The organism is Paenibacillus lycopersici (assembly GCF_010119935.1).
GTDB classification, from domain to species: Bacteria; Bacillota; Bacilli; order Paenibacillales; family Paenibacillaceae; genus Paenibacillus_Z; species Paenibacillus_Z lycopersici.
Genome location: NZ_CP048209.1, coordinates 655,343 through 770,685, shown reverse-complemented (window position 1 = coordinate 770,685; position 115,343 = coordinate 655,343). Strand labels below are relative to the sequence as shown.

Below are 115,343 nucleotides of genomic sequence, written 5' to 3'. Positions count from 1 at the left end.
AAATGATTTTGCACCGCGGCCACTGCGCCACGATCCGCTTCTGCAGCTCCAAGCCCGTCATGCCGGGCATGCGGACGTCGCTGAGCACGATGTCGATTTTGGTCCGGGCCAGCCATTCCAGCGCCTCCTCCGGGGAGTAAGCGCGATACAAGTCGAGCTCCAAATCCTCGATTTCCTCGATCATCTCGTAAAGCCCGTCTACGGTGAACCGTTCGTCGTCAACGATCAATAAGCGGTGCATCTCCGTTCCCTTCCTCTCTCGGAATCGTAATCGTCACCCGAAGCCCGCCTTCCGTTCCGAGGTCCAGCTTCAGTCCGCCCCCGCCGTAACGGATAATGATCCGCCGGTGCACGTTCAGCAGCCCCGTATGCTCGCTGGGCTCGGCTTTGTCGAGCAGGCCCGCCTGCAGCATGCGCAGCTTGTCCGCGTTCATGTCGTCGCCGTTATCTTCGATGACGATATCGATGGCGCTCTCCCTGGCGCGGAAGCCGACCGAGATCAAGCCGCCCCGCCGTTTGTTCTCGAGGCCGTGATTGTAAGCGTTCTCGATAATCGGCTGCACGATCAGCCGCGGAACGGGGAATTCCCGGATGCCCTCGGGCACCTCCTCGAACGCCACCTCGATTCGCTCGGAGAACCGGATGGACTGGATTTCCGCATAGGTGCGGGCATGATGGATTTCGCTGGCAAGCGGCACCTCGTCGGAACCGTCGCGCGTAATGTACTGGAAGTACTCGCCGAGATGCTTCGTGAAGTAAATGACGTTGTCGTGATCCCGCTGCTTCGCCATCCGGTACAGGATGAAATAGCTGTTATACAGAAAATGCGGGTTGATCTGCGACTGCAAATGTCTCAGCTCGGCGAGACGCGCCCGGTATTGCTGTTCGTACACCTCATGCACCAGCACGTCCAAGCGCCGCACCATGCCGTTGAACTGTCCGTACAAATAGCCGAATTCATCTTGCAGCGGGTAATGGACCTCCAGGTTGAACTGTCCCTGCTCGATGCGCCGGAAGGAACGGACGAGCCGCTTGAGCGGCATATGGATGATCAGGTAGATGCTGTAGGAGAACAGCAGCACCAGCACGACGGAGACCGCGGACAGGACGTAGAACCAGGTCCGGTACACCTGCAGCGACGCGTTGGCTTTCGCTTCGGGCACGTACATCAGGAGGCTCATATCCAGCTTGTCGGAGTAGTTGTAGACAAGCAGGTACGGACTGCCTTTCCAATCGACGGACTGCAGCTTCTCCTCCTTCCCGTATGCGCCTACCCGTTGAAAATCGTGCACGAGCTCTTCGTCGACCGCCGTCGCGCCGTTCGTAATGATGAAGGGCTGCTTGTTGCCGACCAACGCCGTCCGCCCGCCTTCGTTCGTAAATTCCTGCAGCGCCGCCTCCAGCTTGCTGCGGGAAATTTCCACCGTCAGCAGGAAGACCGGCTTCTGATTGCCGGCGACCGCCGGGTCGGGGTATGGAAGGCTGATGAAAATCCGATCATGCCAGACGAGGAACGGCGCCTCGAACCGGTTCGTCGATTTCGTCAGCGCTTCGAACTGGGCTTTGTCGAAATCGCCGATAATGTTGTTATTGGCGGACACGGTGCGATCCATCTCCGGAATGAAAGCGATTGCATCTTCGGCGAATTTACTGGACTTCTTCAATAAATCGAGCCGGCTCTTCAGCCTGAGCTGCGATTGCATTTTCTCGATTTCGGACATGACTTCCGAAGAGGACGTCAGCTTCAGCAGATCGTCGTCGTTGACGAATTCCTGCAGCTGCCTGATGACGCCGTCGAGGTCGAACTCCAGCATATTCATATAGAGCGATGATCGGGATACGAGCGAATCGGTAATTTCTTTCTGCACACGGCTGGAGCCGATCTCGTTCATGCGCCAGCCAATGATGTAGAGCGGGGTGAGCGTAAGCAAAAAGGTGAGGACAAGCTTGGGCAATATCGATAAGGAAGCCAATCGTTTCAGGATGAACAGCCTAGACACCCCCGCGTTGGATAGCTTTACCTAACTATAGCAAAACTAATGAACAAAATGTATGGTTTTGCACATAACTAACTATTAGTTAGCTGCTTGATATTTAAGTGTATCTCCATCATAATATGTAAGGTAGAACATCGTACACGTCACGCGTTCCGATACCGAATGCATCCGCGCCGTCTCATTCGTTACAAGTACAGGAGGTTTTCCGATGACCGATATACGCACGATACCGCTCGCCGTTCTTGATCTCGCGCCTGTCGTGGAGGGCGGCACGCCTGCCGAATCCTTCCGCCGCACGCTCGAATTGGCGCAGTTGGCCGACCGCCTCGGCTATAACCGCTACTGGCTGGCCGAGCACCATAACATGGCGGGCATCGCCAGCTCCGCCACCTCCGTCGTCATCGGCTACGTCGCCGGCGGCACGAAGCGGATCCGCGTCGGTTCCGGCGGCATCATGCTGCCGAACCACGCGCCGCTCGTCATCGCGGAACAGTTCGGCACGCTGGAGTCGATGTATCCCGGCCGGATCGATCTCGGCCTCGGCCGCGCGCCGGGCTCCGACCAGACGACCGCCCGCGCCTTGCGCCGCGACCTGGCGACGCACGGACAGGACTTCCCCGAGCTGCTGGCCGAGCTAAGGGGCTATTTCAATCCGCCGGAGGACGAATACCGCCCGGTGCGGGCGACGCCCGGCGAAGGGCTGAGCGTTCCGATCTGGCTGCTCGGCTCCAGCGGCTTCAGCGCGAAGCTGGCGGGCGAGCTTGGCCTGCCGTTCTCGTTCGCGAGCCATTTTGCGCCGGAGTATCTGATGCCGGCCATTCATCTGTACCGCAGCAGCTTCCGCCCGTCGCCGGCGCTCGATAAGCCATATGTCATGATCGGCGTCAACATCGTGGCCGCCGATACCGACGAAGAGGCGAAACGCTTGGCCACGTCGCAGCAGCAGCAATTCCTGAGCCTCATTCGCGGGCGTCCGGGCAAGCTGAAGCCGCCGGTCGACAACATGGACGATCTCTGGCAGCCGCATGAGCGCGACGCGCTGCAGTCCAAGTTCCAGTTCGGCGTCGCCGGCAGCCGCGCAACGGTGCAGGCCCGTCTGCAGCAGATCATCGCCGACACGATGGCCGACGAGCTCATCGTCACCTCGCAAATCTATGATCATCAGGCACGGCTGCATTCGTACGAGATCATTGCGGAAGCCGGAAATATACGTTAATGTACCCAAGCAAAGGTGCTGTCCCGCAAACGATCGCAGGCCATGGGAACATCGCGTTTATTACGCGAAAGGACCTCAACTACCACTGCCAAGTGGAGGAAGAGGTCCTTTTCGCGAAGAAATTCGGTTCTAAATGAGACTCCAACAATCAGAATCCGGCTTTTGGGACAGCCCCAGATTGTTGAGAACGATGCGCAGCTTCGAGCAGGCTCGTAGCAATAATCCGCGCCCTGGAGCACGAACGGATCCTGTCGGCGCTTCGCCCGCGTGTCATGGACTGCCGGTACCGTTGCGAGCCAGCCGGCTTCATGACGGCTGGCTCACGGCGCGTCCGATGATGCAAGGAGGTGGACAGGAGATCCGTTAATCGTTTCTTTATCACGTGTTTCCGTGTGCTCGCGGACAGGAGATCCGTTATATCGGCTGATTAGCCTGTTTTCGATGTCATTCGGGGATCTTAACGGATCCTGTGTCCGTTCGCTGCCGCAATAGCCCGATTTCGCCCCAATAGCGGAACCTCTGTCCGTCAGCTAGTCTTATTGGGGGATGCTTTCCTTTTCGCACATGCGACATAGGCGGCGATGAACTTTCTCGACAGCCTGAAGCCGCCTTGCCTAAGGCGGCTTTCCTGTTTAACCGAGCATTCCGCGCTGGGGTAACGCGATCAGGATACGCTCGGGATAGGAGAGCAATTCGTTCTAGAAACCCGCCTCGAACACGAGAATGCGCAGCTCTTCCTCCGAATCGTTCACAAGCCCGTGCTCGCCCCAAGGGCGATTGACGAACACGTCTCCCGGCTTCACCGGCGTCGATTCGCCGTCGACCGTCATCGTGCCCGTTCCTTCCAGGATGACGTACACTTCCTCGTCCTGCGCGTGTTTATGGAGGCCGATCGACGTGCCGGGAGGCAGCACCGTATAATTGAGAAACCGCAGCTGGCTCTCGAACTCGGACGCATCGAACAACGTGATGTGGCGCAGCGTGCCTGTGCCTTCATGACAATGGTCCAGCGGCTCAAGCGCCGCCGTCAGGAAATTTTTCTTCTTCATCTTTATCCTCCTTCGTCCTGGAATCCGCCGACAGCCGGGACGCCCCGCTTACGGCAGCAGCCGGTCAAGCCCGATCGCGCTGATGAGCAGACGTTCCTTCTTGCTGCCGAGCAGCTGCTGGCTCCAATCGACGAAACCCCCGTCGCCGATATCATGCTCCTTGCCCGCAATCATCGTCCTAATCGTAAATTGCATGCCCGCGTAATAGCGATTGTCGGTATTCGCCGCGCCCAGCGACAGCTTCACGCCGCTGCCGCTCGCCTCGATATCCGCGGCAATCCGGGCCACGAGTCCTTCCGCATCCCGGTAACCGGGGCGCACGCTGAGAATGACTTCGATACTCGCATCGAACCGCTCGCGGAATATCGCCCGGTACACGTCGATATGCTCCCGGAACGCCTGCATCTCGAATCCGTAACTGCCGGTATCCGCCCCTGCGGTGACCATGCAGAACAAGTGAAAATGCGGCAGCATCCCCGGCGCGTTGCCGAAATGCTGGGCACGGATATGCCTGTGCGTCGTGCAAAGCCGCAAGCGTCCCTCCCGCTTGCGCGGCTCCGCGCCGCCGCGGATCGAATCGCAGGCATGCAGCGCCAGCAGATTGGTCGCATCCGATACGACCTCCGTCCCCCGCAGGGCGGAGATTACTTTATTCTGATCGACCGTCGCCATGATCGATGCCGTGCCGAGCGGCGCGACCGGCGACAGCTGGACAGGCTCGACGCCGTGGCGCGAGGCGATCCGGAGGATATCCAGCTCCAGCTGCTTCAGGACGACCGGGTCGGCGCCCGCCGGGTGTACAAACCGATTCTCCCTGTAGCGCTTGAACAGATCGGCGGCGGACGAAGCATCCGTTCGCCCGCGAAACACCTCCAGCAGCAGCGTATTGAGCTCGCTGCCGGACAGTTCTTCCGATAACAGCCGCGCCAGATCCGGCGCAGCCAAGCGGCCAAGAACGCGTGCGAGGCCAGATGGAGATGAGGATGGAGACTCAGGCTTCATGGGCAGGACTCCCTTCGTAATCGTCTATTCCAGTCTGCCCGCACATTGAACGAAGCTGTCGAGCGTCTCCTGTCGCTGCCGGCGCAGCTGCTCCGGCGACCATTTGGCCGGAAGCGCCGCAGCCGTCCGAAGCGCCGCCAGATCTTGCTCGATCAGCAGCAGCATCCAGAGCGAGAAGACGGCGGCGAATCTCGCGTAGCTTCGCTTGAAGTCGCCGGCTGCCGCTATACCGCCGCCGCGTTCCGCTTCCGACTCCGTATCCGCTCGGCCAAGCGCCGGCTGCGAGGCCGATTGCGATTGCGCTGCCGCAATATAGCGGTCAAGCAGAAGTTCCCTCGTCTCGGCCGTCATCGTCTTCGGAAATACCGGATGCGACAAGTCCAGCACGTGATAGAGATCCCAGAACGGGCTGTTCAGATGAACATGCTCCCAGTCCAGCACCTTCACTGTGCCGTTGACGGAGCCGTAGTTGCCCAAGTGCAGGTCGCCGTGGGACAGCACCCGGCTGCTCCAGTCATCGGGCAGCCGGCCGCCGCCGCGCAGCGGTTCAAGCACCCGGTGCAGCAGCTCGCTGCCGGAAGGAATGCCGGTCAAGGCTTCCCGCAGCTCCTCCTCCCGCCGAAGCACGGTGTGCAGCAGCACATCGATCATCGGCTTCGGCCCAAGCAGCGGCGCATCCCGCAGCTCCTCCGCGGGCAGCGCATGCCACCGCGCGATCATCGGTATCAGCGCCTCGGCCGCGCTTACGTCGAACCGATGCGCGAGCGGTCCCAAATCCTCGAAAAGACACCAGCTGCCCGCAGCCGTTCCGTTATCGGCGGAAGTCGCCGCTGCCGAGGACGCGGCAGAGACCGATGTGACCGCCGCTTCCTCCGCAGGCCCTCTTCCCGAACACGCCGCCAGCAAGCGGGGATAGATCGGCGGGAAGGACGGCAGCACATGCGCGTACACCCACGCTTCCCGGCCAAGCTGGCTGTCATTGGTCAGCGGCTTCAGGATCACCTGTCCGCCGGAAGCGAGGTACAGCCGCTCCACGCGCTGTCCGTTCATGCCCGTATAGAGCGTCTCGCGCCTCTCGATCAGTCGTTCATTCAACGTGCCGTCCTGGTTTACCAATCCGCTTATCATCGTCTGCCCCGCTCCTTTGCCGCCGTCATGTATCCCATCACGGTGAAAGCTTGGAGAAATCGGCTTCACCGCCTTTCCGTGTTGTTTCAATGTTCCTTCGATGTTCCTTTAATGTTCCTTTATTGTTCCTTCAATGTTCTTTCAATGACTTTCCGGGTTTCTGCGCTCCGCATGCTACAAGGGGCTCGGTACGCCGCTCGCTCGCGGCAAGCCCCCGCTATGCTGCGCCGAATCGCCGGCCGTCCTTGCCGCCCCTTCTCCCGTCTGCAGCTGGTACATCTTGTAGTAGCGGCCTTGCAATTCCATCAGCTCGCGGTGATTGCCGCGCTCCACGATCTCGCCCCGATGCAGCACGAGTATCTGATCCGCCTCGCGGATCGTCGACAACCGGTGCGCGATCACAAGCGTCGTCCGTCCTTCGCTGACGACCTTGAGCGCCTGCTGAATCAGCCCCTCCGTCTCGCTGTCGATGCTTGCCGTCGCTTCGTCGAGTATCAGAATCGACGGATCGAACGCCAGCGCGCGGGCGAACGAGATGAGCTGCCGCTGCCCCGACGACAGCGTGCTGCCGCGCTCGACAACCTGCTCGTCGTAGCCGTTCGGCAGCTGCTCGATGAACGAGGCTGCGCCGACCTCGCGCAGCGCGCTCTTCACGCGGTCGATGGTAATGTTCTTATTATAAAGGCTGACGTTGAACTTGATGTCGCCGGCGAATAGGAACGGATCCTGCAGCACGATGCCCATATGCTTGCGGAGCTCCTGCTTCGAGTAGGTCCGGATATCCCGGCCGTCGATGGAGATGATGCCTTGCTGCGGCTCGTAGAAGCCGAGCAGCAGGTTCATGATCGAGCTCTTGCCGGAGCCGGTATGGCCGACTAGCGCCAGCGTCTCGCCTTTGCGCGCCTCGAACGAAATGCCCTTCAGCACGTTCTCGCCGTCCTTGTAGGCGAAGGTGACGTTGTCGAACTTCACGATGCCATCGGGGCGCGGCGCGCCTTTTGCTTCTTCGACATCCGTACCTTCGAGGTCCATGATCGCGAATACCTTATCCGCGGATACGAACGCCCGCTGCGCATTCGTCAGCTGATCGAAGATGCCGATGATCGGATTGAAGAGGCGGCCCAAGTAATCGATGAACGCATAGAACACGCCGAACGAGATCGCCGCCTTCGTCAGCGATTCGTGGCCGAAATACCAGATTACCAGGGCCGTGAGCAGCCCGCCGATCGTGCCGACGATATTCCGGGAGGACATGGAGAACACCCGGAACTGCTTCACCTGGTTGATGTACCTGTCGTGATTGAGCGTCTCGAATTCCAAGGTCGTCGCCTTCTCCCGGCGAAACGCCTGAATAACCGGCATGACGTTGATCGTCTCGTTGAACATCGCGTTCATGTCGCTCAGACGGGCGCGCATGATGGCGATATACACTTGAGAATATTTCAGGTGCACGTACATGATCGCTACAAAGAGAGGAGGCAGCAGCAAGGTGATCAGCGCCAGCCGCGCGTCCAGAATGAACAGCGCCACGTAAATCCCGGTCAGTTGCACGAGGCTGACGACGAACGTCGCCATGAAGCTCATGAACAGGTCGCGGATCGCCTCCGTGTCATTGGCGATGCGCGAGACGACCTGCCCGATCGGCGTGTTATCGAAATACCGGACGGGAATGCGCGAGATATGCTGCATCAAGTCCATCCGCATATTCTTGATGATGCGCAGCGCCGTCGCTTGAAGCATATAGGACTGCGTGAAATTGCAGGCGCCTGCGGTCAACAGCAGGCCGATGTACAGCCCCAGAAGCCCAAGCACGGCGCCGATGTCCTTGTCGCCGGCGGACAAATGCTTGTCGATGATCGTCTTGGCAATGTACGGGCCGCCGAGCTCGGCGCCGACGGCGCAGCACAGAATGAGCATGGCCGCGATAATGCGGTATTTGTAGACGAGCGCATAGCGGAACAGCCTGGCCGTCGTGGATGACTTCATCGCTCAATGACCTCCTGACGAATTCGCCTCGTTAGGCGTGTAAATGGTTGACGTGCCAAGGGCATCCGCGTTAGTCCTCCAGCCCGGCTTCCATCTGCTGGCGGTCCCACTGCTTCCTGTACCAGCCGCCGAAATGCATCAATTGCTCATGCGTGCCTTCTTCGATCACGCGGCCTTCGTCGAGGACGAGGATCCAGTCGGCGTGGCTGACGGCGGACAACCGGTGCGTCGTGATGAAGGTCGTTTTGCCCGCGCGTTCCTTGCGGATATTTTGCAGGATCCGGCTCTCGGTCCGCGCGTCGACGGCCGACAACGAATCGTCCATCGCCAGAATCTCCGCGTCCATCAGGAGCGCCCGCGCGATCGCGAGCCGCTGCTTCTGCCCGCCGGAGAGCATGACGCCGTTCTCGCCGACGATCGTGCCCATGCCTTCCGGCATGATCGCGATATCGGGTGCGAACGAGGCCATCTCGACCGCTTTGGCGATTTCGCCGTCCGCCGCGTCTTCCCTGCCGAGCGCGATATTGTCCCGGATCGACTTGGACAGCAGCAGATGCTCCTGCGGCACGTACGCGACCCAGCGCCTTACCTGGTCGATCGCGATCGCTTCCACGGGCACGCCCGAGATGAACAGCTGCTCCTCCGCAAGCGGATACTGCCGCAGCAGCTGCTTGATCAACGTGCTTTTGCCGCTCCCCGTGCGCCCGACGATGCCGAGCGTTCCCCCGCGCTCCAGCGTGAACGAGATCTGCCGCAGGCTCGGATGCTCGGCCGTCGGATACGTGAACGTAAGCCCGCGCATCTCGATGCTCGCCGGAATGTCCACGCGCTTGGGCTGACCGGGATCGATAACGTCGGGCTGCTGCAGGAACGACTTCTCCACGCGGTCCGCGGAAGCGTTTCCGCGCTGGAGCACGTTAATGAACTCCCCGAACGAAATCATCGGCCAAATGAGCATGCCCAGATAAATATTGAACGAAATCAGCTGGCCCAGCGAAATTTCGTCCTGGAACACCAAATAAGAGCCGTATTCAATGCCGATGGAATAGCTGACGCCGACGATCAGCGAGATGAGCGGCTGGAAGAGCGCGTTAATCAGCGACACTTCCCGGTTGCGGTCCATGACGCCGCTCGTCACGCGGTCGAATGCGGCAAGATCCTCGTTCTCCTGCACGTAGGAGCGCAGGACGCGGATGCCGGAAATCGACTCCAGCGCATGGTCGTTCATCTTGCCGAACGCGTCTTGGGCGGCGAGGAATCGCGCCCTCACCTTGCGGCCGAGGAAGCTGATGACGACGGCGAGCAGCGGCAGCGGAACAAGCGCGGCCAGCATAAGCCTGTAGTCGATCAGCGAGATCATCGTAACGATGACGACGGAGGCGCCGACCACCGTGTTGACGAGCGTCATGACGCCGTAGCCGGCCGTGTTGCCGATGGCGAGAATGTCGTTGGTGGCCAGCGCCATCAGCTGCCCCGTGCTGTTGCGCTGGAAGAAGCCCGGCGTCATCCGCGTCAGATGGGCCATGAACCGTCCCCGGAGGAGCTTCTCCAGCAGGACGGAGTTGCCGTATAGCGTCGTGATCCACACGTAGACGAGCACGTACATCAGCAGCGCCAAACCGACCAGCAGCAGCGCCGTTTGGCTCAGCTCCGAAGCCGTCAGATTGCTTTTCTGAATATTGTCGATGGTGTTGCCGATCATTTTGGGCGGTATCGTCTGCAGAAGGCTGACCGCCGTCATTAAACCGATGGCCACCGAATAGTGAAGCCATCGGGTCTTGAAAAACCATTGCAGCCGCGTAACGAATGACACGTCTTATCCCCACTCCCCTGCCCTTGCGGGCTCAGCTCTTGACTGCCTTTCCACTCCGTTCCGGCAGCCGCTCTTACCGCTTGGTCCTGCTGCCGGCCTTTCTTACCACCGGAATTACCGCGGATTGCGCCGCAGCTCCTGCCGCGCGATCCGCCGCGGGGCCCTGCGCCCCGCCAGAAACACGCCGGCCAGAATGATGACGAGCCCGGCGAGCATATTCCACTTGATCGTCTCGTCAAGCAGCGCGTAGCCCCAGATCAAGGCGGTCGAGGGCACCAGGTACGTAACCATGGAAGCGAATTCGGCGCTCCCCTTCTCCACCATGTAGTAGAACAAGATGTAGGCAAACCCGGAACCGAACAAGCCGAGCCCGGCGATCATCGGCAAATTGGTCATCGAGGTCAGCTTCGGCAACGACATCGATTCCGTCGTCAACGCAAAGACACCGCTCAATGCCGCACTGCTGAGCAGCGTGCCGTATGTAATTTGGTACATGGTGCAGCCGCGCACCGACAGCCGCTTCGACAGCTGCGAGCCGATGCCGTAACAGCAGGCGGCGCCCATCATGCCGGCAAAGCCGATGCCGTCCACCGACAGCAGCGCGCCGGGCTTAATGCCGAGCAGCACGAGCAGGCCGGCCGTGGCGATGCCGAGGCCGATCCACTGCATCCGGCCGGAGCGGCCGCGGAAGAAGAGCATGCCGATAAGCACCGTCCATATCGGCGTCGTCGCGTTCAGGATGGATGCCATGCCGCTCGGAATCCGTTCCTCGCTGAACGCGATCAGCGTCCAGGGCAGCGCCGTATTGATCGCGGCCATGACGAACATCGCGCCCCACGGGATCGTGCGGAAGCCGAACGGTTTGCGGAACGCGAGCATGATGAGCAGCACGACGAGCAGCCCGCAGGTTGAGCGCAGACAAGCGATCGACCACGGCCCGAAGTCGTGCAGCAGCATTTTGATAAAATAAAACGATCCGCCCCAGATGAGACTTAAACCAAGCAGCGCGACGTATACGGTTCTGGGCACAGGCCATCCTTCTTTCTCTTGCTATCCTTCTGTCATGCATTCCATGAATCATTCGGTGCATCAATTATTCAATCCATCAATCATTCAGTTCATTAGTCATTCAATCCATTAGTCATGCAATCCATTAGTCATGCAATCATTCATGCCATTATCCAATGTTCAGTCGCGCCGTTCCTCAGGCATCGGATCGCCCGCGGTCCGCCGGTCCGGCTCGAACCCGTATTCCGCGAGGTCGACGACGCCCGCCGGGTTGACGTAGACGCCTTCCTCCTCGAGCAGCGCCCGCTGCATGAACCGCCCTTCGTCGCTGCCGATGGCGATTTCGCCTTTGGCGTTAATGACGCGGTGCCACGGAAGCTCGTACTTCCCGCTCATGGAATGGAGGATGCGCACCACCTGTCTTGCGGCGCGCGGACTGCCCGCCTGCCCCGCGATTCCGCCGTAGGTCATGACGCGGCCGCGCGGGATGCCGCGAATGATGTTCAATACGTCTGCCGTAAAAGGCGTCACCGCTGCAACCTCCTTCGTCATGCGGCCTCAAGGCCGGATATCCTCCTAGTATAACGCAATCTTCCTGTAAATGGCACATTTATGCGAAAATATGTTCGTAAAATTTCAGCCTGGCTCCGCATCCCTTCGCCGGATTGCCGCAACGCCTCCGAAGCCTTTTTACTCCGCCCCGTGCTTTAGAGTTTGACCCTCTAATATGTTAAACTAGGACTATCCATGAGTAAGGAGTGTTATTCCATGATCAATGATTTTGAAAAGAAGCTTGAGCGCTATGCGGCGCTTGCCGTCGAGGTCGGCGTCAACGTACAGCCCGGCCAAACGCTGGTCGTGACGGCCGGCATCTCGTCCGCGCCGTTCGTGCGGATGGTCGTGAAGAAGGCCTATGAAGTCGGTGCCAAGAACGTGCATGTCGAATGGAACGACGATGTGGTGACGCGTACGAAATACGAGCTCGCTCCGGACGAAGCGTTCCTGGAGTACCCGCAGTGGCGGGCGCAAGGCTGGGAGGACATGGCCAAGGACAACGCGGCGTTCCTGAGCATCATCGCGGCCAACCCCGACCTGCTCAAGGGCATCAAGCCGGAGCGGATCGCCAATGCCAACAAAGCGGCGGGCATCGCGCTGAAGACATGGCGTTCCTACACGATGTCGGATAAGGTCAGCTGGTCGATCGTCGCCGTGCCGTCTCCGGACTGGGCGGCGAAAGTATTCCCGGACGTGGCCTCCGAGCAGCAGGAAGACGCGCTCTGGGACGCGATCTTCGCGGCGACGCGCATCAACGAGCCGGATCCGGTCGCTTCGTGGAAGACGCATATCGAGACGCTGGATACGAAGGCTTCCTTCCTGAACGAGAAGAAATATTTCGCGCTCCGCTACACCGGTCCCGGCACGGATCTGACGCTGGAGCTGGCGCCCGGCCATATTTGGATCAGCGCGGGCAGCGAGAACGCGAAGGGCGATATTTTCGTCGCGAACATGCCGACGGAGGAAGTGTTCACCGCGCCGCTGCGAAGCGGCACGAACGGCGTCGTCTCGAGCACGAAGCCGCTCAGCTACGGCGGCAACCTGATCAAGGACTTCTCCCTGACCTTCAAGGACGGCAAGATCGTCGACGTTCAGGCGGAAGAAGGGCTTGAGGTGCTCAAGAACCTGGTCGGCACCGACGAAGGCTCCGCGTTCCTCGGGGAAGTCGCGCTCGTGCCGCATCGCTCGCCGATTTCGGACACGAACATTATTTTCTACAACACGCTGTTCGACGAGAACGCATCCTGCCACCTGGCCATCGGCAAAGCGTACGCGTTCTGCATCGAGGGCGGCAAGGAAATGAACGAGGAGCAGCAAATCGCCGCAGGCCTCAATACGAGCCTCGTGCACGTCGACTTCATGATCGGCTCCGCCGAGCTCGACATCGACGGAATCCGCGCCGACGGCACGGCCGAGCCGCTGATGCGCGGCGGCAACTGGGTGATCTAGATTCTCGCATAGCCATGAATCAAGCCGGGCAGTCCTTGAATGGACGGCCCGGCTTTGTTATTTGTTATTTTAGAAACGACGTTAAAGGACAACGGGCTATAGCTCTCCCGGATGGCTATTCGTAAGCCGATATAGACGATAGGGCGCGGGATTGCGCCCGATGACGGACCGACGGAACGTATTCTTCTTGGACGGAACTTATTCTTCTATGAAGCGAAAACGGTTTCTACATGTTCCGGCCGCTGCATAAATTGAGAAGAGAGACGGCCCTAAGTACAGCCGGAATCGGAAGGAAACATTCAGGTATTCCGGCATGATTCTGAAAATAGCAAATAAAAGGGGATTGCATTCCGCGGCGGATCATCGTATAACTGTATTTAGAATTATTATTATTTAATAAATAATATAAGGAGTGAACGCAATGGATATGACGAATGCCAATGCCGGCAAGTGCCCGTTCCATCACGGCAGCTCGACGAGTCCCGCTTCCAGCGGCACGACGAACAAGACCTGGTGGCCGAACCAGCTGAATCTGAACATCCTCCACCAGCACGACCGCAAGTCGAATCCGATGGATGAGGACTTTAACTACGCCGAGGCGTTCGCCCAGCTCGACTATCATGCGCTGAAGCAGGATCTTCGTACCCTGATGACGGACAGCCAAGACTGGTGGCCGGCCGATTTTGGTCACTACGGCCCGTTCTTCATTCGCATGGCCTGGCACTCGGCGGGCACGTACCGTACCGGCGACGGCCGCGGCGGAGCCGGAACCGGCACCCAGCGGTTCGCTCCTCTCAATAGCTGGCCCGACAACGGCAACCTCGATAAAGCGCGCCGGCTGCTATGGCCGATCAAGCAGAAGTACGGCAATCGAATTTCCTGGGCCGACCTGTTCGTGCTGGCGGGCAATGTCGCGATCGAATCCATGGGCGGCAGAACCTTCGGCTTCGGCGGCGGCCGCGAAGACGTATGGCATCCCGAAGAGGATATCTATTGGGGCGTCGAGACCGAATGGCTGGGCGATAAGCGCTACACGGGCGACCGCAATCTCGAGAACCCGCTTGCCGCGGTGCAGATGGGCCTGATCTACGTCAATCCGGAAGGCCCGAACGGCAAGCCTGACCCGCTTGCAAGCGCTCGCGACATTCGCGAAACGTTCAAGCGCATGGGCATGGACGACGAAGAAACCGTCGCGCTCGTAGCCGGCGGCCACACGTTCGGCAAAGCCCATGGCGCCGGCGATGCCGCGCTTGTCGGCGCCGAGCCGGAAGGCGCGCCGGTCGAGGCGCTGGGCTTGGGCTGGCTGAGCGCGCACGGCAGCGGCAAAGGCCGCGATACGATCACGAGCGGCATCGAAGGCGCCTGGACGGCGAATCCGACGCAATGGGACAACGGCTTCTTCGAGCTGCTGCTCGGCTATGAATGGCAGCTGACGAAGAGTCCGGCCGGCGCGCATCAGTGGACGCCGATCAATCCTGCGGAGGAGCATCTTGCGCCGGATGCGGAAGATGCATCCATTCGGATCCCGACGATCATGACGACCGCGGACATGGCGCTGCGCGCAGATCCGGCGTACGAGCAAATTTCCCGCCGCTACTACGAGCATCCGGAGGAATTCGCGGACGCCTTCGCGCGCGCATGGTTCAAGCTGACGCATCGCGACATGGGTCCGCGCGCAAGATACCTCGGTCCGGAGGTGCCTGCCGAGGTGCTGATCTGGCAGGATCCGATCCCGGCCGGAAACGCCGCTTTGACGGATGCCGAAGTCGAAGCGCTGAAGACGCAAATTCTCGATTCCGGGCTTTCCGTCAGCGAGCTGGTGACGACGGCTTGGGCATCGGCAAGTACCTTCCGCGGCTCCGACATGCGCGGCGGCGCGAACGGCGCGCGAATCCGCCTTGCTCCGCAGAAGGACTGGGAAGCGAACCAGCCGCGGCGGCTCGCGAACGTGCTGGCCGCCCTGGAAGGCATTCAAGCCGCTTCCGGCACGAACGTAAGCTTGGCCGATCTGATCGTGCTCGGCGGCAGCGCGGCCATCGAGCAAGCGGCAAAAGACGCGGGCTATGACGTCACGGTTCCTTTCACTGCAGGCCGCGGCGACGCCGTTCAGGAACAGACCGACGTCGAAAGCTTCGCGGTGCTCGAGCCGGCTGCCGACGGATTCCGCAACTACCAGAAGCAGCAGTACCGCGTAAGCGCGGCGGAGCTGCTCGTGGACAAAGCGCAGCTGCTCGGCCTTACGGCGCCGGAAATGACGGCGCTGATCGGCGGCATGCGCGTCCTGGGCACCAACTTCGGCGATACCAAGCATGGCGTGTTCACGGATCGCGTGGGCGTGCTGACGAACGACTTCTTCGTGAACCTGCTCGATATGGGCATCCAGTGGAAGCCCGTGGAAGGCGGCGTATACGAAGGCCGCGACCGCAAGACCGGCGAGGTCGTGCGTACGGCAACGATCGTCGACCTGGTGTTCGGCTCGAACTCCGTGCTGCGCTCCATCGCGGAAGTATATGCGCAGGAAGACAACCGGGAGAAGTTTGTCCGGGACTTCATCGCCGCTTGGGTGAAGGTCATGAACGCGGATCGCTACGACTTGAACTAAGGCGCTCGGGCAGGGCCGCGCGAACCGAAAGCACGAACCGAATGCGTGAACCGAATGCGCGAACCGAACAGATGAAGCAAAGAGCGGTATTCCTCCAAATACCGCTCTTTGTTTATTAAAGAGGGGAACCGATGGCGGTCATATGGAGCAAGGAATCGATCGTAGCCAGAATGAAAGAAGAAGGCTTGCGCATAACCCCCCAGCGCATACAAGTCGTCGAGCTTCTGCTCGAATTGCCGCATCCGACTGCCGACCGCATTTACGAGGCGATGGTCGGGAAATTCCCGCATGTCAGTCCGACGACCGTCTATAGCACGCTCAAGCTGCTCATCGAGATCGGCATCGCCAGAGAGCTCGCGAACGGCAGCAAGTCCAGCCGCTTCGAATTGGCCGAAACGGACCATTGGCATTTTCGTTGCCGGCTTTGCGGCCGCCTATTCAACTTGGAGCCGGATAATCGCGAATCGCTGATGGCCGCCGGCACGGATCATGGCAGGTTTCAGGTCGACGGCTGCCGGGTCGAGTTCTACGGCGTATGCGCGATGTGCAGAGAATAACGTCCCCCCGCATCGGCGGTACGTTACAAGCTTAACGGCATAAACGATATCCAAACAATTCGGGCAAAATTGAGGTGGACGACTCGGACGGACGGATCGGGCATACGGCTCGGCGGATGGCTCGGGCGGACGATTCGGGCGGACGGATCTGCGGATCGCTCAGGCGGACGGCTCGGGTGGACGATTCGGGCGGACGGCTCGAGCATTATACAAGCATACGGCACTAGCATATGCCGACAGCAAAGGCCCCCTCTCGGGTGCCTTAGACTGTTGAGAATGTTCGACCCGCATATGTCGCATCTATTGATAGCAATAGTTCCCCCCTCCAAGACTGGCGGACAGAGGTTCCGTTTTTTTGGCGAAATCAGGCTATTTGGGGTAGCGAACGGACACAGGATCCGCTAATGTGCCCGGATGGTACCGAGAACATGTGAATCAGCTGATATAACGGATCTCTTGTCCGCCAGCACTCGAAAAAACGTGATAAAGCAGCGAATAACGGATCTCCTGTCCACTCTCTTGCATCGACGGACGCACCGTGAACCAGCCGCCATGAAGCCGGCTGGGTTCGAAACGGTAACAGCTATCCATGCCACGCCGGCGAAGCGCCAACAGGATCCGTCCATGCTCCAGGACGCGGTTTGCCACGAGCCTGCTCGAAGCAGCGTATGGTTCTCAACAGTGTTTAAGGCACCCTCTCAGGTGCCTTTTGATTTGCTCCGCGTATGCCGTACGACAATAGAAACGCCCGGCCCGCAGTGTGCTTGCTGCCAGCCGGACGTCCGTGTCCGATCGCGAATCGTATCTTCGATATGAACATGAACGATATCGGCTACTCTTCTTCTTCCCCGAGCGCGATATTCGGATTGAAATCCGCCACGACCAGGACATCCATGTGGCGCCCTTCGCGCAAAATCGTATCGATGACCGGCTTCTGCTTGAGCCGGCTCCAGAAGCCGCGGCCCGACTGCCCCAGGATCATCTGCGTGCTCTTCAGCTCGTTCGCTTTCGCCAGCAGCGCGTCCGGGATATGGTTCGCGGATACGCCCGACTGCACTTCGAACGTCCCGCCGAGCCGATCGGTCAACGCCTTGATCTCGCCGATCCGCTGGTCGCAGCCCGCCGAGCGCTCCCCTTCGGGGCGCACGTAATGCACATGCCATTCGGCTTTCAAACGGTGGGCGATGCGGAAGCCGCGGCGGATGAGGCGCTCGGCGTTCTTGCCCGTCGTCACCGCGACGAAGATCGATTCGTGCCGGCGCCAAGGGCCGCGCAGCGAACCGTGGCGTTCCCACGCCTCCAGCCGCTCATCCACGTCGTCGGCGATCTCCCGCAGCGCAAGCTCGCGCAGCGCGATCAGATTGCCGGTCTTGAAGAAGCCGGCAAGGGCGCCTTCCACGTCCTCGGCCTTGTAGATCTGGCCGTCCCGCAGCCGCTGCTGCAGCGCGCTCGGCGCCACGTCGATCAGCTCCATCTCGTCCGCGAGGCGAAGGAACTGGTCGGGCACCGTCTCGGTGACGGTCGTGCAGGTGATCTGCTCCACGGCATCCTTCAAGCTCTCCAAATGCTGCACGTTCATCGTCGAAATGACCGAGATGCCGGCATCGAGAATCTCGCGGATATCCTCGTAACGGTGCTTGTTCCGGCTGCCCGGCGCATTGATATGCGCCAGCTCGTCGATCAGCACCACCTCGGGATTGCGCGCGATAACGGCGGCGACGTCCATCTCTTCGGCTCCGTGCCCGCCCAGGGCGATGCGCGGAATCGACGTCAGCTTACCGATCTGCGCCTCCGTATCCGCCCGGCCATGCGCATCGACATAGCCAATGACGACGTCGATATCCTTGCGCAGCAAATCATTGCCTTCGCGCAGCATCATATACGTCTTGCCCGCGCCGGGAGCCGCGCCGACATACACCTTGAACGTGCCGCGCCGGATGCTCTCGATCTTCTTCTCGACTTCCTGTTCGCTCAGACGGCGGTACGGCTCGGAAGCCGGCTTCGGCACGGCCCGCTTCACCGGCAGCACCCGCTCCCCGTCATGCTCCGCGCGGTCGGCCATGAAGAAGACGTCGATGTTGCGCGTCTGCTTAAGCAGGCTGCGGGCGATGGAGCCCTGCCGCAGCTCTTCCGAGCGCGTCTGCTTGGAGTGACCCATGACGATGCGGGTCGCGTTAATGAGCATGGCGTAGCGGATGAGCGCGCGCGGCACCTGCTTGCGGCTGTCGACAGCGATCTCGCGGAAGCCCGCGCCGACCTTCTCGACCAGCTTCAGAATCGACTTCTTGAACGCTTCCCGTTCCTTCGTCGGCTCCTGGCTCGTATCCGTGAAGACAACCACCTGCAGATCGCCGCCCAGCCGCTTGGCGATCTGCTGCCCGCGCCGGATGTAGATCGAGCCGTTAATATGGTACTGCGCCGCGACCAGGATGCGCTCGGACGCCCCGGAGGGCCCGATGAAGCCCTGTTCTTCGCGGTATTTCTCCAGCGACTCGTTCACGCCCTCCGCCATCAGGCGCAGCGTCAGCTCCCGCAGCTTGCCGACGTTCCCCCGCTTCAGCAGCTCGGGGTCCTTCACGTTGTTCAGCCGGCCTTCGTTCAGCCGGTTCAAAATCGTCTCCGGCGATACGTCGATCAGCCGCACCTCGTCCGCGAGCTCCAGCAAATCGACGGGCACCGTGCATTCCGGCGAAATGCCGGTCAGCTTCTGCGCCTGCTCCGTCACGCCTTCAAGCTCGTAGACGTTGACCGTCGTAATGACGCTGATGCCGAGGCTCAGCAAATAGCGGATATCCTCGCGCCGGGTCGGAAACTTCGCGTCCGGACGGTTCTCGTGCGCCAGCGAATCCACCAGCAATACTTCCGGATTGCGTTTCACGATCGCATCCAAATTCAAATCCTTCTTCTCCACGTCGCCCTTCATCCAATGGATGCTCGGAATACGTTCCAAATCCGCCAGCTGCTCGACCGTTTCCGGACGGCGCATCGTCGATACGGCGCAGACGACGACCTCGATCCCCTGCTGCTTGAGCGCCTGGCCCTCGCGCAGCATATGATAGGTCTTGCCCGAACCGCTGACGGCGCCGATATAAATTTTGAGACGCCCGCGATGGATTTTAGAAATGGATAATAGCAATTCCTCCGGAGTTTTACGCCGGTAGCCGGCCATAACAACAAGCCCCTTTCCTGCCCTATACCTATAAATTTACAACTATTCCCGAAACTTATGCTTCGCCGGATTAGCGGACAGCAAAAAGAAGCCAGCGAAAAACGGCCTCTGTCTAGAGGAACGCCTCTCGCGGCTTCTTGGCACAAGAATCTGAAGTGTCCATGTTTGCACGCACAATCGTCGCCTCTCTCGGAACGCTTACGAGGTTAGCTGTCGGATTCGGGCTGGAGAGCTGCCCTACCCAAGCTTGGCGGCCGGGGCCGCCGAGCTCGGGATTCACCCCAGGCGCAAGCTTCGAAGACGTCTTCGAGCGCTTGACATGCCATTGGTTCCCCCGTTTTCTCGGTAAAGAAATTCAGCGTGTTCTGTCACAAACGTTTTTGCACGAATCGTATGTTACGCCTGCCATCGCCTTTTGTAAAGGAATTTCGCCCGCACTCCAATCGCATATGCAGGCAACGGCGCCAGATATAACGCTTACAATCGAGACGAGCGCCAGCATTCTCCCGCTACCTCGCTATATGACTGTTTTTCGCAAAAACGGGCTGCAGCGGAGGGGACAGACGCCGCATTCGCCGCTTCCGTAACGCGGCAGCGCGCATCCGCTCTGTTTCCTTGCCCCATTCGGCGCCGGCCGCCCGGGTTCAGACGTTGCCGGTCGCCATCTCGATGCCCCGCAGCAGCAGGCCGATCAGGAAGCCGCAAAGCGCCCCGTTCACGCGGATCCACTGCAAATCCTGCCCGACCTTGTCTTCGATCAGCTCGACGAGCTGGTCGTTGTCGAGACGGTCCAGATTCTCCTTCACGAACGTCCCGATCCGGGCATGATTGCGTTCGATAAGCGCTGCGGCCTGGCCCTTCAGCCATTGCTCGGCATCGTCGACCAGCGCTTCGTTCTCCTCGAACCGGTTCATCAAGCCTTCGATGAGCGGCCAGGCCCTCGCGGCAAAATCCTCGCCGTGCAGGAAGGCGATTCCCTTCTCCCGCAGAACGTCGACCAGCTTGTGCAGCTCCCCTTCGATGTCGAACGCGTTCAGCAGCTCGTCGCGCATCATGTCCAACCGGCCGGAGGCGGCCAGCTCCGTGATCAGGTGATCCAGCGCTTCTCGCAGCTTGGTCATCACGATGAACCGGCGCTGCGAATGCGGGATTTTCAGCTCGTGGATCTTCGTTAGAATGAACGATTGCAGCATCGTGCCGAGCTTGTCCTCTTCCAGGTAGCCGATGAACGCGTTGACCGCGAACGACATGAGACCGCCCAGGTTCAGCCCTTTGATCAGCGTCATGACTGCGCTGCCGAGCTCGCGGCGCATCCCTTCCGTCGCAACCCACGATTCGGCGCGCGTCAGCAGCAGGTCGAGCAGATGCTCGTCCGTGCCGTTCTCCTCGGCTTTCCGCAAGAAGCCGCGAAGCGCCGCCTCCAGATCGATCCGCCGCGCCGCAGCCTGGATCTCGGCGGCCAGCATCGGCACGAACCGCTCCGCGTCCGCGCTGCGGATCACGCCTTCCAGGAGATGCGGCAGGCGCTCGCTGTGCACCGCCGAATGGAGCGCGCCGCGGACGGCCGGCAGCAGCTGGCCCATCAGCTCGAACTGCTTCAGCTTCTCGAGCATGCTCTCTTTGGCGAGCAGCCGCTCCTCCAGCACGCGCACGATGCCCTCGGACATCTTCTTCCGGTTGCGCGGCAGCAGCGCCGTGTGCGGAATCGGAATGCCGAGCGGATGGCGGAACAGCGCCGTCACGGCGAACCAGTCCGCGAGCCCGCCGATGACGCCGGCCTCGAAGCCCGCATGCAGCAGGCCGAGTCCCCCGGAACGGAACGGAATGGTCGCCGCGAAGCCGGCCGCCATCACGCCGAGCGATATATTGGCAAAATGCTTGTTTTTCTTCGATTCGTTGGCCATAATCTTCCTCCTCGGATTGCTCCTTACAACATACCATTAGGAGCGAACCGGATGCAAAGCCTCTGTGCAGAGACCCTGATGGAAACACCGCGCTAACCGACAAATTACATCGGAAGCCGCGTTCCGCTGTCGTTTCATTTCCGAAAAGTGCGCTGGCGTTAGCGAACTGTTCGCTGCCACGGGTTGACGCTAACAAGCTGCCGGGGCTGCCGCCATCAAGCCGTCGGCTGGCGCTAACGAACATGGTGCAGTTAGCGAACGTGCGAACAAGCCGCAGACTGACGCTAGCGAACAGTGTGCTATTGCGAACGCGCGAACACGCCGCAGGCGGACGCTAGCGAACAGTGTACTGTGGCGAACGCGCGAACACACCGCAGGTGCCGCTAACGAACAGGGTGCTGTGGCGATCGCGCGAATGTGCCGCAGGCGGACGCTAACGAACAGGGTGCAGTTAGCGAACGTGCAAACACGCCGCAGGCGGACGCTAACGAACAGGGTGCAGTTAGCGAACGTACGAACAAGCCGCAGACTGACGCTAACGAACAGGGTGCTATTGCGATCGCGCGAACACACCGCAGGTGCCGCTAACGAACAGGGTGCTGTGGCGAACGCACGAATGTGCCGCAGGCTGACGCTAACGAACAGGGTGCAGTTAGCGAACGTGCGAACAAGCCGCACGCAGACTGACGCTAAGAACAGTGTGCTATTGCGAACGCGCGAACACGCCGCAGGCTGACGCTAGCGAACAGTGTGCTGTGGCGAACGCACGAACGAGCCGCAGGCTGACGCTAACGAACCCCACCGGTCTTATACTAGCCAAAATGAAAGATCGAACATGCTAATGAATCTCACACATCTTATTCGGAACAAACCACTCCTATATTAGGACGGATTGGTCAAATAACGACACTGGGATTCGTTACGATGCGAAAAGTGGTCAAAAGGGGTAATAACGTTGAATCGATTCGTTAGCGTCGATGAGGTGCGAAGAAGGCCCCGCAGCAGGCACGCTAATTCCGGGTCCAGGGGCGGAGCTCCTCCCTCATAGGCAAAGGGGACCCCAGGGGGGTGCGAAACGTTTTTGATCTAAGCTCTTCAACTAACTTCAGGCGTAAAGGAACGTAAGCACGCCCACGGTAAAGTGTGTCCGCGCCAGCGGACGAAAAACGAACCCTCCTCAAACGAAACTTCGAAGAAGGCCCCGCAGCAGGCACGCTAATTCCGGGTCCAGGGACGGAGTCCCTGGGGTCCCCCTTAAGAGAAGGGGGATTTAGGGGGTCGTGAAAAGCCTTTGAATTTGAATTAAACAGGTTGGACTAATCATGGTTGAATTAAACAGGTTGAATTAAACAGGTTGAATTAATCATGGTTGGATTAATCATGTTTGGATTAATCATGTTTGGATTAATCATGTTTGAATTAATCATGGTCGAATTTTATTGTCATTAAAAACAAAGGGGCCACAGGGGGCCGCCCCCCTACCGCTCCGCAAGGATCATCTGCCGATACTCCGTCGGCGTCACGTTCATCTTCTTGCGGAACACCTGCGTGAAATGCCGGACGTCCCCGTAGCCGATCCGCTCCGCGATGTCCGCGAGCTTCAGGCCGTGCTGCCGCAGCAGCTCCTTCGCCTGCTCGATGCGCAGGCTGATGACGTAGTCCTTGTAGCCCTGCCCCGTCTTCTGCTTGAACAGCTGGCTGAAGTAGATCGGGTTCAGGAACACGACGGACGCCACCTTCTCCAGCGACAGCTCCTCGTTGTAATGCGCCTTCAAGTACTGCAGCGCCACCTCGATCGCATGGTCCCCGCTGCCTTCGCCCCGCTCCGCGCCGGGCACGGACGCCGCTTGGCGCAGCCGCTTCACTTCCTGCGCGATCTGGTGGAAATCGGTGATGACGCCGGACGGCGTCAGATGGAACGGCAGCTTCAAATAATGGCCGAGATGCGTCTTCAGCTCCGCGAGCAGCGCGTTCAACGACGCCGGGTTCGGGAAATGAACGATCGCAAGCAGGCTCTGCCGGTCGAAATTGACGACGAAGCCGTCCCCGTACCGGTCCACCAGCTCGGACAGCACGTTCTCGATAATGAAATGCTCCAGATGCACCGGCTTGACCGCCTCTTCGATATGCGCCATCACGAGGTGGAAGTCCGGATACTTCTCGAAGATCGGCGCGATGTCCATGTTGCCGATATCAAGCCCGGAAGCGAGCCGCTGAAACACCGCCTCGCGCAGAAACTTCAAGTTCTGCCGCAGCATGGCGCCTTCGCGCGACAGCTCCGTCTCCGTCTGCGTTTCCCGCGCGAGCTGTTCCATCAGCTCGACGAGCCGCTGCTTGCCGATCGGCTTCAACAGATAGTCGCGCGCTCCGAGCCGCACCGCTTCCTGGGCGTAGGCGAATTCGGAATGGGCCGAGATGACGACCCATTTCACATGCGCGAACTTGCGCCGCGACATCTTCATGAATTCCAGGCCGTTGATGCCCGGCATCAAAATATCCGTCAGCACGATATCGACCGGCCGGCTCTCCAGGATCCCGACCGCCTCCTCGGCCGAGCCGGCCAGATGGATCGCATAGTCGGGAAACGCCCGCTTGATCGTCCGTTTGACGCCTTCGCGGATGACGCTCTCGTCATCCGCGATAAGGATATTCATAGGCATACAGAGCGCCCCCTTCCTTCTGCGGCGGGACCGGGATCGTGATGATCGCCGTCGTTCCCAGATCCCGCGTGCTGATCAATTCCACGCCGTACGATTCGCCGAACATATGCTGCAGGCGGCGCTGCAAATTAACAAGGCCGATGCCGCCTTCGCGGCGTTCCGATTCCTCGTCGACATCCCGGGCGGTGTCGTCCTTCGCCCGTTGCAGCATCGCGTTCAGGGCATCGAGCGTCTCCGACTCCATGCCGACGCCGTTATCGGCGACCATAATGCGCAGCTGGCGCTCTTCTTCCTCGATATAGACGCGCAGCGCCCCCGGTCTGTCGACGAGCGGCTCAAGGCCGTACTTCACGGCGTTCTCGATCACGGGCTGCAGCGTCATTTTGGGCACGGGAACGCGCGACCACGCTTCGTCGACGTCCACGTCGACGGCCAGCCGTCCTTCAAGGCGAGTCACGATAATCGTCAAATAGTGCTGAATCTGTTCGATCTCCTCGCCGAGCGTAACGGCCGCGCCGTCGACCCAATGGCTGCTGTAGCGGAACAGCCGCGACAGCGACAGCACGACCTCCCCGAGACGGTCATGCCCCTTCTCGTCCAGCATCCAATAGATCATGTCCAGCGTATTATACAGGAAATGCGGATTCACCTGCGATTGCAGCGCTTGCAGCTCGGCGTTCTTCTCGCTGACGGAAGCGACCTTCACCCGCTCGATCAGGTCCGCGATCTGATTGACCATCTGATTGAAGGAGGCGACCAAGCTGTTGATTTCCCGGTACGACGTCACATTGAGCGAGCCGCGGAAATTCCCGATCTCGACCTGCTTCATTTCGTTGATGAGCCGCTTGAGCGGCGACGAGAGCGTTCTTGAGAAGACCGTAGCGATCAGCACGGAGACGAGGACGAGAATCGCGCCGACGATAATCAGAAACCGTTTGGTCTCCATCAGCTCTACGTTGAGATCCCGGTCGGGCGTCACGCTGAGCACGGTCCAGTTGGCGAAAGGAAGCTGCGATGCGACGACCAGCTGATTGTTATGCTCTTCCACGACCGGAACGCCGTCCTGCGGATGCGGCAGCAGCGACAGCCACGACTCATCCGCAGAATCCGAAGTCGTCGAGAGCAGTTCGCCTTCGCCCGACATCAAGTAGACCTCGCTATGTTCGCCAAGCTTCAGATTGTCCATGGCTGACATAATCGCTTGCGGATCGGTCTCGAACAGCATAATACCGACGGGTTTATGATTGTTCAGGTCGTAGATCGGCCGTCCGAATGCGAAGACGGAGCGGTCATCCACTTGATCGATGATCGAGTGATTGAATACGCCGAGCCAAACCATGCTGCCGGTGGACGCTTTGATTTCGCCGTACCACTTCGACTCGCCGTACATGGGATCGACGACGCTGGCGAAGTTGCTGTAGTTGTAGACTTTCCCTTTATCCGTAAGGACATGAATGCCGATCAAGTCTTCTTGCGACAGGAAAGCAGCCGCCAATATATTGGTTATGGCCTGCTCATTAAAATAATCGACAGCAGGGCTGTCGACTGTGGGGTTGCTCAGAATACGAGCAAAATCATTATTGCCGATGACGGATTTCGACAAGCTGTCGTACCCTTTCAAGAGAAGATCGAACAAGCCTGCCGTCTGCGCCACGTTCTGCTTCGAGAGGTCGCTGATCTTCTGATGAAATTGCACCGTCGTCCGGTTATAGTACAGAATGCTGACTGTAAGCACGATTGCGGACATGCTGACCAAGAAGAGCACGAACAATCGATATTGTATGGAATGAAATCCGCGCGTCACCGCCGTTACCGCCCTTCCGTGCAAGCATGCCCGTTACGCGCTTACCCTTTGACCGCGCCCGCTACCATGCCTTTCGTGATGCGTTCGGAAAGGACGAAGTACACGAGCAGCACCGGCAAAGCGCCGAGAATCAGGAATGCGCCGATTGCGCCGTAGTTCACATTGTACTGGCTGACAAAAGTATATATGCCGAACGGCAAAGTTTTCAACTTCTCCGACGAAATAAACGTCGCGGCCATAATATACTCGTTCCAGATCGTAATGAACGTCAGGATGATGACCGTCATGATCGGCGGCACCGAAACCGGCAGGATAATGCTGCGGAAGATCCGGTAGACGCTAGCGCCATCCATGAACGCCGACTCTTCGATCTCAGCCGGAATTCCTCGCATGAAGCCGCTCAGAATGAAGACGGAGATCGGCGTCGAGAACGCGATATACGGCAGAATAAGCGCCCAACGCGTATCCAGGATGTGAATGTTTTTGAAGATAACCATCAGCGGCAGCAGCGTCGCCGACATCGGAATCATCATGCCCATCAAGAAGATGAGCGTAACGACCGGACCGTATCTCCATTTAAAGCGCGAGATCGCGTAGGCGACCATGGAACTGAATACGATGACGCACAGCAGCGTCACGCAGGTGACAAGCACGCTGTTGCCAAGATATTGCAAGTAATGTCCGCTCGTGTAGGCGGCTTTATAGTTAGCCCATTGCGGCGTCGTCGGCAGCGAGAAGAAGCTGCCGCCGAGAATCTGATCGTTCGTTTTAAGCGAATACAGAACGAGCCAAAACAATGGATAAATTTGCGTAACAACGAGGATCGCCAGAAGCAAATACACGACCCATTTGGAAATTGCCTTCATGATTGCCGTTCTCCCTTCTAGCTGTACTTCGCTTCGACTTTTTTGAACACGGCGTTGATAATGACCGTAACGACCAGACACAAGACAACGAGGAATGTAGCAAGCGCGCTTCCGTAACCGTATTGATAGGACGTGAAGGAGCTGTTGTACATGAGCGTCGCAATCGTGTCCGTCGCGTGCGCGGGACCGCCGCCAGTCATGACCCATACGAGGTCGAACGACTGCAAAGAGCCGATAAACGCGAGTACGATAGAAATTTTGAAGATCGGAACAGCCATCGGATATGTGATGTACCAGTCGGATTTGAAGCCCTCGGCGCCGTCGATCTTGGCAGCCTCGTACACTTCTTGCGGAATGTTCTGCACGCCCGTGAATTGAATGAGCAGGTGATAACCGAAATATTGCCACAACGATACGATATACAAGCAATACATTGCGATGTTCGGCTCCGTGAGCCAGTTGTGCGTCCAGCTGTCCAGACCTAGCGAGGTCAGAATGCCGTTCAGCATACCGCCCATTTCCGTCGGGTTGTAGACCGTTTTCCACAATTGGCCGATGATGACGGTGGACAGAATGACAGGCACGAAGTAGAGCGAGACGAGCGTGTTCGCTTTCTTGACATAACGGTTCATCAAGGCCGCGATAAACAAGCAAATCGGAATTTCAAGCATGGAGAAAACGGCGTACATCAAGGTGTGTCGGACAGCCGGCCAGAAGTGCGCGTCGTGCGCGAACATCGTCTTAAAGTTATCGATCCCGATATGTTTCGCCGTATTGATGCCGTCCCAATCCAGCGTGCTGTCGTAAACCGATACGATGATGGGAACAAACACGAGACCGATGTAAATAAGTAGACACGGCAGGACGAATACGGCGATTGTACGGGCCGGTACTTTTAAAACATTCACTGGGGTTGCCTCCTGATTCATAAGAAAGATAGGAAGAAACGAACGCGTCTGGCGCTTGGCTTCTTCATGATGAAAATCAAATGGGGGCGGAGACGCTTCTTGAACGCCCCACCCGCCATCGACTTCTTGCTGCTTGCCACTATTATTTATTCGCGTCGAACGCCGCTTGATGCTCGGCCGCTACTGCCGCCGGATCGACTTTCTGTACGAACATGTTTTGAATGCTGCTCAGGTGAGCTTGCGCTACGGCCGGTTTCATCGTGTTGTCGAACGAAATGTCGCCGCCTTTAACGCCTTTGAACATTTCAAGCAGATCTTGCGCCAATTGCGAGTAGCCAGCCGCTTTGAAGTCGCCCGTGATGATTTGACCGCTGCCGACCGCGTTCTTCAGTTCGAATTGCTTCTTCGGCATTTCCGTCATGAAGTAGTTCAGGAAATCCTTCGTTTCTTGCAGGTGCTTGCTGTTCGCGGAGATCGCGAATGCGGAGCCCGGCGCGAGCATGAATTGATCCGGATCGCCTTTGCCGTTAACCGTCGGGAATTTGAATACGCCGACTTTCGGACCTACAACGGAAGAGTCAACTGCGCCTGTTTCCCACGTGCCCATGATCATCATCGCCGCTTTGCCTGTTTTGAAGATGTTGCCGCCCGTGTTGTAATCGATGGACGTTGCGCCTTCTTCGAACGCTTTGGCTTGGATCAGATCTTGCATGGCCGTTACAGCTTCGATGAACGCTGGATCCTTGAACGTTTTCTTGCCGTCGACGACGTCTTGCAGGAAGCCCGGGCCGCCGTTCGTGCGAAGCAGAATGTTCATGAACAGGAACGAACCCGTCCAGGAGTCTTTCTCGCCTTCGGCAATTGGCGTGATGCCTTTCGCTCTCAATGCCTTCACGTCAGCAAGGAATTCGTCGTACGTCGTAGGCGTCGTTGTGATGCCTGCTTGTGCGAACAAATCTTTGTTATAATAAACGACTTCGATATTGTTGCCGTCTGGCACCCCGTAGATGTTGCCGTCGACGCTGTAATAGTCGAGCAGGCCTTTTTGGAACGTGTCTTTCAAGCCGTTCTTATCGAGCATGTCGTTCAGCGGAGCAAGCACCTTGACGTAGGGCTGCAATTGAGCGGACGGGTTGACGATCGTGATGTCCGGCACTGTGTTGGAAGCCGCTTGCGTCTTCAGCTTCAGCTTTTGTTGATCCGTATTCATGGAATCGAGCGCGATCTTCACGTTCGGGTGATCTTTCTGGTATTGATCCACGATCTCGTGCATCATTTTGTAGGAAGGCGTCGCCGGATCCGGATAAATGTTCTGGAACGTGATCGTCACGTTCTTCGCGCTTGTGCCCGTATTCGTGCCGGCATTCGTGCCGGCGTTGCCCGTATTGGTGCTGCCCGTGTTATTCTCGTTATTCTTGCTTCCGCATGCCGTTGCGCCGACGAGCAGAGCTGCCGCAGTCAACGTAAGTGCGACTGTTTTCGTAGATTTTTTAACCATCTTTAATCCCCCTTGGGTTAATATACGCTTATTATCATGTACCAACCGTTTACCAACAATGCGCGTATTCAAGGAGTGAGGTTTGCTTTTTTAAGATGATTGCTCGCGGGAGGTTTGCTTTTTCAAGGGGGCGGCACTTAAAAATGAGTTTGGCGCCCCGGCATGCTATCATAGAGGAAGGACATCATTTCGGGCATGAACCCGCTAAAGGAGATTGCGACAATGGAAGACATCCGTAATATTTACTGCGTCGGACGCAATTACGCGCTGCACGCGAAGGAGCTTGGCAACGACGTGCCGGAGGAGCCGATGATCTTCTCCAAGCCGACGCATGCGCTGCATCCGGCCACCGGCAAGCTGGCGCTGCCCGGCACGATCGGGGAGATTCATTACGAGCTGGAGATCGTCGTTCGGATCGGCTCGGCGTATAAGCCGGGCATGCAGGCGGACGAGCTCATCGACGGCATTGCGCTCGGCATCGACTTGACCGCGCGCGACGTGCAGTCGAAGCTGAAGGAGAAGCGCCACCCGTGGCTGCTGGCCAAAGGGTTCGTCGGTTCCGCCGTCCTGTCGCCGTTCCAGCCGTGGGTCGGCTCGGCGGCGTTCGAGGACTTGACGTTCAGCCTCGTCAAGAACGACGAGACCGTGCAAAGCGGTTCGCCGCGGGACATGATCTTCTCGCTGCAGCGGCTGGTCGATTTCATCGGCGCGAACATGGGACTCGGCGCGGGCGACGTCATCTACACCGGCACCCCGGCCGGCGTCGGTCCGCTCGCGGACGGCGATACGCTGGAGCTGAAGCTTGCTGCCGGCGGCAAGGAAGAGACGTTCGGTCCATTGTACGTGGACCTCGGGTGAGACGGCTATCACTGTCCTAGCCGAGATAGCCGAATCGCCGCGATAGCCGAAATCGCAATAGCCGAATCGCAAATAAGGGCCGCCCCGGCGTCATTCTGACGTTGGGGCGGCCCCTTGTATAGGTCGCGATAGCGGCGGCGAACGGGGAACGAACGGCCGAATGGCGAATTGGACGAACGCCGAATGAATCAGCCGGAACGGCGAACGTTGAATACATGCCGGGACGCGAGCGTAATGCGCAGCATTTGCTTCGTAATTTCCTCTTCCGATTGTTTCATGCCGCTCTGCAGCCAATATTTGTACACGCCGATCGCCCCGCCGATGATCCAGGCGATGAACAGGTCGTGGTCGATGTCGGCTGTCGCTTCCTTCGAGCGGGCGAACGACAAGTGGAGCGAGCGGTTCATTTGGTCATGGAGCCGGTTCGTCAGATCGGGCACGCCGCTCGTAAGCAGCATGATCCGGTAGAATTCCGCGTGCTTCTGGATATGCCGGACGGACAGCCGGATCGTATGCACGAGCTGGACGGACGGATCCGCCTGCAGCGAGCTCGGCGCGTTCTCGATAATATCGGCGTACTCGGTCAGCACCTCGTCGATCAATTCGTCGAGCAGGTCCTCCTTCGCCGCGAAATGGTCGTAGAACGTCACCCGGTTGATCCCGGCGCGTTCGGCGATTTCCTTGGTCCGGATTTCGTTGAAGGGCTTCTCGGACAGCAGCGCAATGAGCGCGTGCTTCAATTGTTTGCGGGATCGAACCGCCCGGGCATCCGATTCGTGCGCGACCTTGGTCATCCTTGTCTCCTCCACCTTGGCGCAAATTCGACAATTCCTGGTTACACGACACTTTGTCGTGAAGTGTCAGCTGTAACAAGGGCAGAATTGTTACTATTATAAGCGTTAAGACGTTCGCACTACAACGACCGCCAATCTAGGGAGGATGATTCAGAATGAAATTGCAAGGTAAAAGCGCAGTCATCACAGGAGCCGCATCCGGCATGGGCAAAGCCATGGCATTGTTGTTCGCCCGCGAAGGCGCAAGCGTCGTCGTCGCCGATATCCAGCAAGCCGCCGTGGACGCGGTCGTCGAAGAAATCGCCGCAGCCGGCGGACAAGCCCGAGGCGTGGCGGCTAACGTCACGAAGGAAGAAGACGTCGCCCGTATGATCGATACGGCGGTCGAATCGTTCGGCAAGCTCGACATTCTCGTCAACAACGCCGGCGTCATGGACGGGATGATGAGCGCGGAAGCCGTGACCGACGACATGTGGAACCGGGTCATCGACGTGAACGTGACCGGTCCGATGCGCGCGATCCGCAAGGCGATTCCGATCATGAAGGAGCAAGGACAAGGCGTCATCATCAACACGGCTTCGGTCGGCGGGCTGTTCGGCTCGCGGGCGGGCCTCGCCTATACGGCATCGAAGCATGCCGTCGTCGGCATGACGAAGAACGTCGGCTTCCAATACGGCAAGCTCGGCATTCGCTGCAACGCCATCGCCCCGGGCGCCGTCGCCACCAATATCGGCCTCGGCGGATCGCAGCCCGATCCATACGGCCTTGAGCAAGCGATGGTCGGCATGGGACTTCAGCGCACCGCTCCCGGCGAACCGGAATACATCGCGAGCGTCGCTCTATTCCTCGCTTCCGACGACGCCAAGTTCGTGAACGGCACCGTCGTGACCGCGGACGGCGGCTGGAGCGCATATTAATCGGTAATCGGGTCCCGGCCGCGTAGAATCTCGCATCGCCTGGGGTGCCGCGCCTTTCAGGGACACGACGTCATTGCAGAGACATATCCGTATACATATACGGATATGTCTACGGATATGTATACGGATATTTGCGAGGAAGGCCGGCTAGCTTTAGCCGGCCTTTTCGGCGTTGAGGTGTCGCGGAGCATATGGATTGGTCGCCGGCATATGTCGTGTACTGGGTACAGTACATTGAGCCCATTCCGACACTTCTCCGCCAATACGAGAAAAGCCAGCTGCCGGCAGCTGGCCTCCTGTTCTTGTCTTATTAGTCCAGCCTAATGCTCCGCCTCCCCGAACATCGCATGAAGGCGATCGAACAAAGCCTTCAGCCGCGGAGCGGCTTCATCGCCGAACATCAGCTTCAAGTTTCCGTTCGAATCCTCCGCCGATTGGGAAGAATAGGCGTACATGACCGGCTCGTATGCCGCGATAGCCGCATCGATATCCTCGTGGCGCACGATCGCGAGCGCCAGCTCCATCGCGTCGCGCATCGCCAAATTCACGCCTTCCCCCGCGAAAGGCGACATCAAGTGCGCCGCGTCGCCGATCAGCGTAACCCCCGGCTTGCGCTCCCACCGCAGCCCGATCGGGAGCATGTAAATCCGCCGCGGCAGCAGCAGGTCTTCGGCCAGCGCGATGTAATTGCGCAGCATGCCGTCCCAATCGCCGAACCGCTCAAGCAGCGCCCGCTTCGCCTCCGCAGGCCGGTCGAACGGAATCCCGCACGTATCGAGCCAATCGCGCGCGGCTCTGAAGCTCGCATACACCTTGATGCTCCCGTTCCCGTTCAACTGCGCGAGAATCGCTTGACCCTCGTCGAGGGCGAACACTTTGCCCCGCTTGTTGAACGCGGCCAGACCGGGATGGGCGGCGGCATCCACGTTGAGCTCGATCATGGTCAAGCCGGAGTATTCGGGGCCCGCCTCCGTCAGCAGCGGCCGCACCCGCGAGAATGCGCCGTCGGCGCCGACGACGAGGTCGACGACATCGCGTTCCCCGTTCTCGAAGCGCAGCTCGTGCGTGCCGTCCGCCAGCGGCACCGCTTCAAGCAGCTTGAAGCCGTAACGGATGCGGTCCGGTTCGAGCGCGTTCAGGAGCAGCCCGCACAACGTGCCGCGGTCGATTTCCGGACGTCCGCCTTTCTCTTCCTCGTCAGCCGTCTCGTCCATGTACAGCTTCCCGCTTTTGTCCGTCAGCCGGAAATCCTCGCCCTCGTAACGGGCGATCGCGTCGAACTGCTCGTACAATCCCGCCTCCTTGAGCGCCAGCTGGCCCGAATCTTCATGAATGTCGAGCGATCCGCCCCGCTGACCGTTCGCGTCGGCCGGTTCGCGTTCGTACACGACAGCCGATATGCCGTGCTTCTGCAGAATGAGGGCCAGGGTCAAGCCGCCCGGTCCGCCGCCGATAATGGCGATGCGGCGGTTCTTCCGCCCCTGCTTCCGGGTTGTTTCGTTCGATGGCGTTGGTGTAGTTATTGTCATAATGACCAGCTCCTTATATGCAAGATCGGTTATTGGATTGATGGATGAACACCGGTTTATCCTATCGCGATGACTGCGCTCGTTAACGACAGCCTTATCATGCCCCCGGAAGATGAACGGAATATGAACGCCGAACAGGCCGCCTCGGTACCGAGGCGGCCTGTCATCGCATACGTCGCATACTATGATTCCAATCGAGTGCCTTCCGAAGCGGCATGCCGCGCCGGACTTACCCGTACATGCTCAGCATCGTCACGCTGATGTTCTTCACAAGGTCGTCCTTCAGCTCGATCTCCATCGCGAGCTTGGCGGTTTTGTCGATATAACCGATCGTGCTCGACGCTCCCTTAACGCTCCGCGTATAGAAGTCGTCCCCGTACAGCTTTACCGCGTCCGCCTTGGCGTCGCCGAGCTTCAGCCCTTTTGCCGTCGCGGACGCCGGTCCGATCATATAGCCCATGACGACATTGTCGATCGAGGTGTACTGATATGTCTCGTACATGAAAATAAAGCTCCGCCCGCCGTCGTTCAGCGTCCGGATCGGCTTCCCCATCTGCTCCACGAGCGCCTTCTCGTCGACGCCTAGCGCGACTTGCCCGCCCTTCTCCCCGCTCAAATCCGTCGATCCGACTTGGTCGATATACGTCATCGGCGTTTCGCTCTTGCTGCAGCCCGCCAGCATGCAGGTCAACAGGACGGCGAGCGCCAGGATCGTTATTCTTGGCCGCATGTTGTGCTTCTGCTCCTTCGTATTGCCATTCTCGTTCCTTCCATTCGCCGGCAGCGGCGCCGATTCCTGCCCCGGGAGAAGCAAAAAAGGCACGAACTTGTTACAGTTCGCACCTTCTGCCCGTTCAACCTATTCGCGGCTATCGCCAATGCCCTGCTCCTTGTCGCCCGCCGGCTCATAAGCAACGACGACGATATCCTCCGACATTTCGTCGCGAAGCTCCTGCTCGAATTGCTGCAGCCTTGCCAATACCAACCGATCCAATTGCGCAGGCGTATACTCCATCCGCGTCTCCTCCTCATGTACGTTTGTTCGTTCTACGTCTCAGTGTTAGCGGGAAGGAAGCCGCTTATACAACAGCGCTCATACCGATTGGGCATCCCGGTCCCGGCAACGCTTCAGATGCGGTAAAGCGAGGCTAGGCAAGCGTTTCGCGCGGAGGCATTCATCCGGCAGCACCCTTTCGCGGTTACGGCAAATCAATGAGCATGAACCGCGCGCCTTCGGCCGAATGCACGCTCAGCCGCGCCACATCCGTCATTCGGGCGGAATCGCTTCGCCCGAGCGTATGCTCGCCGTTCAACGTCACTTCGCCGGCCATGACGAAGAGGAAGAGCTTGCGCGCGGCATCGCCTTCGTACGTCACCGTCGCGCCGGCCTCGGGCTCGGACAGATAGATCGTCAGATCTTGATGAATGCTCACCATCGATTCGCCTTGAATCGTATTCGATACGATCGGAAGCAGCGCGTTCTTCATCGCCTGCATATCGTAAGCCTTCTGCTCGTAGGACGGCGTCAGCCCTTTCGATGCCGGCAGGAACCACATCTGCAGCAAATTCGCCACCTCGGTCTCGGACGCGTTCACCTCGGAATGCAGAATGCCCGAGCCCGCCGTCATCCGCTGCACCTCGCCGGGACGGATAAGGCCCGAGCCCCCCGTATTGTCTTCGTGCTTCAGCTCGCCTTTCATGACGACCGTCACGATTTCCATATCGCGGTGCGGGTGGATGCCGAAGCCGCGCGACGGCTGGATGTAATCTTCGTTGAGCACGCGCAGCGGGCCGAAACTCACGTTGTCGGGATCGTGATAATCCGCGAACGAGAAACTAAAATTAAATTGAAGCCAGCCCAGATCGCCGGAAAAGCGGGACGAAGCCGGATAGATCGCAATCATCGGAAGCACGCTCCTTTTTCAGCCTTTTTCGCTAAAAGCATTGCCTATTCACTTACTTTATGTAAGTATCATAGTGTGACCGATTAGAACTGTCAAGGAGGGGTTCCATGCACCACTTGTATATTCGCCATACCGTCGGAGGCCGGCTGTTTCTGGATTCCAAGAAGCACGGCGCTTCGTTCGAGATCGAACCTGCGGAAGGACGGGACGGCTGGAAAATCAGCATCGCTTGTCCCGATGCGGCCGTGGCCGAAGCGGTCTGCCGCAGCCGGGACGAGCTGAATATTTTCTTCGTGCCGGAAGACGCGCCGGACCGCAAAACATGGTTCTTCTCCACGCACGGAGAGGTCGAATACGACGGCCCGGGGAAACCGCTCGTCATCTGGGCGGACGGCCGGATCGACTACAACGTCTAGCCGTTCGGCCGGGCGGACGTTGGCCGGGCCTGAGGCTGGTTGGACCGGCGCCGGCCGGCCGGACAACCGCCTCCGGATGCGCGCCGCGCCTTCCCGACCTCCGCCTGCTCCTACCGCATGCATGCACGAACCGCTATACCCAAGCCCAGAAGAAGCCGTCCCGCTCCCAAGCTGCGCGCCCGCCGTGCAGCTTCTTGAACCTTTTCTTCACGGCTTTATCGATCGATACGTTTCCGTTCTCGTTGACGTAGACGAACGAATCGCCGTATTGCTCCCGAATGTGCGACACCGCCTGATCCTGATGCAGCTTGCCTGCCGACTTCAGCTCATCGAGCATCCACCGCGCGATTTCTTCCACCGCTTGTTCTTGCTGCTCCTGCAGCTCCTGCTCCATATTCCGTCACCTCCATCATGTTGAATATCCAGTTTACCAAAATTTGTTGCCACTTTCGCCTCCGTATGTCGTATCATTCTCATAAGCGCGCCCGCAAGCCGCACGGCCCGGGCCAAGACAGAGGAGGCGTTACGATGCAAGTTGTGGAACCGCAAGTCAGGAAGCCAAGAATGCAAGTAAGAGGCATCGTCTGGGTTGCCGTGCTGGTCCTCGTGGGACTGCTTATCGTCTTCAATTCATTCGCGACCGTGCAGTACGGCAATGTCGGCCTGTACAAGACGTTCGGCAAACTGAACGACAATGCGCTCTCGCCGGGCATTCATCTCAAAATTCCGTTCGTGCAGACCATTATCCAAGTCAATGTGCAGGTGACGAAAGCGGAGACCGACACGTCCGCCTCGTCCAAGGACCTGCAGCCGGTATCGACGCATGTCGCGGTCAACTATTCCGTCGACAAGTCGTCCGTCTACAAGCTGATGAACAATATCGGCGGCTCCTTCGACAACGTCATCGTCAATCCGGCGATTCAGGAAATCGTGAAGGAAGTCACCGCCCGCTATCCCGCGGAGGACTTGATCGCCAAACGGGATATCGTCGCCGGCGAGGTGCGCGATGCCCTGACGCAGCGCCTGGCGAAATACGATCTGGTCGTGAACGACATTAATATCGTCAATTTCAAGTTCTCCGATGCGTTCGACCAATCCATCGAAGCGAAGCAGGTCGCCCAGCAGCAGGCGCTCAAGGCCGAGAACGACTTGAAGCGCGTACAGATCGAAGCGCAGCAGAAAGTAGCGCAGGCTCAAGCGGACGCAGAGTCGCTCAAGCTGAAGAAGCAGGAAGTGACACCGGAGCTGATCCAGCTGAAGCAGATCGAGGTACAGGAGCAGGCGGTGGAGAAGTGGGACGGCAAATTGCCGAGCGTCACGGGCGGCGCGACGCCGTTCATCGATCTTAACGGGCTGAACGCGGGGTCCTCGCGGGCGGCCAGCGGCGGCGGGACGGAGAATAACGCGGCCGGCGGCGCTAACGATAGCGTATCGGCAGACGACGAAGCGGCGGCGCAGAAGTAAGCGGAACAGCAATTCAAGCGAGGCAGTAAGGCGAGCGGGGCAAGCGGCAGCGGCGAGAGCGGCGGCCGCTTGCCCTGTTTCTATAACTCTCCGTACTTGGGCCTTTGCATAGGCTAGCCCTGTGAACACGGTCGTTAATGCGCGCGGCTTTCTTTCCTTGCGACCAACAGCGCGTGGTAGTTAACGACCTTCAACCCCCTGGGCGTCCGGTTCCGGCGGAATATCGCCTCGACCTGCTTCAGGCATTCCTGCCGGACGATGGCCTTCAGCGACTCCTTCTGCCCGAAGCATTTCTTGATCAGCACGTCTTCCGGCCGCGACAAATATTCGACCTCGTCGAACAGCTGCAGCTCGACCTTCGCCAGCCCGCTGTCGCAGAGCTGGCGCTCGAACTGCACTCTCATCGTGTCCAGATGGCGGTCGGGCAGCGACTGATACAAGCCCGGGAAGAGACGGCGCAGTCCGCCGTCCGTGCCGCAATGATATAACGCCAGCACCGTGCCGCCGGGCTTCAGGATCCGATGTCCCTCCGCCGTTCTATTGTTGAACAGCCACGGCCCCTTCTTCGTATAGACGACATCGAAGGCATTGTCGCGGAAAGGCAGCGGCCCGGCCGCGTCCGCCGCGAGAAAGCTCGCTCCCGCGACCTTCTCTTCGTTCGCGGTCGCGATATAGCGCTCGTTCACGTCGATTCCGACGACCTCGCCGGCTTTGCCGGCAAACCGCTTCGTAAAGGCGCCATGGCCGCAGCCGACGTCCAGCACCTGCGCGTTCTCGTCCAGGAAGGCGGATATCCGGTCCGCGAAGACGAGTTCGGCCCGAGGCTCATCGAACTCCGACTGCCACGGATAGTTGTATTCCCCGCTCTCCAAAGCTACGTTGGCATGCCACTCCGCGCTCTGCGGCGTAATCCAATCGGGATGCTGCATCGGGTCGAATAATCGTGCCGTCATTTTCAACTTCACGCTCCCATCGAGGCCATCTGCTGCTTGGCCGAATCACTGCTAAGCCCCAACCGTCCGACTGCCGAATGGTCATCCGGCTGACTTACGCTTTCCACGACTCCTTCATCCAACCGCCCAGCGGATCGAGAACGTACGCGCACAGGCTGCGAAGCGCTTGCACGGATGCTGGCCGATGCAGCAGAGATCCACGTCGCTTCGTTCAGTCGCCCTGCCCGTTGCATCCGAGCCGCGAAGGACGGCCGTTTCCGCCTTCGCGCGACCGGGCAAGTCCTGTTCCATGAACCGCTGAATCCGACCCAGCATCGAAGAATGCGAACGCACGCCAATCCCCTCTACTCAATCCATTCCACATGGAATATCATATTCCTCCAACCGGATGCAGATCGCCTTCGCCGCCTTCGGAAATCGCACGGGCTTTCATGCGAGCAACCGCGTAAAACCACTTTGTTTAGCGAATCGGCACTACCTTTGTCACCCTTGCAGGGAGGCGCCTTTCCCGCCCCGAATAAGCTAAACATATTCCAAACGAAAGCGGAGTGATTAACCAATGGGAGCTGTCAAAAGCAAAGAAGCCGCTCTTGCACTGAACGTCAGTCAGACGACGATCAAACGTTGGGCCTCCTACTATCCGGCTGTTTTTCGTAAGGACCGGTTCGGTCATTATCTGTTCAACGAGCGCGACCTGGAGCTGCTCGGGTTGATCAAGGCCGCCATCGAGCGAGGCGAAACGATGGAACAAATCAAGCTGCCGACGCCGGGCATGGAGCAGCCGCGGCTGGACGAGGCGTTCCTCGAAACGGCCGCCAGCTCCGAGCTGCTGCGGACGGCGGACGACGACATGCTGACGCGCATCCTGCAAGTGGAGCAGCGCCTGGAGCAGAAAGCCGACGAGGTCGTCAACGCGCAAATCCGCCAGCACCGCGAGGAGCTGGAGGAGCTCCGGCGCATGATTGAGCAGATCGCCGCTTCCATCGAGTACACCCGTCATCCGCTCACCGCCATGGACGAGCTGCGCAAGAACGAACCGAAGGCGCCCGCCGCCGAAAAACCGCGCAAACGCGGCCTGTTCCGTTCGATGTTCATCTGGTTCTGACCCCCGCGATCCCCTGCCGCCGATCTCCGGCCTGCGTTCGCGATATCCTTGCCCGCCCTTTTGCTCCCTTAGGGAAGCCGAAGGGCATGCTTGCGTTTAGGCCGTTTTCGTTTTACAATCCGCACAGGCAGACTTCGAGATGACTCCCTCCGCCTGCCCGCCGATAGTCATCCGCTAGCTCAAGGAGGCGTATCCGACTGAGAAGATCCATCAAGACGCAACTGATTATCAGCTTCTTCCTCGTCATGCTGCCGGTCGTGGCGTTCCTGATCGCCAACACGCTGTACGCCAAGAACGTCGTACGGGACAAGGTATCCGAGACCTATCGCAGCACGCTGGATATTTTCGGCGACAAGACGGACCGCTCCTTGAACGAAATCAGCAATTACGTCAACAAGATGGCCGTGCTCGATTACGACATCGGCTTGCTGTCCTCCTTCCCGTACGGAAGCGATTATTATTACTTGACCAAAATCCGCATCCAGAACAAGCTGCAGCGCGATATCGTGTTCTACAGTCCCGTCGATACGTTGTTCGTCTACAGCGCCAACGACATGTTCTTCAGCACCACCAGCACCTACTCGCGCTTGAAAGCGCTCCTGACCGACCGGGTAGCGGGCATCGTGAAGAGCGCCGCGACCGACAAGTCGGACAACTGGCAAACCTGGCACGACAGCCGCCTGGAGGGCGAGGATTTCCTCGTGCACGTGACGGAAGTGCCGAACAGCGCGATTTATGTAGGCGCTATCGTCCCCATCTCCGAGCTGGTGAACCAGCTGTCCATTCAGTGGAAGGACGGCGACATCGGAGAGAGCGCGATCTACAGCAACGACGGAAGACGGCTCGGCGACGATGTCGACGGCGGCTGGTTCCCGCTTGCCGATAAGCGCGCGCTGCAGAACGACCAGCCGTACCACTACGTAACGGACCCGCAGACCAAACGGCGCTATCTGGTCATGAGCCGTCCGAGCGCGCACGCGGATTTCACGACGAGCATACTCGTGCCCGAAAGCTATATTTTGCAAGCGCTTCCGTTCTACCAGAAAGCGACCTATTTCATGACGTTCGGCCTCGTGTTCATCTTCGCGCTGTACCTGCTCTTCATCCGGCATATGCTGTTCAAGCCGCTGCAGCTGCTGATCGGCGGGATGCGGAAGCTGACGTTCGGCAACCTGGACGTCCGGCTCGAGACGAACAACACGATCGAATTCGTGTTCATGGCCAACGCGTTCAATACGATGGCGAAGCAGATCAAGGAATTGAAGATCGGCATGTACGAGGAGCAGCTGCGCGCCCAGAAATTCGAGCTCAAGCAGCTCCAGGCGCAGATCAACCCGCATTTCTACATGAACAGCCTGAATATCATCTATAACTACGCGGCGCTGAAAGATACCGATTCCGTCAAGAAAATGTCGCTCCATCTGGCCGATTACTTCCGCTTCATCATGCGCGTCAACCGCGACCTGATTACGCTGGAGGAAGAATTGAAGCATATCGGCAATTATATGGACATCCAGAAATTCCGGTTTCCGAACAAGCTGTCCTGCGATATCGACGTATCTCCGTCGCTGCTGTCGCTTGCGCTGCCGGCCTTGACCGTACAGCCGTTCGTGGAGAACGCCATCATTCACGGCTTCGCCAATCACCGGAAGCCGTTCGCCATTACGATTCGCGGCCATGCCTTCCATGAAGGCCAAGCGGCGTTCCTGCTGCTGACGATCGAGGACAGCGGGGCGGGCTTCCCCGAGGAGGTCCTGAAGCGCGTCAACGACGGCGACGCCTCGGCCGTCCCGGAGAATGCCTCCGGCGGCCTCGGCATTATGAACGTTATTCAGCGGCTGCGGCTGCGCTACGAAGGAATGGCCGGCGTTCGCTTGTATACCGCGGCCGGCGGCGGCGCCGGCGTGCGCGTCATTCTGCCCATCGCCGAAGAGAAGGAACTGACGGTCGCGACTGAAAAGGAGAATGCACATGCGCTATAACTTATTGGTCGTCGACGACGAGGAAATCGCCGTCCGCGGCATCGTGGAAGGCATCGACTGGTCCGATCTGCCATTCGACCGGATTCTGACCGCGATCGATGCCGAAGAGGCCAAACAGATCTTCAACGAGCAGCCCGTCCACGTGATGATCTCGGATATCGACATGCCGATGGAGAACGGCATTCAGCTGCTGGAATGGGTCAACGCGCATTCCCCGGCGACGGAGACGATCTTCCTGACGGGACATGCCGACTTCCGCTTCGCCCAGCAGGCCGTCCAATTGGCCAGCTTCGACTATCTGCTGAAGCCGATCGACCATGAAGTGCTGAAGGGCTGCGTCGTACGGGCGCTGTCCGCGGTGCGCGAACGCGAGCGCGAAGATGCCGTCAATCAGACCTACGCCTATTATTACGACCAGTGGAACCGCCAGCTTCCGCTGCTGGTGGAACGGATGTGGCAGGACATTCTGCAGGGGCGGACCGCGTCCGTCCGCGAGCTGGAAGCAATGTTCAGCCTGTACGGGCTGCCGCTCGATCCCGGCAAGCACATCCTCCCCGTCCTCGTCAGCGTCGAGGAATGGAAGGTGGAATGGAACGCGCGCGACGAGGAAATCATGGCCTACGCGATCAAGAACGCCGCCTCGGAGATGCTGCTCGATGGCCGGCCCGGCCATGTCGTGCAGGACGGCGGGCTGATCTTCGCGCTGCTGTACGCCCCCGAGCCGGGCGATGCCGCTCTTGCGGACGCCGGGCAGCCGTCGACGCCGCCGACGCTGCCGGCGCGCGCCGGGGAGTTCATCCGCAAGAGCGGCCAATATCTCTATGCGGTCGTCTCCTGCTACATCGGCGAGGCGGTGCCCGTCGCCGAGCTTCGTCAAGCCGTTCTGCAGCTGGCGGAGCTGGAACGGACGAACGTCGGCCGGACCGGCGGCGTCTTCCGCAGCTCCGACAGCAAGCAGACGCTGCCGAAGAAATGCGGCGTCCCGCAGCCGAATGCGCAGGAATGGAGCGCGCTCGCGGAGGCCGGCAAGCTCAAGGAGCTGGAAGCGCGCATCGAAGAGCAGTTCGGGCTGCTGCAGCGCGACCAGCCGGACCACGCTTATCTGGTCCAGTATTATTACGGGGCGGTGAACGCCATCTTCCAGCTGCTGCAGCGGCGCGGCCTGTCCGTGGACGAGCTGTACCCGGGCGACGACTGGCGCGGCGGCGAGCAGCTGTTCAAGTCGCTGCCCGCCATGAAGAACTGGACGCAGCAATCGTTCGGCCGGGCGGCGGCGTATTTCGGCACCCGGGAGAAGGAAGCTTCCGTGACGGTGAACAAAGTGAAGCGGTTCATGGAGGCGAACCTGCACGAGGAGATGAACCGGGAAGCGATCGCCGGCCATGTCCATCTGAATCCGGCCTATCTCTCGCGCTTGTTCCGCCGCGAGACCGGCCTGTCGCTCACGGAGTATATGGTCGAGCTGCGCATGCGCAAGGCACAGCAGGAGCTGACGGAGACGGACGCGAAGATCAGCGACATCGCGCTCGGCGTCGGTTACTGCAACTTCTCGCATTTCGCCAAGCAGTTCAAGAAGGCGACGGGGCTGACGCCCCAGGAGTTCAGGCGCGGCTGCCGGCCGGCCGCCGCGGAATAAGCGGCCGCGTGCAGGCCGTCGAGGCGGGCTGCCGCCGACCCGGCGGGCAGCGTACGCGCGAATTAACATCGCATGCCAGAAAGAAGTCACAGGAGCATTAGCAAGGTCACGGCGCCGATAGAACCGGCGCCTTTTTTTATTTTACAATAGGCTCACATAACGGAGCTCAGAATGGATCACGAAGGGGGAAAGGCGATGGCGCAACTGGAGGCGATTCCAATCGGCAAGCCCGCACCGAAGAAACGGTCGCAGGCGCTGATGCTGCACATAAGGAAGTTCTGGATGTTCTACCTCATGCTGCTGCCCGGCGTTATATTGTTCGTGCTCAACAACTACCTGCCGATGTTCGGCATCATCATCGCGTTCAAGACGGTCAATTATACGGACGGCATTCTGCGTAGCCCTTGGGCGGGGCTGAGCAACTTCAGCTATCTGTTCAAGACGTCCGACGCCTGGATCATTACGCGCAATACGCTCGGCTACAATTCCTTGTTCATCGTGCTCAATCTGTTCATCCCGCTGGCGTTCGCGCTGATGCTTAACGAAATGCGCAGCCGGTTTCTCTCCAAGCTCCACCAGACGATCATGTTCCTGCCTTACTTCCTGTCCATGATCGTCATGTCGTACCTGGTGTTCGGCTTCCTGAGCGACGAGCACGGCTTCATGAACGGCACCTTGCTGCCCGCGCTTCATCTGGAGCCGATCCGGTGGTATTTCACCAAGGAAGTGTGGCCGTTCATCCTCCCGCTCGTCAATCTATGGCGCGGCATGGGCTATTACACCGTCATGTATATGGCGGCCATCATCGGCATCGACGAAGAATACTACGAAGCGGCGACGATCGACGGCGCCTCCAAGTGGCAGCAGATGAAGAGCATCACGATTCCGCTCATTTCCCCGGTGCTGACGATCGTCACGCTGCTGCAGGTCGGCCGGATCTTCAACGCGGACTTCGGCTTGTTCTTCCAGGTGCCGCGCGAATCGGGCGTGCTCTTCCCGGTCACGAACGTCATCGACACGTACGTGTACCGCACGTTCCTTACCGTCGGCGACATCGGCTTGTCCTCCGCGGCGGGCCTGCTGCAGTCCGTCATCGGTTTCGCCCTTGTCTTCTTCGCCAACTGGATCGTCCGGCGATTCAATCGCGAGAGCGCGCTGTTCTAGCAAGCGGCAGCGGCTTACGCCTATGCTTCCGATGCAGTTTTGCCGACTCGCCTATAGCCAGGCATCGTTCATGGCAAAACTTTTAGAAAGGAGAATTCTATGGCTCACGCAACCACCGCCTCGGCGCACGCGACATCCAATCCCAAGAACACCTTGGGCCGTCCCGCGGCTTTCGGCATCCAGCTGTTCTTCTTCATCTACTCGATCCTTTGCCTGATTCCGCTCGTGCTTCTCGTCATGGTATCCTTCTCCGAGGAAGCCTCGATCGTGCGGGGCGGCTATAAATTCTGGCCCGACCATTTCAGTCTGGCGGCGTACCGGTTTCTCGGCAACGATATCGGCCAGATCGTCCACTCGTACGGCATTTCGATTATCGTCACCGTCGTCGGCACCGCGCTCAGCATGCTGATCATCGCCTTGTATGCTTATCCGATCTCGCGGTCGCATTTCAAGCCCGGCAGCTGGTTCACCTTCTTCGCCTTCTTCACGATGCTGTTCTCCGGCGGTCTTGTTCCCTGGTATCTCGTCTACGTGCAGTTCCTGGACTTGAAGGATACGCTGTGGGCGCTGATCATGCCGCAGCTGATGTCGGCGTTCTGGGTGCTCGTCATGCGGACCTTCTTCCAGACGACGATCCCCGGCCAGGTGCTGGAATCCGCCAAGATCGACGGCGCGGGCGAGCTGCGCATCTTCTGGCAGATCGTGCTTCCGCTGTCCTTGCCCGTATTGGCTACGGTCGCGCTGTTCCAGACGCTCGCTTACTGGAACGACTGGTTCCTCAGTCTCGTGTTCATCACCGGCGACCATAACATCTCCGTGCAGTACCTGATGTACAAAATGATGGCGAACATTCAGTATCTCTCCACCAATCCGACCGCCGCCAACGCCATTGCCGCCGCGGGAGGCATGGTGAATTTCCCTAGCGAAACGGTGCGCATGGCAATGGTCATCGTCGGCATCGGTCCGATCGTCCTGGCCTATCCGTTCTTCCAGAAGTATTTCATCAAAGGCCTTACCGTCGGCGCCGTCAAAGGCTGACGCGAAGCGGAAGCGCCACAAGCGCAGCCGTTCGGCGGCACGGCCAACATCGGTTTCACCCGGGCAACCGGATAAGCATAGCTATTATCATTTGGGAGGTCGACCTTATGAAACCCATGCAACGCCAAGCTTCCGCCATACTCGTCGGACTTTTCAGCCTGTCGCTCGTTCTGTCCGCTTGCGGCAACTCAAACACAGACAAAAGCGCCGCCGGCAGCAATGCGAACACGGGCAGCGACACGCCAGCCGCAACAACCGACAACGGCGGCAAGACCGACAACCAATCAGCGGATTCGGACGCCGCCAAGCTCAAGCCTTATAAGCTGAAGCTGATTTACGAAGGTCCGCCGCAGCCGGACGAAGCGAAGGTCGAAGAAGCGCTCAACAAAATCCTGACCGCCAAAATCAATGCCACGATCGACCTCGCGCCAATCGACTGGGGCGCTTGGGACGACAAGATGAACCTGATCATCGCTTCCCGCGAGCCGGTAGACATTCTGTTCACCGCGCAGTGGAACGGTTATTCCAAGAACGTCGCCAAAGGCGCGTACATCGACCTCGGCGACTTGCTGAAGAAATACGGCCAAGGCATCACGGACTCCCTCGATCCCGCGTTCCTGGAAGGCTCCAAGATCGACGGCAAGAATTACGGCATTCCGACGAACAAAGAGCTGGCTACCGCAGCGGGCGTCGTCTACCGCAAGGACATCGCCGATGAGCTCGGACTCGACATGAGCACCGTCAAATCGCCTGAAGATCTCGACGCCATCTACAAAATCGTCAAAGAGAAGAAGCCGGACATGATTCCGCTGTACACGCAAGGCGGCATTTTCGCCAACTTCCTGACCGAGTTCGACTTCCTCGGCGACGGCACGATCCCGGGGGCGATCTCCAAGGAAAGCTCCGACACGAAGGTGCAGATGATCGAGGACTTCGATATTTACAAACGCTACCTGAAGCTGGCGCATGACTATTTCCAGAAGGGCTACATCAACAAAGACGCCGCGACGACGCAGCTCTCCAGCGGCGACGCCTACAAAGGCGGCAACGTCTTCTCGACGATCGAGCCGCTCAAACCGGGCAAAGACGCGGAAATCGCCAACGCGGCAGGCCTCGGCGGCAAGCTCGCCGAGATCTACCTGACGGGCAAAACCGTCTCCACCGGCGAGACGGCAGGCGCGATGCTGGCCATCTCGTCGACGTCCAAAGATCCGGACCGCGCGATGATGTTCATCAACCTGCTGCACACGGACAAAGAAATCGTCAACCTGCTCAACTTCGGCATCGAAGGCACGCACTATACGCGCGAAGGCGAAATCATGACGCCAACGGCGCAGACGCCGCAATACTCGCCGGGCGTCGCATGGGAGCTCGGCAACCAATTCCTGAACTACGTATGGAATACCGAAGATCCAAACAAGTGGGAGCAATTCAAAGAGTTCAATAAAGACGCCAAAGCCTCCCCTGCGCTCGGCTTCGTCTTCAACAGCGATAACGTCAAAGCGGAAATCGGCGCGCTGGCCAACGTAACGAAGCAGTATCAGAAAGCGCTCGAAACCGGCTCCGTCGATCCGGACAAAGTACTGCCCGAATACGTCGCGGCGCTCAAAGCGGCCGGCGTCGAGAAGGTCATCGCGGAGAAGCAGAAGCAATTCGACGCATTCCTCGCCAGCAAGAAATAAGCGAAGCCGACGGTATCAAGTACGACACCATGCATAACGTGCTCCGGGGGCAGCGCCGCGGCGGGTCCGCTGCCTGCCCCGGGCATGCACGGCACGGTACGAGAAAAGCCTTATCCCTAATCAACGGGATAAGGCTTTTCTCGTAGATCAACCTGCGCGCGCATCGTACAGCGGGCCGGCCCGCGCGACCGGGCGCATTAATACGTCTTGTTCGCCAGCTCCGTGAGCGGCTTGAACGTATAGCCCTGCCCGCGCGCCGCGTCAATAATGCGGCCAAGGGCGTCGGCGTTGTCCTTCGACACCGAATGCAGCAGGATGACGGCGCCGGGATGCAGCTGCGCCATCACATTGTCGTAGGCGTACTTCCATCCCTTCTGCGCGCTCGGTTCCCAGTCCCGGTAGGCGACCGACCAGAACACGCTTGTGTAGCCCTGCTCCTTGCTGACGGCGAGCACGCGATCGCTGAAGATGCCCCGCGGCGGGCGCAGGAACGTCATTTCCTTCTGCCCGGTCAATTCCGCAACCGCGGTTTTCACTTTCGCCAGCTCCGCGTTGATCTGAGCGCTCGAAATCACGCTCATGTCGGGATGGCTCCACGAATGGTTGCCGATGAGATGCCCTTCCGCGACCATTCGTTGGACAAGCTCCGGCTTGTCCTTCACGTAATGGCCCGTAATGAAGAAGATCGCCGGTACGCCCTTCGCCTTCAGCACGTCCAGAATGGCCGGCGTATAGCCGTTCTCGTATCCGTTGTCGAAGGTCAGATACAGCTCCCGCCGCGTCGTATCCCCCAGGAAAATGGCGCCGTGCTGCTGCAGGATGCCCTGGAATCCTTCTTCCTTGATGGAAGGCAGGGCGCCCCCGACGCTCTTCTTGAAGCCGAAATGGAACGGTCCGCTTCCGGGCGCCGCCGCGGCCGGACGCAGAAACGCCAGCGCCGACGCCAGGAGCAGCGCCGTCAAAATAATGATCCACTCTCGACGTTTGATCAATGTCTCCACCGCTTTCTTGTTCCAAGCTTGAACGGATTTCCCTTGTAATATGCCGCATCCTGCGGGAAATTATGTACCTGCTGCCAGCGGGGAGGCGAATACGCCCGGCGAGTATGCTACACTAGAAGGACATCCATCCGACTCATACGGAACAAAGGAGCATTCCTACTTATGGCAGACATCGTGAAAATCCGCGGCAGCGTCTTTATCGGCGGCATGCAGTGGCTTCCCGCCATGCGCGACCCGGAGACAGGCATCGTTGCGGAGTATGCGGGCGATGCGCGCGAATTCACCCCGCATGCGGTTAATACCGGCCGTTCGCGGGTCGAGCAGGAGGTCGTCGTCGATTTCGTCAAGCGCAAGCTCTTCACGTATGGAAACACCGGCTGCACGACGCTCAAACAGACGTCACCCGACGGCATCGCCCGGTATACGCAAGGCAAAGCCTCGACGGAAGGCATCCGGGTCGACGACGAAGAGTGGGCCGCAATGTCCGTGTCGTTCGTCATGCGGGCCAGCGCCGCCAACCCGCTCCGTCCCGAAGCGCCGGCCGTCGATTACGAGCTGCGCGTCACCGTGAACGGCGAAGACGGCAGCGTGGACGTCAGCGGCTGCCATGACGGCTTTCCTTGCTTTGAATTTTATAAACAAGCGGATTTCGGCGAGTTCGAGCTGCTGTACAGCCATGACTTCCGCAAGACGGGGGACACCCCTGCCGCGATGGCCGGCGACATGGAGTATCAGTTTGAACGCAAGCTGTAACGAACAGCCGATGCGGATCAGGAAGGAGGAGCGGCATGGCTATATATCGCCGGCTCGTTACGGATGCGGATTTCGAGGAAGCGATGGAACGGCAGTTCCGGCTGAGGGTCTTCAAAGATGACCATATCGTCGACTCCGGCGGCGTCATCATCCGATTCGACGCGAGCATCGTCGTCAGTCAATCCGGCGTCAGTGACGTGGCTTATCATGACCGCGCCGCTTGCGAATTTTTCGAAATTCGCCGGCGGTAACCGAAACAGCTGCAGTCCGGAAGCATGTACGCATGCTTCGGCCTGCAGCTGTTTCACTTTTTAGGGCTAGTCAAGCGCGTGACCTTCGGCGCTTATGCGACTCACGCCGGGAAGGCCGTCGAACAGACCGCTGTCAGCCGTTGGCGTGCGATAGCTGCCGGTAGCATCGGTATCGGCGTTACATGCCCGCCGCCAGACATACAGGCACCAGCGCTCTCCACGCCGCTCACGCTCGCAGGCCCGGCGCATCAAGCACGGTTACGCCTGCTCGCTCTTGCGTTTCACCGGTACGTAGACGTCCATTTGCCACAGTGCATTGCCCGGGCCGCTGCGGCTGTCGTACAGCTCGAACTCCGGCTTGCCCGCGTGCTCGTAGCCCGAATGCGGGAACCATTCGTTGAAGACGGCCTGCCAGGTGCTCTGGATCGAGGACGAGAACTGTTCCTCCGGCACCTTCGGCGTCGAGAACACCGCATACTCCGCTTCGCCGAACTCGCGGCAGACCAGCCCTTCCGGCACGTTATCGAAGCTCTCCGCTTCCATGCCGATCAAGTACAGGAACGTGCCCGTCTCCATGTTGAAGCCGTGACAGATGCCGAGCTCGACCGGGCTGTCCTTGTGCACGCGATTCGGGATCGTCTGCGACCACCCGTTGCGGATGTATTCCTGCCAGAACGCCGGAATCTGCTTCAGGTTCTCCCCGTCGTTCGTCGTTTGAAGCTCGTAGCCGATCACTTTGAATGCCGGTTTCGTCAATAATCGAAAGTCCATTTGAATGCCTCCCAAATATGGATTGTACTTGCGCTGCAGCACATTCAGCTTATCGTAAGACGGCGTCCGGATTCCCCGTCTGCGATATTCGGCCGGCGTCATGTCGAACATTCGCTTGAAGGCGCGCGTGAACGTCTCGTGATTCTGGAACCCGTGCGCAAGCGCGATGTCGAGCAGCCGCTCTTCCGAGTGGGCCACTTGATAAACCGATCTCGCCAGCCGCCGTTTGCGCACGTACTCCATCACCGTATCCCCCGCCATCACTTGAAAGACGCGGTGGAAATGAAAGTCCGACAGCAGCGCGACCTGCGCGATCCGCGACAGCGATAATTCCTCGGCGATATGCGCCTCGATATAATCGACCGCCGCTTGCATCTGCTTCAAGTAGTCCGTTCTCATGCGAGCGCCCGGCCCCCTCTCCTGTGCTGGTTTCATTGTATCGCGAATGCCCGCGGTCCTCTTGACGATTCTTGCCCTGTTAGCCTCTGCCGGGACATATGCCGCGCATACGGCGCAGCTTCCAAATATCCCCCTGTCGTTCATTGCCGATTCGTCGTAATCTGGTAGAACGAATAGACCCTGGAGGCCGCGCCATTGAATCGCTTCGCTGTTAAAACCGTCTCGCTCGCCGTGCTCGGCCTGCTTCTCGAATGCATCATCATCTCCGCCGGTTCCATCATGGCATCGCACCCGTCGTATGGAAGGATGCGTTCATCTTCATTAACAAGAAGGGCAAGCTCGTCATTCCGGCCCACTACGAGGAAACGACTGCATTCTCCGAAGGGCTCGCGGTCGTGAAGACGGAAGTCGGCGCATGGGCCGGCTCGCCTGATCAATGGGCCTATATCGACCCGCAAGGCCGTCTGGCCGTTCAGCCCGCAGCCTATGACTATGCCGCGCCGTTCGCGGGCGGGCTGGCGCAAGTTTATTTCGATATCTTCCGCGATCCGGGGCATATCGACAAACAAGGAACGACGATATGGCATCCAAGCGAATAGCGCCCGCTCAATAGCTATGCCCAATCACCATAACAGAGATCTTCTGCAGCAGAGCAAGGGCATCCACCCTATCAATCTCGCACCTCCCTGCATCTACTAGTAATAGCTTGCTAATGCGTATTCTATTATGAGGAAGAGAGCAGGGATGGGAAGATGGCTATAATGAGGAAGACGACCCGTACAGCCGTCAAGGCCGGCTCGGTTCGCAGCCGCATGGCGAAGAGCAGCCTGACTAGAACGAGGTCCGCGCAAGGAAAACCGGCGGTCAGCAGATCCAAGCAGCGCAAAGCCGCGGCAAGACAAGCGGCCGATTCGCGGAGTCGCACGCGGAACCGCCGCATGGCGGGCGCCCGGGCGACGACGACAAGGGCGGTGTTCTCGACAGGGATTCTGAGGCGCAACCCCGGCACGACGTTCGCCCTCGTCGATCTCGTGAATCTCGGCGCCGCGACCGCGAACCGCATGACCGTCCAGGTGTTCGACTGGTCGAGCGGACTGCCCGTCGCCTTGAATCTGACGCCGTGCGATACGACGAAATGCTTCGTGTCGCTGGCGCCGGGCACCTCCAACTTCGTCTACGCGGACGTCTCAGGCGTCGAGTTCAAGTATGAGGTGCGCATTACCAGAGCCGCGTTCAACCGCAACGTCGTCTTTAACGTATCGGGCCTCAGCGGGGAGCCGCTGACGCCGCAGGTCGGCAACAACGTGCTGCAGCTGCAGCTCTTCCGCGTGAAACGGCGCAATTGCGGCTGCGGGTAATCCTTCTCGCGGCACGGTCCATCGGGCCGGCTCCGGCATACACCTGTCTGCCGGAGCCGGCCCGCCTGCGGCTGTCTGCCTGGGTCCGCTCATGGCATCGGCATCTCCACGCGAACCCGATGCCAGGTCCGCTGCCAGTCTTTCTTCGCGATCCGGGCCGCATACACGCCCGCGAGCTCGGGACGGGAGAACATCGGCGTCGGCCGGACCGTCATGCTCGCGACATCGCCGATTCCGCTGGGCGCCGTTAAGCGCAGCCGATCGGCGGCATCCAACTGAAACCCCAGCGCGGTTACCGTCTCCGGGAACTTGGAGATCGCATCGACGGACGACGAATAGGGCGGGTTGCCGTTCACGACATGCATCCTCGCCTGATTCTTCACGGACCAGGGGACGCCTGGCATCCGCTCGAGCAGCTTCCGTTCAAGCGTCTTCTCCACGGCCTCGTCCAGGCAGCCGGGATCGAAGTAGACGACATCCACATCGGCCAGCGGCGTCCGTTCCGCAAACCCGTGAAGCGTGTCCCAAATCTTGGACCGGACGAAACCGGCGCATACCCACCAGTCCGGAAGCCCCAGCGACCTGGCGGCGCGCATAACGTCCATCATCCAGGCATCGCCGGCGGCAAGATGAAGGATATCTTGTTCATTCAGCATGTCGTACCCGCCTCTCAATTAAAGAACATATGTTCCTATTATAATTCACAATCGTCCGCGTGCCAACTTATTTTTCCAAATCAAAGGAACCCGCGCCGCGTCATGCCGACGCCGCTCGGGTCCCTTCTCTTCTATCGGTCATGCAGTCAGCCGCTATGCCCGTGCGATCGGAAACGCCGCCTCGATCCGCTCCGCATCCGCCGCATCCAGCTCCCAGCCGACCGACTCGATATTGTCCTGCATATGGGCACGGCTTGCGGCTTTCGGGATCGTCACGAGCCCTTCCTGCCGGAGCACCCAATTCAGCGCGACCTGATACGCCGTCTTGCCGTGCTTGGCTCCGATCGCTTCCAGCGCCTCGCGCTGCGGCGAGCCCGGCTCCGGGAAGCCTTTGCCGCCGAATACATGCGGTGCGTAGCCGAAGGGCGAGTAGCCCATAACGGTGATGCCGTGCTCCCTGCAATATGGGATCACTTCGGCTTCGATCTGCCGGTCGTTCAAGTGATACGGCACCTGATTGCAGGCGAGCGGTACGTCGCCGAGGCAGCGCTGCGCTTCATCCATCAGCGCGACGCTGAAGTTGCTGACGCCGACATGCTTGATCCATCCGCGCTTGACCAGCTCCGCCATCGCGGACATCGTCTCGGATACCGCGTATTTGTCGCTCGGCCAATGCTGCAAATACAAGTCGATGCGGTCGGTCCCCAAGCGCTCCAGGCTGCCTTCCGCCGCCCGCAGCACGCCTTCGTACGAGCAGTTCTCGGTCGCTACCTTCGTGACGAGGAAGACCTTGTCCCTGACGTCCCGGATCGCCTGCCCGACGACCCGCTCGGACCCTCCGCCGGCATAAGCCTCCGCCGTATCGATCAGCGTCAGCCCGTTCGCGATGCCGTAACGGAGCGCCTCGATTTCCTGTTGTTCGTTGCCCTTCTCCTCGCCGAACTTCCACGTTCCTTGGCCGATCACGGGAATACGCAGCTCCGTGCGGCCGAATGTTCGCTGCAGCATGTTGTCCCTCCTCCGAATATCTTAGTTCTGTTCTCCGACGGGCGGCGTGCAGATCAGCAGCATGCTGCCTTCCGGATCGAAGACATGACAGCCTCGCATGCCGTCCGTCCGTATGCCTTTCGCCGTCAGCTCCTCGAATGCCTGCTCCACGTCGGACGTTTCGAAGAAGAAGACGGAGTACGACAGCGGCATAATCGTCTCATGATGGGAGCGCGGCAGCATCAGCTCCGTCCCCTCCATGTGAGATGACAGATAGTCGTCGCCACCGGCCTCGACCTCGAACGCTCCGGATCGCGAAACGCGTTGCTGCCGTTAATCCTTTCATCCCGTCAATCGTTCACGGCTTACGCTCTTGCCCGCTGCGCCGCCGAGACCATCAGCAGAATCGCGGACACGAGATGCAGGAACCAGCCGACGAACGGAATCCAGCCCAGCACGCAAGTCACGATGCCCATGATAGAACCGTACTTCGCCTCTTTGTTCATCGCGGACAGCACCAGCGTCAGTATATGCAGCGCCAGCATGATGCCCAAGACGCTGTAGCTGCTGGCTACGACGATAATCCCGCCAACGATCGGAATCGCCAAGATAAGTTCGAACACGCCCGTCAACCATTTCATAGCTTGCGAACCTGTCATGTATATGCCCCCCGTGGTAGACTTTGCCAGTAAGTGTAACAGATTTCCCCGTCTTGCAATAGTCCGAAATCGGCGGTATGATACCGGCTATTCATGCCGTTAACCGTTCACGCACCAAACGGTCTTCTCGTTCGCAACCGCTTGAAACCCGCATGCTGCGGCGGTTCGAATGGAATTGGCGTTCCGATTGTTGCAGCAATATTGAACGACGTGCCCCTTGCCGGTCAGATAAGCCGACATGGCCGTCACGTTCGAGACGGCATAGCCGTTCCGCCGGTAATCCGCATGCGTTTCGAGTCCGATATCCACGACGGCGGATAACGGCGCCGGCGGAATCTCGTTATTGCAGCCGACGATCGATACGATGTCGCTGCCGATCAACGTGCCGTAATAATCGCGGCCTGGCGCTAACTCGCGATAGGAACCGGTTATATTCGCATAGCCCGTGCCGGATTGGAACCGGACCGTAGACGGGTGTACGTTCGATAACGCCTGTCGCGATGCATCGCCTAGCCCGTAAATCATCAAATGCTTGTCCATATCGTCATTCGCCGCGTACGGCTTTAATTGGAATCGCCGCATGTCGCTGCCGATATGCGCGTATAAGCATTGCAAGGCTTGCGTCCCGAAGAGATCGTCGGCATAGGACGCGTAGAAGCCGCGGGCAAAATCCATATCGTCCGCAAGCGCCGCGATGACAACCTCGCTATCCGCAAATTGCACGTACTTCATGGGAACATAGGCATCGGCGGCAGCGTCGTACATGTTTTCTTTATCGCCATGAATCCGTATTTCATGAAACGTAACCCTGCCTGATCGTTCCCCGTCCTGCCCGTAACGCTGCAGCCGTTCCGCTTTGATGCGACGGTAAGCCCGGTCGAACGGCATACGGCCATATTCCTCGCTCATTCCTTCCCCTCCTCGAACTCGTGTCGCCGGCCGGCGGGGATCGTCAGCCTGCGCGGCGCTCAAGATCAATTCTTCTCCAGGTAGACCAGGCCGTAATCCGCGGTCACCCGACGCTCCCTGAAGACGCGGTAGCCCAGCTTCTCGTAGAGCAGAAGGTTCTTCTCGCTTCTGCTTCCCGTAAACAATTCAAACCGCGAAGCAGGGAAGAGGCCTTCAATGGCATGCATTAGCCTGCTGCCGATCCCTTGGTTCTGCTTGTTCGGATGCACCATGAGCTTGCCGATATAACATGTCCCGCCTTGCTCGCTTGCCCGCACGGAACCGACGATAGCGCCGGCAGCAACGGCTTTCAAGACGACGTGGTCCCCGAATTGGCCGCGCAGCTGCTCCAGCGTCTGAACAAGCGGCTCGATACGGTCGTCGTCGTACCGTTCCGCTTCGCTCCGGTAAGCGAGCTTCTGCAGCAGCAATATTTCTTCGGCGTCCGCCACGGACGCCCTCTCAATCGCAGCTTCCATCTCAGTTCATCCTTTCTCGGCTCGGCTCGGCTTCGCTCTGTCTCTTCTTCACGCACCCCGACTATATTCTACTATTATTTGCCAGCGAATTCAGCACCCAAAACGCAAAGAACGGCTCTCGCCGCAATGATGCGAACAGAGAGCCGTTCCCGGTGCCTCAGGGGCAGCCGGTCCTATCGTTACATGCGCTTCTTCCACGCCTTCTCGCGTTCCCCGATCAGCGGGAATTCGCCGATGCGCAGGCGCGCGCTGCCGTACGGCACGAGCGTCAGCTCCACCGTCTCCTGGCCGTCGACGTTCGGATAGATCGGCGGCGTGCCGGCATTGTTGCCTTCCATCTTCCAGCCGCGCACGAGCTTGCCGCTGGCCCGCAGCCGCACCGGCGCCTGCGCCGCGTCGAACGGCTGGTAGGGCACGTCGAACTCGCTCGCCTCGTAGGCGCTGTCCGCCAGCAGGCCGTATTTCCACGGCGAGCCCGGGTAGATCTCCCAATCGTGGAACCGTTCGCGCTTCTGCAGCAGCTGCCAGTTCTCCTGAATCGGCAGCGCGTAGACGAGCGGCCCGCGCTCGACGCTGATCGCGTACAGGTTGCGCGACGTCGTCGTCACGTCCATCGGCAGCGTCAGCGTCAGCCGGTCGCCGTCGCGCCATTCGCGTTCGATGCGCGCGTATCCGTTAACGGCGTTAAGCGAAACGTTCGCGCCGTTAATCGTCAGGCTCGGCGCCGCGCACCAGGCCGGAATGCGCAGCGCAATCGCGAACGGCTCGCTCGCGCGGTCGAGCGACACGTCCATCGTCACCGTCTCGCGGAACGGATACTCGCCGCCGACGCGGATCGTCGCCGCGGCTCCGCCGCCCACCGTCGCGCTCACCGCGCACGGCGCATACGACACCGCCGCAAGCCCGCCGCTGCCGTCGCCCATCCAGAGATGGGCGGCGAATTTCGGCCAGCCCTGATGCATGTTGGACGTGCAGCAGCCGAAATTCGGCTCCAGGCCGAACAGGTTCGCATCCGGGCCGTTGCTCCAATTACGCGGCGCGACGTTGCAGACGATCTGATTGACCTGCTGGTCGTACTGATGCGAGGTCCAATCCTTGGAGATCGTCGCCGGAAGGGCGTTGAACGCCACCTTCTCCAGAATATCGCCGAACCGGCCTTCGCCGAATACGCGGGTCAGATGCTCCATCGAGTACATGTATTCCACGACCGCGCACAGCTCGACCCCTTGGCTCGGCCCCGTGCCGGACAGCCATTCGTCGCCCGAGAACATCCCGTGCGCCTGGCCGTGGTACGTCATCAGGCTGTCGATGCCGCGATGCACCGCGGCGCGCTCGGCTTCGCTGCCGCTCAGCTCGTAGCGGATCCCCGGCGCTTTGATGCCCATCGCCACGTTGACGACATGCGTCGTCCAATCCCACTCCTCGACTTTGCGCCAGTACGGGAAATCGTGAAACACGTCCGTCCAGTCCGTCGTCTGTTCGGCCACGATGCCCGCCAGCTCCAGCAGCGATTCATCGCCCGTGCGGCGGTGCAGCCACAGAATGCACAGGGCCATCTCCGCGCCCCGCGCTTTCGCCCAGCCCTGCAGCGGATTCGCTTCGATCGTGCCGCGGACGAAACCGAAGAAGCGGCGCAGGAACGGCACGACCCGCTCGTCGCCGGTCGCTTCTTCATACTGCGTGAACACCTTCAGCATGATCATGTAATGCCACCAGTCCTGCATTTTGTTCAGGTCGTTGTTCACCGTCTGAATCGGCCCCTGCGGCCCGAAGTTGCCGTCCGCCCGCTGGCTGTTCAAGGACCATTCGATCCAGCGCTGCGCCTTGGCGATCAGCGCCTCGTCCTCCAGCACATAGGCCAGCGGCAGCAGGCCGTCCAGGTAATACGGGCCGCGTTCCCAGCTCTCGCCTTGGCCGCCGATCCAGCCGTTGTTCGGACCGACATCGCCCCAATGCTCCTCCAAGTGCCCGGTGAAGCCGTCCGCCTGGATTTGCAGCTGGTTGCGCAGCCAACCCGCAGGCTTGACCGCGCCGAGCGGCAGCGCTTCGTAAGCCGACCTCGTCTTCGTCTTCGCGTTCGTCGTTGCCATGTATGTATCGTCTCCTTTGTCGCCATGCCATGCGGCCGGCGCGCATCATCGCTGTCCCGAATATAGCATGGCGGGCGAGCGGGAGCCGATAGCCGATGACAACATTTTAGTGACGGATTACAACATGGATGAAGCGGCGTCACCCTAGCCATATTCGCCGTAATTCCTTATACTGAGGGAAAATTGCATGCAAGGGGCTGCCGCATAATGTTCCGATTCACTTCTCCGCCCATGCCGCACTACATCACGTCAGGCGAAGACGTTTATCCGGCCGGCGACAAGCATGCCGCGCGCTCCGATATCGGCGTGTTCGACCTGCTCGTGACGACGCGGGGCTGCTTGTACCTCGAAGAAGACGGGCTCCCGCTGACGATTCCCGCCGGGCATTTCGCCATTTTGCGGCCGGACCGCGCGCATCGAACGGCGCGGCCGTGCGGCGAGGAGACGCATTTTCGCTGGCTGCACTTCCAGACGCTCGGCAATTGGAGCGAAACGGTCGAACGGGAGCTGTACGAGGCGCCGGCGCATACCGGACCTTCGTTCGTGCAGATCGAGACGTTCGTGTTCCACGTGCCGCGTTCCGGCGAGCTGCCGGCGAAGGAGATGGCATACGAATGGCTGGAGGAGCTGCTTCGCCTGCACGCCGCCGCGGAGACGGGCGCCCGCTTCAAGCAGCAGAGCATCTTTCAGCAGCTGCTGTTCCAGCTGCAAGAGGAAGGCAGCGCCGCCGCCCGCGATCCGCAGCTGGCGCTGGCGGACGAAGCCGCGGCTTATCTGCGTCGCAGCTACCGGGAGCAGGTGAGCTACAAGGAACTGTCGGAGCAGCTTCATTTCCATGCCAACTACATCGCCCTCTGCATGAAGAAGGCGTTCGGCTGCACGCCGCTCGATTATTTGACCCGTTACCGGATCGAGCAGGCCAAGCAGCTGCTCATCCATACCGCCGACCCGATCGGCGCCGTCGCCGAAGCGACCGGGTTCGTGACGTTCTCGTATTTCGTACGGTGCTTCGCCAAGCATACGGGGACGCGGCCGAAGGCGTTCCGGCAGCGGTACCGGCGGTGAGGAGCGCCGTCAATCCCGTTTACTTTCCCGCTGGCAGTATCCACGTCGCGATAACGTCCAGGTCGTGATACCCTAACTGGCCCATCCCGAAAAACGGGGTGAGAATCGCCTTTTGTCCGGTTGCGCCGCGAGTCCCCAGGAGGAATGGCTTAACCTTGTCCGCAACGGGGGCTACGCTGCCCTTATAGCCCGGATGCACGTCGGACGTATACTTGGTCTCAAACCGGAATCCGATCGATTCGTACAGCTTCTGAAGCTTGAACGCTCCCCGCTCGATACCCGCGTACACGATCGTATTTTGCATCGGGAACGCATCGTACATCCCTTTGAGAATCTGCAGCCTGTAGTTGTCGAACCGGTTGTTATAGGCGATATACTCCTGGAAATTACGAAATAGCCCGTGAACGCTGTAGGGGAATTTGCCTTGTTTCGGCAATGGATAGCGGTCGATCATGCATGTGTTCGAATCCGGCTTGTGCAGCGTGTCGAAGAAGCAATCCCTTCGCTCTTGCTGACTGATCCGCTGCCCGAGGAGGGACGGGTTGTCCAGTAACAGCTTCAACGTGGCCTGCATGCTCATCGTCAGGTCGATCGGCAGCTTTGTACGATAATGCGGATAGTCTGTAAAGCTGTTTCTCGTGGTATAACGGGACGCCGCGTCCATGTCGGTTATGCAGTAAGCGAGCTTGCCTTCATCGCCCTGGTTAGGCTGAAGCTGCTCCGGCAAGTAATAGACGGCTTCGGAGACGTCCTTCTCGAAGTCGTACCTGGACTGAATGACCGCTTCGATCGTCTCTTGACCAAGCCCTTCTTCGAAACCGACAAACACGTATTGCGCATCCTTCAGATTGCCGTATTGAAAAAACCGCTCAAATTCTCTATATTGCGATACGGATAAATGGATCGTCATCTGAACCTCCGGCGGCGGTATATTTAATAGGAATAAAGACTTAATCAATCTTACTATGTTTGTATATATTTTCCTACCCTGCTCGCATTACGGCAATTGCACGTTAGCCCAAGCAAAACGCCTTCCCGTTGAATCCCCTACAGTATAGAAGAAGTAAACGAACGGAGGGGTTTGCTTGTCCAAGCCAGGCGTATCCATCATTACGTGCACGAACCACCCGGGCTTCTTCATGAACATCCTCAATAATTACCGCAGCCAGCGCTATGAACGCAAAGAGCTGATTATTATCATTAATAAAGACAGCATCCCTGCCAACGAATGGCGAAGAAAAGCAGCCGGTTATCGCAACGTCACCATCTACCAAGTACCGGAGCGAATCTCCTTGGGCCAATGCCTAAACTGCGGCATCTGCCGCGCCAAATATCCCCTTATAACGAAATTCGACCATGACGATTATTATTCGCCCTACTATCTGAGAGAGCAGGTCCGGGCGTTCCGGCGTACGCGAAGCCCCGTTCTCGGCAAGCACGCCTGCCATGTCTACCTGGCCGCCAGCAAGAAACTGATCATCCGCTCGCCGGAGTACAAGAACCAGTATGTTAATTTCGTGCAGGGCGGGACCCTCCTGTTCAAGAAGAGCATCGTCCGCAACGTGCGCTTCCCGGATATCTCGCTTGGCGAAGACGTTCAATTCCTGCAGGCTTGCACCCGCAAGGGCTATTCCATCTACGCCACCTCTCCCTACAACTACGTCTATATTCGCCGCCAGGATAAAAGCACCCATACCTGGCGCGCGAGCGACCGGCGTTTACTGAAGGGCAGCCGGCCCGTTGCCGTGACCAAGCAGTTTCGCCGCTTGGCCGTTCGGAGCTGTTGAAGCCGCCGAAATGAAAAAGGCACCTTCATGAGGAGGTGCCTTCAGATTGTGGAGAACTATACGCTGCTTCGAGACGCTGCTTCGAGCAGGCTCGCGGCAAACCGCGCCCTGGAGCACGAACAGATCCAGTTGCCGCTTCACCCGCGTGGCATGGGCTGATGGTACCGTTTCGAAGCAGCCGGCTTTCATGGCGGCTGCTTCACGGCGCGTCCGTCGGTGCAAGGATACGGACAGGAGATCCGTTAATCGCTTCTTTATGACGTTTTTTCATGTGCTTGCGGACAGGAGATCCGCTATATCGGCTGACCAGCCTGTTGTCGATGCCATTCGGGAACATTAACGGATCCTGTGTCCGCGCGCTGCCCTTATAGCCCGATTTCGCCAAAATAACGGAACCTGTGTCCGCCAGGTCTTAGAGGGTGGATCCTTTCCTAACCCTACATGCGACATAGGCGGCGGCGAACTTTCTCGACACCTGAAGCCACCTGCATGAGGCAACAGGCGCCTTTTTCATTTTCCTATGATTCACGGATCCCGCCTGCACCTTTACGCCCGCGTAAGCTCCTCGCAAATACGCCATAATGCCGGGCCCGCCTCCGGATCGTAATGGTCGCGGATAGGCAGGGCCTTCATGCGATCGTCGAGAAAAACGCCGTTCGCTTCGTCGATCTCCATGGCAGAAGCTGCGTAGACGCCAGACTCGCAGTCCTCGCTTGCCCGCGCGTTCAGAAGCGGCGCCATCATTCTCAGATACCACGGCGAGTGCCGGGTCAACCCGGATTTGACCCATCCGGGGTGGAACGCCACGGACGCTGCACCGGTTTCTTCGAAGCGCTTGGCCCATTCGAAGGCAAGCAGGATGCGGGCGTTCATCGCCTGCGTCGCGGCCCTCATCCCGCTGAAACGGTTCAGCAGCTGAATGTCCTCGAAATCGATATGCGGTTTCTTGAGAAACCGGGGATTGCCGCCCACCGTAACGATCCGGGACGGACGGCTTTCCTTGAGCAGCTCCGTTAGCTCCCGCGTCAGCACAAAGTGGCTGAGGACATTCACCGCGAACATCCGCTCGACCCCTTCCGCAGTGACTTGCTTGTCCCAGTAGATCGCTCCCCCGAGATGGGCCAGCACATCCAGACGGTCATGCTGCCGCTTGAACGCCGTACAGGCTTCGCGAATCGACGATTGCAAGGACAAGTCCGCGACCAGCACCTCCCCCCGGTCATTACCGGTCGCATGCGCAATGTCCGCCAGCGCTTGTCTGCCGCTCGCCCCGCTCCTGCTGAGGATGACCACTTTCGCCCCTTGTCTCGCCAGCCCGATTGCCGTCGCTTTACCGACGCCGGACGTCCCGCCCGAGAGAAGAACCGTCTTGTTCGTCATCGTGAACCGCATTCCGTTCATCGCCATTACCTCCTCATGTCATCTAGAAAGTATAATAAGGGGTAGAGTGAACTCTATGGCAACACCTCAAGAAAGGCGGGCGGCAACGAATTGACGGCCAAGACTTATTCAAGCAAGCAAGTTTCCGAGGAAACGGGATTAAGCATTCATACCTTGCGGTATTACGAGCAGATCGGATTAATCGGCGGCATCGAGCGGGACGAGCATGGCTACCGCCTCTACTCGGAATCCGACCTGGCCTGGGTTCCATATCATCAAGTACTATCGGGCAATCGGCATGCCGATCAAGGAGATGCAGCAGTTCCAGCACCAGCAGGCAAGCGGCGTTCCCGTAACGACGGCCAGGCGCCAATTCATGGAGGACTACCGCTCCAAGGTGGTCGAGCAGATCGCGAAGCTGGAAGAAACGCTGCACAAGGTCGACTATAAGATCGCGTTATTCAAGCAGCTGGAAGCGGCGGAACGGCATCGGATCAGCGATCGTTCTTACGATTAGACAAGAACAGGGCCGGAATCAACGAGACCGCCGCAAACCCGACCGACCACCAGAAAGCGGCTTGATACGCATCGGCAAGCGCAGCAAGGCTTCCTGCGGTTCCGCTTGTCATCCGGTGGCTGATCACCGTCGCCAGGACGGCCGAGCCGAACGCGCCCCCAATGGTTTGGAAGATCCGCGTCGAGATGCTGGCATGCGGAATTTGTTCCTTCCTCAACCCTTCGTACGCGGATACCATAATCGGGATGAAAATGCCGTTCATGGCCGCGCCCCTCACCAGCTGAGCCGCCCCCAGCAGAACATGGCTCGTGCCCGTTCCCGCGAAGGCGAACGGCACGGTAGCCGCCAGCGTCATCACCAGGCTGGCCAGCACGATGTTACGGGAGCCGACCCGATCCGCAAGTCCTCCGATCCAGCTCCTTGTGAGCAGCATCCCGACCCCCTGGGGAATCAAGAGCAGCCCCGTCGTCAGCACGCTCTCGCCGCGCACCTGCTCATAATACAGCGGGAGCAGCAGCAGCGCACCGTTCATCACCATCCCCGAGAAGAACAAGATCACGTTCGAAGCCATGAAATGCCGGGAACGGAATAAGTGCAGATCGAGCAGCGGCGTCTGGCTCGTGCGCAGGGCATACACGATGTACGCAGCCGTCAATGCGAGCCCGGCCGCCAAAGGCACGAGCGTTCCCGCCGATGTCAGGCCGCCTGCGGAGCTAAGCTTCGAGATGCCGTAAATAAGCGATGCAAATGCCGGAGACAATAACAGAAGACCGATTACGTCGAGCCTTGACTTAGGCCCGGCAGCATCGCCTTTGGGAATATGCCGCCAGGACAGCCACAGCGCGGCCAGCATGATCGGTATATTCACGTAGAAGATCCAGCGCCAGCTCATGTTGTCCATGATCACGCCGCCGATAACCGGCCCGAGGATCGGACCGATCAGCGTCGGAATGCTAATAATCGCGATCAGCCGTCCAAGGCCGCGTCCGCCCGACGATTGGACGAGCACGTTCTGTATGGTCGGAACGAGCAGCCCCGCGCCTGCGCCCTGCAACAGGCGAAAGCCGATCAAGCTGCCGACGTTTCCCGCCAGCGAACACAACAGCGATGAAATAAGAAAAATCCACAACGAGAACAGGTATACGTTCTTCCCGCCGAACCGCCGGGTCGCCCACCCCGACACCGGAACCGCCAGTCCCATGGCCAGCACGTATCCCGTAATCACCCACTGCGTCGCCGACACCGTGCTGTGCAAGTCTACCGACAACGTATTGATCGCCACGTTGATCATCGTCGAGTCGAGCAGGGGGACGATCGCCCCGAGGACGAGAATGAGTGCCACTTTCAGAATGCCGGGGTCGATCTTCTCCTTGGGCGGCTTAGCTGCCTCCGCTTGATGATTAGCCATCATGTTTCACCTCTCCGTTTCGTTAGGGTACGGTACGTACCGTACCTTATGGAAATACAATATTATATTTCTCGCGGAAATGCAATATACTATTTAGTTAGAAAGTCTGGAAGAACGCCGACCTAGCTAATCCCGGGAGAGGAAACACGATATGAAGGAATCGCCGCATGATCGCAAGACGAATACGGAGAACCAACAAGCGGGAACATCGCGGAGACGCGGAGAAGTGCTGGAGAATGCCATCTTATCGGCGGCATGGGAGGAGCTGCAGGAGATCGGCTACTCCAAGCTGACGATGGAGGCCGTCGCCGTTCGGGCGAAGACGAACAAGACCGCCGTCTACCGAAGGTGGCCGAACAAGCCGAAGCTGATTATCGCCGCGGCGTTCAAGCATATACCCAAGCCTACGCTCGAAGCCCCCGATACGGGCAGCCTGAGAGAAGACGTCATTACCTTCATCAACGGCATCATCAAGCCGCTGCAGCTGATCGGAGCCGAGACCATTCACGGTCTGATCGTCGATCTCCACGGGGACGAGCTGTACGCGAAGCTGACGCTGCCGCCGAGAGCGACGGATCCGCTTTCCATCGCCATGACGAACATTCTGCGCCATGCCGAACGGCGCGGCGAGGTCGAGCTCGGCAAGCTGACGGAGCGCATCGTCTCCCTCCCCGTCGACCTGATCCGGTTCGAGCTGCTCACGACGCATACGCCGTTGACCGACGAGGATGTCTTCGAGATCGTAGACCGGATCTTCCTGCCGCTCGTGCGGAAGTCCGATACACAAGAACAAGGCTGAACCGATTATCGGTTCAGCCTTGTTCTTGCATCCGTGCGAGATAGCATGTCGGCATTCATCCCCCTACGGGCGCCCTGCAGCAGGCCGGCAATTAACGCAAGCTCGAAATCGCGCGCCCCCGATGGCGCATCAGCAGGAAGTAATAAACGATGTAGTACGCGAACATGATAAGCATGAGCCCCGATGTCCAGGAGCTGCCGGTTGCATACATGTTCATGCTGTCCTTGTTCAACCCGCCGTGCCTGCTGGCATCGTACATCTCGTAGAACCGGTAAGCAAACCGGCCGATGAACAGCGCCGTGACGAAGCTGCCGATCCATACATTCGCCTTGTAGAACGTTTCGGCCCCGCGCTGCTCGAACGATGTCATTGAAGCTCCGACTACACCCAGCGTCGCGCCGATCAGCACGCCCACGATATCCGATACGAGACCGATCGCGCTAAACCCGCCTTCGGCCAGAAAGACCGCCCCGATTACCGCGAACAGCAGGATGCGCGTCTTCAGTCTTCCCGCGCGAAGCTCCGTCCAGCTGAAATTGCCCTTGATTCGTTTCGCGATGCGATAGCCTACAAAAAGTACAACCAATAGGATGATTATTTGCTGCATGCTTGCTGCCTCCTTAACAAACGTTATCGATCGGTTCCTATCGTACCGCGAATCGGCTTCTCGATCGACCACCCCCGGGTAGAACCTGGCGAACGCGTCTCTATACCCGGAGATAGAGATTGCCGGCGACGCGCTCAACCGGTTTGATTTCCGGCGCCTGCCATGGCTACAATGAACGTACGAGGCGAACCGGCTGCCGCCGCGAGCAATGCCGGGAGGCGCTATTGCCGCACAAACCGCAGCCTCGGCGCAACGCAACGGGGGAGTCCGATCGCTATGCATACTCGCACCATTTTGCCGAAACTTCGGCCGATCTTCGGATTTATCGTCATCATCTCGCTCATGTACGCCAACGGCTTTTATTCGGGCTCCGCGCTCCGCAACGCCCTGGTCATCGTGATCTCCGCCACCTACGCGAGCCGGTTTATTTTCCGGGAGTTCTGGCGGCCCAAGCGGAGGTCCATCGTCTTCATCGCGCTCCTCACGCTCGAAACGGCGGCGGGCATTTACTGGTACCACGAAACCGCGCTCGTATACTTCTACGCGATCGTCGTGCTGACGACCGTCACGCAGCTGACGTTTACCCAGCCGCGCATCCCGCTGCTCGCGACCATGATCGTGATCACGGGCGTCTATACGGCGCTCGGCGACGTGAATTTGCTCACCTTCGTCTCGTTCGCGGTCATTTCGGGCTTCTTCTACTTGAATGTCCGGAGCCGCCGGCAGCGCGACAACGCCTATGAACAGAACAAACGGCATTTGGCGGAGCTTCAGGAAGCGTACGCCCATTTGCAGGAGGCCTCCGTCACGTCGATGCGGAACGCCATTCTCGACGAGCGGACCCGGATCGCGCGCGACATCCATGATGCGGTCGGGCACAGCCTGACCTCGCTGATCGTGCAGATGCAGGCGATGCGCTACATGATCGGCAAAGACCCTGCGCAGGCGGAGCAGACGCTCGAAGGGATGCTGGCCGTCGCCAGGCAGGGGCTGAAAGACATTCGCAGCTCCGTGCACGCCCTCGCGGACGACCGGTCGGTATCGGGCTTGAAACCGCTGACGGCCTTGCTGGACCGCATGGAGACGACCGCGTCGATCGGCTATTCGTTCCGGGCCGAGCTGCAGGAAGAGGATGCGACGGCGGCCGACTACACGCTGCTGTACAGCGTCCTGCAGGAGGCGGTCACGAATATAATTCGCCATTCCGGCGCTACTAATGTAGAGGTGCGCCTCTATCCGAACGCGGACCGCATCGTACTGCGCATCCGGGACAACGGCGGGGCGAAAGCGGAAACGGCAGACGCGGCAAGGGCGGTACAAGAAGGATTCGGTCTGAGAATGATGCGCGCGAAGCTCGAGGAACGCGGAGGCACGCTGACCTACGGCCTGGCGCGGCCGCATGGATTCGAAATGATCGCGGAGCTGCCGGCCGGCAGCGAGAGCGCGACGGAAACGGGGGATGGCGTTGACTGCAACATCGACGACGAACGACGGTAAGATCAGCGTGCTGCTGGCCGACGATCAGAAAATGATTCGCCAGGGCTTCGGCTATGTCATCAGCCTGCAGGACGATCTGGTACTGGTCGGCGAGGCCGCGGACGGCCATGAAGCGGTGGAGCTGGCGCTGAAGCTCCGCCCGGACATCATTCTGATGGACATACAGATGCCCGGCATGACGGGCATCGAGGCGGCCCGAACGATCGTCAGGCAGCTGCCGCAGACGAAGATCGTCGTGCTGACGACGTTCAACGACCCGGATTATATCTATGAGGTGATCCGCTGCGGCGCGGTCGGCTATCTGCTCAAGGACGCGGACGTGGAGGATATGCTCGAGGCGGTTCGCTCCGCTTACCGCGGCGAGGCCGTGTATCGCACCGACCTCGCGGCGGATGCGCTCTCCAGGGCGGTCGCATCCGGCTGCATCCTTCCCGAAGCCGGCGCGAAGCCCGCGCTCTTGGAGCCGCTGACGGAGCGCGAGCAGGAGATCTTGCAGGAGATGGCCTACGGTCTGCGCAACGACCGGATTGCCCGCAAGCTCGTCATCACCGAAGGCACGGTAAAATCCCATGTCCACCGCATCCTGCAGAAATTCGGCTGCGAGGACCGGACGCAGGTCGTCGTCATGGCGCTGCGGCACGGAATGGTGAAGTAACGGCGCCATCCCCACCCTGTACAACAAAGGGACCGTTCTCTTCGCGCGCGCGGCGCGAGCTGAAGGAACGGTCCCTTGTGTCCTGCATCTATGTCTTACAGATAGATCTCGATCACGTTGCGATCGCTGTTCAATGCCGCCGCAAGATGATCCTTGCTGACGCGCAGGCCGCCTTCGCGGTAACGATTGAACGTCGGCCGAGCCGGCATCTCCATGTTGTTCACGACGATCCGTCTGTCCGCGGCGCCCTCCAGATGATAAACGAACGCGACCGGACGATCCATGAACCGGAACGCAAACCGCAAACCGGACATCTCGGCCGGAAGTACCGGATCGATCACCAGATCGCCGCCTTCCTGACGGATGCCCAAGCAGTTGGAGATCAGCTGGTTCATGTAAATCCCCGGTCCGCTCGAATAAATCCGCCAGCCGCCTTTGACCATCGCCTCGCCGTTCCGGAGCGCTTCGAACCGCTCCTGCGCTTCGTACCGGTCGTTGAATTTGCCGTCGGAGCTGCTGAAATACGCATTGCTCTGACGGAGCTGGGCGTTCGGCACGACATCCGACAGACCGACCGGGTTGATCATTTGCAGCGCCTTCCATGCTTCGTCGCGGTACCCTAGCTTCGCCATCGCCTCGATGAAGCGGATATGGGCATGCACGTACTGCAGCCCGATTTCGCGGCCGAAATTAGCCGCCTGCTCCGCGCGCTTGAAGCGCGTGCTGACGCCGCCCGCATAAGACGCCGGACGATCCATCAGCCTTACGCCGTCCGGGAAATACAGCTTTTCCTTGATCAGCGCGTAGTGCGCCTCCGCCTGCTCCTTCGACAACAATTCGCCGATCATGCTGCGGGTCATCGGAAGCAGCCGGTACTTGATGCCGGTGGAGGTATCCTTCGGATGGAGCATCTGCTCGGCAACGCCCGGCTGCTCCATGTACAGGAAGCCCGGGATGACGTCGTCCGCCAGCATGAAGCGATTGAAGTCTTGTTCGATGCCGGCGGCCAGCTCTTTCAACTCGGCCGCCAGCTTGCCGTCGTGCTCCGCAAGCGCCGAGGACAGTCCATTGATCGTCTGGTACGTCAGGGCAACCGTCCAGCTGCTGACCATATACCGCTTCAGCATCGCGTTCGCAGGCTGCAGCGTATCATCCCAATCGCCGTCTCCGTAAGCCGACAGATGCGTGCCATGGACGAAGTGCGACCGAATGAACGCGATTTCCTTAAGGGCATGCTCGAGCAAGGACGAGCCTGCTTCCGTGAAGTCGAAGGTGTCAGCGTTCATGAACGGCACGAACTCGTCCAGAATGCCGTAATCCTTCGTCGCATGCAAGTAATCGCCCAGCACCTTCAGAGGCCAGACGATAATATCGCCATGACTCTCGTGCTGCTGGATTTTGAAGTACCGGTCGAACATGAACCATTGCGGCCAGTTGCCCGTGTCCTCGTACTGATGCGAATAAACTTTAAGCAGGATGTCGCGAACCGTGCCGTAGTTATGCGTCGCAAGGAAATACTCGACCGGCCCTTGGCACACGTCGCGCGTTCCCCAAGCCGCGCCGCCGTATTGTTCCAATCCGTGCGGCACGGAGAAATGGACGAGCATGTTGTGCGTGTACCACCAGGCCAGGGCGTTCATCTTGTCCAATTCGGCTGTGCCGCCTTCCCTGGACAGCTCGAACCCGTTCATCAATTTACGGAAGAACTGCGTATACCGCGTCTTCTCCGTATCGAACGCCTGCTCCTCGAAAGGCAGCGCCTGGCCGTGAAGCAGCCCTTGCACGGTCATGCTCCACGCGCTGCTCGCCGACAGCTCCAGCACAACGAGCGAAGCGTCGCCCTGCCGGACGTTGTCCGCAAGCGCCGTCTCGTCGCCGACGATCATGTCCGCGCCCGTTACCCGCAGCCGATAGCTCAGTTCCGGATAGGCGGAGGCGCTGAGCGCGCCCGCCGCGGCCTTGAACGTGAGGATATCCCCGCTGCGCTCCAGCTGGAACGGCTGCTCGTATTCGTTCGCGCCCATGATCACTTGATTCGTCACGATATACCGGTACGCGATCCCCCGCTCCGAAGCGACCTGCAGACGCACTTCCGGCGTATCCACGGTCGTGAAGCATGTTACGATCAGCGCATCGTCCGCTAGCTTGTAAATCCACCGCGCGTAATTGAAGCCCATCTCGAACAGCGAAGGCAGCGTCAACAGCCGGTAGACGCCGTCCAGTTCGACATAGATCCGTTGTCCGGATGCTTTCATCGCGTTGAGGGCGCTGCGGGCGTTGGAAATCATTTTGTTGAACGACGTATTGCCTACGACGAGCTGGGAGTTAAACATGCCGTACATGTAAGCCGTCGTCGTCAACACCTGATCGTTCAACCGGTCGTTGCCGCCGGTCATCAGAATATGGCCGTGCGGACGCTCGACCCGCAGCTCCTTCTCCTTCAGAACGATATGTTCATACGCCGGCGTGAAGAACGACAGCAAGACGTCTCCGTCCCATTCTTCCTGCAATCGGCTCGGGAAGCGCCGCCCGATTTCTTCGATCGGCATCGTCAGCGCGCTCAGCGGCTTGCCGACGCGTTCCTTCGGGACGGGCCTGTCGACAACGTCGCCCGCTTCCGTCCGGCGTTCGCCGACTTGCTTCCACGCCTCGGCCACTTCGTCGCCGAATGCCAGCGATTCCACCGCCGCTTCGTGATTCTCGCGCATCAGGCCGTAGAAAACGACCCGCGCGGACCCATCCAGCCGAATACGCCCGGATTGGAGCGCCGCGTAAGCGAACTCGTACTGGTATGTTTCATTCGCCAGCGACTCATGCGCCAGCCGTTCGGGCACGTCCATCTCCTTATAGGACAGGCCGAAGAATTGGAAGCCGTCCGTCGAATAGCCGGCCGCGCCGGTCAGCGCGCCCTGCTGCATATACGGAAACTTGCCGCCTTGCGGCTGATTCTGGCGGGAACAGATCACGTAACCCCGCTCGGCGTCCTTGAAGACGGAATGACCGATATATTGGGACAAGTACGCCTCATTGGAACGAACGGTGCCGCGATCGGCGAGGCCGATATCCTGGCCGTAAATCACGTCGAGCTCGGCATCGGCGCCATCGAGCGTCACGTCCCAGAACCAAATCCCCTGCTCCGTCAGCTGGAAGACGACCTGATAAGCGACGCCCCAATGCGTGCCTTCCCATTTCAAAGCCCGTTCCGAACGGCGCAGCCGGCTCGAAGAACGGATGCCGAGCAACGGAACCGCGTCGACGCCGTCCGCCGTAAACCGCCGCAAGTATAGATTGTTCAGCGCGCCGTCGATCGGATTCGCTTGCAGCTGATTAATCAGCGCGTTCCCGTTATGGGACGCCTCGTACAGATCGCCGCTGCTTAGGAACGTAAACCGATACGCGCCTTCCTCCAAGTGGATTTTCGTCTCTTGATCCTGCAGTATGGTGCTCTTGCTCTCCCGAATACTCACCTGTTGCCACCTCTTATCTCTCTATTTGCTCTCTTGTCACGAAACGCATAGCCCTGCCATCGAACTCATCGAAACGATTCGAATCATTTCCTAAACTATAACGAATTAAAAAAGCGATTTCAATACCGCTTCAGGAGGAATTTACTTGTATATTGGCAAATCGGATGCGGCTCAAGGAGGATTTATCGAAACGATTCGATATCCAGTGCCGCTTGCGCTGCGGTACGCGCTATTCGCTATTATGGAATTTCACCGATAACGCGGTCAATCAGGAAAGATCGGCTCGCTTCCGATGCATACTAGCTTTGAGTTCCGCCCCGGACTTCGCCGGCCGGCCAGCCTGGCCTAAGGGCAGATCGGCATGCCGACGCGGCCGATATTCGTTCACTTCCCTTAATTTCACTTACTATAATTGAGAAACTTTCGGATATTGCGTACACTAGAGGAAACAGAGGAATCAAGGAGGCAGCATGCATGAGTGAATGGGCACAACCGATGGAAATCGGAATCAGTACGTTTCTCGAAACGACGCCGGACCCCGATACGGGCGAGGTCATCAGCCACGCCGAGCGGCTACGGCGCGCCGTGGACGAAATCGTCCTCGCCGACCAGGTCGGTCTTGATGTATACGGCATCGGGGAGCATCACCGTCCCGATTACGCCGGAACGGCACCCGCGGTCGTTCTGGCCGCCGCGGCAAGCATGACGAAGCGCATCCGGCTGACGAGCGCCGTTACCGTGCTCTCATCGGACGATCCCGTGCGCGTCTATCAGCAGTTCGCGACATTGGACGGCCTCTCGAACGGCCGGGCCGAAATCATGGCGGGGCGAGGCTCGTTCATCGAATCGTTCCCGCTGTTCGGCTATAGCCTGGACGATTATAACGAGCTGTTCGAGGAGAAATTGGAGCTGCTGCTCGCGATCCGCGCCTCGGAGAAAGTGAGCTGGCGCGGCGGCCACCGTCCGGCGATCGATGACCTCGGCGTCTATCCGCGCTCCGTGCAGGAGCCGCTCCCGGTGTGGATCGCCAGCGGCGGCAACGCGCAGTCCGCCATTCGCGCGGGCTTGCTGGGTCTGCCGATCGCCTTCGCCATCATCGGCGGCATGCCGGAGAAGTTCGCCCCGCTCGTCGACTTGTACAAACGGGCGGCGGCGCAAGCCGGGCATGACCCGAACAAGCTGCAAATCGCGACGCACTCCCACGGATTCGTCGGCGACGATACCGACGCGACGGCCGAGCTGTTCTTCAAGCCGACGCAGGCGCAGATGACCAAGATCGGCCAAGAGCGCGGCTGGGGCCAGCCCTACTCCCGCGCCACGTACGACGAAGCCCGCAGCCTGCGCGGCGCGCTCTACCTCGGCGACGCGGAGACGGTCGCGGAGAAGATCGTTCTGCTGCGCAGGAATCTCGGCGTCACCCGCTTCTTCCTGCACGTGAACGTCGGCACGATGCCGCATAAGGACGTGCTTCGCGCCATCGAGCTGCTCGGCACGAAAGTAAAACCGCTCGTGCTGCAGGAGCTCGCCCGTCTCGAAGGCACCCGGTAAGTGCAATCGCCGTGACCGCGGACCGAACATGAATAATGACATGAAGGCTAATTCGCGTCGATGCGGGTCGGCCTTTTGCATGTTCGTTGGCGATGCTGGGCTCGACGAGAAACCAACGAAGAACGATCGATATTGAAATTATAGACAAATAATCATTTTCTATATTAACTTTCGGCATTAATTGCCGGCGTTAATTTTCGTTGTTGAGGTTTAGCCCGGTTAACGCGCCCGCATATCGGCGCGCAGCGATAAAATTTCGCGGGAACGGCGCTTGGAAGCAACCTTTCGCCCCGGCCGGCTGTCTAGTAGAAAAAGCGGATATGACATGGATAAAGGAGCGCATGCCGGTGAACAAAATAATCGTGCCGCTTGCGGCGGTCCTGCTTGCCGCCCTGCTGGGCGGCTGCGAGGGTCAGGCTCGGAAGAACGCCGCGCCGACGTCGGCGCGGCAGTTAGCGGAGCCGTCGGCGCAGCAAGCGGCGGCGAATGCGGCGGAGGCAGCGGAAATGGAGAATGCGGCAGCGAATGAACAAGCCGTTACCGGGCAATCCGGATCATGCGAAGAACCGCCGCAGACCCTAGCGTTAGCGGGGATCTCCTATGCGTTTGCGAAGCTGGACCCGGCCGAGGAGCCCGTGATGAAGCTCGGGTACGCCGCCTGCGATCAAGGCCGGTTCATGCCGGGAGACGACGGACCGGGCACGCTCGTCATTAACGGCACCGCACCGTCCGAGGGCAAGCGGAAAGCGGTTATTTTCAACGGGCCGTGGGGACGGGCATTGTATGAGACCAGTGGGGCGGCGAATGGGGCAGCAAACGGCGCGTCAGCAGACCCGCATGCCGACAGCGCCGCGGTCGCCAACAAGGACGTGCGCCTGGTCTACATGACGTTCCCGATACCGGTTCGCGAGGTAAGCAGCCCCCTGTTCGGCTCCCGCGATCAAGAACGAATCGCCGCGCTGCTCCATGAGCTCGGGGAAGCGGAGCGGGTCAACGGCGCCGGCCTGGCCTCCCCGCTGAACGGGCGCAGCACGGCGCTGAACATCGAGCTGAACGACGGACGCCTTCTGCAGGTCCGTCCGGCTTGGACATGCAGGACCGGCAAGGATGACGATGGGGATACGACGACCTCCTGCACGCCGGTAGATGACCGCATTTGGATCTCCGGACCGGACGGCGGCGCTTATTTCGCGAAGTCGGAATGGCTGTACCGCTTCGTCGGGAAGGCGTACCTGGACTGGATGCCCAACGTGCAGCCGTATGAAGCTCCGGACGCGCTTCCGGCAGGCGCCCCGTTCGCGGTACGCGGTCACGGTTCCCGCACGGATCGGGCAAACGTCGCCTTAATGAAGGGCGACAAGACGGTTTTGAATCTGCAGGCCGCCGTGAACGAGGGAGAATGGCTCGTCGAAGGGACGACGCCGGACGATCTGCCGGCTGGCGACTACGAGTGGAAGATCGATACGGGCACGACCACGTACGGCGTTGGCGTGCGCGTCTCGAAGTGATCCGGCAGGCCATCCGGCCGGCTGTGGATCCGACCGCGTTGAAAAAACCGTGCAGCCCGCATGAAGCGGGGACTGCACGGTTTTCGTCTTAGCTGCTCGTAGCTGCGCTGTACAGCACGGGGAATGCTTCGCCGTCGAACAGCTCGCCGTCGCGGCCTTTCATGAAGCCGGCGTTGAAGTGGCCGTCGCCTCTCGTGCCCGCTTTATAGCGCGTCTCTCCCGTCATGAGGTGAACCGCCATCGAGCGGCGCGCCTCTTCCGTCGCGTTGGCTCCGCTGCCGTGAATGGTCAGCGCGTGGTGAAAGCTTACTTGACCGGCCTTCATGATGATCGGCACCGTCGTGAACTTCTCGTTCTCCGGAATATCCATCGCTTCCTGCTGCTTCTCCATGTTCTGCTCGAAGAAATCGCTCATTTTGAGCAGTCCCCACTGATGGCTGCGCGGAACCATCTGCATGCAGCCGTTGGTCAGATCGACGTCGGTGAACGCCACCCAGGCGGTGATCAGCGTCGGCTCCTGCGCGCACTGCCAGTACGAGAAATCCTGATGCCAGCCCACGTTCGCCGTCTCGCGGCCCGTTCCGCGGCCCGGTTTGTACAGCAGCTGGTCATGCCACAGCCGGATCGTGTCCGCATGCATCAGCTTGCCCGCGATCGCCCCGATCGTCGGGTTCGTCGCCACGCCCCGCAGCACGGAATCGCACCAATGCGAGTTGTCGGTTTTGCGCAGGGCCCGCGGGTTGTCCGCGCCTTCCAGCCAGTTGCAGACCGGGGCGCGCCCCGTCTCGAATTCCGCCCTGTAAATCCGGTCCTGATGCTCCTTGATCGCCGCCAATTCTTCTTCCGAGAAGATCACCGGGGAAACCCAGTAGCCGTTCCGGTCAAAGAAATCCACGTCCTCCTGCGTCGGCACACATGCGCCGTTCACTTGCTTCTGTATCGTTCCCATCGTCCCGCACCTCGTTCGTTATCATAATGTCCTGCGTTATGATTATCATTTTAGATGCGCGAAGGGAGACTGTCTTTGCTTGAAGCGCGCGATAATTTAAAGCTTTTGACCATGTAACGAACTTTACATCCGTCGCACGACAGGTATACTAGATGCATTAGACTAGCAACGGGAGGCCGCGCAGCCCATGCATTCGCCCCATAAGAACGGCAAGCCGCCCTATCGCGACGCCGCGCCCTACCGGCCGCTGGTCATCGAGAACGAATGGGAGTTTCGGGCCGAGCTGCCCTTCGACGCCAAGTCGAGCAGCCTCTACTATATCGGCGAGCAGCTGATGCCGAATTGGGCGACGGCCTCGCATTATCACGATCATTTCGAGCTGTGCTATTTGGAACAGGGCCACGGCCAGTATCAGATCGACAAGACGCTCTACCAAATTCGCGCAGGCGACCTATGGCTGACCAAGCCCGGCGAGACGCACTACGGGCTGGCCGGCGAGGACGCGTCGTTCCGCCTGTACTATCTGGGGTTCAAGCTGGAGTGGGCGAAAGCGCTGGAGCCGGACTTCTATCAGCTCGGCGCGGGCCGCGTCGTCCCGGACGAAGACGGTACGATCAAATCGATCTTCGACCGGCTGCTGCGCGAAATCCGGCTGAGGCCGCGGCTCAGCATCCATATGGCGGAAGGGCTGTTCCTGCAGCTGCTCGTGACGGTGTCGCGGCTGTTCCACGATTCCGCGCAGCGGCCGGACGCGGCGCCAAGCCCGCTCGGCGCCGCCGTGATCGAAGTCATGAACCGGCTGCACGGCGAGATCCGGTACGACCACGACATCGAGGCCATCGCGCGCTCCATCCCGGTCAGCCGCTCCCATCTCGCCCGCGAGTTCAAAAGCGCGATCGGCATGCCGATCGGCGAATACATGCGCAGCCTCTGCCTCGACAAAGCCAAGTTCGAGCTGCGCGCCACGGACAAGCCGGTGACGCAGATCGCGGAGGAGCTGCGCTTCTCGTCGATCCATACGTTCAGTATTTTTTTCAAACGGTTCGCGGGGATCACCCCGTCGGAATACCGCAAGCAGGCGACCGGCGACGCGCGCCGATGAGCCTCGAAACTGCCGTACGGCGGTTCGAGCATGCAGGCGCGAGCCGGGAAGGAGGGCAACATTCGCATGAATCCTACTTTAACGCTGTCCGCCATTCAATCCATGTGCGGCCAGCTATCCTATAAACGCGGCGAATCCGCTTTTCGCGGCGGCAAAGTCGCCGTCACCTACTACGACGCGGACGCCGGCCGCTGCGAGGCGACGGTTCGGCTGCAGGAAGATTTCGAGGTCGCCCTGCGCATCGACGAAGACGGCGACGTCACGGCCAAGTGCAGCTGCCCGTCGCTCTCTTCCTATGCCAAGTACTGCTCGCACATCGCCGCAGTGCTGCTGCTGATTCACGATGCCCAGCAAGGCGGAAAGGCGCCGGGTGGGAAAGCGGACGCCGGTGGCGGGCGTGGCGGGCGCGCAGGCAGCGGCGCGGACGCGCGGAGTGCGCGCGGCAGCCGTGATGACGCGCTACGCGAGGGCGAGCTCGCGCGCAGCGGCGCGGACGACCGGGGCGCGCGCGGCAGCCGCGATGGCGCGCTACGCGAGGGCGAGCCCGCGGGCAGCGGCGCGGACGACCGAGGCACGCGCGGCAGCCGCGATGACGCGCTACGCGAGGGCGAGCTCGCGGGCAGCGGCGCGGACGACCGAGGTGCGCGCGGCAGCCGCGATGGCGCGCTACGCGAGGGCGAGCTCGCGGGCAGCGGCGCGGACGACCGGGGCGCGCGCGGCAGCCGCGATGACGCCGGCGACCGGCTCGCTCGCGGCTTGCTCGAACTATTCGCGCCGGTTCCGCGAGCCGTTCCCGCTTCGCAGACGCGTTTCGATACGCGCGAATTGCTGCCCCTCGCCTTCGTCTGCAAGCCGTTCGCTTACGGCAGCGGCGGCCGGCTGCTCGGCGTCGAGCTCAAAGCCGGCGCCAAGCGGCCGGTCAGCATCCCCGACATCCGCCGGTTCCTGCGCAGCTTAACGGACGGCGAGCCTTGCGCCATTGCCAAATCGCTCGAATACGACCCGAAGCGGCACTGCTTCAGCCCTGCCGATTACGCCGTGCTGGAGCAATTGATCGCCATAGCCGAACAGGAACGGCTGTACCGCGACACGTCGGGCGTCTATTCCGCGTATGCCGCGCCGATGAGCGGCGAGCGGATGCTGCTCGTTCCTCCGCCCGCATGGGAGGCCTTCCTCCCCGCGCTGATCGGAGCGCCGTCCGCGTCGATCGAGCTCGATAACGTCGTGTACGCGACGTTGACGCTCTCCGACGAGCGGCTGCCGCTGCAGTTCGAGCTCGAGGAACAGACGGCGGGAACCGGCTGCCGGCTGCGCATGCCCGGCCTGATGGAGCTGGCTGTCTTCGACGCCTACGGCCTCGTCCTCGCCGAAGGCAAAATCCTCCGCCAGCCGCAGGAGGCATGCCGAAGGCTGCTCGAACTGCAAGATCTGCTGCGCGAAGCCGGTACGGGGGAGGCTGACGACGCTGCGGAGGACGATCGCCTTCAGGCCCAGTCGCTGCCCCTGCCGCCCGCCCAGATCGAGACCTTCATGGAGCGGGCCATGCCAGGCCTGCTCAAGCTCGGCCCCGTGCGGATCGCGGATGAAGTGGCCTCGCGGATTACGCAGCGCCCGCTCAAAGCGAGGCTGTATCTCGATCGGATCCGCGACCGGCTGCTGGCGGCGCTGGAGTTCCACTACGGCGACCTCGTCATCAATCCGCTCGAGCCTGAGCGCGAGCGCGGCATCGGCGGTCCGATCCTGATGCGGGACGGCGAGCGCGAACGCCAGATCCTTGCCCTGATGGAAGGCGCGTCCTTCGCCAAGACGGAAGCCGGCTACTTCCTCGGCGACGAAGAACGGGAGTACCATTTTCTCCAGCATGTCGTACCGCAGTTGGAGAAGCTGCTGACCGTCCATGCCACGTCCGCGGTCCGCACCCGCATCCTTGTCGGCAGCACGCCGCCGAGCGTCGCGCTGACGCTGAATGAGCGAACCAACTGGCTGGACGTGAAATTCGATATCGCGGGCATTCCCGAGTCGGAGATCAAAGCCGTACTGAAAGCGATCGAGGAGAAAAGGCGCTACCACCGCCTGCCGACCGGCGCTCTCCTTCCGCTCGACACCGACGAGATGAAGGAGATCATCCGCTTCATCAACGAGGGGCGGCTGACGGCCAAAGACCTCCGCGCCTCGGGCATCCGCATCCCGCTGTTCCGCGGCCTTCACTTGATGGACGTACCCCGGCAGGGCGGCGCGGTCAAGCTGGACAAGGCGTTCCGCCGGCTGCTGGATAATCTGCGCAACCCGGACAATTTGGATTTTCCCGAACCGCCGGGGCTGCTGCATCCGCTGCGGGACTATCAGGCATACGGCTATCAATGGATGCGCACGCTGGCGCATTACGGGTTCGGCGGCATCCTGGCGGACGATATGGGCCTTGGCAAAACGGTGCAGGCGATCGCGTTTCTCTCGTCCATGCTGCCGCAGATCCGCGAGGAGCGGCTGCCCGCCGTCATCGTCGCGCCCGCATCGTTGACCTACAACTGGCGCAATGAAATTCGCAAATTCGCCCCGCATATTCGCGCGGTCATCGCGGACGGCACGAAAGCGCAGCGGCATGCCGCGCTTGCCGGCAGCTCGTCGGTCGATGTCGTGATCACGTCCTATCCGCTGCTCCGCAGGGATGTCGTCGAATATGCGGCGCGCTCGTTCCACACGCTCATCCTCGACGAGGCGCAGGCGTTCAAGAACGATACGACGCAGACGGCGCAAAGCGTGAAGCTGCTGCAAGCCCGCAATCGGTTCGCGCTGACGGGGACACCGGTCGAGAACCGGATCGAGGAGCTGCGGTCCTTGTTCGACGCCGTCTGTCCGGACCTGTTCCCGGGACGCAAAGCGTTCGGCGAACTGGCCCGAGAAGCGATCGCGAAGCGGGCGCGGCCTTTTCTGCTCCGCCGGGTGAAAGCCGACGTGCTGAAGGAGCTGCCGGACAAAATCGAATCCGTCCAGGCGTCCGCCCTCCTCCCGGAGCAAAAGAAGCTCTACGCCGCCTATCTCGCCAAACTGCGCGAGGAGACGCTGCGGCACCTGGACCGGGAAACGCTCAACAAGAATCGGATCCGTATCCTCGCAGGCCTCACCAGGCTTCGCCAGATGTGCTGCCATCCGGCGCTGTTCGTCGAGGATTACGCCGGCAGCTCGGGCAAATTCCAGCAGCTGCTGGAGTTGATCGAGGAATGCCGCAGCGCCGGCAGACGGATGCTCGTGTTCTCGCAGTTCGTGGAGATGCTGAAGCTGATCCGGCAGGAATTGCACCTGCGCAACGTGCCGTATTTCTATCTGGACGGCAGTACGCCGCCGCAGGAGCGCACGGAGCTAAGCAGCCGGTTCAACGAAGGCGAGGGCGACCTGTTCCTGATCTCGCTCAAAGCCGGCGGCACCGGCCTCAACCTGACCGGGGCGGACACGGTGATTTTGTACGACCTCTGGTGGAACCCGGCCGTCGAGCAGCAAGCCGCGGACCGCGCCCACCGGATCGGGCAGAAGAACGTCGTGCAGGTCATCCGCCTCGTCGCCGAAGGCACCGTCGAAGACAAAATGGTCGAGCTGCAGGAGCGCAAGAAGCACCTCATCGACGAGGTCATCCAGCCGGGCGAGGAACCGCTGTCCGCGTTGACCGAGGATGAGATCAAGGAGCTGCTGATGCTGACCTGAGCGCGGCGGCCGCAGAATGATATGAATGACAAAGAGGCCATCGAGCACGCGCCGCCTCGGCTCGGTTCGATGGCTTCTTTGTTCGTAGCGTCGTGCACCGGCTCCAGTGCTTCTTACGCACTATCAAACGGGCAATAGCTTGCCGTCCGGAAGGATCGCGGGGCTGCTCCCGGTCTCCGCGGCCAGTTTCCTGCCGTCGCGGCAGCTTTTCCGGCCTATGCGGGGCCCTCGCGGCCAATTTCCTGCCGTCGCGGCAGCTTTTCCGGCCTATGCGGGGCCCTCGCGGCCAATTTCCTGCCGCCACGGCAGCTTTTCCGGCCTATGCGGGGCCCTCGCGGCCAATTTCCTGCCGCAGCGGCAACTTTTCTGGCCTACGCGGGGCCCTCGCGGCCAATTTCCTGCCGTCGCGGCAGCTTTTCCGGCCTACGCGGGGCCCTCGCGGCCAATTTCCTGCCGTCGCGGCAGCTTTTCCGGCCTATTCGGGGCCCTCGCGGCCAATTTCCTGCCGTCGCGGCAGCTTTTCCGGCCTACGCGGGGCCCTCGCGGCCAATTTCCTGCCGTCGCGGCAGCTTTTCCGGCCTACGCGGGGCCCTCGCGGCCAATTTCCTGCCGCCACGGCAGCTTTTCCGGCCTATGCGGGGCCCTCGCGGCCAATTTCCTGCCGCAGCGGCAGCTTTTCCGGCCTACGCGGGGCCCTCGCGGCCAATTTCCTGCCGCCACGGCAGCTTTTCCGGCTCATCTGCCCGAAGCCCTGCTCAAAATCCCCCTTACCCGTACACCCGCACCTCAATCACCTGCGCGAACGGCGAGCCGTTGGTCGATTCCACCACGACCCGCAGCGCGGACGCGGCGACGACGGCCGGCAGCACGACGATTCTTTTCCGCTTGCGGTTGTCCTGAAGCCGTTCCAGCACCGTCCAGCCGCCATCCGTCAGCACCTCGATCCGGCAGTCTTTGACTAGCTCCGGCATGATCGAGAAAGGCGTCGTATGGTGATGCAGATTGATCAGATCCTCGTTCACGTCGTCGTTGAACGTCAGATGAATCTCCCGCACGCCGACGGCGGACGGCCACTCCAGCCGCAGCCACTCTTCCCGTCCCTCGCGCACCGCCTCGGACATCCACAGATGCGGACCGCCGTACGGACGCACGTAGCCGTCCACCGTTTTGTCCGCCGCGTACGCTTGCGTGCCCGGCGACAACCTCACGCACATCGCCTTGCGATTGTACGGCCCCATGCGCCATAACGTCACGCGCTGGCTGTCCGCCGGCAGCTCTTCGAACGGGAGATCGCCATGATAATCGAAGCCCAGCAGGCCGAAAATCAAGCCATCTCCCGAGCGCAGCCGCAGCTGCGGATTCTCCCGAACGACGAGAAACACGTTGCACGGCACCGGCGGGATCGGCGAACCGCTCAAATCGACCGCAGCCCACTGCTGTCCGCCCCGGGCCACGCGGCAGCTATGCCGCGATACGAAACGATGCGGGATGTAGTTCTCCGCGCGGCCCGTTTCCCACACTTCCACGACAAGCTCGGTCTCTTCCTCGGCATCGACGAGCAGCTCCACGCCGTCCAGCCGCGGGTCGACCGGTACGAGAATGCCGACCGGCTTCTCCAAGGTATGCGCGTAGGCCGCGCTCCCTGTGCCGCACAGCGGCCAATGCGCCAGCGTCAGCGTGCTGGACGCTTCAACGCTGGCGGTCCGCGCCAAATCCTGCGGGTCCGCATTGCGCAAGCCGATGACCGAGGCATCCTGCCGCAGCAGCGTCTGCTGCAGCTCGCCCATATGCTCGGCTTGCAGCGCTCGCGGCGTCACGCCCTTCTGCGCGCACAATGCCGCCCCCGTCCCGGCCGCCTCGCCGATGACGGCGCAGGTCGCCATGACGCGCGTCGTGCCGAACGCCACGTGCGAAGCGCTGATGTTGCGTCCCGCGAAGAGCAGGTTGCTCACGTTCGCCGAATACAAGGAGCGGAACGGAATGGAGTAATTGCCGTCCGCATGAAAATGCTTCGAGCCGCTCTCGGCGGCATACATCCCTTGCGGCGGATGCAGGTCGATCGACCAGCCGCCGAACGCGACCCGGTCGTCGAACGGCCGCTGCGCGACGACATCGTTCTGATTCAGCATGTAGTCGCCGATGAAGCGGCGGTACTCTCTCTTGCCCGGCAGGGACCCGACCCATTCCAACGTCATGTTGTCCGCGTCGAACTGGCCGGAGTTCTTGATATAATCCCAAATCCCGTAGATGACCGACCACAGCTCGTCGCGGATGCGCTCGTTCTCGTTCACCGTGTCCAGCTCGCCGCCCCACTCGATCCACCAGTAGTGGCAGCCGGAATCGCCGCTGCGGATGACCCGGCGGACGGGAATGCTCGTCTGCGTAATGTCTTTGGCGAACGACGGCGGCACGTACTTGATCGGACGGCCAGCATCCTTCGAGTAGAACAAAATCGTACTCCCCAGCGTGATGTCGTCCGCGATCTCCGGCGCCCAATCCTCGTTGAATTCGGCTTTCGCCTCTCGTCCGATCCGGTATTTCGCCCCGGCCAGGAAACCGACCAGCCCGTCGCCGGTACAGTCGAGCACGACGCCGCCCTCGAAACGAATCCGCCGCTCCGAGCCCATCATCCAGCCGATCACCGCGCTAATGGATCGGTCGTCCTCCGGCCCGTCCGCCTCTACTTCATGCACGTCCGTGTTCAGAAAGAGCTGGATGTTCGGCTCCGCCCGGACGGTTTCCAGCACGACGAGGTCCCAATAATACGGATTGCCTTCCATGTTGCGATACTGGTTCTCCACGAACAGCTCGCCCATAATGCCCGTCTCCCGCGCGTAGCGGTTGACGCCGTGCCCCGTCGCGCCGCACACCCATACCCTAACCTCGCTGCTGGAATTGCCGCCCAGCACCGGCCGGTTTTGCACGAGCGCCACCGTCTGCCCGAGCCTTGCCGCGGCCACCGCCGCGCATACGCCCGCCAAGCCGCCTCCGACCACGACAATATCCGTTTTGACCGATTGCTCCAACATGCCGTATCCCCTCCATCTTGAAATCACGTGTCCATCCTGATTTTCATGCTACAATGAAGGAAAGTCCTTTTGGAATAGCCGGCTTTTCGATTGCCATATCTTTATTTTCAGAGGAGATGACGAGATGCAGGAGCTTGCGGCCGCACCGTTCCCCGGGGAGACGGAATGGGTGTATTGGCAACGGAAAGAAGCGTTCCTGCTCGCCGAAGATACGTACGCCAGATGGGTGATGTTCGCGGTTGAGAGCGGACGGTTCCGGTACCGGATTCAGGACGAGGAAGGAACGGCGGCAGCGGGAGACGTCGTCGTCTGTCCGCCGGGGGCGCGCTTCGAGCGCGAGGTCGTCGAGCCGCTCTCCTTCGCGTTCGTCGCCTTCTCGCTGCGCGCGGACGATCCTGTTCCCTTGCCGCAGGGGCGCGTGCGCATCGGCGATACCGCCAGACTGCAGCAGAACCTGGAGCGCCTCAAACCAGCGCCCCCGCACGACGCTGCGGCGCAGCATGCGTACGGAGCGCATTACGCGGCGGATATTTGGCTGCAATGCATGCAGGAATGCAACCGGCGCAAGGAGACGTCCGCCGCGCCGGCTGACGCCGCCATGGATGCGGCCGCCGCATGGCTTCGGGAGCATGTGGACGCGAGATCGGCCGTGAGCGAGGCCGCCGCGCGCTGCGGCTTGACGCCGGTCCAGTTCACCCGCCGCTTCCAGCGGGTGTTCGGAATGCCGCCGCAGCCGTTCATGCTGTCGCTCCGCATGGCCGAAGCGCGCAAGCTGCTCGTCTCTACGGACTGGACGCTCGACCGGATCGCGCTCGCCTGCGGGTACGAGAACGGATTCTCGCTCAGCCGCAGCTTCGTCCGCCTGACGGGCATCCGTCCGTCAAGCTACCGGGCGCTCCATCGGCTGTAGGTTTCCGCTCGGCAGCCCTGCGTCCTGCCCATGCCTTCCCGCAGCCCGCGGCCTGCCCGACTCGCCCTGCGGCTGCCGCCGCGCCGAATAATACGCCGGAGTCCTCGCCTCATGAGCCGGCCTCGCCACCAATTAGCCGGCCAAGCCTCGCGCCTTGCCACGGCCGATGTCGCCTTCCCCGAAGCAAGCCATCCATCCATATTGATCCTATGCCTCCGACTCGCCCGAGAGCCCGCCGCATCCTATTCGTACAAACAGCCTCTGCCTAGTCCATCTTCCGCACCGCCTCACAGCCTGCCTGCCGCCAGATCGCCTCTTCTTTCCTTCGCTCCTTCTACCGTACTTCCGGCATTTCGCGCAGCTCCCTGCGCGAAGTGCGACGGCGCATGATGGCTGTCAGCCTCATGGCTCCGCAGCTCCCTTCGTTCCACGACTGAACGGCTCCATCGCCCATCAACCTTAATCCTTCATCCTTAACGCTTCATCCTTGCTCCTGTAACCAACATCCTTCGTCCATCGCGCTTCCGCCCGCCGTTCCTGCACCTGCGCCGCCTCAGCCCGGCAGCATCAAACAAGCCCGGAAAGCAAGCCCCGAAAATTTTTAGCGGGAGACCGGTTGCCTTTTTACTGTATGCGTAATATACTGTTATCATAATATACTGTTTATAAAATACACTGTTTTATGGAGGAGCGACAAAACATGCGCAATAACGCTATCGTAACGGCTGGATTACGTAAATCGTTCGGCTCGCAAACCGTGCTGGACGGCATCGATCTCGCCGTTCCGTCCGGTACGATTTTCGCCTTGCTCGGACCGAACGGCGCGGGCAAGACGACCTTGATCAACATCTTATCCACGCTGACGAAGCCTGACGGAGGAACAGCGGCCGTCAACGGACACGACATTATCGCGGGACGGGAAGCCGTCAAACGCTCGATCAGCCTGACGGGGCAGTTCGCCGCCGTCGACGACATGCTGACCGCGAAGGAGAATCTGCTGATGATGTGCAGATTATCCGGCTGCACGTCCGCCGAAGCGCGGATCCGAACCGCCGAGCTGCTGAAACGGTTCGAGCTGACCGCCAGCGCAAGCAAGCTGGTCAAAACCTTCTCAGGCGGGATGCGCCGCAGAATCGACCTGGCCGTCAGTCTCGTCGCCTCCCGGCCCGTGCTTTTCCTCGATGAGCCGACGACGGGGCTCGACACCGTCAGCCGGCGCGCCCTCTGGGATATGATCATGGAGCTGCGCGACCGGGGCATTACGATCTTCCTGACTACGCAGTATTTGGAGGAAGCCGATCAGCTCGCGGACCGCATCGCCGTCATCGCCGGCGGACGCATCGTCGCCTCCGGCACGGCGAAGGAGCTGAAGGCCCGCGTCGGCGACGAATTGATCGAGCTGCACGACGCGGACGGCGAAGTGCTCGCCTCATTCCCCACCGACGGCAGCCTGCAGCATATTCGCCAGACGCTGAACGGCCTCGCCGGGAAGGTTTCGCCGGAGTCGCGGATTATGCTGCGCAAACCTAGCATGGACGATGTATTCGTCGCCTTGACGACAACCCCGCAAATAGAGGAGGCCGTAAAATAATGACAACCGCAACGCTGCATACGAATTCCGAGCCGGACAGGGTCGCATCCTTCGGCGTCACGAACGCCGTCTTCATCGGGCGGAGCATCCGCCTCAGCCTGCGCAATACCGAAGCGCTCATCATGGCGATCATGCTGCCGGTCATGCTGATGCTCTTGTTCACGTACGTGTTCGGCGGCGCCATTTCGCCGGGCGGCGAATACGTCACCTACGTCGTGCCCGGCATTATTCTGCTGTGCGCCGGCTTCGGCTCCTCCAGTACGGCCGTAGACGTCGCTCAGGATATGACGAACGGCATCATCGACCGGTTTCGCACGATGCCGATCCGCAGCATCGGCGTCATCACCGGACATGTCGCCGCCAGCCTCGCCCGCAACCTGCTGGCGACCGGCGTCGTCATCGGCGTCGCCTTTCTCGTCGGCTTCCGCTCCGATGCCGGCTTCCTGGCCTGGCTCGCCGCCCTCGGCATAATTACGCTGTTCATTCTCGCCATCACGTGGCTGTTCGCCGCGATCGGCATGATCGCCGGTTCGGCCTCGGCGGCTTCCGGCTACGGCTTTATCCTGCTCTTCCTCCCCTATCTCTCCAGCGCGTTCGTGCCGACGTCGACGATGCCGCACTGGCTTCAGGGCGTGGCCAACAACCAGCCGATCACGCCGGTGATCGAGACGATCCGCGGCTTGCTCACAGGCACCCCGATCGGCCACAACGCCTGGCTCGCCGCCGCCTGGTGCGCCGGCATCCTGGCGCTCGCGCTCATCTGGAGCGTCGCGGCATTCAAGCGGGGATCCGGGCGCAGGTAACTCCCTGCCTTCTTATGGCCGCGTCCGCGGACGCGACCCCGCAGCATAACAAAAAGCACACCGGCTCGCTCAAGCGAGTAAACCGGTGTGCTTTTTCGGTCTTGCGGATCTTTCGGGTCTTTCGGGTCTTTCAACTTCGCTGCTAAAAGGCTTTCCGAAGAGCCGCAAGAGCTGAAAATGGCCGAAGAGCATAAAGAGCCGAAGAGCTGCAAGATATTGAAAGAATTGGAAGAATCGAAGAGAAGGGCTGACGGGCCGAAGAGCTGCAAAAGCGCAGAGAACTAAAAGGGCAGCCCCTTCAGCTCTTTCAGCTCTTTCCGCTCTTTCCGCTCTTTCCGCTCTTTCCGCTCTTTCTGCTCTTTCCGCTTCAGCTTTCACGCTCCCAGCCAGCCGTGACGCGTCTTTCACGCTGCGGACGCAGCTCCCAACGCACGCCGCTTCGCAGGATGCCGACGGCGGTTCGACCTCACTCCCATCGATCCGGCGGCATCGCCCATTGTTCTAGCGGTCCCCCGCATCCGCGGGCAGCTTCCCCCGGCGCGCCAAATACTGCTCGATCCCGTCCAAAATCCGCTCCAGCCCGAAATTCATGTCGTCCCCGACCGTGCTCTCCGACTCCCGTTCGCCCGCATAGATCCCGGACATGACGATCGGGTACAAGTCCGGATACCGCTCGGGCGTGACGAGCCGCTTCAACGCCGGACTGAACGGTAAACCCGAGAAATCCTCCGCGCTCACGCCTAACCGCGCCGCTTTGGCGATATCCCTGCTGATGAGGCCGACGGCGCGTCCGTAGCTGCTCAGCAGCAGCAGGACGGACATTTTCTCGAATTCGTCCAGCTCCAGCGGCCGCAGCGACCGCAGCACCCAATCGATAAGCCCCATGACGTTCGGCGTCACCGGCACGCCCGTAATCGGAATATCCCCGTACCACGGATGCTCGACGAACACCTGAACGCATTGCTGCACATATTCGCGCAATCCGTCCCGCCAATCCTGGCCTGGGTCGTACGGCGGGATAGGCACGTCGCTTACCGCTTCCTGCATCAACAGCAGCAGGTCGTCCTTGCTCGTCATATAGCGGTACAACGACATGGTCGTATAGCCGAGCGACTGGGCGACGCGGCTCATGGACACGGCCTGCAAGCCGTCCTGATCCGCGATCGCCACGGCGGCGTCGACGATTTGTTTGATGCTCAATTCGCCCTTGGGACCGCGCTTGCCCTGCTTCACGATGCCCCAGCTTAATGCAACGCCGGCCGGCAGCCGGCCGAGCACGTCGTCTTCGTTATCGGTATGGTTGGTCATGCTGGCAGTCCCCCGTTCCGGTCAAACGCCGAAATTGTATATGATATAAACAGTGTATCACATCCAGCTGCGAAGGGACAACGAAGCCTGCCACGAGTCCTGCCGCTATGCCCGCCGCGAATCCTTCCACCACGCCGTGAAGCGTCCGGATCAAGACGAAAGCCGAGCGTCCCTCGTGGGACTGCCCGGCTTTCCGTCCGCATTTTATTCGCGCGCGGCGTTCAATTCAATGATGTTGCGGTCGGGGTCCAGCAGGAAAATCTGCGAGAACCCGGTGATGCTGTTCCGGTTGTGCCGATGTTCGATGCCGCACCGGTCCAGCCAGGCGATCGTTTCGTCGAAATCGGCGACGCGGATCGCGAAATGCCCGTCGCGGGTGTCGATTCCGCCGCCGCGCAGCGTCTCGCCCACATGCACGAGCAGATGCAGCTGCTGACCGCCGTCGCCAATGCCGTACCAGGCGCCGGGAAAATCGAACGGCGGCCGCTGGATCTCCCGCAAGCCGATGACTTCCTCGTAGAACCGTTTCGACCTCTCCAAATCGGTTACGATCAAACTGACATGATGAATGCCTTCGTGGCGAATCATGACGCAGGCCCACCGCCTTTTTTTGAATCTAGTATAGCATGAACGGGCGTCGGCGCCTGCTGTATTTTGGCGAATTGTTCGCGCGTAATTGCCAATGGCCGCCTAATCGTCATTGCACGGAGAAACGCGAAGCGGCCGGCGCTGGGAGCGCCGGCCGCCGACCGTTCCCCGGATCCCTTCAACTATGGCGGAACAAGGGTCTTGCCGGAATGGCTACTTCACGCCCGGAAGCGAGAACAGCAGCTTCCACGTCTTGCCCCCGTCGGCCGTCCGGTAGACGGCCGGCTTCTCGAAGCTCGTGACCGCCAGATAGCCCGTCGTCGCCGAGAGGAACGACAGCCTGCCGTCGTAACCCGGCGCGGCGCCGGGCAGGTTGGTCCATGTCTTGCCGTCGTCCAGCGAACGGCCGAACTGCAAGTCGTCCAATGCGCCGCTGCCCGCGACAAGGAACGCGGCCTGCCGTCCTACGACCGCCATGTCGGTCGGTCTGCCCTGCGGACCGGCCAGCTTGCCGTCAGGCGCGACGGGTCCCGGCGCCGGACCGCCGCCCGCCGTCGGATGCGAGATGACCTGCTTCCAATGCGCGCCCGCATCCGACGTATGGAAGACGGAATACGACGTCTGCGACATGCCGGAATCCCCGTACAGCAGCACCCAGACGTCGGAACTGTCGGTGCCTTGGATCATGCCGCCCACATTGGTCTGCGAGCTCACCTTCAGCGAGTCGGTCCAATGGTTACCGCCGTCGACGGTCCGTTTGATTTCGTAGCCGCCCGCCGCGAGCACGATGATCGCCCAGCCTTTCTGCTCCGTCATGAAATGCACGTAGCGCGTATTCGGCGGCGTGGCCAGCTTGCTCCACGTCTTGCCGCCGTTCGTCGTCTTGTACGTGAACGCGCGCGTGTACCCGAAGCCCGTCTGCTCGTTCAGGAACTGAATGCGATCGAACGGATGCTGTCCCGTCGGAATCCACGTATAGCTCGCTCCGCCGTTCGTCGTCTTAAGCAGCGTGTTCGGCTTCCCGTAGGCGACTTGCGCGAGGACGTAGCCTTCGACATTGGTCAGGAACTGCATCTGCGTAAAATTCAGCTTGCCCGTGTTATAAATCGTCTGCCAGTGGCAGCCGGCATCCGACGTGCCCAGCATGAAGCCGTTGCCGGCGACGCGCCCGATGGAAGGGCCCAGAAATTGAATCGCCTGCAAATACGGTTCGGACGTGTCCTTCATCGCATGCAGCGTCAAGCCGTGGCTGTCCGTCCGGCATGCCGCCGCGGCAGCGGGCGCGGCGGCGGCGGCTCGCGGCGTGCCCGAACTCACGCCGAAGCCCGTCAGCACCGCAGCAAACGCAAGCATCGCGGCAAGCGCCCGTCTCGGCGCCGGTTTCGAGAATGGTCTCATCATAAACATCACCTCGTCCAATTATTAACCTTGTTGCGCGGTTTTCTATCTGTTTCCTTGTTTGACGCGCCGCGGTCTTGTCCGGTTGCGGGCATCTCTGTCCCAACGCGCAATTTCCGCCATAGGCTAGGATTTCCTATTCCAAGCTATGTATGTCCGGCATGGATACGTACGCCGACATGCAGCAAAAAACGGACGACCCGCGACCGTATACCGGTCCCGGATCGTCCGCCTATCGCCGCTCGCTTATTCGCCGCATAGCGGCAGCCTGCGCCGGCAGCCCTCTAATAGTCCTCGCTGATCGTCCACTCGTCGTCGTAATTATAGGTCCAGTGCCCGTCAACGAGATCCATTCCGGCTACAAGCTCATACGGGTAGGGCTCTTCCGGCGGAGACGAACCATCCGCTCCGGCTTCGGAGAACAGCACGTTCAGATGCACGACCGCATGCGCGCCCTCGATATAGAGCACGCGGGAATCGACGATAACGCTCGTATCCCGGCCGTTGTCGAAGATCGCCTGCAGCAGCTTGCCGTAGTCGTCTCCGGTCAGTTCCTTCCATCGCTGCCGGAAGCGCGGGCTCAAGAGCTCCATCGTCGCCTCGTAATTCCCGGCGTTATAGGCATCGTAGAACGCGTTCAAGTCCCGCAGCACCGCGTCTGCCTCGTCCGGACGTTCTCGCTTCAGCGCCGCCGCCGTCTCGTCCGCGTCGTCCGGCAGATCCAATCGCAGATGGTTGTAATCGATCTTCGCGATCAGCCAGCGCGCGCCCGCCCGCTGCAGCCGGTATTCCACCTCGCGCTCGGACTTCATGGCCTGCGTCTCGCTTCGCGTCACGGCCTGGAGTACGGCCCTCGCAGCGGAGGTATAGTCGATGTCGCCGAACCGGGTTTCGAACATCCGGTACGGCGGATCCATCGTTTCGGATTCATGCTCGTAATAGATCCGGTCCGGATTATCCGCCGTAAGCCGCTCCGCATGGCGGCCGGTCATGGCGGGATCGAGGAACGCGGTAACGGCCGCCTTGACGGCGTCGTCCTGTCCATAGCCCCATGCCGTGACGTTCGCCTGTTTGACGCTCCGGTCGTAGGTTACGTCCAGCTCCAGCAGCTGCCCCATGCTGCGGGCGGACACATAGACTTGTCCGCGAATCCGCCTGATTTCGTCATACAGATCGAACTCGTGCCCCTTGTACTGAACGATGCTGCTCTCCGCCTGGAAGCGCATCGTATCCTTGCCGATCGCGGCGGTAATTTCGGCTGTTGCCGGATCGTAGCCGACCTTCGCGCCAAGCGCGTCCATCATCGGCCGAAAAGGCAGCCACATGACGCCGTTCTCGATGATGGCGTTCGCGCCTCCTAATTGCTGTTCGTTGACGACGACGGCAATGCCGCCGCCCCCGGACGGCGAAGCGGCTGCCGAAGCGGCCGGAACTGCCGAAGCGGCAGCCGCCAGCGCCATGACGCCGGCGATCAGCGTGCGGATTCTCCTCATCCTATGCTCCCCCTTCTCTTCTCCCTTTTCCCTCCTACTCTACTTTAATTTGTAAAACCCGTCCATATCGGTGCGTATTCTTACACTCCCTTCACACTCTCAGCATCGTCTGTTAATACTCGGCCGCTATACTGAAGACATTCAGGGAGGCAGCCGCCTTCCGCCAAGCAAAGGAGCCGTTCCTATGTCATCCAGCCCTGCCATCGTGTACGCGTCGCGCCTCTGCGACAGCGATACGATGACGAACAAACTGATCTACCAAATCCGGCAAAACCAGCTCTCCCCCGCGCAATTGAACGACCTGCAATCCCGCTGCAGCCGCGAGCTGAACGAGCTTCGCCAGGAGCTTGACACGCTCCTGAACGAGCTTCGCGCCATCGCCGGCCGCGGCAGCCGCGAAGACGGCCAAACCGCCGCGGCAAGCAGCGCGCCGGACAACCGCACCGCCCCTCTCAGAACCGCAGCCTAACGCCGCGCAAGCCGCACATCCCACGTTACCTTCCATACCAACGAAAAAACCGGCATCCCCTGTTGATCGCTCTTCAGGCAGGAAGCCGGTTTTGTTTGTAGAACCGGGTATTGCGCTATGACCGATTCGGTCCCTATTGCTGGCTCGATTCCTATAGCTGGTCCAATTCCTAGGGCCAATTCAGTTCCTGTGGCCAGTTCAGTTCCTAAGGCCAATTCAGTTCCTGTGGCCAGTTCAGCTCCTAGGACCGGTTCGATTCCTATGGCCGGTTCGTTCCCTAGCGCTGCGTCCGCTCCGCGACGTCCCAGCGATGGGCGTACCGCGCAAGCTTAGGATGCGGCGAATGCGGCTCCTCGGAGAGCAGCAGGCGCAGCTTGACGATCCATTCCTCGAACGAGGCGTACGAGGCGAACTGATTCGCCGTCTCCGGGGTCAGGTACAGAAACAGCGGCGACGGATAGGCCTCCGCCAAATGCCGCAGCGCCGCATCCATCGGCGTGTATTTCTTGCGCTTCCCCTCGAGGCCTTCCACGGCGACGGCCACCGCCCCGCGTCCCCGCTCTTCTTCGTAACCGCGCTTCCAGCCGCGAAGCCTGTCCAGCCGCGCGTGATACGGCAGCACGGGCTCCTTCGTCATGCGCCGTACCGTCTCTTCGTGCAGCGGATAGAGCACCAGCTTGGCGAAGCCGCGTCTCTCCGCCGTCGCCGCCGCGAACGCCAGCGCTTCATCCTCCAGATGCTGGAACGTATCGTAAACGACCATCGTTCCTTTACGGTTCTCCGGCGGCGGCTCGTAGCCGAACGGCACGGTATGGGCAAGCCGGTTCATAGCGTATCCTCCTTGCGTATTGGCATGTTTTTCTAGCTTGAGTATACCCCTGGATGGGCGATTCGATGAATAGGCGAATCGCGTCTATCGCCCGTGCGCCGATCCGCTATCTCAGCGCCGCTGCGCGAACCGCGATCCGTCATTGACGCTCTATGGCGCGTGTGATACTTTTAACGCGTAAAATGCTTGCATCATACATCCTGCAGTTAGTATTAATAGTGGACACACGCTTAACGAACACAGGATAATACACGTAACGAATAAGAAGAGGTGTCCACTATGGGGGAACAACGGCAACGATACAACGAAGAATTTAAGAGACAAACAGTGCGATTCGTGCAGGAGCAAACGAAGTCCCTTTCGGATCTGAGTGAGGAGTTGAATATCCCCAAAAGTACGCTGAGTCAATGGATGACACAGTACCGACAGTTCGAAAAGGAGCCGGTGGTGAATCACCCTGAGAAAATCAAACTCCTCGAACAGTCACTAAAGGATGCTGAGCTGGAGAACCGCCGTAAAGAACGCGAGCTCGAAGACATGAAAGAAGAGCTCGCTATCCTAAAAAAAGCATTGCACATTTTCAGCAAAGCAAAGAACTAAGGTTCCAGCTCATCGACGAACACCGCTCCGAGTTCCGAGTCGAGAAAATGTGCGTAGTCTTAGGAGTATCCAAGAGCGGCTATTACAAATGGCTTGAAGCAACGCCTTCCGAGCGTCAACTGCGTAAAAAGCAGCTCACTGAAAGGATTACGTGGCACTTCTACGACTCACAGAAACGCTACGGCAGCCCGCGCATACACAATGAGCTCGTCAAAGAAGGCTGGGTCGTCTCTGAACGCACGGTAGGCAAGATCATGAAAGAGAACAACCTTCGCTCGTGCATGTCGGGGAAATTCAGAGTGACCACGACAGATTCTAAACACCAACTGCCGATTGCGCCAAACGTGCTTCAGCAAGATTTTACCGCAACGAAACCGAACCAGAAGTGGGTAGCGGATATTACGTATATCCCCTGCCGCCAAGGGAAGCTTTACCTGGCTAGCATTTTGGATTTATACACGAAGCAAATCGTAGGCTGGAAGCTTAGCAATACCATGACGACAGATTTGGTTTTGGACGCCTTGAAGCAAGCGTACGCGGCTAAGAAACCAGCAAAGGGTCTCATTCATCACTCTGATCGCGGATCGCAATACGCGTCCAAAGAATACCGCAAGCAGCTCAAGAAGTACAAAATGGAAGCCAGCATGAGTCGCAGAGGCAACTGCTACGATAACGCTTGTATCGAGGCGTACCACAGCATCTTGAAACGCGAATTGATCTACTGCAATCCTAAGTTTAAAACCCAGGCAGAGGCATACCAGGAAATCTACCGCTACCTGGAGTTCTTTTACAACCGCAAACGCTCGAACAGCACACTCGGCTACATTTCGCCGTATCTATTTGAGCAACTTTATTACGAAAAAAATGCATAATTTCTTGTCCACTTTATTGACGGAAGAGCATCCTACCCATCACGCATCCAATCGGAGGGATTTGCAGTGTTTCAAGAAGCTCGCCCGATATGGCCGACCGGCCTGTCGGAAGCAATGAACGTCACCAGCGGCATCAGGGCGCGGTTCCAGGCCGATCCGCGGACGCCCGCGCTCGTGCGCGTAACGGCATCGTCCCGTTACCGCCTCTATGTCAACGGGCTGTTCTGCGGACATGGTCCCGCAACGGGGCCGCACGGGTATTACCGCGTCGACGAATGGGAGCTGACGCCGTATTTGAGCGGCGGCGCCAATTACGTCGCGATCGAAACGGCCGGCTATAACGTCAACAGCTTCTACACGCTGGACGAGCCGTCGTTCGTGCAGGCGGAGATCGAGCAGGGCGGACGGATCGCGGCAGCGACCGGCAGCGCGTCGCAGCCGTTCGACGTCTTCGTGCTGCCGGAGCGCGTGCGGCGCGTGCAGCGGTACAGCTTCCAGCGCGCGTTCCTCGAAGCGTACGCGCTGTCGCCCGACGTGCACGACTGGCGGACGTCGGACGCGCAGCCGGCTTCGCCCGCGCAGGCGGACGCGTTCGCGGAGAAGCGACTGCTGACCCGCCGCGTCAGCTATCCCCGCTTTGCGGTCGCCGCGCCGCGAACGGTGCCGGCGACGGGGACGTTCGCGAAGGCCGCCGTGCCGCCGCCCCCATGGCGGGACCGTTCCATCGCTGGCGTCGGCCCGGATTTCAAAGGCTTCCCGCTTGAGGGGCTGGCACTCGTTCCGACCGACGAGCTCGGCGGGCTGGCGATGACCGGCTGGAATCGGAACGACCGGCGCTATGAGGGACAAGCGCTGCGGCTGCGGGCAGGCGAAACCGCGTTACTCGCTTTCGACCGCGACTTAACGGGCTTCATCGGCACGGAATTCACGGTGTCCGCGAAGTCGCGGATCGCGCTGACGTTCGATGAGATTTTGACGGAAGACGGGGATGTCGACCATCTGCGGCTGGGATGCGCGAACGTGATTCATATCGCTTGCGAGCCCGGCACGTATGCGTTCGAAAGCTTCGAGCCGTACACGCTGCAATACTTGAAGGTGCTCGTGCTGGAAGGCGATTGCCGGCTCACGGGCTGCGGCATACGGGAATACGCCAACCCCGATGCGGACCGCGGCACGTTCTCCAGCTCGGACGAGGGACTGAACGCCATCTTCGAAGCGGCGCGCGAGTCGTTCCGCCAGAACGCGGTCGACGTCTTCATGGACTGCCCTTCCCGCGAGCGGGCCGGCTGGCTGTGCGACAGCTTCTTCACCGCCCGCGTGGAGGCGGATTTGACGGGCCTCTCGGTCATCGAACGCAATTTCTTCGAGAACTACGCGCTGCCGGAATCGTTCGCATATCTGCCCGAAGGCATGCTGCCGATGTGCTACCCGGCCGATCACAACGACGGCATCTTCATTCCGAACTGGTCGCTCTGGTTCGTGCTCCAGCTGGAGGAATTCCGGGACCGCGGCGGCGACGAAGCGACGATCGAGGCGCTGCGGCCGCGCGTCGAAGCGCTCTTCCGGTACTTCGAGGGCTTCCGCAACGAATTCGGCCTGCTCGAGAACCTGGAGAGCTGGGTGTTCATCGAGTGGTCGAAGGCCAATGATTTCACCGGCGGCATCAACTATCCCACGAACATGCTCTACGCGGCCGCGCTGGAGGCGGCCGGCCGGATTTACGGCGCCGAGGCGTATGTGGAAGAAGCGGCCTATGTCAAGCAGACGGTGCGCGAGCATGCTTTCGACGGCTCGTTCTTCGTCGATCAGGCCATCGAGGATGAGCAGGGCGAGATCGAAATTACGGATCACCGCACCGAGGTATGCCAGTATTACGCGGCGTATTTCGGCATCGCGGACGCGACGGAGCTGCCGGTCTGGTTCGACAGCCTGATGCGGGATTTCAGCCCTTCGCGGGACAAGGATGCGCCGTTCGTCGCCGACATCGGCGGCATTCATCCCGCCAATGCCTTCGTCGGGTACTATCTGCGCATGGAGCTGCTGTCTCGGCAAGGCTTGTCGGCGCAGCTGCTCGCGGAGATCAACGCGTTCTTCGGCAAAATGGCGCAGCGCACGGGCACGCTCTGGGAGCATAACCGCACGGAAGCGAGCTGCAACCACGGCTTCGCCTCGCACGTGGCGCGCGCGCTCTACCGCGACGCCCTCGGCATCAAGTCGCTGAGCCGGAAGCGCGGCACGCTGACCGTCGCCTTCGCCGACAACGGCCTTGCGTCCTGCAGCGGCACGATGCCGACGCCGGACGGCGATATCGCGCTCGGCTGGCGCGTCGAAGGCGAAGCGATCCATTACCGCCTGTCGGCGCCGCCCGGCCTGACGGTCGAAATCGAGAATTGCAGCGGCAAGACGCTCGTGCGCGAACGATAATAGCTGAACAAGCGCACCGAAGCTAAAACCGAGGCTAGAGGCCGAAGCTAAAAGCCGAAGACTACAAGCCGAAGCTAAAAAGGGACTGTCCCAAAAGCCGGCTTCTGATTGTCAGAGTCCCACTTAGAACCGAATGTCTTCGAGAAAAGGACCTCTTCTTCCGCTTCGCAGTGGAAATCGAGGTCCTTTCGCGTAAAAAGCGGGATGTCCCCATGGCATGCGATCGCTTGCGGGACAGCCCTTTCGAGCTGCCCAAGGAGGTTGACGCCGTAAGTGTCGAAGGGATTGTCATACTCAGGGGACTAGAGGACGGAGGTTCCGTTATTTGGGCGAAATCAGTCTTCTGTGGTTAGCGGCCGGACACAGGATTCGTTAATGTCCCCGAATGGCATCGTAAACAGGTTCATCGGCCGAGATAACGGACCTCTTGTCCGCCAACACACGAAATTACGTGATCAGGAAGGGATAACGGATCTCCTGTCCGCCTCCGTGCTTCGACGGACGTATTGGTGTTCGCAGGATGACATCCCATGGGGTCGACTACCCGAGCCAACGCTCCAATACTTGCGCAACGCCGTCATTGTCGTTCGTATCCGTCACCTCGACGGCCAGCGCTTTCAACTCGTCCACGGCGTTGCCCATGGCGACCGCGTGCGCCGACATCCCGAACAGCTCCAGATCGTTATGATCGTCGCCGAACGCGAACAGCTCGGCGGCGCGGATGCCGTAATGCTCGCAGAGCATCAGGACGCCGGATGCCTTGGACACCGACGCGTGCATGATCTGGATGAGACGGCCTCCGTCGGTCACGATGAGCCGCGTCTTGCCGGCAAAGGCCGCCCGCAGCCGTTCGGCAGCGTCGCCGAACTCGGAGAGCAGGATTTTGGTCGCGGGGAGGCGCTTCAACTCATCCCCCGTGCATACCGTCGGCTGGTTCCACTTGCTGTAGAACGCGAGGTCCCCGATCTCGCGATTCGCGTAGATCCGGTCGCGGACCTCCACGCTGATCATCATCTCGCCTGTCTGCCGCTCCATGCAGTGCCCGATGATTTCTTCCACCATCGTCGGCTCAATCGGCGTATGGGACGCGATCCCCGCCGCCTCGTCGGCGACAAGCGCTCCGTTATAGTAGACGAACGAGGCGCCTTCCGTCAGCTCCGCCGGCAGCAGCATCCGCACCGACCTCGGCGGCCGTCCCGTCGCGACGATAATGCGCATGCCCCGTTCCCTGCAGGCCAGCAGCGCCTTCAGATTCCGATCCGATACCCGTTTCTCCGCATTCAACAGCGTTCCGTCCAGATCCAGCACAATTCCGCGCAAAGCGGCTCCCCCTTCCGAATGCAGGCTCCGGGTTCCCGTTTATTGTATGAGGCGAACCCTGAATCCCATGAACGAATATCTTTCGCCCTATGAATGATTGCTTCGAACGATCGCTTCGCAGCGCATGCAGCACGGTGCGCAACGGCGCAGCCGATTGAGCGGCCCATTGCGCAACGGCGAGTACTTGAAGGCAGCGGCTTCGTGCGCCTGGCAGCCAGGCGGTATCAACGCCGATTCCCTGGAAGCTGCGGTATTGGCGCTAGCCGTCACCGTCCCTGCATGGGATGCGGCCGCGCAACGGCAGGCGCACCCCCGCTTAAAACAAAACCAGCCCGCAGGAATGGATTTCCGCACGGACTGGCTGCAAGTATTTACGCTATTTCGCGCTTGCTTCGAGCGCGCGCAGGCCGAGCGCCAGCGAACCGCTGAGGCCGGCATTGTCGCCGAGACCCGGCGGCACGATGTACGCGTCGATGCCCGCAAGCACCGCTTCCGCGCTGACGTAGCCGTTCAGGTTCTTGCGCACCTGCTCGCGGATCAGCGGGAACAGCTGCATCTGGTGCATGACGCCGCCGCCCAGGATGACCCGCTTCGGCGACATGAGCAGCACCGCGCCGGCAACGGCTTGGCCGATGTAGAACGCTTCGATCTCCCATGCTTTGTGGTCGACGCCAAGCTCGCTGCCTTTCACTTTCCAACGGCCTTCAAGGGCTGGCCCCGCCGCCATGCCTTCGAGGCAATCGCCGTGATACGGGCAGAAGCCTTCGTACGTATCTTCCGGATGGCGGCGCGTCAGCACATGCCCGCCTTCGGGATGAACAAGGCCGTGGACAAGCTTGCCTTCCGCGTACACGCCGACGCCGACGCCGGTGCCGATCGTGTAGTACAGGCAGCTGTCCAGACCGGCCGCGGCGCCCCAAGTCGCTTCGCCGAGCGCCGCCGCGTTCACGTCCGTATCCCAGCCGAACGGCACGTCGAACGCCTTGCGCAGCTCGGGCAGGAACGGATAATTGCCCCAGCCCGGCTTCGGCGTCGTCGTGACGTACCCGTAGGTCGGGCTCGACGGATCGATGTCGATCGGTCCGAAGGAACCGATGCCGATCGCCTCGACTTCTTTATCGCGGAAGTACGCGATGACGTTCGCCAGGGTCACCTCCGGACGCTCCGTCGGGAAGCTCACCCGCTCCAAAATTTCTCCATTCTCGTTGCCGATGCCGCAAACGAATTTCGTTCCGCCGGCTTCAATCGCTCCAATACGCATGCCTTGCCCTTCCTCCTCTAGATTCTCTCTCTCAACCACGGCCAGACGACGCTCAGCGTCAAGCGCAGATTCGATAGTCCAAGTTCGTTCACGTAAGGCTCCCGTTCGCGAAAATAATCCGCGTGCTTCCCGATAATCGGCACGCCGCGCATGTCATGCGGCGCGTGCTTGTCCTTCTGCCAGCCCGGCCGGGGCCTGCCCGCGCCGCGCCAGCCGCCGAACGTGCCGAGCCTTGCGACGGCGTCGGACGGCTTCCCCGGCGCAGCCGCCGCTTCCGCGGCCGGGCCGGCGTACGCGAACAGCACCGATGCCTGCAATTCCTCCGGAATGCGGCAGCGGGGCGACCCGATCATGACGACCGGAGGCGGCGGACCGCCGAGCTGGTCGTGCAGCTGCCAGGCGGCGTGGACGGCCGCGACGCCGCCGCCGCTGTGGCCGATCAGCACGATGCGATCCGTGCTGCCCGGCTTCTCGCGCCAGCCGGCGGCGATGCTGTCCAGGGCGCGGCGGCCGCCGACGGAGCGGCCGAACCGCCCGGGGCGAAGCCGCATGTCGCGGCTGATCTCCCACAGCTGGGGCACGGCGCGGCGGCTCCAATCGCCGTAAGGGAACAGCAGCTGCGACGTTCGGACGCCGAACCCTTCTCGCTCCAGTATACCATGCAACGCGCCGCGAAGGCTTTCCATAAATAACGGCGCGGTCGCCAAACCCGCAAGCAGGTACAGCGACACATTCGGGCGCTCGCGATGCTCCGTCCTCATGCTAGGAACCCGGCTGCCCGTGGGACTTGGCGAATTTCATGGCGGCGACGATCCGCTCCATATCGCTCGGATGATCGTCGCGGAACCAGTGCACGAGCAGCGGCGGATTAACGTCCGTCAGCGTAACGACGCCCGTCTTCTGCTGCATGGATACCTCGCCCCCCGCGCTGTTCATCAGCTTCATGCCGTAGGCGTCCGCCGCGGACTCCGCGTTCCGGGAGACGGCGTTGCTGACCGGAAGCGACACGAACGACAGCACCGCCAGGATGAGCAGCACGAGCGGCAGCCCCGCCATGTCGGAACGGCCGCGGATCCCCCAGTCGTCGCCCCAGCGGCGGATGCTCCAGACATAGATCCAGCCGCCGATGAAAATGACGGCGAGCGAGGAGCCGACCGCGCCGACCGCGCTCCACTCCAGATGATGCATGGCGTAATGCCCCATCTCATGCGCCATGATGAACAGAATTTCAGGCTCCGTCAGCTGCTTGAGCGTCGTATCCCACAGCACGATGCGCAGAGACGGTCCGATGCCCGTGACGTAAGCGTTGACGGCATTCGTTTTCTTCGACATGTCGACCTCGTACACCCGATCCGCGGGAATATCCGCCTTGTCGGCGAGAGCCAGAATTTTGGCCTCCAGCTGCGGATCGGACAGGCGCGTGAACCGATTATACAACGGGTCGATAACGACCGGCTCGACGTACATCATGAACACGGTGAACGGCACCGAGATCAGCCACAGCTTCAGCCACCAGCGGCCGCGCCGCGACAGGACCCAGAAGGCGACCGCGGATACCGCGAGCATCGTCACGTACCCGATCCCGAACGAGACGAGCTTGTCCCGGATCCAGCTCGCCGCCGGCTGCGTCGTAATGCCGTAATGCCTGGACAGCCCGTAGCTGAAAATCCGCAAAGGCAAGTATAGCACGAACGACGCCAGATCCACGAACAGCACGAACAGCGGGAACCGCAGCACGAGCGGCAGTCCGCTCCGCTCCAGCGCATCGCGCCAGTTCCGGGCCAGCCCGCCGGACAGCAGGAACAAGTAGATCAGCCATTCCCACGGTATGCTGGCGAAGAAGATCCAGTTGCGGATCGGGTTGACCACCTCGCTGTCCTTCAGCTGCTGCGGCGAGAAGTACGTCGCGGGATCGGCCGGCGTGCCCTTGTAAGCGGCCGGCACGTCGTTCGGCGAGGTGTACCAGACGTACACCGCCGCCAGTATGGCGTACACGGCCGTCAAGACCAGCCATTTCAACATCGGCGAGCGTCTGCGCCAAGACTTTGCCACCTTCATCATCTCCTGCATGACCCGTAATTTGATGCACCCATCATACCATTTCGTTATGCCAAAAGGTAATTGTCCCCAGACGCCAACGAATGCGCGGCCCGTATCCCGACGAACGGCCGCGCAAAAAGCCGGCTTCTCTCGAAGCCGGCTCCTGCTCGTCGCTATTAAATAACCTCGCGCTCGTCATTGCCCGGCAGTTCCGGGAACGCGGCATGCGGCTCCGACTGGTACCAGAACACCGTCGACGCGATGTCGCTCTGCTGCGGCAAGTACCGTCCGCCGGAGCGCCAGCCGAGATCCTGGATCGTCACGCGCAGGCCGGACTCGAAACGGATCGGATCCTGCACATGCCAGCGGTACATGCCGAAGCGCGTCTGGCTGCGGTACAGCCCGTCCGGCTTGATGACCTGATGCATGCCGAGGAACGGCGTGGAGTACGTGCCGTATTCGCCTCTCGGATGCTCCCAGTTCCAGGCGCCGCCGAAGTAATCCTCCGTGCCCGTGCCGCAGATCGTCGGGAATTCCTTGTCGTCGTCCATGAAGAATTTGATTTCGCCCTCGCCCCACCAGCCGGTATTGTTCACCTGCCATGCCAGGTAGCAGCCGACGTAGTGGCCTTTGCCCTGAACGCCGTCGATGAGCGTATGCACGTCTTTATACGGCACCGGATTGCTTCTGCGCCACTGCGCATGGAAATACGCCATGTCGGATGGAACCTCCGTCAGCGCGTAGTCGATTTGGTAATACAGCACCGCCGTCTCCGTGCCCGTGTTCTCCATCGTGAAGCGAGCCGACTTGCGGAACGGCATCTGCCAGTAGCAGTTCATGCCGCCGGCCGGATTGACGGCCACCGGGAAGGAGTTGACGTTGACCCGCTCCGTCCAGCCGTTGCAGAAGAAGTCGCCGATCGGCGCTTCGACGGACGGCGTATCCTCGCCATCCCAGTAAATGCGCAGAATCATCGTCCGCCAGATGTTCGGCGCCGTCGTCATCCAAATATGCTGAATGGCGCCCGGCCCGTCGATTTCGCCCATCGTGAACGTCTTGCCTGCCTCGATGGCTACGGAAGGCGACACCTTCCAGCCGATACCCAAGTCGCGCGCGCAGTTCGCGCCCGTCCCTTCGGTCGCCATGCCGCCTTTGCCCGGTTCGCCCGTGAAATTCTCCGCGCTGATCGAACGGCTCTTCGCGTTCGACAGTCTCGCCAAATTGCCCATATGCATATCTAAGCCATTGAATTCAAACATCGTGCCCTCTCCTTTGAAGGTGATTGAAATCGCTTTAATGGGTGAATATGGGACTTATGCTATCCCGCCTTGGACAGCCTGTCAACGACTTTTCGCATGAAAGGACATGAAAACCGCAGAAGCGAGCCGAGCCGCCGGAATATAGCGGTGAAGATTGTCAGAAGAAACCGGAGACGGCATGCAATGCCGATCAGAACAACTTATAAAAAAGCGAGTAAACGCTGCTCCTGTCTTGAATTGCGGGCTAACCCAGGCACGGACATAGGCAGCAAAAAAACGCCCTCCCCGCCACTACGGGGAGAACGTCTTCAGCAGCGCGTAGAGCGCGTCCACCGACTGCATGGCGTATTCGGTCCGCACCGGCACGCCGTCCTGCACGAGCACGAGCGCCGGCACGCTGGCGATCCGCCAGCCGTCCCGGAAGGCGGGCGCGAAATTGATGTTGATCTTCGCGATCGGCAGCGCGGCGCCGGCGGCTTCGGCGATCTCCAGCATGCGCAGCGCAACCTTGCAGGTGCCGCACAGCGGCGTGTAGAAGAACACCGCCTCGCGGGGAGCCTTGTCCTTCGCCAGCCACTCCCGCTCCGTTAATTCCTCAAGCGGCATGGGGATCCCCCTTTCCATGGAATGTACGTAAGAATCACGCTGCGCGGGAATACGCTGCGCATGAGCATGCCGTGCATTGGAACCGTCCGCCCCGCGCGCTCCCGGGACGAACCCTATTCACGCTATTCGTCCCCATTCCCCGGCTTTCTGCAGCGCAACGAATCCTAGCGGCGCTATTGAGCCGATCCGTCTCCCAATTGAGCCGTTGATCCTTCATTAGCATGCGTAAGGTTCGCAGACTTGCCGGAAGCGTTCTTTACAAGCCGTTTAAGAGGCGTACGTTTCGTTCCGCCCGGCCGTCCCAGCCTCGCGCATGTTATTTTCGTCCGTAGTCCGCTTTGATCTCGCCCCACTGCTTCGTCTGCCACTTCAGCACCTTGTTGCTGTAGGCGTTCGTCTGCAGCCAGCGGACCGCGCGGTCGACCATGTCCCAGATCTCGGCGGTCGATGCGTCGCGCGGCAGCGTGGTGGAGACGTTCTTCTGCTTGACCCATTTCAGCGCGTTCATGGAATCGCTGTACACCGTCTTGCTGCTGCCCTGCTGCTTCAGCAACGCGAGCGCGTGCACGATGGCGAGGAACTCCCCGAGGTTGTTCGTCCCCTTCTTCACCGGCCCGACCGCGAAAATCACTTCCCCCGTCCGCGTGTCCACGCCCTTGTATTCCACCGGACCCGGGTTGCCGCTCGTGCCGACGTCGACGGAAATGCTGTCGTAGTCGATCTCTCCCGGCTCGTCCCCGGACGCCGCCGGCTTGCGGCGGAATTGGCCGCCTCCGCTCTTCGCGGCTCCTGCGCCCGAAGCGCTCTTGGCTCTGCCTGCGCCTTGGCCCCAATACTTCTTCCAGCCGCCCCGATAGGCTTCTTCCGCCTCGGCCCGGCTTTCGTACGATTTGAATTTGGCATCGTCGAACTTATTGATCTGCTCCTGGCATTCGGACCAGCTCGCATACACGCCCGGCTGGCGGCCGACCCAGACGACATAAAATTTTTGCTTGGCCATAACTGCACCCTCTTCTAATCGTCATTCTGACTCCGTTCGCGAAGAACGGGTTTTCACGGTTTCGACGAGCGGGCCGCAAAACCCTCTATGCCAGCCGAATTTCATCGACCGCTTCAGTGGCTGAAGAACACGATCTGGATGAAGAAGAGCACCGCGAACACGTAGAATACCGGATGCACGTCCCCGCCTCGGCCCCGGGCCAGCTTAAGCAGCGGATAGGCGATGAACCCGACGCCGATGCCCGTCGCGATACTGTACGTCAAGGGCATGAGCACGACGATCAGGAAGGCCGGAAAAGCTTCCTCCAGCTCGTTCCACTCGATCCGCCGCAGCACGTCCAGCATCAGAAAGCCGACGATAATGAGCGCCGGCGCCGTGATGGCGGGCATGCCCGCGAGCATGGCGATAACGGGCGAGAAGAACAGCGTCAGCGCCAGCAGCACGCAGACGACGACCGCCGTCAGCCCCGTTCGTCCGCCGGCGGCAACGCCTGCGGTCGATTCGATGTACGCCGACGTCGGGCTCGTGCCGAGCAGCGCGCCGGCGGACGTGCCGGCCGCATCCGCCAGCAGCGCTCCCTGGGAACGCGGAAACTTGCCGTCCTTCAGCAGCCCCGCCTGCTCCGCGACCCCGAGCATGGTGCCCGTCGTATCGAACAGCGTAATGAGCAGGAAAGTAAAGACGACGGCGTACAGGCCATGCTCGAACACGCCCCCGATGTTCAGCTGCAGCGCCGTCGCATCCAGGCCGCCCGGCATGGCGACGAGGCTCGGAGGCAGCTCCATCTGTCCCATCAGCAGCGCGATGACCGCGGTGACGAGTATCCCGATGAACAGGTAACCCCGTACCCGGTACGCCATCAGGATAAGCGAGACGACGAGACCGACGAGCGTCAGCGCCGTCATCGGCTTGGTCAGATCGCCGAGCGTCAGCAGCGTCGAGGGGGAATCGACGACAACGCCGGCATTTTGCAGGCCGATGAACGTGATGAACAGTCCGATGCCCGCCGTGATGGCATGCTTCAGGCTGGACGGTATGGCGTCCAGCAGCATGTAACGGAACGACGTCAGCGACAGCAGAATGAAGATCACGCCGGCGGCGAACACGGCGCCGAGCGCGATCTGCCACGTGACCCCGTCGTCCGGGGAAACGACGGTGAAGGCGAAGTACGCATTGAGCCCCATGCCCGGCGCAAGCACGATCGGATAGTTGGCGAACAGCCCCATGATGAGCGTGGCGACGATGCTGGCCAGCACGGTCGCGATGAAGACGCCGTGGAAGTCCATGCCCGTCTTGCTCAGAATGCCCGGGTTCACGATGACGATGTACACCATCGTCAGAAATGTCGTAATGCCGGCCATCACTTCCGTTCCGACGGTCGTGCCTCTGTCTTGCAGCTTGAATAGCTTGTCCATGCATGCAATCCTCCCGGGCGGCGAAGGCGGCTGCCTCTGCCATGTATACTTGCATTTTCCCCTATTGGCGAACGGTGTAATCTTATCCCGCGCAATGCGTCGTCCGAGCCGAAAATTAGGACTGCGTTCGGGCCGGGCGGCTGCAAGAACTGGTATAATAGAGAGCGATATCGGGATGATCGCAGCATACGAGCGCTGCGGATGCAACATATAAAACCGTCCGATCGCGGAATAGGGAGTTTGCCGAACATGGATACGGATTTTACGATAGACGATACGGCGTGGCGGAGGCTGCTTGAAGGCGTCGCCGCGCATTTCGACGAACTGACGCGCATGCGCGGTTTTCAATATTACAAGCAGGGGCGCGTGGAGTCGCTGGCGCTTCGGGACGACGGCGTTCATGTGGATGCGCGCGTGAAAGACACCCGGATGCACGAGGCCGCCATCGATCTGGGCTATATCGCCGGCAGTACATGCGATTGTTCGCTCGAACGGGGCTGCTCGCATTTGATCGCCGCGCTCATGCAATACGCCGAGCAGTGCGGCAGGCCGATCCAGGCGATCGTCAATGCGCGCGCCGGCGTTAAGATTGCGCACAAGACCGGCGACGGGATCGGGGCAGGTTCGGGTACGGGCAGGCCTGGCCCCTCGGCAGGCGCGAGTGCGGCTCGCACGGGAGCCGAACGCGGCGGGGAGCAGCCGAATGCGGGCAGACCGGCGCTTCGTTCGGGAGGTGCCGTCAGCCCCCGGCCCCGGCCGACGCTGACCGAGCAGGAGCTGACGGAGCTGTCCGTGGCGCAGTGGCATGAACGCTTCCTTCTGCGCAAAGGGCCGCTTCATATGCACGTCCGGACCGCGCAGGAAGCCGGCGCCCTGTTGGACGAGCTGCAGGCGATGAGGCCCGAGCTGCCCTATGCGCTGGAGCAGCTGTTCAACCTCCATGCGTCGCTGTTCGTGCTGGAGCAGATGGTCAAGCCGGCCCAAGCCGACTGGCGGCAGTCCGGGCTCTTCATGGGCTTCCATGCGCAGCAGGCGCTGGACGGGCTGGTCGCGCAGACGCGGCAGCTGCTGGAGGAGAAGCTGGCGCTCGCTTCCGGGTCGTCCGCCTATTGGCGGCATTTGCTGGAAACGGCTGCCCTGCTGCGGGAACGGATGCTGACGGAAGACAAGACGCTTCATTGTTTCGCGCCTCTGTATCAGTCGTTATGGCTGCACTGGCTGTCTCCCGCTTCGGCCGGAAGCAAGCCGCTGTACGAGGAAGAGCTGCAGCAGCTGCAAGCGGCGCGGCAGGCGCTGGGCAATGCCTTGTCGCCGCTCCCGTGGACGATCGCGCAATGCCTGCTGCTGCTCTTCCTGGAGCGCGACGGGGAAGCGTTCCGTCTGCTCCGCGAGCGCGGGAGCAGCCTGCTGCTGAAGCCCGGGCATCTCACGGCGCTGCTCGAGACGCTGAACGGGGCCGGGCAATGGGAGCGGCTGCGCGACTGGCTGATCGAGACCGGCCCGCTGCTGACCGGCTTCCGCGCCGACGACTTGGCCCCTTACGGGGACTATTGGTCGATCGTCGCCGGGCAATTGCCGGAAGCGGAGCCCGCCATGTGGGATACGCTCGCGGCCATGCTGCCGTTCTCCCGCAAGATCTATGAACAAGCGCTCGCGGCCCATGGCAAATGGGAACGCTGGATCGATTATCAGATCTACAGCGGCGAAGAGCCGCTCTCGTTCCGGGTCGGCGACCTGAAGCCGATCGAGAAGGAAGCGCCCGAGCTGCTGCTCCCCTTCTACCACCAAGCCGTGGAACGTTACGTGCTGCAGAAGAACCGCGACGGCTACAAAGCGGCGACGAAGCTGCTGAAACGGCTGTCCAAGCTGTATGCGCGCCTGAAGCGCGAAGAACGGTGGGAGCAGTTCTTCGCGGCCTTCGCCGGCCGGAACAGCAGGCTCCGCGCGCTGCAGGAAGAATTGCGCAAAGGAGGCCTGCTGTCGTGAGCATGGAAACCTTGAACATCCAGGTCAACCTGACGGAGCACGGAGATGCGCTCATACACGGCTCCCTCCCTTCCGCTCACGCGAGCGGGCTGTTCGTGAAGCAGCGCCTGTTCGCCTGGCATGAGCCGTCCTTCTACGGGACGGAGCTGGACATCGAGAAGCTGCAGGACGAACTCGAGCTTATCGTGCTGCCCGCGGAGATGGTCATTCCGTTCTTCGCGGACCGCCGCCTATTGATGAAGCATATCGACTGGCGGTTCGAAGGCGACGCCGCGCGGCTCGCCGCGATCGCGCCATTGCTCGAATCATGCATCGCGGAGCGCAAATACATGCCGAGCTTCGCCGCGTACAAGGCCGGCAAGCTGCGCTGGATCTGGGACGCGGAGGCGTTGGACACCCGCGCGCGGAAAGCGTTGCGAACGCTGCGCGGCGGCGCCGACGCGGACCCGGGGCAAGCGCCTGGCGCCGGCGTTTACGACAACGACGAGCGGGACGGCTGGGACGAGGAAGACGCGGCGGACGGGGAGCGTTCCAGCGGCTTTGCCGAAGGGGTTCAGGCGGCCTTCTCCGCGGCCGTATTCCTGCGCTATTACAGCTCGGAAGAAGCCGCCGGCGATCTGCGGCGGGATTTCCCGCTGCTCTTCGCGCGCGACCGCGCCGAAGCGGCCGCGGGCATGGACGAGCGCGCCTGGCTCGTCGCCGCCGGTTGGAAGGCCGACACCTTGCCGTTCCGGCCGCTTTTGCAGCTGTCGGAGCCGGAAGAAGCCGAAAGCGGCTGGCGGCTGGCGCTTATGCTGCAGGACAAGCTCGAACCGGCGAAGCTCGTGCCGGTCCGGCTGGGCATGGACGGCGAAGCCTTCGGGACATGGCCCTCCGGCTGGACGCCGCACGTGCGCGAGCGCTCCGCGTCCTGGCTCGCGCACTTGCAGGCGAGCCTGCCGTCGGAGCGCCTCGCCGGCAGCTCCGCGGACGTGCTGAACGGCCCGCTGACGGACGGCGCGGCATGGCAGTTCTTGACCGTGGACAGCCAGCGTCTCTTGACCGCCGGCTGGCAGGTGCTCCTGCCCGGCTGGTGGGAAGAGGCCAGCCGGAAGAAACCGCGCCTGCGCGCGAAGATCCGCCCCGGTCAAGGGGCCGCGGCGGGCGAGGGCGCCAAGGCAGGCGGCCAGAAATCCTTCTTCGGCCTCGATGCGCTCATCGACTTCGACTGGCGCGTCTCCATCGGCGATGCCGAGCTGAGCGAGGACGAGTTCAAGGAACTGGTCGCCCGCGGCGAACGGCTCGTCCAATTCCGCGGCCAATGGGTGCCGCTCGATCCCGCGCTGCTGGCGCAAATCCGCAAGGCGATGGCGGGCGTCGATCCGCGCAAAGGGCTGTCCTTCCAGGACGTGCTGCAGATGCATTTGCGGAACGCCAACGCCGCCGCTTTCCGCGATGCGGCGCTGCGCGCCAAAGCCGAAGGCGCCCAAGCGGGGGCAGGAACGAACGAGGAAGACGAGGAAGACGGCATTTCGGTTGAAGTCGAGCTGAATGCCCCTATGGCGAGACTGATGGATCAGTTGACCGGGCAGAAGGATTGGCCGTCGGTCGACGTCCCCTCCACGCTGCACGCGGAGCTGCGCAGCTACCAGCGCGACGGGTTCGCCTGGCTCGCCTTCCTCCGGCGCTTCGGGCTCGGCGCCTGCCTCGCCGACGATATGGGACTCGGCAAGACGATTCAATTCATTACGTACCTGCTGCATGTCTCCGAGACCGCCGCGGCCGGCGGCGAGCGGCGGCCGGCGCTGCTTGTCTGCCCGACCTCCGTGCTGGGGAACTGGCAGAAGGAAGTGCGCCGCTTCGCGCCTTCGCTGCGCATTCTGCTCCATTACGGCAGCAAGCGGCTGACGGGCGACGCGTTCTTCGATGCGGCCGGCGAGGCCGATCTCGTGCTGACCTCCTACGCGACGGCGACGCTCGATCAGGAGAATCTGCGGCGCTGGACATGGTCGGCGATTTGCCTCGACGAGGCGCAGAATATCAAGAATGCCGGCACGAAGCAGTCCATCGCCGTCAAGAGCTTCCCGGCCCGGCACCGCATCGCGCTGACCGGGACGCCGATCGAGAACCGGCTGGCGGAGCTGTGGTCGATTTACGATTTTACGAATCCGGGCTATCTCGGCAGCGCCCGCGCCTTCGGCGAGCAATTCGGCCAGGCGATCGAGCGGGAACGCGACGAGAAGCGCACGCAGGAGCTGCAGCGCCTCGTGAAGCCGTTCATGCTCCGCCGGAAGAAGAAGGATCCGAACATCATGCTGGATCTGCCGGAGAAGAACGAGATGAAGACGTATATCCATCTCACCGCCGAGCAGAGCGCGCTGTATGAGCAGACCGTCGGCGAACTGATGGAGCAGGTGAAGAAGCTGGAAGGCATCCATCGCAAAGGAGCGATCCTGTCCGCGCTCACGCAGCTGAAGCAGCTGTGCGACCACCCCGTGCTGCTGACGAAGGAGGCGGTGCCGCTGCCGGAGGACAAGGACGAGGCAGCGGCCGAGACCGCCGCGCTCATCAGCCGTTCCGCCAAGCTGGAGCGGCTGCTCGATCTGGTGCAGGAGCTGCGGGACGAGGGCGAGCGGTGTTTGATTTTCACGCAGTACATCGGCATGGGCCAGATGCTGCAGCGCGTGCTGGAGCAGGAGCTCGGCGAGCCGGTGCTCTACCTGCACGGCGGCACCTCCAAGACGGCGCGCGATCGGATGATCGAAGACTTCCAGTCGCGCTCCTTGCCGGCCGAACGGCAGCCGAATATTTTCATCCTGTCGATTAAAGCGGGCGGCGTCGGCCTGAACCTGACCGCGGCCAACCACGTGTTCCACTTCGACCGCTGGTGGAATCCCGCCGTCGAGAACCAGGCGACGGACCGCGCGTACCGGATGGGCCAGACGCGGGACGTGCAGGTGCATAAGTTCATCTCGCTCGGAACCTTGGAGGAGCGCATCGACGAAATGCTCGAGAGCAAGCAGCAGCTGAGCGACGACGTCATCACGAGCTCGGAAGGCTGGATCACGGAGCTGTCGACGGACGCGCTGCGCGACCTGTTCACGCTCCGGCGGGATTGGTCGGACTGATGGCTGCATGGGATGCACTAGATCCGCCGGATCCCCGCGCTTTGCCGCTAATGTAGTGTACGGTGTACATTACATCTGCCTGATCTGGCGCTATTCCGCCAATGTAGTGCACAGGGTACTGGGTAAAGTTGCCCGATTAGCAACTTTCCCGGCATTTTTGACGGTCTGCGGCGAATAAAGTTGTCCGAATGACAGCTTTATCGACAAACTTGCCGATCTGCGGCGGTAAAGTTGCCCGAATGGCAACTTCAGGACTTTTTTGCTATTCTGCAGCAGATGTGCGAGGTTCTTTGCAAGTCTACTGACGGGATACACTACATCCGCCGGATCCCCGCGCTTTCTGTCAATAGGCTGTCCACTCCGGATCGCCTGGCGCGAAATAAAAGGGGCACATCCACTTGTGCAGTGTAGTGTGCTCCATACCTCTTGGCCAAGCCTTCCATGCCATGCACGCGGTAAAATTAAACCCACTCACAAAAATGCCCCGCACTCGTTAGATGCTGTCTAACAAGTGCGGGGCATTTCACCTCCGTGGAATCAAGGTCCTTTCGCCTATCAACTAGGAGCTCCTAAGTCCCGCCCCTATCACGACTTCATTTTCCGCTCAAAGTCCGCCAGCGTCTGATCCCCCGCGATGAACAGCCGCTTCAGCAGGTAAGGGTTCTGCTCGCTCGTCGTCCAGCCGTCGTCGAACGTGAACGCGTAGGCGTAGCCGCTCTGCTTCGCGATGCGCATCGTCTCCTCGCTGCGCAGCCCGTACGGGTAGGCGATCGCGGTCACGCTGGTGCCGAGCTTCCGTTCGATCGCGGCTTTGGAACCGGCAATCTCGTCGCGCTGCGTCTTCGCCGTATGAAGCGGCAGATAAGGGTGCGTCCGCGTATGCGCCATGATGTCCCAGCCTGCCGCGCGCAGCTCTTTCACTTGGTCCCACGTCAAGTACGCGTCTCCGCCAACCCAGTTGGTCACGAGAAACTCCGTCGCCCGGTAGCCGTATTGCTTCAGCACGGGCAGCGCCGCCGTATAGTTGTTCCGATAGCCGTCGTCGAACGTGATGAGCACTTCCCTGCCCGTCGAAGGTTCCTCGCCCGACAGGATTGCGCCGAACTCTTGCATATCGATGCTTCTGTAGCCTTGTTCATGCAGCCATGCCATCTGCTCCCGGAACGCTTCCGGCGAGACGATATAATCGTTCCCCGCCCCGTTATCCGCGATGGAATGATAGCACAGCACCGGAATCCGCGCCGAAGACGGTTCCGCTGAGGCGAACGCGACCGTCCGCTTGAATTGCAGCAGCTGTTCGGCCGTAACGAATATCGACGCGGCCATAAACAGCAGCGCCGCGACCCAGGCCAGCCGGAGCTGCTTCTTCATCCGTCTCTCTATCCGCATCCGCTGCATCCTCCCTGTCCGCGCATCTTGTACAATAATCATACGATACCCGCACGAATAGGGGCCACTGTTACTTTTTCCTTGCGGCGCTGCCCGGACCCGGCCGAAGAAGCCCGCACCGCAGCTTTGCTGCGATAACGCCCTGCTGTTCCCCGGCCAAGCTCGAACGTGTATAATGATAAAGCTTAACGGCATGAATAATTTACAACGTACATCTAGAGGAAACCGCACACCTATGAGAATTCGAGATTGGGACCGCAATTTGAAAATCCGCCTCGGCGGAGAAGCCGCATTCAACGTTATTTTCTGGACGTTCTTCCCGTTCCTGTCCATCTATTTCACCAAATCGTTCGGCAAAGGCTGGACGGGCGTCCTGCTCGTCCTGTCGCAGCTGCTGTCGGTGCTAGGTAATCTGGTCGGCGGTTACTGCGCGGACCGGTTCGGCCGCAAGCGAATGATGGTTTTCGCGGCAAGCGGACAGGCATTCGGCTATGCGCTGTTCGCCTGGGCGGCGTCGCCGTGGACGGACTTGCCGGCCGCGGGCTTCGCCGGCTTCAGCCTGGCGAGCATGTTCGGCGCGCTCTATTGGCCGGCCAGCCAGGCGATGGTCGCGGACGTCGTCGACGAGAAGCATCAGTCCGGCGTCTTCGCGATCTTCTATACCGCCGTCAACATCGCCGTCGTCGTCGGTCCGCTGCTCGGCTCGCTGCTGTACACGGACAATCCGTACGCGGTGCTTGCCGCCGCCGCGGTCATTTGCGCGCTGCTGGCGCTCGTCATGAACCGCGCGCTCGGTGAAAGCCGGCCGGCTCATATTGCGGAACGGCACCGTACCAAAGCCGGCACGCCTTGGTACGGCGCCGTCGCCGCCCAGCTGCGCGATTACCGGGTCATCGCCACGGATCGCGTGTTCCTGCTCTTCAGCATCGCGGGCGTGCTGCTGGCGCAGACGTTCATGCAGCTCGATCTGCTGTTCCCGGTCTTCCTCAAGGAGACGGTTGCGCAGACGACGATCTTCTCCTTCCGCGACTGGCACCTGACGATGTCGGGCCAGCAGCTGTTCGGCTTGATCGTCTCGGAGAACGGCCTGTTCGTCGCGGTCTTCACGGTTATCGTCACCAAATGGATGACGATGTATCGCGACCGGTACGTATTCATCGGCGGCGCGCTCTTCTATGCCGCCGGCATCGTTATGTTCAGCGGCATGTCGACGTTCTGGGGCTTCACGGCGGCGATCGCCGTCTTCACGCTCGCGGAGCTCATGTCCGCCGGACCGCAGCAGGCGTTCGTCGCGCGGCTTGCGCCGGAGGCGATGCGCGGGCAATATTTCGCGGCGGCCAGCCTCCGCTTCACGCTCGGCCGCACCATCGCGCCGATGTCCATCCCGCTCACCGGCCTGCTTGGGTTCAAATGGACGTTCGCATTGCTCGCCCTGCTTGCCGTCGTATCGGGCTTCATCTACAACGTCATGTTCAACCAACTGGATAAGCCGCCGCGCAAGGCTTAAGCGGACTTCAGCAGAAGCTCTCCCCGGCGATTGCCCGCCATGGCTCGGGCAGATGCTGAAGGATCGCAACTCCACTGCGCTGTGACACACGATAGCTTAGGCGCCATATGCGCGCACAGAGAAAGGCTCGCGAGAACAGCAATTACGCTGCGCCAAAAACCGCAATCATATGTGATTGCGGTTTTTGGGCGATTATAACGCCTTTCCACTTTTTTGACGCTTTCCCACTCCTTTGACGCCTTTCCACTTCTTAACGCTCCTGCTCCATTGACGCCTTGCCGCTCCTTTTGACGCCTTTCCACTCCTTTAACGCTTTCGCTCCTTTTGACGCCTTTCCACTCCTTTAACGCTTGGCATGCACTGCCGCCAAGCAATTCCGCCGCACTTCACACGTCGGCTCCCTCATCCGTTCATTGCCGGCCGAAATACGGCTCCCCCTGCTCCGCTTCCGTATATACGGAAATAAGTATGACGGCGGCTTCCTCGCCGATATTGCGTACGAGATGCGGCGTGCAAGCGTTCCAGCTGAAGGAATCGCCTTCCCCGAATTCGGCCGTATCCTCCCCATGCTCGGCGTAAATTCGGCCTTTGATCACCAGATGCACCTCTTCTCCCTCGTGCGCATGCGGCGTTTCGCCCGTGGACGCACCCGGCGGCAGCTCGACCATCACCATGCGCATGTTCTTGGCGGCGCCGAGATGCTCGACCTTGAGCCGCTCCGGACCGCTCGTCGTGATCATCCGATCCGCCTTGCGCACGATCTGCATGCGTTCTTCCTTGCGCAGCAGCAAGTAGGCGAGCGGCACCTTGAGCGCATTCGCGATATTCTCGAGCGTCGCGATGGAAGGCGACGTTTTATTCGTTTCGACCTGGCTCATGAAGCCTTGGGACAGCCCGGTGTCTTCGCATATTTGGGCGATGGTGATGTTCTTGCGCTTGCGGATCGTGCGGATCGCATTGCCGATGTCCATGTACGGCTCACTCCCCTTCGAGAGATATTTGTAATACGTAATATAAATTCATATTATCAATTATTCTGTTGACATGCCAGTCATTCGGCGTTACATTAGTCATATAAAATTTAATTACCTATTACTTATATTTTTCATGATAACTTAAGGAGGCCTACCTATGACGGCGGCATTTCGGTATGACGTTCATTTGCCGGGCGGACTTGAAGAAGGCAAACGCTACCCGGTGATCTTCACCCTGCACGGCAAAGGCTCTAACGAACGCAATATGTTCGGGTTGGTATCGCCGCTCGCGAAAGATTTTATTATCATCGGCATTCGAGGCAGCCGGATTCTCGGCAGCGGGTATCAATATTACGATCTGAAGAGCCTCGGCAATCCGATCCGGGAGCAGTTCGACCAAGCGATGCGGGAACTGACGGAATTCATTGCGTACGCAACGGCCAAGTATCCGCTCGATCCGCAGCGGCGCTATCTGCTCGGCTTCAGCCAGGGCGCGATTCTCGCCATGTCGCTCGCGATGACGATGGGCGACCGATTGAAAGGCATCGTCGCGCTGAACGGGTACGTGCCCGCGTTCGTGAAGACGGAATATCCGCTTCGCAGCGTGGCGCAGACGTCGATATTCATCTCCCACGGCGAGTTCGATTCGATCTTCCCGATCGGTACCGGACGCGAGAACGCAGCCTATTTTCGAACGCTGACACCGAACATGACGTTCAACATCTACCCGACCGGCCACGGCGTATCGCCTGAGAATCAGCAGGATTACGCAGCATGGCTGCTGGAGGACGCCGGACTTACAACAGACGAACAAGAACAAGGAGTGATTACATTATGATGCCGGCTTATTTCTTCGCGCACGGCGCGCCGTCGCTGGTGCTGGAACAGCATGCCTATACCGATTTCCTCAAGAGCTTCGCGAACACCGTCAAGAAACCCAAAGCCATCGTCCTGTTCTCCGCGCATTGGGAACAGACGACGCAAACGGTCAGCCGAGCGGAGACGTACGACACGATTTACGATTTCTCGGGCTTCCAGGACGAGCTCTATCGCATAACTTATCCGGCCCATGGACAACGTAAGCTGAGCGACGACGTACAGGCGCTGCTTGCCAAGAACGGCATTCCAAGCGTATTCGACGACAAGCGCGGACTGGATCACGGCGCTTGGGCCGTGCTCAAGCTGCTCTATCCCGATGCCGGCGAGATTCCGGTTATTGCCATGTCCGTCAACCGTCATCTGACCAACGAGCAGCAGTATCAAATCGGCAGCGCGCTGGCCGAGCTGCGCGAACGGGACGTGCTCATTATCGGGAGCGGCGGCACCGTCCATAATCTGCGGCGGCTGAATTGGCGCGCGGAAGGCGTCGATGCGTGGGCCGCCGAGTTCGAAGGCTGGCTGCAAAGCAAGCTGGAAGCGTGGGATACGGCGGCGCTGTTCGATTACCGGAACCAGGCGCCATACGCGCAAGATGCGGTGCCGACGAACGAGCATTTCATCCCGCTCCTCATCGCGATGGGCGCCGGGAGCCGCAATCGGCAGGCGAAGCTGCTGCACAGCAGCTACCAATACGGCAATCTCAGCCTGAGATGCTGGCAGTTCGATTGATATGCAGCAGATTGATTGATGATTGGAAGCCGAGAATCTCCTCGCTGCAGGTGAACTCGGCTTTTTTGCCGTTCCAGCGCGCATTAACTTGAATGAAATGGAATTGACAGCTCCAATTGAGAAATATTATCATTTAACTCACGGATCTCGTGCCGAGGTTCGCGCACTCTCGACTGCCTCGAAAGGAAGTCACGACATTGAAGGATACCGCCTCAACCCCCGCGCCAACGATGCTCAAGCTGCTTCATGCATGCCGGCGCATAGGAGCGCGTAACGCTTGGCCGCCCTTGCCTTCCACGCCTCATCCCGACGATATGGTCATGCTCTTCATCATTATGCGATCGTCTTCCCGGGAGCTCGCTTCGGGCAAGGCCTATTTCATATCCGCAAATGGACTTGATGCGCCGGTTCCAGAGCTTGTGCACGCGGAAGGGTTCCGTTTCTTGATCGAACGGCAGCAGCCGATCGGCAGCCGGGAAGTCTTGTCCCTGCCCGCCGCCGCTCCTTATCTTCGCTTGTGCGAATACGTCGTCGCGCTCGCCGACTCGGAAGACGCGCTGGAGAGGTTCCGCGGTCAGATCTATTTTCAAGAGCTGCTGTACGAGCT

At 60.4% G+C, this 115,343-nt stretch carries 97 protein-coding genes, 1 pseudogene and 1 riboswitch (2 of these 99 running past the window's edge); of the genes and pseudogenes, 43 read left to right on the top strand and 55 right to left on the bottom strand.

The features are described 5' to 3' along the window. Both GXP70_RS03455 and GXP70_RS03450 read right to left on the bottom strand, forming a co-directional pair. Positions 1-241: the start of a response regulator transcription factor gene (locus GXP70_RS03455; RefSeq protein WP_162355178.1), read on the bottom strand. It extends 1,364 nt beyond the left edge of the window; the window shows 241 of its 1,605 coding nt (coding positions 1-241); the start codon lies at positions 239-241; its stop codon lies off the left edge, out of view. Then, positions 219-1,931, bottom strand: coding sequence for a sensor histidine kinase (locus GXP70_RS03450; RefSeq protein WP_162355177.1), 1,713 nt, complete (start codon positions 1,929-1,931; stop codon positions 219-221). Before GXP70_RS03450 ends, GXP70_RS03455 begins: the two co-directional genes overlap by 23 nt. A gap of 274 nt (positions 1,932-2,205) precedes the next feature. Here GXP70_RS03450 and GXP70_RS03445 point away from each other — a divergent pair, with 274 nt between their 5' ends. Then, a complete protein-coding gene (locus tag GXP70_RS03445) occupies positions 2,206-3,213 on the top strand; it encodes an LLM class flavin-dependent oxidoreductase (RefSeq protein WP_162355176.1) in 1,008 nt (335 codons plus the stop codon). A gap of 698 nt (positions 3,214-3,911) precedes the next feature. Here GXP70_RS03445 and GXP70_RS03440 read toward each other — a convergent pair. The 7 genes from GXP70_RS03440 to GXP70_RS03410 all read right to left on the bottom strand — a co-directional run bounded on the left by GXP70_RS03440 (position 3,912) and on the right by GXP70_RS03410 (position 11,730). After that, a complete protein-coding gene (locus GXP70_RS03440; protein ID WP_162355175.1) occupies positions 3,912-4,262 on the bottom strand; it encodes a cupin domain-containing protein in 351 nt (116 codons plus the stop codon). Between the two features lie 48 nt (positions 4,263-4,310). Then, the gene (locus GXP70_RS03435; protein ID WP_162355174.1) at positions 4,311-5,264 is read right to left on the bottom strand and encodes a hypothetical protein; all 954 of its coding nucleotides are present in this window, start codon (positions 5,262-5,264) and stop codon (positions 4,311-4,313) included. A 24-nt stretch (positions 5,265-5,288) separates the two neighbouring features. Beyond that, on the bottom strand, positions 5,289-6,392 hold the full coding sequence (locus GXP70_RS03430; protein WP_162355173.1) for a phosphotransferase family protein: 1,104 nt from the start codon (positions 6,390-6,392) through the stop codon (positions 5,289-5,291). 174 nt (positions 6,393-6,566) lie between these two features. Next, positions 6,567-8,378 (bottom strand): ABC transporter ATP-binding protein, encoded by a 1,812-nt coding sequence (locus tag GXP70_RS03425; RefSeq protein ID WP_162355172.1) that lies wholly within the window; start codon positions 8,376-8,378, stop codon positions 6,567-6,569. 70 nt (positions 8,379-8,448) lie between these two features. Then, positions 8,449-10,191 carry an ABC transporter ATP-binding protein gene (locus GXP70_RS03420; protein ID WP_162355171.1) on the bottom strand — a complete coding sequence of 581 codons (1,743 nt, stop codon included), beginning with the start codon at positions 10,189-10,191 and terminating at the stop codon, positions 8,449-8,451. Positions 10,192-10,305: 114 nt separating this feature from the next. Beyond that, a complete protein-coding gene (locus GXP70_RS03415; RefSeq protein ID WP_162355170.1) occupies positions 10,306-11,220 on the bottom strand; it encodes a DMT family transporter in 915 nt (304 codons plus the stop codon). 159 nt (positions 11,221-11,379) lie between these two features. Further along, positions 11,380-11,730 (bottom strand): MGMT family protein, encoded by a 351-nt coding sequence (locus tag GXP70_RS03410; RefSeq protein WP_162355169.1) that lies wholly within the window; start codon positions 11,728-11,730, stop codon positions 11,380-11,382. 237 nt (positions 11,731-11,967) lie between these two features. On the opposite strand from GXP70_RS03410, the gene GXP70_RS03405 reads away from it, so the two are divergent. From GXP70_RS03405 to GXP70_RS03395, 3 genes are all read left to right on the top strand, one after another. After that, complete coding sequence (locus GXP70_RS03405) at positions 11,968-13,203, top strand: aminopeptidase (protein WP_162355168.1); 1,236 nt, start codon at positions 11,968-11,970, stop codon at positions 13,201-13,203. A 421-nt stretch (positions 13,204-13,624) separates the two neighbouring features. Further along, positions 13,625-15,805: a catalase/peroxidase HPI gene (katG, locus tag GXP70_RS03400; protein ID WP_162355167.1), complete on the top strand. Its 2,181-nt coding sequence runs from the start codon at positions 13,625-13,627 to the stop codon at positions 15,803-15,805. Positions 15,806-15,936: 131 nt separating this feature from the next. Then, a complete protein-coding gene (locus GXP70_RS03395; RefSeq protein ID WP_162355166.1) occupies positions 15,937-16,362 on the top strand; it encodes a Fur family transcriptional regulator in 426 nt (141 codons plus the stop codon). Between the two features lie 832 nt (positions 16,363-17,194). Here the strand turns inward: GXP70_RS03395 and GXP70_RS03390 are convergent. The 7 genes from GXP70_RS03390 to GXP70_RS03360 all read right to left on the bottom strand — a co-directional run bounded on the left by GXP70_RS03390 (position 17,195) and on the right by GXP70_RS03360 (position 29,171). Continuing rightward, a complete protein-coding gene (locus GXP70_RS03390) occupies positions 17,195-19,531 on the bottom strand; it encodes a histidine kinase (protein ID WP_162355165.1) in 2,337 nt (778 codons plus the stop codon). A gap of 179 nt (positions 19,532-19,710) precedes the next feature. Further along, positions 19,711-19,902, bottom strand: a riboswitch (cyclic di-AMP (ydaO/yuaA leader). A gap of 273 nt (positions 19,903-20,175) precedes the next feature. Then, positions 20,176-21,435 (bottom strand): DUF445 domain-containing protein, encoded by a 1,260-nt coding sequence (locus GXP70_RS03385; RefSeq protein WP_162355164.1) that lies wholly within the window; start codon positions 21,433-21,435, stop codon positions 20,176-20,178. Between the two features lie 1,478 nt (positions 21,436-22,913). Then, positions 22,914-24,089 carry a response regulator gene (locus GXP70_RS03380; RefSeq protein ID WP_162360275.1) on the bottom strand — a complete coding sequence of 392 codons (1,176 nt, stop codon included), beginning with the start codon at positions 24,087-24,089 and terminating at the stop codon, positions 22,914-22,916. Continuing rightward, complete coding sequence (locus GXP70_RS03375; protein ID WP_162355163.1) at positions 24,067-25,899, bottom strand: sensor histidine kinase; 1,833 nt, start codon at positions 25,897-25,899, stop codon at positions 24,067-24,069. Before GXP70_RS03375 ends, GXP70_RS03380 begins: the two co-directional genes overlap by 23 nt. A 41-nt stretch (positions 25,900-25,940) precedes the next feature. Beyond that, positions 25,941-26,765, bottom strand: coding sequence for a carbohydrate ABC transporter permease (locus GXP70_RS03370; RefSeq protein ID WP_162355162.1), 825 nt, complete (start codon positions 26,763-26,765; stop codon positions 25,941-25,943). Positions 26,766-26,782: 17 nt separating this feature from the next. Beyond that, complete coding sequence (locus GXP70_RS03365; RefSeq protein WP_162355161.1) at positions 26,783-27,673, bottom strand: carbohydrate ABC transporter permease; 891 nt, start codon at positions 27,671-27,673, stop codon at positions 26,783-26,785. A gap of 142 nt (positions 27,674-27,815) precedes the next feature. Further along, positions 27,816-29,171, bottom strand: a complete 1,356-nt coding sequence (locus GXP70_RS03360) for an extracellular solute-binding protein (protein WP_162355160.1) — start codon at positions 29,169-29,171, stop codon at positions 27,816-27,818. A gap of 222 nt (positions 29,172-29,393) precedes the next feature. On the opposite strand from GXP70_RS03360, the gene GXP70_RS03355 reads away from it, so the two are divergent. After that, positions 29,394-30,029 carry a fumarylacetoacetate hydrolase family protein gene (locus GXP70_RS03355; protein WP_162355159.1) on the top strand — a complete coding sequence of 212 codons (636 nt, stop codon included), beginning with the start codon at positions 29,394-29,396 and terminating at the stop codon, positions 30,027-30,029. A 188-nt stretch (positions 30,030-30,217) separates the two neighbouring features. On the opposite strand, the gene GXP70_RS03350 is transcribed toward GXP70_RS03355, so the two are convergent. Beyond that, positions 30,218-30,823, bottom strand: a complete 606-nt coding sequence (locus GXP70_RS03350) for a TetR/AcrR family transcriptional regulator (RefSeq protein ID WP_162355158.1) — start codon at positions 30,821-30,823, stop codon at positions 30,218-30,220. 155 nt (positions 30,824-30,978) lie between these two features. Between GXP70_RS03350 and GXP70_RS03345 the strand changes: the two genes are divergently transcribed. Next, positions 30,979-31,740, top strand: coding sequence for a glucose 1-dehydrogenase (locus GXP70_RS03345; RefSeq protein WP_162355157.1), 762 nt, complete (start codon positions 30,979-30,981; stop codon positions 31,738-31,740). 320 nt (positions 31,741-32,060) lie between these two features. Here the strand turns inward: GXP70_RS03345 and GXP70_RS03340 are convergent, their stop codons facing one another. The 4 genes from GXP70_RS03340 to GXP70_RS03325 all read right to left on the bottom strand — a co-directional run bounded on the left by GXP70_RS03340 (position 32,061) and on the right by GXP70_RS03325 (position 35,173). After that, entirely contained in the window at positions 32,061-33,269 is a 1,209-nt protein-coding gene (locus tag GXP70_RS03340) for an FAD-dependent oxidoreductase (protein WP_162355156.1), read from the bottom strand. A gap of 229 nt (positions 33,270-33,498) precedes the next feature. Beyond that, entirely contained in the window at positions 33,499-33,999 is a 501-nt protein-coding gene (locus GXP70_RS03335) for a hypothetical protein (protein WP_162355155.1), read from the bottom strand. 129 nt (positions 34,000-34,128) lie between these two features. Further along, a complete protein-coding gene (locus tag GXP70_RS03330) occupies positions 34,129-34,284 on the bottom strand; it encodes a hypothetical protein (RefSeq protein ID WP_162355154.1) in 156 nt (51 codons plus the stop codon). Between the two features lie 184 nt (positions 34,285-34,468). Next, positions 34,469-35,173, bottom strand: coding sequence for a pirin family protein (locus GXP70_RS03325; protein WP_162355153.1), 705 nt, complete (start codon positions 35,171-35,173; stop codon positions 34,469-34,471). 107 nt (positions 35,174-35,280) lie between these two features. On the opposite strand from GXP70_RS03325, the gene GXP70_RS03320 reads away from it, so the two are divergent. Beyond that, on the top strand, positions 35,281-35,589 hold the full coding sequence (locus GXP70_RS03320; protein WP_162355152.1) for a hypothetical protein: 309 nt from the start codon (positions 35,281-35,283) through the stop codon (positions 35,587-35,589). A gap of 133 nt (positions 35,590-35,722) precedes the next feature. On the opposite strand, the gene GXP70_RS03315 is transcribed toward GXP70_RS03320, so the two are convergent. Beyond that, positions 35,723-35,983 (bottom strand): DUF6953 family protein, encoded by a 261-nt coding sequence (locus GXP70_RS03315; protein WP_162355151.1) that lies wholly within the window; start codon positions 35,981-35,983, stop codon positions 35,723-35,725. Positions 35,984-36,117: 134 nt separating this feature from the next. Between GXP70_RS03315 and GXP70_RS03310 the strand changes: the two genes are divergently transcribed. After that, positions 36,118-37,053 (top strand): prohibitin family protein, encoded by a 936-nt coding sequence (locus GXP70_RS03310; protein ID WP_162355150.1) that lies wholly within the window; start codon positions 36,118-36,120, stop codon positions 37,051-37,053. Between the two features lie 134 nt (positions 37,054-37,187). On the opposite strand, the gene GXP70_RS03305 is transcribed toward GXP70_RS03310, so the two are convergent. Next, complete coding sequence (locus GXP70_RS03305; protein WP_162355149.1) at positions 37,188-38,006, bottom strand: class I SAM-dependent methyltransferase; 819 nt, start codon at positions 38,004-38,006, stop codon at positions 37,188-37,190. 114 nt (positions 38,007-38,120) lie between these two features. After that, positions 38,121-38,297, bottom strand: coding sequence for a nucleotidyltransferase domain-containing protein (locus GXP70_RS30235; RefSeq protein WP_162355148.1), 177 nt, complete (start codon positions 38,295-38,297; stop codon positions 38,121-38,123). A gap of 268 nt (positions 38,298-38,565) precedes the next feature. Here GXP70_RS30235 and GXP70_RS03295 point away from each other — a divergent pair, with 268 nt between their 5' ends. From GXP70_RS03295 to GXP70_RS03270, 6 genes are all read left to right on the top strand, one after another. After that, entirely contained in the window at positions 38,566-39,111 is a 546-nt protein-coding gene (locus GXP70_RS03295) for a MerR family transcriptional regulator (protein WP_162355147.1), read from the top strand. 245 nt (positions 39,112-39,356) lie between these two features. Beyond that, positions 39,357-41,093, top strand: coding sequence for a sensor histidine kinase (locus tag GXP70_RS03290; protein WP_162355146.1), 1,737 nt, complete (start codon positions 39,357-39,359; stop codon positions 41,091-41,093). Continuing rightward, positions 41,083-42,729: a response regulator transcription factor gene (locus tag GXP70_RS03285; protein WP_162355145.1), complete on the top strand. Its 1,647-nt coding sequence runs from the start codon at positions 41,083-41,085 to the stop codon at positions 42,727-42,729. The genes GXP70_RS03290 and GXP70_RS03285 overlap by 11 nt, the downstream gene beginning before the upstream one ends. Before the next feature lie 195 nt (positions 42,730-42,924). Next, a complete protein-coding gene (locus GXP70_RS03280; protein ID WP_162355144.1) occupies positions 42,925-43,893 on the top strand; it encodes an ABC transporter permease in 969 nt (322 codons plus the stop codon). 99 nt (positions 43,894-43,992) lie between these two features. Next, entirely contained in the window at positions 43,993-44,931 is a 939-nt protein-coding gene (locus GXP70_RS03275; RefSeq protein ID WP_162355143.1) for a carbohydrate ABC transporter permease, read from the top strand. 107 nt (positions 44,932-45,038) lie between these two features. Then, on the top strand, positions 45,039-46,613 hold the full coding sequence (locus tag GXP70_RS03270) for an ABC transporter substrate-binding protein (protein ID WP_162355142.1): 1,575 nt from the start codon (positions 45,039-45,041) through the stop codon (positions 46,611-46,613). Positions 46,614-46,810: 197 nt separating this feature from the next. Here the strand turns inward: GXP70_RS03270 and pdaA are convergent, their stop codons facing one another. Next, a complete protein-coding gene (gene pdaA / locus GXP70_RS03265) occupies positions 46,811-47,605 on the bottom strand; it encodes a delta-lactam-biosynthetic de-N-acetylase (RefSeq protein ID WP_162355141.1) in 795 nt (264 codons plus the stop codon). A 171-nt stretch (positions 47,606-47,776) separates the two neighbouring features. Between pdaA and GXP70_RS03260 the strand changes: the two genes are divergently transcribed. After that, positions 47,777-48,367: a DUF3238 domain-containing protein gene (locus GXP70_RS03260; RefSeq protein ID WP_162355140.1), complete on the top strand. Its 591-nt coding sequence runs from the start codon at positions 47,777-47,779 to the stop codon at positions 48,365-48,367. A 35-nt stretch (positions 48,368-48,402) separates the two neighbouring features. Beyond that, on the top strand, positions 48,403-48,618 hold the full coding sequence (locus tag GXP70_RS03255; RefSeq protein ID WP_162355139.1) for a hypothetical protein: 216 nt from the start codon (positions 48,403-48,405) through the stop codon (positions 48,616-48,618). Between the two features lie 258 nt (positions 48,619-48,876). Here GXP70_RS03255 and GXP70_RS03250 read toward each other — a convergent pair whose 3' ends face one another. Beyond that, entirely contained in the window at positions 48,877-49,788 is a 912-nt protein-coding gene (locus GXP70_RS03250) for an AraC family transcriptional regulator (RefSeq protein WP_162355138.1), read from the bottom strand. A 251-nt stretch (positions 49,789-50,039) separates the two neighbouring features. Here GXP70_RS03250 and GXP70_RS03245 point away from each other — a divergent pair, with 251 nt between their 5' ends. Both GXP70_RS03245 and GXP70_RS03240 read left to right on the top strand, forming a co-directional pair. After that, a complete protein-coding gene (locus GXP70_RS03245) occupies positions 50,040-50,387 on the top strand; it encodes a WG repeat-containing protein (protein ID WP_162355137.1) in 348 nt (115 codons plus the stop codon). Positions 50,388-50,540: 153 nt separating this feature from the next. After that, a complete protein-coding gene (locus tag GXP70_RS03240) occupies positions 50,541-51,146 on the top strand; it encodes a hypothetical protein (protein WP_225442649.1) in 606 nt (201 codons plus the stop codon). 89 nt (positions 51,147-51,235) lie between these two features. Here the strand turns inward: GXP70_RS03240 and GXP70_RS03235 are convergent, their stop codons facing one another. The 7 genes from GXP70_RS03235 to GXP70_RS03205 all read right to left on the bottom strand — a co-directional run bounded on the left by GXP70_RS03235 (position 51,236) and on the right by GXP70_RS03205 (position 56,965). Continuing rightward, on the bottom strand, positions 51,236-51,802 hold the full coding sequence (locus GXP70_RS03235; protein WP_162355136.1) for a nucleotidyltransferase family protein: 567 nt from the start codon (positions 51,800-51,802) through the stop codon (positions 51,236-51,238). Between the two features lie 153 nt (positions 51,803-51,955). Next, positions 51,956-52,810, bottom strand: a complete 855-nt coding sequence (locus GXP70_RS03230; RefSeq protein ID WP_162355135.1) for an aldo/keto reductase — start codon at positions 52,808-52,810, stop codon at positions 51,956-51,958. Positions 52,811-52,831: 21 nt separating this feature from the next. Beyond that, complete coding sequence (locus GXP70_RS03225) at positions 52,832-53,032, bottom strand: VOC family protein (protein WP_162355134.1); 201 nt, start codon at positions 53,030-53,032, stop codon at positions 52,832-52,834. Between the two features lie 122 nt (positions 53,033-53,154). Then, complete coding sequence (locus tag GXP70_RS03220; protein ID WP_162355133.1) at positions 53,155-53,448, bottom strand: hypothetical protein; 294 nt, start codon at positions 53,446-53,448, stop codon at positions 53,155-53,157. Positions 53,449-53,547: 99 nt separating this feature from the next. After that, entirely contained in the window at positions 53,548-54,357 is an 810-nt protein-coding gene (locus GXP70_RS03215; RefSeq protein ID WP_162355132.1) for a GNAT family N-acetyltransferase, read from the bottom strand. 65 nt (positions 54,358-54,422) lie between these two features. Next, positions 54,423-54,875: a GNAT family N-acetyltransferase gene (locus GXP70_RS03210; protein WP_162355131.1), complete on the bottom strand. Its 453-nt coding sequence runs from the start codon at positions 54,873-54,875 to the stop codon at positions 54,423-54,425. A gap of 179 nt (positions 54,876-55,054) precedes the next feature. Then, complete coding sequence (locus tag GXP70_RS03205) at positions 55,055-56,965, bottom strand: beta-L-arabinofuranosidase domain-containing protein (protein WP_162355130.1); 1,911 nt, start codon at positions 56,963-56,965, stop codon at positions 55,055-55,057. A gap of 207 nt (positions 56,966-57,172) precedes the next feature. Here GXP70_RS03205 and GXP70_RS03200 point away from each other — a divergent pair, with 207 nt between their 5' ends. Then, positions 57,173-58,030, top strand: coding sequence for a helix-turn-helix domain-containing protein (locus GXP70_RS03200; RefSeq protein WP_225442648.1), 858 nt, complete (start codon positions 57,173-57,175; stop codon positions 58,028-58,030). A 19-nt stretch (positions 58,031-58,049) separates the two neighbouring features. Here GXP70_RS03200 and GXP70_RS03195 read toward each other — a convergent pair whose 3' ends face one another. Next, positions 58,050-58,940 (bottom strand): hypothetical protein, encoded by an 891-nt coding sequence (locus GXP70_RS03195; protein WP_162355129.1) that lies wholly within the window; start codon positions 58,938-58,940, stop codon positions 58,050-58,052. A 175-nt stretch (positions 58,941-59,115) separates the two neighbouring features. Here GXP70_RS03195 and GXP70_RS03190 point away from each other — a divergent pair, with 175 nt between their 5' ends. Beyond that, a complete protein-coding gene (locus tag GXP70_RS03190) occupies positions 59,116-59,817 on the top strand; it encodes a glycosyltransferase family 2 protein (RefSeq protein WP_225442647.1) in 702 nt (233 codons plus the stop codon). A gap of 546 nt (positions 59,818-60,363) precedes the next feature. On the opposite strand, the gene GXP70_RS03185 is transcribed toward GXP70_RS03190, so the two are convergent. After that, positions 60,364-61,218 (bottom strand): SDR family NAD(P)-dependent oxidoreductase, encoded by an 855-nt coding sequence (locus GXP70_RS03185; protein ID WP_162355128.1) that lies wholly within the window; start codon positions 61,216-61,218, stop codon positions 60,364-60,366. Between the two features lie 90 nt (positions 61,219-61,308). Here GXP70_RS03185 and GXP70_RS30150 point away from each other — a divergent pair. Together GXP70_RS30150 and GXP70_RS03180 are read left to right on the top strand one after the other, a co-directional pair. Then, positions 61,309-61,404 (top strand): annotated as a pseudogene (locus tag GXP70_RS30150) (MerR family DNA-binding transcriptional regulator); the annotation flags it as partial. Between the two features lie 19 nt (positions 61,405-61,423). Further along, positions 61,424-61,714, top strand: coding sequence for a MerR family transcriptional regulator (locus GXP70_RS03180; RefSeq protein WP_225442921.1), 291 nt, complete (start codon positions 61,424-61,426; stop codon positions 61,712-61,714). On the opposite strand, the gene GXP70_RS03175 is transcribed toward GXP70_RS03180, so the two are convergent. After that, positions 61,692-63,125 (bottom strand): MDR family MFS transporter, encoded by a 1,434-nt coding sequence (locus GXP70_RS03175; protein ID WP_225442646.1) that lies wholly within the window; start codon positions 63,123-63,125, stop codon positions 61,692-61,694. The genes GXP70_RS03180 and GXP70_RS03175 overlap by 23 nt on opposite strands. Positions 63,126-63,273: 148 nt before the next feature. On the opposite strand from GXP70_RS03175, the gene GXP70_RS03170 reads away from it, so the two are divergent. Then, entirely contained in the window at positions 63,274-63,921 is a 648-nt protein-coding gene (locus GXP70_RS03170; protein ID WP_162355127.1) for a TetR/AcrR family transcriptional regulator, read from the top strand. Between the two features lie 91 nt (positions 63,922-64,012). Here the strand turns inward: GXP70_RS03170 and GXP70_RS03165 are convergent, their stop codons facing one another. Then, on the bottom strand, positions 64,013-64,528 hold the full coding sequence (locus GXP70_RS03165) for a CcdC protein domain-containing protein (protein WP_162355126.1): 516 nt from the start codon (positions 64,526-64,528) through the stop codon (positions 64,013-64,015). 276 nt (positions 64,529-64,804) lie between these two features. Between GXP70_RS03165 and GXP70_RS03160 the strand changes: the two genes are divergently transcribed. Together GXP70_RS03160 and GXP70_RS03155 are read left to right on the top strand one after the other, a co-directional pair. Beyond that, positions 64,805-66,025 carry a sensor histidine kinase gene (locus tag GXP70_RS03160; RefSeq protein WP_162355125.1) on the top strand — a complete coding sequence of 407 codons (1,221 nt, stop codon included), beginning with the start codon at positions 64,805-64,807 and terminating at the stop codon, positions 66,023-66,025. A 31-nt stretch (positions 66,026-66,056) separates the two neighbouring features. Continuing rightward, positions 66,057-66,680, top strand: coding sequence for a response regulator (locus GXP70_RS03155; RefSeq protein WP_263864122.1), 624 nt, complete (start codon positions 66,057-66,059; stop codon positions 66,678-66,680). 95 nt (positions 66,681-66,775) lie between these two features. On the opposite strand, the gene GXP70_RS03150 is transcribed toward GXP70_RS03155, so the two are convergent. Then, positions 66,776-70,147 carry a GH36-type glycosyl hydrolase domain-containing protein gene (locus GXP70_RS03150; protein ID WP_225442644.1) on the bottom strand — a complete coding sequence of 1,124 codons (3,372 nt, stop codon included), beginning with the start codon at positions 70,145-70,147 and terminating at the stop codon, positions 66,776-66,778. Positions 70,148-70,621: 474 nt separating this feature from the next. On the opposite strand from GXP70_RS03150, the gene GXP70_RS03145 reads away from it, so the two are divergent. Further along, positions 70,622-71,695: an LLM class flavin-dependent oxidoreductase gene (locus GXP70_RS03145; protein WP_225442643.1), complete on the top strand. Its 1,074-nt coding sequence runs from the start codon at positions 70,622-70,624 to the stop codon at positions 71,693-71,695. 347 nt (positions 71,696-72,042) lie between these two features. After that, positions 72,043-73,203 (top strand): hypothetical protein, encoded by a 1,161-nt coding sequence (locus GXP70_RS03140; RefSeq protein WP_162355123.1) that lies wholly within the window; start codon positions 72,043-72,045, stop codon positions 73,201-73,203. An 88-nt stretch (positions 73,204-73,291) separates the two neighbouring features. On the opposite strand, the gene GXP70_RS03135 is transcribed toward GXP70_RS03140, so the two are convergent. Continuing rightward, a complete protein-coding gene (locus GXP70_RS03135; RefSeq protein ID WP_162355122.1) occupies positions 73,292-74,152 on the bottom strand; it encodes a phytanoyl-CoA dioxygenase family protein in 861 nt (286 codons plus the stop codon). A 187-nt stretch (positions 74,153-74,339) separates the two neighbouring features. Between GXP70_RS03135 and GXP70_RS03130 the strand changes: the two genes are divergently transcribed. Together GXP70_RS03130 and GXP70_RS03125 are read left to right on the top strand one after the other, a co-directional pair. Then, positions 74,340-75,254, top strand: coding sequence for an AraC family transcriptional regulator (locus GXP70_RS03130; protein WP_162355121.1), 915 nt, complete (start codon positions 74,340-74,342; stop codon positions 75,252-75,254). A 66-nt stretch (positions 75,255-75,320) separates the two neighbouring features. Beyond that, positions 75,321-78,950 carry a DEAD/DEAH box helicase gene (locus GXP70_RS03125; protein ID WP_162355120.1) on the top strand — a complete coding sequence of 1,210 codons (3,630 nt, stop codon included), beginning with the start codon at positions 75,321-75,323 and terminating at the stop codon, positions 78,948-78,950. A gap of 767 nt (positions 78,951-79,717) precedes the next feature. Here GXP70_RS03125 and GXP70_RS03120 read toward each other — a convergent pair. Then, complete coding sequence (locus GXP70_RS03120) at positions 79,718-81,979, bottom strand: FAD-dependent oxidoreductase (RefSeq protein ID WP_162355119.1); 2,262 nt, start codon at positions 81,977-81,979, stop codon at positions 79,718-79,720. 124 nt (positions 81,980-82,103) lie between these two features. Here GXP70_RS03120 and GXP70_RS03115 point away from each other — a divergent pair, with 124 nt between their 5' ends. The 3 genes from GXP70_RS03115 (at position 82,104) to GXP70_RS03105 (ending at position 85,283) form a co-directional block, all read left to right on the top strand. Beyond that, complete coding sequence (locus GXP70_RS03115; RefSeq protein WP_162355118.1) at positions 82,104-82,889, top strand: AraC family transcriptional regulator; 786 nt, start codon at positions 82,104-82,106, stop codon at positions 82,887-82,889. Positions 82,890-83,589: 700 nt separating this feature from the next. Continuing rightward, positions 83,590-84,480: an ATP-binding cassette domain-containing protein gene (locus tag GXP70_RS03110; protein ID WP_162355117.1), complete on the top strand. Its 891-nt coding sequence runs from the start codon at positions 83,590-83,592 to the stop codon at positions 84,478-84,480. Further along, positions 84,480-85,283, top strand: a complete 804-nt coding sequence (locus GXP70_RS03105) for an ABC transporter permease (protein ID WP_162355116.1) — start codon at positions 84,480-84,482, stop codon at positions 85,281-85,283. Before GXP70_RS03110 ends, GXP70_RS03105 begins: the two co-directional genes overlap by 1 nt. Positions 85,284-85,784: 501 nt before the next feature. Here the strand turns inward: GXP70_RS03105 and GXP70_RS03100 are convergent. The 4 genes from GXP70_RS03100 to GXP70_RS03085 form a co-directional block, all read right to left on the bottom strand. Continuing rightward, positions 85,785-86,591 carry a TetR/AcrR family transcriptional regulator gene (locus GXP70_RS03100; RefSeq protein WP_162355115.1) on the bottom strand — a complete coding sequence of 269 codons (807 nt, stop codon included), beginning with the start codon at positions 86,589-86,591 and terminating at the stop codon, positions 85,785-85,787. 204 nt (positions 86,592-86,795) lie between these two features. After that, positions 86,796-87,179 carry a VOC family protein gene (locus GXP70_RS03095; protein ID WP_162355114.1) on the bottom strand — a complete coding sequence of 128 codons (384 nt, stop codon included), beginning with the start codon at positions 87,177-87,179 and terminating at the stop codon, positions 86,796-86,798. Positions 87,180-87,392: 213 nt separating this feature from the next. Then, positions 87,393-88,580 carry a WD40/YVTN/BNR-like repeat-containing protein gene (locus tag GXP70_RS03090; protein ID WP_162355113.1) on the bottom strand — a complete coding sequence of 396 codons (1,188 nt, stop codon included), beginning with the start codon at positions 88,578-88,580 and terminating at the stop codon, positions 87,393-87,395. Between the two features lie 281 nt (positions 88,581-88,861). Continuing rightward, a complete protein-coding gene (locus GXP70_RS03085; protein ID WP_162355112.1) occupies positions 88,862-90,070 on the bottom strand; it encodes a stalk domain-containing protein in 1,209 nt (402 codons plus the stop codon). A 184-nt stretch (positions 90,071-90,254) separates the two neighbouring features. On the opposite strand from GXP70_RS03085, the gene GXP70_RS03080 reads away from it, so the two are divergent. Beyond that, on the top strand, positions 90,255-90,539 hold the full coding sequence (locus GXP70_RS03080; RefSeq protein ID WP_162355111.1) for a hypothetical protein: 285 nt from the start codon (positions 90,255-90,257) through the stop codon (positions 90,537-90,539). A gap of 277 nt (positions 90,540-90,816) precedes the next feature. On the opposite strand, the gene GXP70_RS03075 is transcribed toward GXP70_RS03080, so the two are convergent. Continuing rightward, complete coding sequence (locus GXP70_RS03075) at positions 90,817-91,368, bottom strand: hypothetical protein (protein WP_162355110.1); 552 nt, start codon at positions 91,366-91,368, stop codon at positions 90,817-90,819. A 279-nt stretch (positions 91,369-91,647) separates the two neighbouring features. On the opposite strand from GXP70_RS03075, the gene GXP70_RS03070 reads away from it, so the two are divergent. The 3 genes from GXP70_RS03070 to GXP70_RS03060 all read left to right on the top strand — a co-directional run bounded on the left by GXP70_RS03070 (position 91,648) and on the right by GXP70_RS03060 (position 95,264). Continuing rightward, on the top strand, positions 91,648-91,968 hold the full coding sequence (locus tag GXP70_RS03070; protein ID WP_162355109.1) for a transposase: 321 nt from the start codon (positions 91,648-91,650) through the stop codon (positions 91,966-91,968). Further along, entirely contained in the window at positions 91,938-92,840 is a 903-nt protein-coding gene (locus GXP70_RS03065) for an IS3 family transposase (RefSeq protein WP_162360268.1), read from the top strand. The genes GXP70_RS03070 and GXP70_RS03065 overlap by 31 nt, the downstream gene beginning before the upstream one ends. A 66-nt stretch (positions 92,841-92,906) precedes the next feature. Beyond that, positions 92,907-95,264: an alpha-L-rhamnosidase-related protein gene (locus tag GXP70_RS03060; protein WP_162355108.1), complete on the top strand. Its 2,358-nt coding sequence runs from the start codon at positions 92,907-92,909 to the stop codon at positions 95,262-95,264. 540 nt (positions 95,265-95,804) lie between these two features. On the opposite strand, the gene GXP70_RS03055 is transcribed toward GXP70_RS03060, so the two are convergent. The 8 genes from GXP70_RS03055 to GXP70_RS03020 form a co-directional block, all read right to left on the bottom strand. Beyond that, positions 95,805-96,584, bottom strand: a complete 780-nt coding sequence (locus GXP70_RS03055; protein WP_162355107.1) for an HAD family hydrolase — start codon at positions 96,582-96,584, stop codon at positions 95,805-95,807. 376 nt (positions 96,585-96,960) lie between these two features. Further along, the gene (locus GXP70_RS03050; RefSeq protein WP_162355106.1) at positions 96,961-97,845 is read right to left on the bottom strand and encodes an ROK family protein; all 885 of its coding nucleotides are present in this window, start codon (positions 97,843-97,845) and stop codon (positions 96,961-96,963) included. 17 nt (positions 97,846-97,862) lie between these two features. Then, entirely contained in the window at positions 97,863-98,606 is a 744-nt protein-coding gene (locus tag GXP70_RS03045; protein WP_162355105.1) for a hypothetical protein, read from the bottom strand. 1 nt (position 98,607) lies between these two features. Continuing rightward, the gene (locus GXP70_RS03040) at positions 98,608-99,897 is read right to left on the bottom strand and encodes a M48 family metallopeptidase (RefSeq protein ID WP_225442642.1); all 1,290 of its coding nucleotides are present in this window, start codon (positions 99,895-99,897) and stop codon (positions 98,608-98,610) included. 164 nt (positions 99,898-100,061) lie between these two features. After that, positions 100,062-101,144, bottom strand: coding sequence for a glycoside hydrolase family 172 protein (locus GXP70_RS03035; protein WP_162355104.1), 1,083 nt, complete (start codon positions 101,142-101,144; stop codon positions 100,062-100,064). 291 nt (positions 101,145-101,435) lie between these two features. Next, complete coding sequence (locus GXP70_RS03030) at positions 101,436-101,750, bottom strand: thioredoxin family protein (RefSeq protein ID WP_162355103.1); 315 nt, start codon at positions 101,748-101,750, stop codon at positions 101,436-101,438. Between the two features lie 316 nt (positions 101,751-102,066). Next, positions 102,067-102,750, bottom strand: coding sequence for a ribonuclease H (gene rnhA / locus GXP70_RS03025; RefSeq protein WP_162355102.1), 684 nt, complete (start codon positions 102,748-102,750; stop codon positions 102,067-102,069). 113 nt (positions 102,751-102,863) lie between these two features. After that, positions 102,864-104,165 carry an NCS2 family permease gene (locus GXP70_RS03020; RefSeq protein WP_162355101.1) on the bottom strand — a complete coding sequence of 434 codons (1,302 nt, stop codon included), beginning with the start codon at positions 104,163-104,165 and terminating at the stop codon, positions 102,864-102,866. 249 nt (positions 104,166-104,414) lie between these two features. Between GXP70_RS03020 and GXP70_RS03015 the strand changes: the two genes are divergently transcribed. Both GXP70_RS03015 and GXP70_RS03010 read left to right on the top strand, forming a co-directional pair. Further along, positions 104,415-106,151, top strand: a complete 1,737-nt coding sequence (locus GXP70_RS03015) for a hypothetical protein (protein ID WP_162355100.1) — start codon at positions 104,415-104,417, stop codon at positions 106,149-106,151. Between the two features lie 2 nt (positions 106,152-106,153). Next, the gene (locus tag GXP70_RS03010) at positions 106,154-109,258 is read left to right on the top strand and encodes a DEAD/DEAH box helicase (RefSeq protein ID WP_162360266.1); all 3,105 of its coding nucleotides are present in this window, start codon (positions 106,154-106,156) and stop codon (positions 109,256-109,258) included. A 585-nt stretch (positions 109,259-109,843) separates the two neighbouring features. On the opposite strand, the gene GXP70_RS03005 is transcribed toward GXP70_RS03010, so the two are convergent. Continuing rightward, a complete protein-coding gene (locus GXP70_RS03005) occupies positions 109,844-110,647 on the bottom strand; it encodes a polysaccharide deacetylase family protein (RefSeq protein ID WP_162355099.1) in 804 nt (267 codons plus the stop codon). A 235-nt stretch (positions 110,648-110,882) separates the two neighbouring features. Between GXP70_RS03005 and GXP70_RS03000 the strand changes: the two genes are divergently transcribed. Further along, positions 110,883-112,154 (top strand): MDR family MFS transporter, encoded by a 1,272-nt coding sequence (locus tag GXP70_RS03000; RefSeq protein WP_162355098.1) that lies wholly within the window; start codon positions 110,883-110,885, stop codon positions 112,152-112,154. Positions 112,155-112,564: 410 nt separating this feature from the next. Here the strand turns inward: GXP70_RS03000 and GXP70_RS02995 are convergent, their stop codons facing one another. After that, positions 112,565-113,125: a helix-turn-helix domain-containing protein gene (locus GXP70_RS02995; RefSeq protein WP_162355097.1), complete on the bottom strand. Its 561-nt coding sequence runs from the start codon at positions 113,123-113,125 to the stop codon at positions 112,565-112,567. A 160-nt stretch (positions 113,126-113,285) separates the two neighbouring features. On the opposite strand from GXP70_RS02995, the gene GXP70_RS02990 reads away from it, so the two are divergent. The 4 genes from GXP70_RS02990 to GXP70_RS02975 form a co-directional block, all read left to right on the top strand. Beyond that, complete coding sequence (locus tag GXP70_RS02990; RefSeq protein WP_162355096.1) at positions 113,286-113,966, top strand: alpha/beta hydrolase; 681 nt, start codon at positions 113,286-113,288, stop codon at positions 113,964-113,966. After that, the gene (locus GXP70_RS02985; RefSeq protein ID WP_162355095.1) at positions 113,963-114,736 is read left to right on the top strand and encodes a DODA-type extradiol aromatic ring-opening family dioxygenase; all 774 of its coding nucleotides are present in this window, start codon (positions 113,963-113,965) and stop codon (positions 114,734-114,736) included. The genes GXP70_RS02990 and GXP70_RS02985 overlap by 4 nt, the downstream gene beginning before the upstream one ends. A gap of 22 nt (positions 114,737-114,758) precedes the next feature. Then, the gene (locus tag GXP70_RS02980) at positions 114,759-115,010 is read left to right on the top strand and encodes a hypothetical protein (RefSeq protein WP_162355094.1); all 252 of its coding nucleotides are present in this window, start codon (positions 114,759-114,761) and stop codon (positions 115,008-115,010) included. Positions 115,011-115,179: 169 nt separating this feature from the next. Continuing rightward, a protein-coding gene (locus GXP70_RS02975; protein ID WP_162355093.1) for a helix-turn-helix domain-containing protein crosses the window boundary here: on the top strand, positions 115,180-115,343 show its beginning. The gene runs 1,138 nt beyond the window's last position; 164 of the gene's 1,302 nt are visible here — the first part of the coding sequence; it begins with the start codon at positions 115,180-115,182; the stop codon falls past the right edge of the window.

Bases quoted from the DNA above. Each gene is read 5' to 3' on its own strand.
- GXP70_RS03105 (WP_162355116.1), top strand. From the start codon at position 84,480: ATGACAACCGCAACGCTGCATACGAATTCCGAGCCGGACAGGGTCGCA.
- GXP70_RS03290 (WP_162355146.1), top strand. From the start codon at position 39,357: ATGCTGCCGGTCGTGGCGTTCCTGATCGCCAACACGCTGTACGCCAAG.
- GXP70_RS02985 (WP_162355095.1), top strand. From the start codon at position 113,963: ATGATGCCGGCTTATTTCTTCGCGCACGGCGCGCCGTCGCTGGTGCTG.
- GXP70_RS03240 (WP_225442649.1), top strand. From the start codon at position 50,541: ATGGCTATAATGAGGAAGACGACCCGTACAGCCGTCAAGGCCGGCTCG.
- GXP70_RS03010 (WP_162360266.1), top strand. From the start codon at position 106,154: ATGGAAACCTTGAACATCCAGGTCAACCTGACGGAGCACGGAGATGCG.
- GXP70_RS03130 (WP_162355121.1), top strand. From the start codon at position 74,340: ATGCATTCGCCCCATAAGAACGGCAAGCCGCCCTATCGCGACGCCGCG.
- GXP70_RS03155 (WP_263864122.1), top strand. From the start codon at position 66,057: ATGATTCGCCAGGGCTTCGGCTATGTCATCAGCCTGCAGGACGATCTG.
- GXP70_RS03165 (WP_162355126.1), bottom strand. From the start codon at position 64,528: ATGCAGCAAATAATCATCCTATTGGTTGTACTTTTTGTAGGCTATCGC.
- GXP70_RS03090 (WP_162355113.1), bottom strand. From the start codon at position 88,580: ATGATGAGACCATTCTCGAAACCGGCGCCGAGACGGGCGCTTGCCGCG.
- GXP70_RS03085 (WP_162355112.1), bottom strand. From the start codon at position 90,070: ATGAGGAGAATCCGCACGCTGATCGCCGGCGTCATGGCGCTGGCGGCT.
- GXP70_RS03070 (WP_162355109.1), top strand. From the start codon at position 91,648: ATGGGGGAACAACGGCAACGATACAACGAAGAATTTAAGAGACAAACA.
- GXP70_RS03340 (WP_162355156.1), bottom strand. From the start codon at position 33,269: ATGACAATAACTACACCAACGCCATCGAACGAAACAACCCGGAAGCAG.
- GXP70_RS03180 (WP_225442921.1), top strand. From the start codon at position 61,424: ATGGCTACCGCCTCTACTCGGAATCCGACCTGGCCTGGGTTCCATATC.
- GXP70_RS03115 (WP_162355118.1), top strand. From the start codon at position 82,104: ATGCAGGAGCTTGCGGCCGCACCGTTCCCCGGGGAGACGGAATGGGTG.
- GXP70_RS03390 (WP_162355165.1), bottom strand. From the start codon at position 19,531: ATGGCCGGCTACCGGCGTAAAACTCCGGAGGAATTGCTATTATCCATT.
- GXP70_RS03270 (WP_162355142.1), top strand. From the start codon at position 45,039: ATGAAACCCATGCAACGCCAAGCTTCCGCCATACTCGTCGGACTTTTC.
- GXP70_RS03280 (WP_162355144.1), top strand. From the start codon at position 42,925: ATGGCGCAACTGGAGGCGATTCCAATCGGCAAGCCCGCACCGAAGAAA.
- GXP70_RS03260 (WP_162355140.1), top strand. From the start codon at position 47,777: ATGGCAGACATCGTGAAAATCCGCGGCAGCGTCTTTATCGGCGGCATG.
- GXP70_RS02990 (WP_162355096.1), top strand. From the start codon at position 113,286: ATGACGGCGGCATTTCGGTATGACGTTCATTTGCCGGGCGGACTTGAA.
- GXP70_RS03200 (WP_225442648.1), top strand. From the start codon at position 57,173: ATGTTCCGATTCACTTCTCCGCCCATGCCGCACTACATCACGTCAGGC.
- GXP70_RS03035 (WP_162355104.1), bottom strand. From the start codon at position 101,144: ATGTTTGAATTCAATGGCTTAGATATGCATATGGGCAATTTGGCGAGA.
- GXP70_RS03100 (WP_162355115.1), bottom strand. From the start codon at position 86,591: ATGACCAACCATACCGATAACGAAGACGACGTGCTCGGCCGGCTGCCG.
- GXP70_RS03355 (WP_162355159.1), top strand. From the start codon at position 29,394: ATGGAAGACATCCGTAATATTTACTGCGTCGGACGCAATTACGCGCTG.
- GXP70_RS03310 (WP_162355150.1), top strand. From the start codon at position 36,118: ATGCAAGTTGTGGAACCGCAAGTCAGGAAGCCAAGAATGCAAGTAAGA.
- GXP70_RS03275 (WP_162355143.1), top strand. From the start codon at position 43,993: ATGGCTCACGCAACCACCGCCTCGGCGCACGCGACATCCAATCCCAAG.
- GXP70_RS03145 (WP_225442643.1), top strand. From the start codon at position 70,622: ATGAGTGAATGGGCACAACCGATGGAAATCGGAATCAGTACGTTTCTC.
- GXP70_RS03050 (WP_162355106.1), bottom strand. From the start codon at position 97,845: ATGCGTATTGGAGCGATTGAAGCCGGCGGAACGAAATTCGTTTGCGGC.
- GXP70_RS03045 (WP_162355105.1), bottom strand. From the start codon at position 98,606: ATGAGGACGGAGCATCGCGAGCGCCCGAATGTGTCGCTGTACCTGCTT.
- GXP70_RS03170 (WP_162355127.1), top strand. From the start codon at position 63,274: ATGAAGGAATCGCCGCATGATCGCAAGACGAATACGGAGAACCAACAA.
- GXP70_RS03185 (WP_162355128.1), bottom strand. From the start codon at position 61,218: ATGAACGGAATGCGGTTCACGATGACGAACAAGACGGTTCTTCTCTCG.
- GXP70_RS03440 (WP_162355175.1), bottom strand. From the start codon at position 4,262: ATGAAGAAGAAAAATTTCCTGACGGCGGCGCTTGAGCCGCTGGACCAT.
- GXP70_RS03320 (WP_162355152.1), top strand. From the start codon at position 35,281: ATGCACCACTTGTATATTCGCCATACCGTCGGAGGCCGGCTGTTTCTG.
- GXP70_RS03445 (WP_162355176.1), top strand. From the start codon at position 2,206: ATGACCGATATACGCACGATACCGCTCGCCGTTCTTGATCTCGCGCCT.
- GXP70_RS03195 (WP_162355129.1), bottom strand. From the start codon at position 58,940: ATGACGATCCATTTATCCGTATCGCAATATAGAGAATTTGAGCGGTTT.
- GXP70_RS03120 (WP_162355119.1), bottom strand. From the start codon at position 81,979: ATGTTGGAGCAATCGGTCAAAACGGATATTGTCGTGGTCGGAGGCGGC.
- GXP70_RS03405 (WP_162355168.1), top strand. From the start codon at position 11,968: ATGATCAATGATTTTGAAAAGAAGCTTGAGCGCTATGCGGCGCTTGCC.
- GXP70_RS03215 (WP_162355132.1), bottom strand. From the start codon at position 54,357: ATGAGCGAGGAATATGGCCGTATGCCGTTCGACCGGGCTTACCGTCGC.
- GXP70_RS03345 (WP_162355157.1), top strand. From the start codon at position 30,979: ATGAAATTGCAAGGTAAAAGCGCAGTCATCACAGGAGCCGCATCCGGC.
- GXP70_RS02995 (WP_162355097.1), bottom strand. From the start codon at position 113,125: ATGGACATCGGCAATGCGATCCGCACGATCCGCAAGCGCAAGAACATC.
- GXP70_RS03330 (WP_162355154.1), bottom strand. From the start codon at position 34,284: ATGGAGTATACGCCTGCGCAATTGGATCGGTTGGTATTGGCAAGGCTG.
- GXP70_RS03255 (WP_162355139.1), top strand. From the start codon at position 48,403: ATGGCTATATATCGCCGGCTCGTTACGGATGCGGATTTCGAGGAAGCG.
- GXP70_RS03000 (WP_162355098.1), top strand. From the start codon at position 110,883: ATGAGAATTCGAGATTGGGACCGCAATTTGAAAATCCGCCTCGGCGGA.
- GXP70_RS03245 (WP_162355137.1), top strand. From the start codon at position 50,040: ATGCATCATCATCTCCGCCGGTTCCATCATGGCATCGCACCCGTCGTA.
- GXP70_RS03005 (WP_162355099.1), bottom strand. From the start codon at position 110,647: ATGCGGATAGAGAGACGGATGAAGAAGCAGCTCCGGCTGGCCTGGGTC.
- GXP70_RS30235 (WP_162355148.1), bottom strand. From the start codon at position 38,297: ATGGAACAGGACTTGCCCGGTCGCGCGAAGGCGGAAACGGCCGTCCTT.
- GXP70_RS03430 (WP_162355173.1), bottom strand. From the start codon at position 6,392: ATGATAAGCGGATTGGTAAACCAGGACGGCACGTTGAATGAACGACTG.
- GXP70_RS03295 (WP_162355147.1), top strand. From the start codon at position 38,566: ATGGGAGCTGTCAAAAGCAAAGAAGCCGCTCTTGCACTGAACGTCAGT.
- GXP70_RS03075 (WP_162355110.1), bottom strand. From the start codon at position 91,368: ATGAACCGGCTTGCCCATACCGTGCCGTTCGGCTACGAGCCGCCGCCG.
- GXP70_RS03360 (WP_162355160.1), bottom strand. From the start codon at position 29,171: ATGGTTAAAAAATCTACGAAAACAGTCGCACTTACGTTGACTGCGGCA.
- GXP70_RS03230 (WP_162355135.1), bottom strand. From the start codon at position 52,810: ATGCTGCAGCGAACATTCGGCCGCACGGAGCTGCGTATTCCCGTGATC.
- GXP70_RS03425 (WP_162355172.1), bottom strand. From the start codon at position 8,378: ATGAAGTCATCCACGACGGCCAGGCTGTTCCGCTATGCGCTCGTCTAC.
- GXP70_RS03380 (WP_162360275.1), bottom strand. From the start codon at position 24,089: ATGAATATCCTTATCGCGGATGACGAGAGCGTCATCCGCGAAGGCGTC.
- GXP70_RS03235 (WP_162355136.1), bottom strand. From the start codon at position 51,802: ATGCTGAATGAACAAGATATCCTTCATCTTGCCGCCGGCGATGCCTGG.
- katG (WP_162355167.1), top strand. From the start codon at position 13,625: ATGGATATGACGAATGCCAATGCCGGCAAGTGCCCGTTCCATCACGGC.
- GXP70_RS03250 (WP_162355138.1), bottom strand. From the start codon at position 49,788: ATGAGAACGGACTACTTGAAGCAGATGCAAGCGGCGGTCGATTATATC.
- GXP70_RS03335 (WP_162355155.1), bottom strand. From the start codon at position 33,999: ATGCGGCCAAGAATAACGATCCTGGCGCTCGCCGTCCTGTTGACCTGC.
- rnhA (WP_162355102.1), bottom strand. From the start codon at position 102,750: ATGGCCAAGCAAAAATTTTATGTCGTCTGGGTCGGCCGCCAGCCGGGC.
- GXP70_RS03220 (WP_162355133.1), bottom strand. From the start codon at position 53,448: ATGACAGGTTCGCAAGCTATGAAATGGTTGACGGGCGTGTTCGAACTT.
- GXP70_RS03020 (WP_162355101.1), bottom strand. From the start codon at position 104,165: ATGGACAAGCTATTCAAGCTGCAAGACAGAGGCACGACCGTCGGAACG.
- GXP70_RS03160 (WP_162355125.1), top strand. From the start codon at position 64,805: ATGCATACTCGCACCATTTTGCCGAAACTTCGGCCGATCTTCGGATTT.
- GXP70_RS03370 (WP_162355162.1), bottom strand. From the start codon at position 26,765: ATGAAGGCAATTTCCAAATGGGTCGTGTATTTGCTTCTGGCGATCCTC.
- GXP70_RS03225 (WP_162355134.1), bottom strand. From the start codon at position 53,032: ATGCTGCCGCGCTCCCATCATGAGACGATTATGCCGCTGTCGTACTCC.
- GXP70_RS03135 (WP_162355122.1), bottom strand. From the start codon at position 74,152: ATGGGAACGATACAGAAGCAAGTGAACGGCGCATGTGTGCCGACGCAG.
- GXP70_RS03015 (WP_162355100.1), top strand. From the start codon at position 104,415: ATGGATACGGATTTTACGATAGACGATACGGCGTGGCGGAGGCTGCTT.
- GXP70_RS03305 (WP_162355149.1), bottom strand. From the start codon at position 38,006: ATGACGGCACGATTATTCGACCCGATGCAGCATCCCGATTGGATTACG.
- GXP70_RS03095 (WP_162355114.1), bottom strand. From the start codon at position 87,179: ATGATTCGCCACGAAGGCATTCATCATGTCAGTTTGATCGTAACCGAT.
- GXP70_RS03435 (WP_162355174.1), bottom strand. From the start codon at position 5,264: ATGAAGCCTGAGTCTCCATCCTCATCTCCATCTGGCCTCGCACGCGTT.
- GXP70_RS03395 (WP_162355166.1), top strand. From the start codon at position 15,937: ATGGCGGTCATATGGAGCAAGGAATCGATCGTAGCCAGAATGAAAGAA.
- GXP70_RS03285 (WP_162355145.1), top strand. From the start codon at position 41,083: ATGCGCTATAACTTATTGGTCGTCGACGACGAGGAAATCGCCGTCCGC.
- GXP70_RS03175 (WP_225442646.1), bottom strand. From the start codon at position 63,125: ATGATGGCTAATCATCAAGCGGAGGCAGCTAAGCCGCCCAAGGAGAAG.
- GXP70_RS03205 (WP_162355130.1), bottom strand. From the start codon at position 56,965: ATGGCAACGACGAACGCGAAGACGAAGACGAGGTCGGCTTACGAAGCG.
- GXP70_RS03110 (WP_162355117.1), top strand. From the start codon at position 83,590: ATGCGCAATAACGCTATCGTAACGGCTGGATTACGTAAATCGTTCGGC.
- GXP70_RS03210 (WP_162355131.1), bottom strand. From the start codon at position 54,875: ATGGAAGCTGCGATTGAGAGGGCGTCCGTGGCGGACGCCGAAGAAATA.
- GXP70_RS03325 (WP_162355153.1), bottom strand. From the start codon at position 35,173: ATGATTGCGATCTATCCGGCTTCGTCCCGCTTTTCCGGCGATCTGGGC.
- GXP70_RS03315 (WP_162355151.1), bottom strand. From the start codon at position 35,983: ATGGAGCAGGAGCTGCAGGAGCAGCAAGAACAAGCGGTGGAAGAAATC.
- GXP70_RS03350 (WP_162355158.1), bottom strand. From the start codon at position 30,823: ATGACCAAGGTCGCGCACGAATCGGATGCCCGGGCGGTTCGATCCCGC.
- GXP70_RS03030 (WP_162355103.1), bottom strand. From the start codon at position 101,750: ATGCCGCTTGAGGAATTAACGGAGCGGGAGTGGCTGGCGAAGGACAAG.
- GXP70_RS03385 (WP_162355164.1), bottom strand. From the start codon at position 21,435: ATGGCCAACGAATCGAAGAAAAACAAGCATTTTGCCAATATATCGCTC.
- GXP70_RS03125 (WP_162355120.1), top strand. From the start codon at position 75,321: ATGAATCCTACTTTAACGCTGTCCGCCATTCAATCCATGTGCGGCCAG.
- GXP70_RS03080 (WP_162355111.1), top strand. From the start codon at position 90,255: ATGTCATCCAGCCCTGCCATCGTGTACGCGTCGCGCCTCTGCGACAGC.